Consider the following 115,343-nt stretch of genomic DNA (forward strand, 5'->3'; position numbering starts at 1 on the left):
ACCAGTGTTGGTCCCGGACGACCAGGAAATGGTGAAACCGGTGGAGACGATGGAAGGCGCTGGGGTGGTAGACGGTGTCCCCACTGCTTCGTGTTCACTTAAAATGATGGTGTAGCTTGGATTTATCGGAGAACCGGCAAGCTGTTACAGCACATTTGCCAGTTGATTTTTGCTTCTCAAAATAATATAACCACGGCGAAGGGGCATAGCGAGCAGGGCCTGAAATCTCATGATTTCAGGCCCTGCTTTCTGTTGGACTTCTAATTTTTTTGCTTTGATACATTCATTGCTCGTCGATCTTACTAAACCGCCAGAACAGGCTGATAAAATCCCCTTTTATTCTTGGAAGTGTCAAACCGGCGTACATCAGCTCGTCACCTCCGTATATCTTTCCAGTTTCGTGATGGCGGTACAGGTAACGCGAATTCAATCCTTTGCATTTCAGAATAGGCACCCTTTCACCCGGCTGGCTCAGCACTCGGAAGAAAGCAAGTACAGCTTCGCTCTGGTCATCAGAAACAAAGGCCCAGGCCACCTCGTTGCCCTCGAACGGACTTAAAATGCGATAAAATTCTCCGAATTGGATAAGGGGGCGAATTGCTTTATATAGCGCAACTTGGGACTTGATCGCTATCTTTTCCTGCGACGACATCTTGGTAAGATCGAGTTCGTAGCCAAGGTTTCCCGACATCGCGACATGTCCTCGGGTGTCAAGAGGAGTAACCCGGTTGACTTGATGATTCGGTACACCCGAAACATGAGCGCCCATAGACACAGCCGGATAGACCATACTGTTGCCGTACTGGATTTTTAGCCGACTGATCGCATCGGTATTGTCGCTTGTCCACGTTTGCGGCATGTAATAGAGCATGCCGGGATCATAGCGCCCTCCCCCGCTGGAACAGCTCTCGAACAGTACATCCGGAAAGACGGAAGTGAGCTCGTCCAATACCCTATACAGACCGAGGATATACCGGTGTCCTGTTTCGCGCTGGCGCTCCGCCGGAAGCAGGGCAGAGCCGATCTCCGTCAAATGGCGGTTCATGTCCCATTTGACATAAGTAATCGGTGCGGAAGACAGAACATCGGACAGCGCTCCAACAATATAGTCGCATACATCCCGCCGCGCCAGATCGAGAACAAGCTGATTTCGCCCCACCGTGTGGGGACGATCCGTCACATGAAGACACCAGTCGGGATGGCGCCGGTAGAGTTCGCTGTCCGGTGAGACCATCTCCGGTTCGAACCACAGACCGAACTGCATGCCCATTCCGGTTATCCGCCGGGCCAGATTGTCCAGCCCCTCCGGAAGCTTGCGACGGTCAACGGTCCAGTCGCCCAGGGAACTCAAATCATTGTCCCGCTTGCCGAACCAGCCGTCGTCCAGGACAAAGAGCTCCATACCAAGTTCTTTCCCTTCGCGGGCGATCGCTTCGATCTTGTCGGTGTTAAAGTCAAAGTAGGTGGCCTCCCAGTTATTAATTAGAATCGGCCGTTCGGCGTCACGAAATTTGCCGCGACTGAGCCGCGTGCGGTAGAGCCTATTAAAGACGCGGGACATCCCGCCCAAGCCTTGTGCAGAGTATACCATGACGGTCTCGGGCGTTTGAAATCTTTCTCCGGGAGCCAACTGCCAGGAGAAGCCAAACGGATTGATGCCGATCGACAACCGAGTCGTCCGGTACTGCTGAACCTCGGCCTGGGCTATGAAGTTTCCGCTGTAAACGAGATTGAGCGCGTATACCTCGCCATTGTCTTCATCAGCGCCAGGACGAAGCAGGGCCAGAAACGGATTCTGCTGGGGACTGCTGGCACCTCGCCGGCTTTCCGCATTCTGGATGCCGGGCATAAGGGGTCTCCGCGCAATATTTCGCTCATTGGTATGCGTACCGTAGAAGGTCAACATGTCATACTCGTCATCTCTGAAATCGATACTGGCGCTGAGCGCGCGAAGAAGGACCAGATTGTCGGAGCCGGTATGGTCGAAACGAACCGACCGAGCGATGGCGTCGTATTTGTTAAAGACAGTATAAATTAAGGTAGCACGCAGACCGGTCAGTGCATCTTCAAGCACAAGCTCCAGCGTATCCGCTTCGTCCTCCCTCTCGATGTAAGTGGCAGGAAGACCTGGAAGCTTTGGCTTGCCGGCGAATATCCGATGAGTCTGGTAACGGAAATCACAGATTTCAGATCCATTAGACTGGCCGACCTGATAGGCGGGTATGCCAAAATCGCCGTTCCCGTAACCCGGATACTCCTGCGGAAGGTTGTCCAAGGAGAACCTTCGGTCAGCAGGGTCAGGATTCGGCGAAAAGCCCCGATCGATAAAATCAAAAGGTACAGAATCCTGGTAGATGGCGATTCGTCGTCCCCAGTATAAATGCCCAAGGTAGCCGTCGCGAACAATCTGAATGCAGTAGCTGGAACCGGGGGTTTGCAGGTGAAATACCATGCGTTTCTCATCGTAATGAATGCCCATAAGTGAAATCGTGCTCCTTTTAGTGTTATAATTTAGTAAGCGTATGAAATAACTGATTATAGAAAATTCGTCTTTATCATTAGCGTAAAGGTGCAGAAGAACCGAAACAAGAGTAACTTTATAAATTGAGGAGGGTGAAATATTGCTGTGAATCATGGGGAGGGAAACGGGAAAGAGAAGCAGTCCTCGATATCTTTTCACTTTATAACACCTATGCCCTATATCTTGTTAAAAGGTGCTGGATATGAGCTGATTACTTCGCATGATTATATCTGGGATGGACGGAACCGTACCGGAGACCATTGTGTGCTTCAATATACATTGAATGGTCGCGGTGAGATTGAAACGGGGGGGAGGAGACATTCCCTCGAGCCGGGGGATGCTTTTCTGGCTGATGTTCCGGGCGACCATATCTACCGTCTCCCCTCTGATTCTCCCAGATGGGAAGTGCTTTACTTCGAACTGTCACACTTGGCGCTGCATCTCCTCCAGGAATGGCTGGACATAAGCGGCTACATTTTCCGGATTGAGCCGGGGACCGATTTGGAGCATCTCCTGTGGGTGACTTATCGGGAAGCTATTGAGAACAGCTACCGCGATATGTATCAGTGCTCACGGGCTGCTTATTCACTGGCCATGTCACTGGCGAGTCATCTTGTCACTCTTGCCAGCAGCGTCCCATTGCCTCCGATTGTAGAACGCTGTAAGACCTTCATTGACAGTAATCTGCATCGGAGCATTGGCCTTCAGGACATGGCGGAGGTCTCCGGATGTTCTAAATTTCATCTCACCCGTGAGTTTGAGCACAAGCTTGGCCTCTCTCCCGGCCGCTATTTAACTCGTATGAGGTTGGAAAGAGCGGCTGCGCTTCTGCTGGAGCCCGCAAATCTGACATTGGAGCAGGTGGCGGAACAGTCCGGTTTCTCGAATGCGAATTATTTCGGCAAAGTGTTCCGAAAGTATACAGGAATGGCTCCAGGCGAATTCCGCATGGAGGGCGATTTGTATCAAATTCGGCGGTTGATCCGGAGCGATCAATGAAAATAGGGTGAAAAAAGTCAGAAAAAAAGCGCTTCAAAGATTATTGAAACGTTTCCAACTTCGTGCTATTATAATTCCCATAAGAGATATGGGGGGGTTAAATGCCAAGTATTAGAGATGTAGCTAAGATAGCTGGTGTTGCTGTGGGAACGGTGTCCCGCGTTATTAATAACTCGGGCTCTGTAAAACCAGATACACGAAGGAAAGTGGAGAAAGCTATACAAGAACTGAATTATTTTCCTAATGAAGTCGCTCGAAATTTTAAAATGAGGAAATCCAAGATGGTAGCCTTGCTGCTTCCAAGTATCTGGCATCCTTTTTTTTCTGAACTGGCTTATTACATTGAGGATGAGTTAGATCGGGAAGGCTTTAAGCTCATGTTATGTAATAGCGGCGGCAAGCCAGAAAAGGAACTGTATTACCTGGATATGCTACGTCAAAACAAAGTGGCTGGTATTGTCGGCATTACTTACAATGATATAGAAAATAGCGTAAGCAATGACATTCCGATTCTAAGTATTGACAGACATTTCAACAAAAAAATCACTTGTGTGACCTCAGATAATTATGAGGGAGGCCGTCTAGCTTTGAGGGAACTTGTTAAGGCAGGGGCCCAAAAACCGGCCTTTATAGGAAGTGTAACTTCAATTTTTAGTGAAACCATGAATCGAAGAAAAGGTTTCATTGATGAGGCGAAAAAATTGGGTGTAGACCATGTTGTATACGAGAAACCAGATCCTATTGTGGACGACGAAGCCTATTTTGGCGAATTTCTATCTAAGCATCGGGATGTGGATGGCATTTTCGCTATTACCGATATGTTTGCCGCCAAATATATAGAAAGAGCAGGTAGGCAGGGTATTCGAGTTCCAGAAGATGTAAAGGTCATCGGTTATGACGGCATTCAGGATCATCGTTATTTTCATCCGATATTGTCTACAATTAGGCAGCCAGTGGAGGAGATGGCACGTCTGACAATCAGACTACTGTATCAAAAGATGGATGGTATAACTTTAGATCAGCAAGTGTATCGTCTCCCCGTTATCTTCAGGCAGGGCGAAACGACATGAGTTTTATTGTATAAATATTAGCTCATTCAGTTGGATCTCAGTCTGGATCTGCAAACTCGCCTTTTTTTTATAATAAATTGGAAACGTTTCATTTGACAATCAGACTACTCTGTTAAAAGATCCAAGGAATAAGTTTGGATCAGCAAATGTATCGTCTCCTGTTATCTTAGGCAAGGTTGTTTTTGACTTTGGAAAAACTTCAGCTCATTCGGTGGATTTATGGTATGGATCACCGACTGAAGTTTTTCTTTTAATAAATTGGAAACGTTTCAAAAATGAAAATATTCTTTTACAAGAAAGGGAGTGTAATGATGAATTCAAGAACTAGTGAGTGGGATCATTCTACGATCAAGCCAAATCGCAAAATATGGAACCAGATCAAACGTGACTATGAACTATATCTGTTTTTGCTGCCAATCATTATTATTTATCTCGTATTTAAGTACTATCCAATGTATGGAATACAAATTGCTTTTAAGGATTTTTCACCAAGTCGGGGGATTTGGGGAAGCGAGTGGGTAGGTTTTAAGCACTTTATTGATTTTTTCGATTCCTATAACTTCTGGACGATCATGACCAATACGCTTACACTCAGTGCTCTATCGCTTGTGTTTAGCTTCCCAGCTCCGATTATTATAGCGATTATGCTCAATCAGATGCTGGCCAAGAGATACAAGAAAATTGTACAGACTGTAATTTATGCACCACACTTTATTTCGACCGTAGTGCTCGTCGGTATGCTTAATGTTTTTCTGTCTCCAAACAGCGGAATTGTGAATCACATCATCACTTGGTTTGGAGGGGACCCCATTATGTTCTTAGCCGACGAAGGGTGGTTCCGCCCTTTGTATATTTTATCAGGGGTTTGGCAAGAGACAGGTTTTGCTACCATCATTTACCTTGCTGCGTTGGCAGGGGTCAATCCAGAATTGCATGAAGCCGCGATCATGGATGGAGCAAGCAAATGGAAGCGCGTAATGCATGTGGATATTCCAAGCATTTTGCCGACGATCGTCATCTTATTGATTCTCGCACTCGGTAACATTATGGGTATCGGTTTTGAAAAGGCTTTCCTTATGCAGAACGATTTGAATTATGCCACCTCCAATATCATTCCGACCTATGTTTATGAAATCGGGATTCAAAAAGCACAATACAGCTTTTCTACAGCAGTTGGCCTGTTTAATTCAGTTGTAAATATTATCCTGATAGTCACCGTCAACCGGATCGCAAAAAAATTGACGGAAACCAGCCTGTGGTAAGGGGGAGTTCATTTTGAATCAATTATTAAAGAGAAAAAGCAAGGGAGACATGTGGTTTGACATCGTCAACTACGTCATGCTGACCATAGTTATGTTGCTTGTATTATTCCCGCTGTATTTTGTATTGATTGCTTCACTCAGTGACCCCAATCTCATCTACTCAGGTGAAGTATGGTTCTTTCCAAAGGGTTTTACGCTGGATGGATACGGGCGAATATTCAGCGATTCATCTATATGGATTGGATATGCCAATTCGATCTTATATGCGAGTCTAGGAACATTAATCGGAGTTGCCGTGACCATATGTGCAGCTTACCCGTTAGCTCGTAAAGGACTGGCAGGAAAGTCGGTGATAATGTGGTTTTTACTGATCTCCATGTTTTTTAGTGGGGGGTTGATCCCGACCTATTTGCTGATTAAAGATCTTCACATGCTGAATACGATCTGGGCACTTGTTATTCCTGGAGCGGGAGGTGTGTTCAATGTCATTATCGTAAGGACTTTTTTTCAGTCGACCATCCCGGATGAAATGTGGGAGGCCGCTTCCATTGATGGTTGTTCCAATACCAGATTTTTTTGGAGCATCGTATTACCTTTGTCTAAGTCCGTTATAGCCGTAATGGTACTGTATCATGTTGTCGGGTTCTGGAATGGTTTCTTTGACGCTTTGATTTACTTGAACGATGAAAGCAAGTATCCATTACAACTGGTCCTTCGCAACATTCTTGTCCAGAATCAGGCCAACTCGAGCATGATGATAGACGTGGAATCCTATGCAGCGAAGATGCGCGTTACAGAGCTTATCAAATATGGTGTCATCATGGTATCCAGCCTACCGTTGCTGATTTTGTATCCTTTCCTGCAAAAATACTTTGTTAAAGGCGTGATGATCGGCTCGATCAAAGGCTAACATTGTCATGGTGCCTGAAAGGGGGAATGTGCAACAGAATACCTAAATTCAGCATTCAGACAAGTAAATAACTAGGACAAGGGAAGTTCTCAGCTTGTGGACTGACATAAGGAGGTTATGTACGATGAAATTATTCAAAAGGGCTGGAATTCTAATGCTGGCTGGAGTGTTTGCTCTTAGCGGATGTTCGGGAGGCGGAGGCGAGTCAAAAAATCAGACGGTGAATCCAGATCAGGATGCAAATTTTAATAAAACCGGTCTTCCGATTGTTAAAGAAGCGGTGACATTAAAGATGGTATCCCCAAAAGCTGCTTTAGCGCCAGATTACTCGAAAATGGAAATATTTAAGCGGCTGGAAAAACAAACAAACGTAAAAATTGATTGGGAAAACATTCCAGACACTGACTTTGCAGAGAAGAAAAATTTGTTGTTGGCCAGCGGAGATTTGCCAGATGCCTTTTACGGAGCTGGATTCACAGATTACGATCTAATCAATTACGGTAAAGACGGAACCATTATTCCGCTGGAGAATTTAATTGATAAATATGCGCCTAATTTGAAAGCGCTTCTCGATCGACGGCCTGATATTAAACTAGCCATCACAGCGCCAGACGGTCACATCTATGGGCTGCCGTCGTGGGAAGAGAATAAGCTCGATACCAACCCCTTCTTTCACGTTATCAATAAAAATTGGCTCGATAAACTGGGCTTAAAATTACCTCAAACGCTGGACGAATACACGCAGGCTTTGATTGCCTTTAAAACGAAGGACCCGAACGGCAATGGCAAGGCTGATGAAATCCCATTAAGCTTTATGCATATGCAGTGGTGTAGTGACATTGCTGGCATATTCGGAGCTTTCGGTCTTCCGGATAATTTGGAACATCGGATCGTCCGCGAAGGTAAAGTGATCTTTACCGCTACGCAACCTCAATATAAGGAAGCATTAAAATATATTCATGATAACTGGTATAAGCAGGGGCTGATTGACCCTGAATCGTTCACCCAGGATGCCGCTCAGTATTTAGCAAAAGGCAAAACACCAGATGAAACGCTCGGCTCCTACGTTTGGTGGGAAGTCGAAGAAGTTGTCGGACCGGAGCGTAGTAAGGATTATGCTCTGCTGCCCCCGCTTAAAGGCCCAAATGGAGATCAAATGATTGGTCGCAACAACGGCGGCGGTCCGGGACGAGGTAGCTTCGTGATTACAAAGGAGAACCGTTATCCGGCAATGACGATGCGTTGGATCGATCAACAGTATGACCCTTACATGGCGGCTCAAATTCACTGGGGTCCGTTGGATGTCGTATTCAAGAAGGACGAAAAAGGAAAATTGGTGAACCTGCCGCTTCCCAAGGGAGTCTCCGCAGGTGAATTCCGTCAAAAAGTGGCTCCAGGCACAGGAAATCCGGGCGTCATTACTTTCGATGACTTCGGAAAAGTTGTTGATATGGAACCCCGAGCTCAGAAGCGTGCTGAGTATTTGGAGAAATATTACATTCCATATATGAAAAAGGAAAACTATCCGAGCATCTTCTTTGAACCGGATGAACTAGATAAAATCAATCGGATTGAGCCAGAACTTATTAAATATGTAAATACCCAAAGAGGCAAGTTCATCGTCGATGGCGAGGTAGATGAAAAGTGGGACAGCTATGTGAAGACACTCGAGAAGATGGGGCTGAACGAATTAATGGAGATCTATCAAAAAGGGTTGGATCGATATAATGCAAATTTAAAAAATAAATAATCAAACGATAGGTGGGGAGAAAACTGTGCTTGATGTAATAACCATTGGGGAAGTATTGATAGACTTTACGCCATCAGGTCGTACCACGGGAGGCAACGAGCAGTTTGAATGCAATCCTGGAGGGGCTCCGGCTAACGTAGCAGCTGCTCTATCCCGTTTGGGAGCTAGAGCGACATTGATTAGCAAAGTTGGGGATGATCAATTCGGTTCCTTGCTGCACGATACCTTGATGAACGGCGGCATCGACGTGTCTGCGCTTACGTTTACAGATGAAGCCAATACAACGCTGGCATTTGTTCATCTGGATGACAACGGAGACCGATCGTTCAGCTTCTACCGGAAACCAGGAGCGGATACATACTTGCGCACGCAGGATGTCCCGTTCGATAGGATTGAAAACTGCCATGCACTGCACTTTGGTTCTTTGTCGATGACCCATGAGCCGGCCCGTACGGCAACAAGAGCGGCAGTTGTGAAGGCTAAAGAGGCAGGAGTCCTGCTTTCATTCGATCCGAATATCCGGTTTGCTTTATGGGAGAGTAAAGAGGAAGCGAAACAGAATATCCTTTGGGGCATGAAGTATGCAGATATCCTGAAAATATCGGAAGATGAGCTCCACTTTATAATGGGTACAACTGATGTGGAAAAAGGCTCGCTAGAGCTGCAACAGCAATTCGGCATCGCCGGGATCTTCGTAACTTTAGCGGAAAAAGGCTGCTATTACCGATTAGCTGATCATGACGGATATGTGCCGGGTTTTCAAGTAGAGGCCACTGATACGACAGGAGCCGGCGACGCTTTTCTGGGCTGCTTGTTATATAAGATACTGAAAGCCGGTGTTTATTTGAATCAGCTGACCAAACAGCAAATCATCGGTATGCTAACTTTTGCTAATGCCGGCGGTGCATTATTAACCACACGGAAAGGGGCTCTTCAATCTATGCCGACGACAGATGAAATTACCCAGATAATCGAGACAAATAAACAGCACGATGATGATAGATTTAGGCCGGGTTTTCATTTTTCACCTCACTCCCATTGGTTGAATGATCCCAACGGATTAGTCTATTACGAGGGAGTCTATCATCTGTTTTATCAGCACCATCCTTATAGTAACCAATGGGGACCAATGCACTGGGGTCATGCTGTAAGCCAAGACCTGGTTCATTGGGAGCATATGCCTATCGCTCTGTTCCCGGATGAGCATGGCGCTATTTTCTCCGGTTGCTGTGTGGTTGACTGGAATAATAGCAGCGGACTGTTCGATGGTTCCCATGGATTGATCGCACTCTTCACTCATGCAGACAGCTGTCCGGAGACCGAACAACCTCGCCAGCGGCAAAGCCTGGCTTACAGCAGCGATAAAGGCCGAACTTGGCACAAATATGAGGAGAACCCAATACTCGACGAGCATGATCTGGTCGACTTCCGGGACCCCAAGGTGTTCTGGCATTCGCCAAGTGCATCCTGGATTATGGCTCTTGTCGCGGGAGACCACGTTCGGTTTTATCGTTCCGACAATTTGCGTGAATGGTCGTTGTCAGGCGAATTCGGAAAGAGTGAAGGCTCGCATGACGGAGTTTGGGAATGCCCTGATCTCTTTGAATTGCCGGTTGATGACAGCGGACATTCCAAATGGGTACTTATCATAAGCATCGGAGATAATCCCAACTGTCCAGAAGGCTCACGCACGCAATACTTTATCGGAGAGTTCGACGGAAATACGTTCATCAATGACCATCCGGCCGATCATATCCTGTGGCTGGATTATGGCCGGGACAATTATGCGGGGGTCACCTGGTCGGATATAGCTGAGCAGGACGGACGGCGTGTGATCATCGGATGGATGAGCAACTGGAAATATGCTAACCAAACGCCTACCGGGGCCTGGAGAGGCACAATGACTCTGCCTCGCGTCTTGTCATTGACCAGTCGAGACGAGGGCGTAGTTCTGACCCAAATGCCTGTTCGGGAAATAGAGCAGCTGCGGAAAGGAACGCTCTGCTGGAATGAGGTTAAGGTTACGCCAGAGGTGCCGTTTACGCAAAAAACGAATGATGTTCTGCTTGAAATTGAAGCGGATATCGACATTCGTTCCGAAGACGAGGTTCATATTAAAATGAAGTCCTCTGGGCAAAGTGAGACTATTATCGGTTATGACCCTGTGCGCCAATGGCTATTCATCGACCGCTCGAAATCGGGCCTGAGTGATTTCTACCCGTCGTTTGCGTGCAAGCACGGTGCTAGAATGGTTTCGGAGAATGGGAAGATCAAGCTGCATATCTGGCTGGATCGCAACGCGGTTGAAGTGTACGCGAATGAGGGCTTGGTTGCACTGACGGATCAAATATTCCCTGATGCTCCGATGGATCGTATTGAGATAAGTGCGAAATCAGGGGAAGTTGTAGTGAACTCGTTTTATATGCATGCTCTTAACTCCATTCATATTCCTAATGGTCCAACGGAGCAGACATCCAGGAGGGTTGAAGTATGAGCCATGCAACCGATAATCGGGGATTGATTATGTATTGGGCCTTCAATGAAGGAACCGGTACAAGCGCTCTGGAGAGCGTATCCCAAGTCCAGGATAATATCCAGTACGTGTTTAACCAAGCGGAGTTTACTCAACCTTGCCCTCCACGGTGGAGACAGGGGGTAATTGGAAATGGGCTTCTGTTCGATGGTTATTCGACTTACATTGCGCATTCGTTCGATGAGGGAAATCAGAACACCGAGCCAGAGTATCGATCAGCGTTAAGCATAGGAGTATGGGTAGCCCCACGCTCCTATGAATGGGGGGATGATGGCAAATTGTCCGCCATCGTGAACCGCTACAACCTGGATCGCAAGCAGGGTTATCTGCTCGGCATGTTCCGTCACGGTTCCTGGTCCTTCCAAGTCGGGCTGGAAGGAGGAGACTGGAAGGAACTTTGGTCGCCGGACGGCCATGAACTGCCCAAGAATGAATGGTCATACGTGAATGCTGTGTTCGATGGGAACCAAGGGGAAATCAAGCTGTATTTAAACGGCAGTGAAATCGCTTCAGCTGCCGTGCCTCGTGGTTCCCGCCTGGCTGAGGCGGCGGACACGGATCTTCTTATCGGCAAGAATAACCATAGCAGCCTGCTGGCGGAAGTGTTCAGCCTGCACATGTTTAGCGGTATCATTGATGAACTCAAGATTTATAATCGGGCGCTGAGCGCGGAAGAAGTGGCCGCTTCTTATCGGCATGTGCTGGATACCTTTCATGAAGGTATCCGGCCACAATTAAACTATGACGAGATCAAGCTGGACCGAACGCCACTGCTACTTGATCGGCACAGACCGCAATATCATGTTAGCCCGCCGGCCCATTGGATGAACGAACCTCATGCACCGATCTATTTTGACGGGCAATATCATTTGTTCTATCAGCATAACCCGCAGGGGCCGTTCTTTCATCAGATCCATTGGGGACATTGGGTAAGTCAGGATTTGGTGCATTGGCGTGATCTACCCGTGGCCCTGGCGCCCGAAAAGGATCAGCTCGCACCGGACGGGATCTGGTCGGGAAGCGCAACCTATGATGCTGACGGACTTCCTGTCTTGTTCTTTACGGCAGGTAATGACAGCGCTTCTCCGAATCAGAGCGTAGCGCTTGCCCGAAGCACTTATACCCTTGACGGAAACCCGGATCTGGTTCAGTGGGTCAAACATCCAGAGCCGTTGATCGTGCAGAAGAAGGGAATGGGCGCATTTGGGGATTTCCGAGATCCATTCGTATGGAAGGACGATGACGGCTGGTATGCTCTGGTCGGGTCCGGAATTGAAGGTGGAGCAGCACTGGCATTTGCGTCACAGGATATGCTGAATTGGACGTATAAAGGGCCGTTTTTTAAAGCGGATATTCAGAAGTTTCCTTACCTTGGACCCATCTGGGAGCTCCCTGTGCTTCTTCCCCTTGGCAGTGACAAGCAGGGAGTGAACAAACATCTGCTGCTTGTCAGCCCTGTGGGGAAGGGAGCGGATGTCGAGGTGTTCTATTGGATCGGACAACTTGACAAGCAAAATCTTTCGTTCATCCCCGATCAAGAAGAGCCTCAATTGATTGATGTCGGGGATTTCCATTTTACCGGACCGAGCGGAATGGTTGATCCGAAGACCGGCAGAAATATCGTCTTTACGATAGCCCAAGGCGACCGGACCTCCGAGATGGAATATAAGTCGGGTTGGGCTCATAACGGAGGCTTGCCGTTAAGCGTGTATTTGAGGGATGACGGACGTCTGGGAATAGAGCCGATTCAGGAGCTTCAATCGCTGCGTGGCCCTAAGCGGCTATCGCTTCGGGACCAGTCATTGGCTGAAACTAATGTGCAGCTTAGGAATGTTCATGGTGACATGCTTGAGATTCAATTGGAATTGGAGCCCGGCAGCGCCAAAAAATTCGGAGTCAAGGTCCGTTGTACGCCGGACGGAGAGGAAGAAACTCTGCTGTATTATGATTGGAATCAAGCGTTGCTCATGGTCGACCGCTCGAAAACGACCCTGCATCCTGGAGAAAAGTGCGGAGGGATTCAAGGCGGTAAGTTGGAGCTGCTTGGGGAGAATCTGAAGCTTCACATTTATTTGGACCGCTCCATGGTCGAAGCTTATGCAAGCGGATTGAAAAGCCTGACAACCCGGGTATATCCGAGCCGTATGGATGCTTTGGGACTCGAGATTTGGGGAGATGGAGAACCGTTTGTTAAATCCTTGGATATATGGGATATGCAGTCCGTTTGGTAAGACGGTTGTTTAGGCGCTCCTTACGAATGGGGTATGCACAAATGATCAAGAAACTTTGCATTCCTCCGTTTGGAAATTTTTCATTCATATTCTCCCTTCTTCATGACTATTCATCTTTGTACAAGGAGAGCATTTCGAAATGAGGTATCGATGTTCGCAAGTATAACAAGTTTCGAAGGAGGCTCGAGAATGAGGAAAGTCAAAAGAGGAAAATGTTGGATATCGGGAATGGTTATATGGGCTATGGTGCTCCAGCTTGTTGTTCCGGGAATCTCTGTCGCGTCCGAAAATAGAACTGTTGCTGGAGAAACGCTCATTCCTAAGAATGATGTGAAATCATCGGTTACGGATGCGATTTATCAAATCAAGAATATTCCTAAGAATGACATGGGATTGTCAGTTACAGATTCAGTCTATCAAATCCGGAATCCTGGATTTGAAACAGGAGATTTGACGGGATGGACCGTTATCAAAGGCGATGCGTTCGGTCCGAATAGCGTAACCGACGAAACGACTTGGTGGGCAGAAAAAATACCGTATAACCAGGAAGGAGCTTATCATTTAAACGGCTGGAAGTATGACGAATCTGCGACAGGTGTACTTCGTTCCAGCACTTTCGAGCTGGGCGGAAGCGGCTGGATCAGCTTCAAGCTTGGCGGTGCAAAGAACCCAGACAAGGTATTTATAAATATTGTGGAAGTCGATACGGGACAAGTTATTGCCCGATACGGAAATAGCGCATTCGCCGACGTTGGCTTCCCGGATCCTGCGCAGGGCATGCGGCTTGCCAATATGGTGCAATACAAGGCGGATCTTTCCACACAATTGGGCAAGAAACTGTATGTGGAGGTCGTCGATAATGCAACCTCGGATTGGGGAGTCATTTTTGCGGACGCATTCTCCATGTACCATGAGTCGGAGCCAGCTGAAGGAATTGTTGCGACGGATATCAAGCCGGATTTCAAGCGCTATGAAATCGATAATCCAAGCTTTGAAACCGGAAATCTCGATGGCTGGACGGTTGAGGAAGATGCTTTTGAAGTGACTGATGAAGCTCATGCGAGCAAAGAAGGGAACTTTTATGCCAAATCCTCCCTGCAAGGAAAGGGCTCCATCACTTCTAATACTTTCACGCTTCAGGGAACCGGAACAATTAATTTTACTGTTTTGGATATCCTCAAACCGGAAAATGCATATGTTGCACTTTTCGATGCGAACAGCAACACATTGCTTATGAAAACCGGGAATGTCAGCGCGAACGAGAAAATCTTATGGAAAGTGCAAGAACACTACAACAAGAAGCTCTATGTAAAGGTTGTCGATCATTCCAATGAAGCCAGCATTGCCGTTGATAGTTTCCAAGCAAGTGGTAGGGGGACTATTTTCTACTTAAACCTTGATGAAGGCGCAGGAAAGAAAGCGTTGGAGAAAGTACACGATCTTAAGCACGATGTGAACTATGTATTTAACAACGCCAGGTATATGGCGTCGAAGGATCCGAGATGGACTCCGCGCGGAATAAAAGGCGGCGCCTTATTGTTCGATGGATACTCGAATTATATTGAGGTCAATGCAAACGATACTGTGCCTATAAGCGACGCGTTAACCATCGAAGCTTGGGTTGCACCGCGTAGCTATGAGTGGGGAGACGGAAACAAGCTGTCTGCGATCGTAAACCAATCCGACCAGGATAAAGCGGAAGGCTTTTCTCTTGGTATGTATCGGCACGGTACATGGTCGATGCAAGTAGGCATAAGCGGTCAGTGGATTCAGGTATGGGTAAAGGATCACCCGTTGGAAAAATACAAGTGGAATTATGTGGCCGCTACTTTCAGTAAAGAAGATGGAAAAATTAAGTTATATCTAAACGGTGAGGAAGTGGCTTCCCAAGTAACCCCCCTCAACGTTCCGATCACACCATCTACCGAAAGCCTGATCATCGGGAAAAATAATAAACCTGTAGAGTTAGCAGGGGTGTTCTCCTTCAATATGTTCAGCGGACTCCTAGATGAAGTGAAGCTGCATAATAAAGCCCTTACGAACCAGGAGATACTTGCTGGATATGAGAGCGTGAAGGCGCTTCATGGAGGTGCAATTCCGAAAATTCCAAATGCGGACATTGATGAGGATCCAAGTGTGTTTGGCGGAGATCAGCACCGACCCCAGTACCACGCGATGCCTCCGCAAAACTGGATGAATGAAGCACATGCACCGATTTACTATAACGGCAAATACCATTTATTTTATCAACATAACCCGCAAGGTCCATTCTGGCATCAAATCCACTGGGGGCATTGGGTGAGTGACGATATGGTGAACTGGGAAAATGTAAGACCTGCTCTTGCGCCCGAAGCGGGCACCCTAGATCCGGACGGCACGTGGTCAGGCAGTGCAGCGTATGATCGAAACGGCAATCCTGTTCTGTTCTATACCGCTGGCAACGACTCCTTGTCGCCGAACCAAAGAACAGGGTTGGCAACTCCGGCGGATTTGTCCGATCCCTATTTGGAAAAATGGGTGAAATATCCTAAACCGGTAACGGAGCAGAACGGAAAAGGCATCCACAACGAGTTCCGCGATCCGTTTGTATGGTACGACAAAGAGGTGGACAAGTGGTATCAGTTAGTGACATCTGGTCTTCCAGACTTCAGCAGCGGCACAGCTTTGGTGTATGTATCCGATGATATGTACAATTGGGAATATAAGGGGCCGCTATACGTTAGTGACAGAAGCCGTTATCCAGAGTTGGGTACGGTATGGGAGCTACCAGTGTTATTGCCGTTAGGCACGGATAGTACGGGCAAGCAAAAATATATTTTCATGATTAATCCCCATGAAAAGCCGGAGCATGTTCCTCCAGCGAACGATGTGCAAAGAGATGTTGAGGTCTTTTACTGGATCGGGACTTGGGACCGGGATAACTTTAAATTTATTCCTGATCAGGAGGCACCCTCCAAAATGGATGTAGGTGACGGCTATTTAACCGCAGAGAGCGGTCTGGTCACACCTGACGGAAGAACGGTCGTATTCTCCATGGTGCAAAATGTAAGAACACCGCAAGCCGAATATCAATCCGGATGGGCTCATAATTTATCTTTGCCGGTTTCCCTAAGCCTCGATAACCATGATAAATTGCATATCGAACCGATTAAAGAACTGCAGAGCCTTCGAGGGAAAAAATGGGTTGATTTTTCGGACAAAAATTTGGAAAGCGCCAATCAATTGATCCAAAATGTCAAAGGCGACATGCTAGAGATTGTGATGGAGATTGATCCGCGTGAGGCCCAGAAATTCGGTCTCAAGGTACGCCGCTCGGAAAAAGGCCAAGAAGAGACGCTCATTTACTACGACAAGAAGAACGGGACGTTTAATGTGGATCGAACCAAGAGCAGCATTGATCCAGATGTGCGTGTGGACGGCATTCAAGGAGGATATGTAGATCTTAAAGGAGAGAACTTGAAACTCCATATCTTTCTCGATCGCTCGGTCATTGAAGCCTTTGCAAATTACAAGAAGAAGCTGACAACACGTGTCTATGTAGGCAGATACGACTCCTTAGGCTTACAGATCTGGGCCGATGGCGATATCAATATCAAATCCATGCAAGTATGGGATATGAATGCCTTAACGGGTAAACCGGCTGCTCCGGTCTATGTACCCGATAAGTGGGATAATTCTGTGTATAAGGATATTACAGAGCTGCCTAACCATGATTTTGCTACGGGAGACTTAACAGGATGGATGACGGAAGGAGACGCCTTCCAGAATGTCCATGTGACCAATACCCAGTTCTTCTGGGACAACATTTACTTCAACCCGTCGCATAAAATTCCGGGCGGCTACCATTTGTGGGGCTTCAACGAGCAAGCCGGCGGCGATAGCTTAACCGGAGCACTAAGATCTCAAAATTTCGTCCTTGGTGGGAACGGTAAGATCAACTTCCTTATCAGCGGCGGCCGGGATATAGATCGTCTGTATGTTGCGCTGGTTCGGGCGTCGGACGGCAAAGAGTTATTTAAAGAGACAGCGACCAATTATGAAGAATATCAACGTAAGATTTGGGATGCGTCGGATTATATCGGGGAGGAGCTTTATATAAAGGTGGTTGACCACTCCAAAGGCGGGTTTGGACATATTAACGTCGATGATTTTAATGTACCTGTTCAGGTAAAGAAGAAAACTAACAACTGACTCTTGTTAATACAGAATACCCGTGAGTCCTGTAGTCACTCCAAGCAAATCGAATAGTCAAATAGCTTATCATTCGAAATGGCATCGGTATTGTATCTGATTCTGGAATTGAGCTTTTGATAAATGGGAAGTAAATAATGTAAATCTCGAAACCCCTTATCTTATCTATGGATAGGGGGTGAATTATTGTTGTCAGAATGCAACGTATTGTGTAGAATTAAAGAAAATTATGGAAACATAATTGAGGTGGGGGTGGTCCCTCTATACTCAACTTATACAGAGGAATGAATAAAAATGCTTGGGAGAGGGGGGGAGTGTGTGTATAAAGAGCTTCTGAGTATAGCACAGCTAATGGGGGAAACAATGCGATTGGTTGGGTATGCCCGATACTACAAATCCCTTAACATTGATGGTTTACATTACATACATCAAGTAGAAGGTACCCAAGTGATCGCTATTGTTAAACCAAATCATAGTACTCATCATGAAGCTACAACATTTTTAATGAATCTATTATTAACGGAAAAGCTAAAAATGAATACGGTTACAGGGCATGCCCAGAATCTGAAAAAGTTCTTGGATTACATGATGTTCTGGAGGCTAGAGGAAGATTTTGAACATATCCATAATATCGAAGTAAAAGCAGGTGGACCGTATCCTATTGAAGTAATATTACTGGGATTTGCGGATTACCTTCGATGTATTCCAAAAGGTTACAAGCCATTTGAAGATTTAAAGGTGGCGACTCACGGGATTCATTGGTCTATGTTAAAGAATATCCCCCTTAACAAACATGCAATGGCAGAAGGGAAGCTATCAACCGTAATTCGAAGCAGTCATAACGATTTAAAGAAAACCAACTGGTGTGAGTACCCGTCTGGTGCACTTGCTCCGATCATCTATACTGCATGTGCATATCTGAAGTTCTTGCGTGATAGAACAACAAGATTTAAATACCTGCCATTAGAGCAGGTTCCGAGAAAAGAAATAAGAGATAATCATTCATTAATAGCGGGTACTGCGGGTAGTAGGGTGCGGATAGTGTTTGATGTGGAAAATATTGCTCGAGATTCCGGTACTGCAGGACCTGGAGGAGGGAAGAGCAGGCAAGCCTCTCCCATTAACCACGACAAGGTCTTTAGTGAGACCGAAGCAGACATGTTCTTTGAATTGATCGATCCGTATGAAAATGCTTTGGATCTTCTTCTCTTTGCGATATTGCGTTACTTTGGATTACGCCCTGGTGAAGCAGCTGAGATTCGAATTGAGCCGTCAACAATTCCTTCCAACTTAAACGTGTATCATACAGCAAGAGAGGAATTAACCGAGTCTCTTTCCGGGAACTTGCAGTTTGTAAAAGAACGCGGGTTGCGGGGGAATTGGGTCATTGATACGGGATGGAAAACGAAGGCTTCCTGCAGGGACGTGGCGTTGATAACTCACAAAACAATTGATCCATTTAGCAGGAAAAATATCCGATTTCCAACACAAGAGGAGTTCACTGATCTTCTGTATTGGGCACTTCTTCAGCGGCGGGAACTTTTGTCTTATTACACAAGTGAAGATCATGGCTATCTATTTGTATCAGAGTCAAACAATTCAAAAGGGAAGCCATTAAGTAAGAAAGGCGTTTACAGTAAGTATAATAATTTGGCTGATGACTTATTTCAACGAACTGGGGGAAGCGTAGACCTACGTTCCTACTATCCACACACCTTCCGACACTTATTCGCGACATCACTTCTCCTAAGATATCGCAGACCAATCGAAGAGATCAGCAAGTGGTTGGGGCATTCTTCTGTCGTGATTACGCGCGATACATATATTCATTGGATACCTGAGTCAAATAATGACACAGAAAAAGGTAAAGTAGATCATTTAGGGAGGGTATTTATGCGACAGGCGGAGATCTCAGAGGGAATCCACGCGCATGAGGAGGACTCGGAATGACACTAGAATGGACTCCATTATCGGAATTTCGCAAATTTTTAAAAAACACGCTGCGTTTGAATCATGTGAATCAAGTATTTTCTTCTATAAAAAATCCCGTCCTTCAATTATTTACTACATTTCCGGCCCCGGATAACTGGTTAGCTGTACCGCCTGAAGAGAGACCAACCTTTCGGCATCGCGACAGTCGAGACCTATGGTATGTCATTTTCTGGGCTTGGCATACAGGTTTTTGCAAGGGAAATGATGTAGTAGCACAATATCGTCGAAACGACTTGGTTTGTTACCTGTCAACCAGAGGTCGTGTTAATCTGTCGGATTTCCCCGTCAAAATGGGCCTCCTCAAAAATTCAGAAGCAGAACACATCCGCAAAAAAGACTCAAACCGTATAGGTTTGTTCAACAAACTATCTATACACCTTCTAGGTGTTATGAAACCGCTGGGCGATTTCACGGAAGAAGATATAGCGTTAGCGGATGTAATGCGTCCGAACGACAAACGTTATAACGCCAAGTGTTTAAAGGACATTCTTTTTGAGCTTGGATATTCGGATGAACCAGGAAGACGTAGGCAAAGAATACTGTTTGACGATTGCTGTGAGCATCCAAAGTGGGGGGGATATCGCACGTGAGTTTCGCGAGCATTTAAAACGAAGTAATTCGCTAGACTATTATATTCGTAAAGCGGGCAGTGCTTTGCATAAATTTTTCAAATGGCTTGACCAGCACGGGGAGTCGGATGCTTCATCTCTCGAGTATGAAGATTTTCTCGATTTGTTTGATTACATTTCAAAGAATAACGATGGAGAGGAGTTTTCAGCTAAGTATACCGGGAACAATCTTCTACACATAAAGTTATTCTTTGATTGGGGGAAAGGTTCTCATACATTTTTTCCAACATACGTTGACTGGCCCAGTGATTTATATTCTGGAATTCATCGTGAGGCCCAAGAAGAAACATATTCCGGTGATGGCCTCGCTTTTGATGACCCAAACTTCCCGATGCTCATGAAGGAAGCAATTGAAAATTATCATCCCGAAGATGATGTTGAAGTTTTATGTCGCGCTTTTTGGTTAATTATTGCCTCATCACCGGTGCGTAAAACGTATCTGCTCAATCTTCAGGCTGAAGAATGTATGCTGCCATTGCCTAATGCTCCATCAGCGGTAGGATTATACAGCCCATATTCAGGTATTGAGAAAGCTAAACATCGTAACGGCCAATTTCCTATAATTGATTCTGCAGGTCTTAGAGCGGTCGAATTTTTACAGAAAAGATCGAGCGATAAAGCCTTCCGACCGATACGGAACGAAAGAGCGGATGCATCGTATGTGCATCTTTTTCAATTGGAGAAATATCCCTGGATTTTGAATGTAAGACAAATATATAGGTTTTTTGACAAGATAGCAGAATTTATTGGACATGGAGATAAAAAAGGGAAGGCTCATGGTTACAGACACTATCTCATAACTCACATTGCAATCGAAACCGGGAACAGTGAGTTAGCACGACTTGCTGCAGGTCATGAAAATCAAACCATGCTGAATCGATACTTACGAAGTAATCTCTCCCGTCAAGCATTGTTATTTGCTACTATTAAGAAATATCAGGATGGTGAGATTGCGGGACGGTTTATTTGGCGAATCTTCGAAGCACTTGCCAGCGAACAAACTGAGCCTGACGAATTGATAAAAGCTTTGGGATCTGAAGAGCTATCTTTAGATGAATTCTTTGCAAAATTCGGGCTTCCAGCTCCTACAGGTGTAGGAAGATGTTTAATACAGGGGGCTTGCCTTTTTGAGGCAAAGTGTTTTTCCTGTCATCATTTCGCCATACGAAAAAGTGAAGCAGCACAGGCATTTCATACTTTGGCCAGATTAACCAAGGACATGTGGAACATGATGCGAGGCAGTCGGGATTTTACAACCAAAAACGCCAAGGCGGCCGGATTAGCTACGCAAATAGCGTTGCTTGGGGACATGATTCGGCATTTCGGCTATAGTGACGAACAGATTCAAATAGAGGTTATCAGTCGACTAGTCTGAGCTTAGATTGGAAAGAGGTGAAATCGTGTCGCAAATATTAGCTTGGCAATCCCTGAGATTTGGACCCATTACTGTAAGGCGAAAGGGACAATTCGAGAGTAGAGAGCATCTGACAAGATCGGAGTATGAACAATACAGATCGGCAGAGACTTGGGGACGGGTTGAACCTATTTTATCAAGCTCCTTAACGGATTTGGTACAACCCACAATATTTTTCAAGTTACCCGGCACCCAAAGAGATTACGTATTACTGCTTGCCTTTTTACAACGGATCAGTTTGCCTTTAGAGATCGTATTTCCAACCAAGACCGAATTCAATAAATTTCCTTTTCCCGAGTTACCGAATTTTGAGTACTTTGATGCGCTTTACGATAAATACTATCCGGTATTGTATCCGATGGATAGCGAAAAACAACTACAAAAGGCAAAGAAAAGGATTCCTTTGCTTCGAACTGTAGTTTGCTTATGGTTCGCAGGTTACGCCCTTAAGGAAGGGTTAGAGGGTAATCATATTATTACTTCCTCTGTATTAGCAAAAGCAAGTAAGATCGCTAAATATCATAGAAGTAGTTTAACCCTCCTAGGTAAGATGTTAGCTAAAGAAACAGATTCCTTGATTGAAAATAAACCGGTCATACCTTGCGATGAAGCGGAAAGAAGTGTCTGGATAGCCGCGGGAATATATCCAACCCAAACGCCGTTTGAGGAGAGTCTCTATACCTTTGCATTTTCTTACTTGAGGCAACGTGTGAATGATTCAATAACTGATGATTATTACGACGATGAAGGAAATTTACTTTTCAGATACGGTAAAAAAACTATCAGCATAAATTATTGGAAAGCGATAGTCAAGTACATCCGGTATTTTGCAATCAAATGTCGATCAAAAGGTCTTACTGACATAAGCGAGAATTCAATATCAGAAGTATACACAGAGATTTTTGGCCAGATGAAGGGACAAGAAGATAAGACGTTTTTCCGAGTGGCGCTTCGACATTGGCTTAGGTGGCTTATAAGAACTACAAATGCTTCATACAACATAGAACGGATTATGCCAAGACCTAGACGTGTTATGTCAAAAGATCATGGACGAGTATTTAGTATGTCCAAAGCTTATATTCTTGTGCAGACCTTAATGAACGATCAAACTCCTTTAATTAACGAGAACATTCTGATGGACTTTCGTCATAGGCGGGCTTGCCTGTTGATGTTATCAACTGCAGCAAGGCCTCATGAAATAGTTAATTTGCTTCAGAATGCTTTATTTATAGATTCGCAGGATAATTCCTGGATTCGTTTTCACAAAACCAAGACCATTCGCAATCAACCCGATCGAAACGGCTATGAATGGGTTCATCACGCTCTAGTGAAGAGCGATGCTGCAAGATGGTTTAACGAATTGATTCATTTTGCCCCATCAGAACCTATATTTTTTCCAAGAGAGTGGGGTGGGGATGGCCTTACGGAACTTCGTTTACTGGCTTCAAAACATAATGATGGCCCTATACGAACTAGCGGACTGTATAATTTTTTAACTCGCATTCAATCGAAGTTATGGCCTGAACTTAGGAAGCCATATTTCACACCCCATAATCTAAGAGCGCTCCATCTTACTTATCGGCGTATCTTAGGAGACAATGATGAGCTACTAGAGAGGCAGGCCGGACATAGTCATCCTTCCTCAAAAAAGCCTTATACGGAAACAATGCCTGCAGAAGAAGTTGCAAAGTTTGGTCATCTACTTCAAAAAGGCGTTTGGAGAAAGAAACCGGAAGGGGAGGATGCTGATAAGACAGAAGGGGCTGGAATTTCGTCTACTGAATATGTAGCCATTGATGAGATAACCGAAATTTCATCTAAGTTTGAGGTCACGCCTCAAAAGCTAGATGAAGCATATAAATTAACCCAGAAAATTATAGAGGAATCACCACGTTTCCAAGGTAAATTTATTGATTTGGAAGATGAGTTACACGAGGTTAACGTAGGTGGTTATACGCATAATTGTAATGCACATGTCTTGCTAAACTGTGGTCATACACCCGGGCATTGTAGAGCATGTGATGATTATAGTCCTGATGAGGGTACAGAAGATGCGCACAAGGCCGACATATTTCGTGAAATGTTGCATTATTACTATTGTCTCGATGCAGAGAAAAATTTCAAGTCCACAGGACAACGAAAAATGGTTTTTCAGAAGGCTGAGGATATAAAGGAACGGTTGAACAAAACAGAAAGAAGTCTCTGGGTAAATAAATTTAAAATGCCGCCAAATGAGGCGAAAAAACTGCATTCATTGCTCTTTAAGAAAGCAAAGGCATACTTTCGTGAACAGTCTAAAGAGAAGCCTAATCCAACTAATGCAGAAGTGCTTTGTTATATTTTAAGTGGGGAGGTAAAGTAAATTGGCTCGTCCGGTTTCTTTCAGTAGCAGCGACTTGGCATGGGAATGTGCACAAGTAAAAAGAAAGCTTTTAAATGATGTCAAAAAGGGGCGATTATCGCGTCTTTCAAAATCAGATGTGTACGATATGATTGCAAAACGCCCGCGAATCAGATTGAAAAGCTCGCGAATGTTGTGGACGGGTTCCTATAAGGAATATTTGGAAAAATGGTTCACCAAATTGAATGAGGAAATACAATTAATCCTAGACTCGGCCTCTGAAGGAGAACCAACGATTACAAGTCCTGAGATTGTAGCCCAGGAGCACCGGGAATTGCAAGCCAAGGTTACTCATTTAACACAGCTTATAAGTACGTATAAAGATGCTTTGGACGAATTACGCATAGAGAACGGACAGTACCGAGAATTAATCAGCCAGCGTTTCGGAGATATTGACTTATTCTAATGATCCTGAATGTCCCGTGTACTGATACCCTTCGCATACATATGTGCTCCTCAATGCCGGTCACATTCGTTTGATTTTTCTTCACGACTACAGGTTCAAATTCTACATCACCGTATTCGGAGGTTACGGTTTTCTTACTGTTGTAGCCGTCGCGGCTGTTTCTCGTTTGTTTGTTTTTACATCATGTTTCTCATAACCGGGATGCGTATCCAGTTCGGCTTCTAATGCTTCTTGAAGTACATCTGCAAATAATTCCTTTAATGTCCATTGAATATCTTCTGCCGATTGAAAATTATGCTCTTTTACGAATTGACGTAATTCTTGTTTTGACAATAATCCGCTTCAGGTCACCATGTGCTTATTCCTCCAACTTTGATCTAGTAGTCAGTATTGACAAATTTATCTCAGTTGAAGTAAAGATTATGTCCAAACTAAATTGTTACTTCAAGCCTTGTACGGAATTGAATTACAAATGGGTGAATCTCTCCCGGAGCGACTATTCTTTGGTGTGACGGTTCACTCGCAATTAATGAAAGCAGGCCGCGTGATAGATTTGAGGGCTGAACGCATTCTTATCATTGGAAATAAAACTGTATTTCATGAATATATCCAATCGTTATCGAGAATTGGTAATTTGTTAGAGAAGAAGATCATTGTTGTTTATCTTGGAGGTTTTCCAGGACCGGATAAACGATTTTTTCTTCGGCAAATCCAAGATAAATTTGATAAAAATGGTCTTCAGATTGAAGTTCAGTTTTGGGGCGACATCGATTGGGGAGGGTTCCAAATATTCCGGCATTTGCAAAAATCAGTGTTTCCACAACTACGACCCTATCGTATGGATAAGACTACTTTCCATCAGCATTTGGATTGGGCAGAAACCTTCACTGCAGATTATCAAGTCAAATTGGAGCAGCTACTGGAAAACACGGATAATTCCTAGTTTCACGGATTAATTCGAGAGATGTTGTGTACGGGCAAGCGTTTAGAGCAAGAAGCTATATTATTATAAACTGTATTTCAGCCACTGGTTGTTGCCGAATTCTATAAGATTCGTGGTAATACTTTGTATTGACAGTGTATTTCACAATAGCCGCGACTTTTGCGGCTTTTTTCATTTATTGTTATTAGTTGTTTTCTTGGACTGGGACAAAAATCAAAATTGAGCCTTCTATTTTTACCATAAAAATGCAAGTAAATCCGTAACTGGCCGATCAAGGAAACAAGGTTGTTACCAGGTTGGTGTAGAGCAAGGTAACGTCTGGGTATCTTGGCGGCTTATTTAAATGGGGGATGAAGAGCCAGTTGCAGACTACATTCTCAGTTCCCGGCTACAGCAAGCGATCAAAGCGTGATCGTGTGCTGACACCGGCGGTAAGCTTGTCCCTAGACACCAACAATAAACAGCACGCGATTCTCCAAGACCATGACATCTTCTTTTATTTATTCTTTGTACCCCCGGTTGTTTCAAAAATGTCATTTGTAATCCGATAAATCATGCTGATTTCCTCTAAGCTTTTTTGAATTAGCAGTTCCTGAAGCAGTTGAATGACGGTCATTTTATTTGAACGTATGCTGTCTAGTTGAATATTCTCCAATCTTAGTAACTCCAGCATCGTCACATCCAAAGCCCTCGTTAATTTATCCAATGTCTCTAAAGAAACGTTCACTTCTCCACGCTCGATTTCGCCGATATAGGATTGTGACATATCTACTTTTTCGCCAAGTTGCTCCTGTGACAATGATCTCGCTCTTCTGATTTCGCGGATTTTATAACCAATAATTGTCTTCAGTTCAGACATGTTACTCGCCTCCAATATTAGGTTAGGCAAGAACACCAAAAACTAACATACTGTTATAACATCTGAAATATTGATTTTAATAACTAAAACATCTATATTTAGGGTATAATTTAATTTAAGTGGTAAGGAGCTAAGTTAAAATATGAATGTTTTACCGACACAGTCAGTCATCGAAAATGTTCTGCAGTATAAAATGCGCGGTAAGGTAGCATACCTAGGTCATGTAACGGCTTCAGTTGCTGTTAATTTAACATATGTCAAGCCGTATAATGATCCATCTGGGAAAGGATATCAGAGACCAGTAGATCCCAAACGGTGCCACGATTTTTCGCTTTATTTATCAAAAGGGGACGATGCTTTATTTACTCCCGTTCTACTCAATGCCAATTCACAATGAGAATTTGTAGCGTATGATAAATTTAGATCTTCGTATGGAAGATTAATTTGCAAAGGTAAAGCATCTTTAATGGACGGCCAACATCGCTTGGGTGGGATAACAAAGTACATTAAAGAAACCAATTCTGAGCTTAATGTGCCATTTCTAGCATTTCATTGCTTAGACGAAGACGAAGAAATTCGTTTGTTTGATGTCATCAATACGAAAGCAAAAGGAATTGGTTCGTCTTTAAGTCGATTTCTGCGCAGAGATTCAGATGAGCTAAGTTGGGTCGCTACCGAATTAATGGTTCAGAATAGTAGCCCCTTTTTTAGTATTGGGAGTATAATCGGGAAACGAAATAAAGATAGGCATATCACGCTCCAAAACTTATATAAGACGCTTCATTATCTGACAAAAGAACCGCGAATTGCTTCTTTATCCAAAGAAGAAAAACTATCTTTATCTTTGAGTTATTTTGATTCTATTAGACAAACATTTGAAAACGAATGGAGCAATTACAAGGACTATCGACTGACACATATCGTTTGTTTGGATGCTTTGTCGATCGCAGGATCTGGAATATTGGATAGGGCAGTACACAATCAAAATAAGCGGTTCGACTACGCCTTAATAGAAAAAGCCGTAAAAAAATTAAAGAGAGTGGACTGGTCGATGAATGGCCCGCTGAAATATCTTAAAGGGCTCCCAGGATCAAGGAGTTTAGCAGAAGAACTTAAGGAACAAATGCTAAAATAATTTGATAGAGGTGTATACATGTCTGGGACGAATAGGAGAGTTGAGTCGCTAGTCATAGTAGATCCAGAGGGGAATCTCCAGCCATTTCATTTTATTGACCATTATAGAGAGAATGACCAATTTTATTGTATTTTACGTCACTATAACGAAATTAAAATTTTCAAGTTGGTTGAAAAAGATGGAGAGTCTGTTTTGTTTATGGCACCATTGTGCGATGATGATTCAACCGTTGTGCCAACTGAATATAAAATTGCCGGCATCAGTTTTGATGCATTAACAACAGATAGTCAATTGTCCTGTAAATTCCAAGTATCACAAAATGGAAAATCAATAAATATACAGGAATATTTATAAAAATAGATGTTTTTCTAGGATTGTCAGCAGGTTCAATGGTTGGGGGACTGATCGTAAACCATTATTCTGTCACGACAAATTCCTGGGTTGGCGGACTGATTGTTATTTTAGCTATCATATCAGCAATCTTCTCCTTAATAACAAAAAGCAAAGGAATTGACCGTTACATCTTAGGAAAATAATAATTGGAACTAACCACACCTAATGAGCCAAACAATAGAGCGACGGTCGGTGTCAGTAAGTGCATAACCGTCGCCCTGAATCTGTGCTGGACTTCGAATCGTTCTAAATACCCGAATAAATAATATTCCTCAACTGGATGACCAGACTTTTGAGCTCTTTCTCTCTTTCCAAATAATAGAGCGAAGCTTGCAGCAACGGGAGATTCGGTTCCGCTTTTCTAACCTCCGTCTGGATAAAATGGCAAAGCTCACTCAGCTCCGAACGATGCTTGGCGCTGGACGAAAGAATGTTAAGGGCCGAATCCATCTCCCGGAACAGTTCGGTAAGGATCTGCTCTTTCTCCCCTTGGCGGTTCCCGAGCCCCCAGTTTAAATACCTCTCGAACGAAGCTTGTTTCAGCAGAGGCTTCGGATCGGAAGCCATCATATGCTTAACGAGCACGTTGAGCTTGTCAAAAATAAACTTTGCCGTTTCCTCGAGCGATAACGACTTTTCTTCATAAACAATCCAAAATAGATACTCCTTCAGAATCGCTCGATAGATGGAAACCAAATCCCACAGATACGGATGGATTTCTTCGCCGTACACATGCAGCAAACACTCACTATGCCATCGGATGAGCCGCCCTCTAACCTTGTGTCTAAGGGGGTGGAACTTGGGATCCTGTTGGATAGGGAGCTCCGTAAATTCGACCAGAATATGCTTGTATTCTATAAAATAACGGAATCGAAGAATGATCTGCTGTATAAACTGCTCTTCCGGCGAGAGTCCAGGAAGGCGCGTCAGCTCATCGACTTGATCAAAATAGTCGTTATGGCATTGATCAAACACCTCGCTGAATAGGTCTTCCTTGGAAGGGAAAAATTTATAGACGGATCCTTTGGCAATACCGCAATCCTCGGCAATATCCTGTATCGTCGTTAAAAGAAAACCCCGTTCCTTAAAAAGCCTCGTCGCCGATTTTAAAACCTCTTCCCTTGTCACACTCATAAACAATGTCTCCCCACTTGACTATTTTTGAATCATAGTACAAAATATAAGACATCAAGTCAAATGACCAAATGTTTAATATTTTAAACTTCAGGTCAAATCCAAAGGGTGAGGAGAACATATAGAATGGAAAAATTATTGGATCCGCAAAAAACAGCGTTAGTTGTCATTGATTTGCAAAAATGGCTTGGTAATCAATACGCCCCTTATTCCGCCGAGCAGGTAGTATCTAACGCTGCCGCCTTGGCAGATGCTTTCCGTGAGCAAGGCTCAATGGTTGCCCTGGTCCGGGTATCTAGCAAAGATCTGAAGGATATCCCGAGACCGAAGTTGGATTCGCCTGCACCACCACTGAATCTGCCTGAAGGATGGGATCAAATCGTCCCGGAAATGCGGGTCGCCGAAACAGACCACATCATTACTAAAAAGCAATGGGGAGCTTTTTACGGAACGGAGCTCGACCTGCAGTTGCGTCGCCGGGGAATCGACACCATCGTCTTATGCGGCATCGCTACCGGGCTTGGCGTGGATACGACCGCGCGGGAAGCGTTTATGAATGGGTATCAGCTGATTTTGGCGATCGATGCCATGACCGGGTTTTCTCAAGCCGAGCACGATCACGTGAAAAATTTTATTTTTCCACGCATCGGGCGTGTTCGGACAACACAGGAAATCATTTCTGCCTTTGCTGAAGTTTGAACCCAAAGGAGATGTGCCCTTGGATTTATCAGGTTCCAGGGGTCGTTTTTTTATTTCAGGAGGTTGGTCTCTATGACCCAAAAGAGAAGTCCCAAGTCCGACAGGATGTACCCCTGGTATGTCTTATCTGTAACCAGTCTCGGAGCGTTCCTGGTTCTGGTCAATATCGGAACGCTTAATGTCGCATTGCCGGAATTAAGCCAGCAATTTCATGCGAATGCGGCAGCTTCCAGCTGGATTTTACTTTCCTATATGCTGGTAAACACTATCCTGATTTTAATCTTCGGACAAATTTCGGATATTTTCGGAAGAAGCCGAATGTATTTAATAGGAATGGCCATCTTTACCGTATCCAGTTTACTACTCGGTTATGCTTTTAATGTAGAGGTACTAATCCTTCTTCGGATCGTACAGGCTGCCGGAGGAGCGCTCGTAGTGACGAACACAACACCGCTGATTACCGATGCGTTTCCCCAATCGCAGCTGGGCACCGGTCTCGGTCTGAATTTATTGTCCGCTTCCGTCGCGCAGGTGCTTGGCCCGGTCGTCGGCGGCGTGGTCACGACCGCCTGAGGCTGGAGGTGGGTGTTCTGGTCTAATGTTCCCTTCGGGATCATTGCTCTCATCTGGGGGCTCTGGATTCTAAGGGTGAAGCCCCTAGCGCAGCTCCATAAAAAAGTGGACGGATATGGAGGCATCATGATCTTTGTCGCTTTAGCGGGTCTAATCATTGCTTTATCCAAGGGGGGAGAACTGGGCTGGGGAGACAAGCAGGTGATCGGAGGTTTTGCGATATTCGCTATATTTACTACTATATTTTTATGGCATGAGCATCGTTCAGCATCACCTCTACTAGATTTAAGCCTTTTTGAAAGCTGGACGTTCAGTATGGGGAACATCGCTACATTCTTTAATTCTTTTGCCCGTACGGCGGTTGCTCTGCTCTTCGCTCTCTATTACCAATTTGCCTTCCACCAAAACGCGCTTAATGCCGGTCTAAGGATCCTTCCAATTACGATAGGGATGTTGGTCATTTCTCCGATTGCTGGCATGTTGACTAAGAAGGCGGCCATTCGAGTTCTGGCCTCACTTGGAATTCTTATTTCTATAGCAGGACTACTACTACTCCTATTCGTGGTCGGTGGAAATTTCTCTTACGGGGTCACCGCTTGCGGCATGTTGTTAATCGGGGTCGGGACCGGTTTATTCCTTACCCCCAATACGACGGAGATCATGTCAAGCGTTCCGGAGCAAAGCCGCGGGGTGGCGAATGGACTGCGGTCCATGCTATATAACTTGGGTCAAGTGCTGAGTACGGCTCTTTCTTTAACCATCGTCGGCGCAGCGCTGCCAGCCCACCTGAAGAACGTGCTGTATTCCGGAAAGAACAATGTGATTTCTGCCGTTGATTTTGCTTTCGTCATTCACGGTTACCGCTGGGTCATCATCGCACTAATAGGGACTTCTCTACTCGCTCTTGCTGCCTCGTGGTTCCGTCCGCAACAGAAAAAAGCTTACGAAAGCTCTTCAGCGGCCTCTTGACTTTGACGCATTGATGCCGCGTCAATCCGTCCGATCCTCATCGATCGGTCCTGCGGCTGCCGCCATAACCCCAGCGCGTCCGGTAAGCCCAAACTTCTGGAGCTAGCGATATATATCCGGCGGGTAGTGGAGCGTTGACGATAATATTGCTTACCAACCTGTAACTAAAGAAGTTTTTATTAGAAGGATACCTTTTTACTTCTACAAACCCGATACACGCTCAAAAAATGTAGGTGGCTTCCTTGCTATAATACGTTGCTCTCATTTTAAGATTTCCAGCCTGATAAAAATTTCAAGTAAAGTAGAACTTATGACCTATTGGAATTATTTTCATATTACTGTATTATCATTGAGTGTAAACATGATCGATCAGGACTTTTTAAAAGAACACATAAAGGATAAATACGGATACGAAAGACTCATCACTTATTTCTCAAGACATGAAGTAATTGGGGAAGAAATTTTTCCGTATCTTGGTACTGCCATTCACTAAACGGACTGGTATATTTGCGTTTATGGGAGGATTTCACGGAATGTCGCTGGGGAGTCTGGCTGTTACCAGCAACATTCAGAAAAGATCTTCCTCCGGCATAGCATTATCCGATGTTACCTTTTTCCCATACTCCGAGAGTCCAATTGACTCATTCGATACTATTGAATACATGGAAGCCGTTCTAAACGACGGTCACTCGGGAATCGAAAAACCGGCGGCTATTATATTTGAAACCATTCAGGCGGAAGGCGGCGTAAATATAGCTTCACCCGAATGGATGCTCAGGCTGAGGGAACTTAGCGACAGACACGGTATTCTACTGATTTGCGATGACATTCAGGTTGGCTGCGGACGCACCGGACCGTTCTTTTCATTTGAACGTGCCGGGATGATCCCTGATATTGTACTGCTTTCCAAGTCAATCAGCGGGTATGGCCTTCCCATGTCTATTCTGCTGATGAAACCGGAACTTGATGTCTGGAAGCCTGGTGAGCATAACGGTACGTTCCGGGGAAACCAGCTTGCTTTCATTGGAGCTACAGCTGCGTTGGAATATTGGGAAATGAATAATTTGGAACAGTCTGTGAAATATAAGGAAGCATTTGTAAGAGAATATTTAACCAAGCAGATTTTGTCATTACATAAGGGCCTGACCATTCGGGGTGCAGGTTTGATTTGGGGTATTGATTTTTTCCAATGTGGAGGATGAGCGAATCACGCAAAAAGTAGTAGAGGAATGTTACCAAAACGGTTTAATCATCGAAAGCGCAGGAAGAAAAGACAGTGTTATAAAACTTATGCCTCCGTTAACCATCGAGCTTGAACTTTTGCAGCAGGGTTGTTCAATTATCAGACAAGCTATTCAAGAGAATATAAATAAAGTATTGGAGGTCGAAAGTTATGGATAAAATCGCCATTATAGGAATAGGATGCCGTTTGCCAGGAGGAATAAGGGGGCCTGAGGAGTTCTGGGAAGCATTGACTGCGGGAAAAGATATGACTTCCGATTTACCCGAAGGCCGCTGGGATTTAGAAAAGTTTTATGATCCTGACAAATCAAAGCCAGGCAAGCATTACACCTGTCATGGTGGATTTTTAGATAAAATAGATGAGTTTGACCCTTTGTTTTTTGGTATTTCTCCAAGGGAAGCGGCCTTTCTTGATCCACAGCAAAGACTGATGCTGGAGACATCATGGGAAGCAATGGAAGATGGAGGCTTGGATCCGGCCAAGCTAGCAGGAACCAATACCGGTGTCTTTGTAGCGGGCTTCACCCTTGACTATCAAGCAATACAATTTAAAAACGAATCGGTTGAAAGTTTAGATACACATTCGGCAACGGGTATGATGATGACAATGTTGTCCAACAGGATTTCATATATATATGATTTCAGAGGTCCAAGTTTGTCTGTAGATACAGCGTGTTCGGGCTCTTTGGTTGCAACACACCTTGCATGCGGGAGTTTATTGAATAATGAATGTAATCTCGCAATAGCAGGCGGAGTAAGTGTTATAGCTACACCTGAGTATACCATAGCGGAAAGTAAGGGTGGTTTTTTATCTCCCGATGGACGGTGCAAAACTTTCGATTCCAGTGCAAACGGTTATGCAAGAGGAGAAGGAGCCGGCGTTGTGGTTTTAAAACGCCTGTCAGATGCTATCGAAGACGGAGATAGGATTTATGCCGTAATAAGTGGATCGGGTGTAAACCAGGACGGCCACACAGACGGGATTACTGTTCCAAACGGGCAGGCTCAGGAAAACTTAATGAAGGAGGTATACAAAAAGGCAGGAATATCACCTTCAGATATAACATATATTGAAGCTCACGGCACCGGCACTCCGGTTGGAGACCCTATTGAGGCTAATGCAATAGCACGAGTGGTTTCAACAGACAGGCCAAAAGATAAAAAGTGTATTGTCGGATCTGTTAAGACAAACATTGCCCACCTTGAGGCCGCTGCAGGAGTTGCCGCACTGATAAAAGCTTCACTAATCATAAAGCATAAGCAAATACCTCCACATCTGCACTTTAAGAATCCAAACCCTAAAATTCCCTTTGACGATTTATGTATACGAATTCCTCAGACCCTGGAGCCTTTGCCGCAACCCGCATTGGTTGGCATAAATTCATTCGGTTTTGGAGGAACAAATGCCCATATCCTCTTGGAGGAAGCTACAGATCTCCAAAAACAGGGTACTCCTGAAGTTAATGTAAATACCGGATGGCCATATATGATTCCCATATCTGCGCGCTCAGAAAAGGCGCTAAAAAACTATGCGCAAAAGTATGTTGATTTTATTAATGGAAGTGGAGAAAGTATTTCTTTATATGATATTGGAAGCATGATGAGCAAAAAGCGCACCCATCATGACTATAGACTAGCAGTTTCGGCATCTTCAAAGGAAGAACTTGCAGAAAACCTGGAAGCGTATATTAAAGGACAAGCACGCCAGGGGATGTCTGCGGGAAATGTTGAGGCAGGAAAGTACAATAAAGCTGTTTTTGTATATACAGGTATGGGGCCCATATGGTGGGCTATGGGCAGACAGCTCCTTGAAAAAGACCCTGTGTTTAGAAATATGATAGAAAAATGCGATAAACTTACACGTCAGTATGCTGGATGGTCTCTACTGGAGGAACTTCTCGCCGATGAGGAGAATTCACGTCTGGACCAGCCCCAGTTTGCTCAACCTGCCAATTTTGCTGTTCAGGTGGGTTTGACTGAAGTATGGAAATCCTTGGGTATTATACCCCATGCGGTGGTAGGACACAGTGTTGGAGAAGTGGCTTCTACATATGTTGCAGGAATTTACAGCCTTGAAGATGCCATGTTGGTAAGTATTCACAGAAGCCGTGCACAGCAAAAAGCAGTAAACAAGGGCACAATGCTGGCGGTAGGTTTACCAGAAAAAGAAGTTGTGGCCCTGCTGGATGAGAACATAAAAGGTGTTTCAATGGCAGCAATCAATAGCCCAAATTCGGTAACTTTGTCAGGTGATCCTGATGCCCTTGAGCAGATCCAAAAACAGTTGCAGGATAAGGGGGTTTTTGCGCGGCTTTTAAAGGTCAATGTAGCGTATCACAGTTACCAAATGGAACCATATGAGCAGGAGCTATTGGAGGCATTAAAAGGAATAAAGTCCCAGCCTGCCGGGATACCGATATATTCCACGGTTACAGGGAAAATGCTGACGGGTACAGAGTGTGATGGACATTACTGGTATAAAAATGTAAGAGAGCCGGTACGTTTTGAAGCAGCAATGTATGAAATGATTTCGTTGAATTATAACTTATTTATTGAGGTGGGCCCTCACCCTGTTTTAGCAGCTTCTATTTCTAATTGTCTGTCAGCTAAAAACGTTGAAGGTAAGAAGTTGTTCTCTATAAAAAGAAATGAAAACGAACAGGTTTCAATACTGGAGAACTTAGGGAATCTATATGCACTGGGATACCCTATAGATTGGAACAAGATTTACCGGTATCAAGGTGAGTTTGTAAGTCTCCCTCTTTATCCATGGCAATGGGATAAATACTGGATGGAAACGCAGGAATCAAGTGAATTTAGGCAGGGAAAAAATAAGCACAAGTTTTTAGGACGCCGTTTGAAAACTTCCAGCCCTATATGGGAGATTGAACTTAATACTACCTATATGACGTATCTTTCTGATCATAAAATACAAGGTATAGAAGTTTTCCCCGGAGCAGGGTATGTAGAGCTGGGAATGGCTTGTGCCAGAAGCTATTTTGGAGAGGGTTTTTATACAGTTGAAGATATAAAGTTTGAAAATGCTTTATTTTTAAATCAAGGAGTATCACCTGTGGTGCAGGTGGTTTTGGATCCAAAAACCGCAAAATTCGAGATTTCAAGCAGGATACCGGGACAAGATAAGACTTGGACATGCAATGCATCCGGCACAATAAGAAAACGGCAAAACATAAAGATCACTGCTAAAGATGAGTTGATTCAAATACTTGGCAATTGTACCAAAGAATACGGAAAAGAAGTATGTTATAAAACCTTCTATCAAATGGGTTTCCATTATGGTCCTTATTTCCAAGGTATAGACAAGATATGGAAAGGTGATAACGAAGCTCTTGGCAGGATCGAGATCCCTAAAATACTGGAGATTGATAGCTCTATCTACGGTCTTCACCCGGCGGTATTGGACGCCTGTTTCCAGGTTACCATTGCGGCAGTTGCACCACTTAATGAAGATGAAAATAACGAAGGCCAATCATTCCTACCTGTAGGAATAGACAGGGTGCAGCTTTATGGAAGGCCGGAGCCTGTCATGCTTTGTCATACGCAGTTGGTAGATAGGAAAGATAATAATTTGAACGCCAACATCCGTCTATATAGTGAGGACGGAAATCTAATCGCCGAAATACTGGGCATAAGAACTAAGGAACTTGGAAATAGTGGAGGGTCTGATGCTGGAAGAGTTAAGGATTATCTTTATGAGATAAACTGGGAGCTTCTAAAAAGTGAAGAAGTTGATACCCGCACAGCTGCTGCTAACTCTGGAGCATGGCTTATTTTTGTGGATCATAAAGCAGCAGGAAAAGAACTGGCAAATCTCCTTGAAAAAAGGGGAGAAGAATGCTTTATGGTATATCCTGGTGAGGATTTTGGTTGGCAGTATGAAGAGCGTGAGATATATATAAACCCTCGAAGCATTGAGGATCTTAGATCGTTGTTTGATGAATTCTCAAAAATTAAAACGAAGCTAACAGGTATTGTATATATGTGGAGCCTCAATATCCTTGAGATCCAGGAAGTTAGCAATACAGCTATAGAAAAAGCTTGTTTTGAAAACCTGTTTGTATTAAAACACCTGGTACAAGCAACCACAAATCTGGGATTAAATTTTAAGCTGTGGGTTATTACAAGAGGAGCCCAAATGATCAACAGGGCTACTCCAAATTCTGCATTCTTACAGTCGTTGGTATGGGGCCTTGGCACCGTCATAGGTTACCATGAGTTGCCTTCAAATTGGGGAGGCCTTGTAGACCTTGACATAGAGGCCAATGCGGGTGAAATGGAAATGCTGTTAAAAGAAGTCTTAGGTAATGGAGAGAACCAAATTGCTTTCCGTAATGGGAATAGACTTGCAGCAAGAATCGATAAACTGCGGATTGATATGCAGCATCAAGTACCCGTACATCTTCGCCCCGATGGAAGTTATGTTATTACAGGTGCTTTTGGTGGCATAGGTATGATTACAGCCCAGTGGATGGTTGCCAAGGGAGCAAGACATCTGGTACTGCTTGGACGCGGAGAATTTCCAAAACGTTCTGAATGGAACAATGTAGAGCCAGGCAGCAGCCTTGCAGAGAGGATTGAGTTTGTTCGTAAGCTGGAGTCCCAGGGGGCAACAGTATATATTGGATCAGTGGATGTAACTGATGAGGAAAAGCTTGCTGGATTTTTTAAAGATTTTGATAAGGAAGAAAGGCCTCCTATTCGAGGTGTTGTACATTCTGCTGGTATTACGGATGATCAATTTCTTGAGGTTAGTAAAGATGAGACTTTTTATAGGGTCCTTTCGCCTAAGGTAAATGGTGCATGGAACCTTCACCGTATGACAGAGGGACGGCCTATTGACTTCTTTATTTTATTTTCTTCAGTTGCTTCTGTATTTGGTTCACCAGGCCAGGGAGCATATGCAACTGGGAATGCCTTTTTGGACTCACTTGCACATTACCGTTTATCGAGAGGACTTCCTGCACTGAGTATCAATTGGGGACCATGGTCAGAGGTTGGAATGGCTGCAAGGTTTATGGAACGTGATCCGGAGTATTATATACAAAAATCCATAGAATCTGTAACGGTAGAAAAGGGAATTAGGGCTATGGAGCACCTTGTTGGAGAAGCTGTTGCACAGTCTGTGGTTCTACCTATACTCTCGTGGCAAACGTTTGGGGAAAAATGGTTCTCACCCATGAGTTCTCCACATGTGCTTAAAACTCTTTTGCAAGATGAGTCAGGACAACAAGAGAATATAAATAAATCAAAGGTGGATGTTGATATCCTGGAGGATATTATTTCATCTCCAATACAGAGCAGGCAGAATATCGTTGAAATGCATATTAAAACAATAGTAGCGAAGGTTTTGCGTTATAATCCTGAGGATCTAAGTACCAAACAACCACTAACTGTTTTTGGGATGGATTCATTAATGGCCACCGAAATAAAAAACAGGATGGAGGTTGCCTTTAAAACACCTGTTTCCATAGTAGAACTTCTTAAGGGTTCCAGCATATACGATCTTTCCGAGCAAATGATATCAAAGCTATACGAATCGGGAAAGATTTCAGAACAGGGTTCCCTAAATATGGGTAAGGCTGAGCTTGAAAGAATACCTAAAGTTTCTGAAAAAGAGCACTATGAAACCTCATCTGCACAAAAGATGATGTATATCATTAATAATCTTGAGGGTAACAACATTGGGTATAACATACCTGTGGGAATTTTATTTGAAGGTGGGATTGAAAGGGTTGCCCTTGGGGAAGCATTAAAAACATTGATACAAAGGCATGAAGCATTTAGGACATCCTTTGAGATGATTGATGGGGAGCTTGTGCAAAGGATACAAGATGAAGTTGATTTTACTATAGAATATTTTGAGTCTGAGGAAGACGGAGTAGAGAAAATAATCGATGAATTTGTAAGACCGTTCGATTTAAGCAAAGCACCCTTAATAAGAGTAGGTCTTATAGAAATCCATGCTAGCAGGCAAATACTTTTGCTTGATGTACATCATATAGTCTCGGATGGAACTTCAATAATCAGGACTTTTGATGAAATAGTTTCTATATTAAGTGGTGAAAGCCTTCCGGCAATGGAGGTGCAATATAAGGATTTTGCCCAGTGGCAGAATGGCTTGTTTAGCACTGAGGTTTACAAAAAGCAGGAAGAATACTGGCTTAATAGGTTCAAGGGTGAAATTCCTATCCTTGATATGCCTACAGATTATCCTAGGCCTGTCCTTCAAAGCTTTGAAGGAAATAGGTTGCTATTTGATTTAGACAGTCATTTGATGGATAAATTAAATGTACTTTCCTCCCAAACAGGAGCCACCGTGTATATGATACTTCTTGCGGCATTAAATACACTAATGTATAAATACTCAGGACAGGAAGACATAATTATTGGTACTCCTATAGCGGCAAGAACTCATTTTGATACTGAAAGAATACTGGGGATGTTTATAAATACCCTGGCATTAAGGAATTTCCCAGAGGGAAATAAGGCCTTTACTGAGTTCTTGGAAGAAGTAAAAGAAAGCTCCTTAGAAGCATATGAAAATCAGGAATACAGGTTTGATCAGTTTGTGACAAAACTTAACGTAAAGAGAGATTCAAGCAGAAATCCTTTATTTACTGTTATGTTTAATATTGTTCCTTCTGATGAGCATATTATGGAACATCGTGGTGAATTAAAGTATTCCAAATATCCGGTTGAAAGTAAAACATCAAAATTTGACCTAACATTCCAGTTGATACCAGATGGTCATAATATAATATTATGGATGGAATATGCTACACGTCTGTTTAAGAAGGAGACGGTAGAAAGGCTTGTTCAGCATTACTTTAATATCCTTGAAGAGATAACCTCAAACCCTGAAAAAAAACTATCAGAAATCAATATGTTATCCCAAGAAGAAAAGGAGCGAATAATATACGGCTTTAACGATACGAAGGTTGAATTTGAACATCACCTGACGGTACACCACCTGTTTGAGCAGCAGACGAAAGTACGTCCAGACAATATAGCAGTAGCGTATGAAGGCCGTAGATTTACATATGGCCAGATCAACCAAAGGGCAAACAGGATAGCAAGGTACATGCTAAAGGCTGGCACTGGTAGAGAAGAAGCCGTAGTTGTCATGCTGGAGAGGGGACCCTTATTTGTAGAATCGGTACTTGGTATATGGAAAGCAGGGGGGGCTTACATACCTGTAAATCCAAAATACCCTACACAAAGGGTGCTTGATATATTTAAGGAATCTAAAGCTGCCTATGTGTTGACCTTATCAGATTATGTGACCCAGCAGCTTAGTGAGAACTATAAAGGCCGAATTATATACCTTGACCAGTGTGAAAAAGAGATTGAGGCTGAAAGTGGCGAAAACCTAGATCTAGATATAGACATAAATAGTTTGGCCTATGTTATATATACATCTGGTTCAACTGGTGTACCAAAGGGAGCTATGATAGAGCATCTTGGCATGATAAACCACATCCATGCGGAAATAAAGGAACTTTGTATAACTAACAACAGCATAATATCCCAGAACTCGCCTCAATACTTTGATGTATCTGTATGGCAGTTCTTTGCAGCCCTAACCATAGGAGCTCAAATTATCATCTATCCAGATGAAATAGTAAAGGATGTTGCAAGGTTTACGAATCGGATCATAGAAGATGGCATAACGGTCCTTGAGGTGGTACCTTCATACCTTGCTTTAATGCTTGAGTATGTGGAAAATACAGGGAATAAACCGGAAAAACTTCATTACTTGCTGATAACGGGAGAAACCGTAAAATCCGGCATAGTAAGGAAATGGTTTGACCTATGTCCAAATACTAAAGTAGTTAATGCCTACGGACCTGCAGAGGCAGCGGACGATATTACTCTATATACTATGGAAGCTGCTCATGAAGGAGAGAACATTCCTGTAGGCAAGCCTATACAAAATATGAATCTATATATAACAGATAAAAACATGAACCTGTGCCCTATCGGAGTAAAAGGAGAGATCTGCGTCTCTGGAACAGGTGTAGGAAGGGGTTATTTAAATGACCCTGAAAAAACAGCCCATGTATTCCTTGAAGATCCTTTCAGAGAAGAAAAGGGGATAAGGCTGTACAAAACAGGAGACCTGGGAAGATGGCTGCCTGACGGGAATATCGAATTCCTGGGCAGAATAGACCATCAGGTTAAGATCCGCGGATACCGAATAGAGCTTGGAGAAATAGAAGCTCAGCTTCTAAAACATTCTTCAATAAAAGAAGTTGTGGCAGCAACAAGGGAAGACCCCCAAGGGAACAAGTACATCTGTGCATATATAGTTGGAGAAAGTGAATTGACAATACCGGAATTAAGGGAGTATCTCTCCAAAGATCTGCCAGACTACATGATCCCTTCATATTTTGTACAGTTGGAAAAACTGCCTTTATCAGCGAATGGCAAGGTAGATAGAAATGCCCTGCCTGCCCCTGATGGAAATATTAATACAGGGGTAGACTATGCTGCACCATTCGGTGAAATTGAGGAGAAGCTTGTACTGATATGGAGCCAAATCCTTGGAGTCCAGAAGATTGGAGTAAATGATAACTTCTTTGAATTAGGAGGAGACTCATTAAAGGCAACCAATCTTGTATCAAGGGTTCATAAAGAATTTGACATAGAATTTGCATTAAAAGAAGTGTTTATGGGTCCTACAATTTCGGCAATAGCAAAAAGTATTAAAAATAGACTTAACGATACAGTGGAAATCGAAGAAATTTTAAGCATGATTGAAAATCTATAAATAGGAATTAAAAGAGATGAAATAGAGAAGAGGGACGAAGTTATGGATAATTTGATGAAAAGAATAGAATCTCTTTCTCCAGAAAAAAGAAAGCTATTTGAGACGATGCTAAAAGAAAAAGGAAAAGATGTTTCAAAATATACGCCAAATGCCTTTTCTGGAATACCTTCTGCCAGAGAGCAGGAATTTTACCCTATGTCATCTGCCCAGAAAAGGCTGTATATACTAAACGAGCTTGAAGGAGCAGGTACTGCATATAACATGCCAGGCGTCGTACTGCTGGAAGGAAACATTGATGCAGTACGCTTCGAACAGGCATTCAAGGAGCTAGTAAAAAGACATGAGGCTCTGCGCACATCATTTCATATGGTTGAGGGTGAACCAGTACAAAAGGTTCATGATTACGTGGATTTCAGTATTACGTACCTGGAACTGGATGAAGAAAAAGCAGCAGAAATAGTCAAAGAATTCATAACGCCCTTTGATCTTAGCCAAGTTCCATTACTGAGAGTAGGACTTGTAAAAACGAACGAAGACAGGCGTGTTATGATGTTTGACATGCACCACATAGTATCAGATGGTATATCAGTCAATATACTTATGAGTGAGTTTTTGGATTTGTACCAAGGGAAGACCCTTTTGCCACTACGGATACAGTACAAGGATTTTTCTGTATGGCAGAAGGAGATGTTTGCCGGAGACTCAATAAAGAAGCAGGAAGAATACTGGCTCCAGACATTTAAGGGTGATATACCGGTACTGGATATGCCTACTGACTATCCAAGACCGGCGGTACAAAGTTTTGAAGGAGATGCTGTAAGCTTTGAAATAAACCCTGAACTTTCAGTCAAACTAAATAAGCTTGCAACAGATAATGGAGCTACCTTATACATGGTACTGATGGCTGCATATAACGTACTCCTGTCCAGATACACTGGACAGGAAGACATCATAGTTGGAAGTCCTGTAGCCGGAAGGCCCCATGCTGACCTGCAGGGTATCATTGGTATGTTTATAAATACCTTGGCCATAAGGAACTATCCTGAGGGAGAAAAGACCTTCGTCCAATTCTTGCAGGAAGTAAGGGAAAATGCGTTTTTGGCTTTTGAAAATCAGAACTACCAGTTTGAAGAACTTGTAGAAAAACTTAATCTCATGAGGGACATGAGCAGGAATCCTCTTTTTGACACTATGTTTGCACTGCGCACTTCAAACAAGACAGAATTTGCAGCATCGGGTATAAACTTCAAACAATACAACAACTGGCTGGAAGGCAGAAAGGCAAAATTTGACCTTATGCTTGAAGTGGTAGAGGGTCAAGAAGGTATAACATTTAACCTTGAATATTGTACCAGGCTGTTTAAGAAGGAGACAATAAAAAGGTTTGGAACCCATTACATTTCCGTTCTTGAAGAGATAACGGCATGCCCTGAAAAAAGGTTGTGGGAAATTGATGTACTGTTACAGGAAGAAAAACAGCAAATCCTATATACCTTTAACGCTACAGAGGCACAGTATCCTAAAAACAAGACTATCCATCAGCTTTTTGAAGAGCAGGCAGAGAAGAACCCTGATCATGTAGCTGTGGTATTTGAGGGTAAAAAGCTTACATATAGTGAACTCAATAAAAAATCAAATGGGTTGGCCCATGTATTAAGGGCTAAAGGAGTCAAACCGGACAGTATCGTAGGTATTCTGGCAGAACGCTCACTTGAGATGATAGTAGCAATCCTAGGGGTATTAAAAGCAGGAGGGGCATATCTTCCCATGGATCCAGATTATCCTGAGGAAAGAATAAGTCATATGCTGGAAGACAGCCGGGCAGTGATCCTGTTGACCCAATCACATTTTATAGACAAATATACATCAATAGGTACAGTAATAAATTTAGAAGATGAGCAGGAATATTCAGATGAACAATATAACTTATCGGAGGTAAATAAACCTTCCGATCTAGCTTACTTAATATATACCTCAGGCTCTACAGGTAAACCCAAAGGGGCAATGATAGAGCATAGAAACATAGTAAGGCTGTTATTTAACAGTAAAATGCAGTTTGATTTTAACGAAAATGATGTATGGACTATGTTTCATTCTATGAGTTTCGATTTTTCCGTATGGGAGATGTACGGGGCGTTGTTATATGGGGGCAGATTGGTGGTAGTTCCTAAAATGACAGCACGCAGCAATGTAGAGTATCTGAGACTTCTAAGGAATGAGAAGGTGACCGTATTAAATCAGACACCTTCAGCCTTCTATAATATAGCCAATGAAGAAGTATCATATGAAGAAAAAGAACTTAAGATAAGATATGTCATATTCGGAGGGGAAGCATTAAAGCCTGCATTGTTGAATGAATGGAGAAAGAAGTACCCGCAGACTAGACTCATCAATATGTATGGAATAACCGAGACAACAGTGCATGTCACATATAAAGAGATAGAAGAGGAAGAAATTAGATCTAATGTGAGCAGCATAGGAAGGCCTATACCAACCCTTACAACATATGTAATGGATAAGAACATGAAAGTTGTTCCCATTGGAGTAGCCGGAGAGCTTTGTGTAGGAGGAGACGGAGTTTGCAGAGGATATCTTGGAAGACCGGAGCTTACAAAGGAAAAGTTCGTTCAAAATCCGTACAAGCCGGAAGAGAGGTTATATAGATCTGGAGACCTGGTCCGGTTATTATCTGATGGAGAAATGGAATACCTGGGTAGAATAGACCACCAGGTAAAGATAAGAGGCTTTAGGATAGAGCTTGGTGAAATAGAAGCACAACTGCTAAAGCATCCTTCAATTGAGGAATCTTTGGTGATTGCAAAGGAAGACCATCAGGGCAGTAAATACCTGTGTGCATATATAGCGGGAGAAAATGAGCTGACAATATCAGAACTAAGGGAGCATCTCTTAAAAGAACTGCCCGAATACATGGTACCATCATACTTTGTGCAGCTTGAAAAAATGCCATTGACAGCTAATGGCAAGATAGACAGGAAGGCATTGCCTGAACCCGAAGGTAATATAAATACGGGAATAGAGTATGAAGCGCCTATAGGCGAATTTGAAGAGAAGCTTGCACTGATTTGGCAAGACATCCTTGGAATTAAGAAGATAGGAAGAAATGACAACTTCTTTATGTTAGGTGGACACTCTTTAAAGGCTACAAGCCTTGTAGCGAGAATTCACAAAGAGTTCAATATAGACATGCCTCTTAAGGAAATATTTAAGGCTCCAATTATAGCGGAAATAGCAAGGTATATGAAGGAAGCAAAGGAGAGTATATATCAATCCATCCAAACTGCTAAAGAGATGGAATACTACCCTATGTCATCAGCCCAAAGAAGGCTGTATATATTAAATCAGTTTGAAGGAGCAGGGACAGCATACAATATGCCAGGCAGCTTGCTGGTTGAAGGCAGTATTGATCTGGAGCTTTTTCAGAAGACCTTCCAACAGCTTATAAATAGGCATGAGACCCTTCGAACATCTTTCCATTTCATAGAGGGTGAACCCGTCCAGAAGATCAATGATCCTGTGGGTTTTAGTGTAGTGTATCTAGAATCTGACGAAGAAAAAGTGGGGGAAATCGTAAAAGAATTTATAAAGCCGTTTGATCTTGGAATTGCTCCGCTGCTAAGAGTAGGCCTTGTGAAAACGGGAAAAGACAAGCATGTCATGATGTTTGACATGCACCATATCATATCTGACGGTACGTCCATGGATATACTGGTACATGAGTTCATGGATATGTATGGAGGAAATAACCCTTCTTCCCTCCGTATACAGTACAAGGACTATTCTGTTTGGCAGAAGGAACTATTTGCTGGGGACAAAATAAAGAAGCAGGAGGAATACTGGCTCCAGGAATTTAATGGAGAAATTCCTGTGCTGAATATGCCAGTAGATTACCAAAGGCCTGCGGTTCAAAGCTTTGACGGAGGTTTTATCCGTTTTGAAGCAGGCAGTGAGCTTACGGGAAAACTTATTAAGCTTGCAAGGGATAATGGGGCTACTCTTTACATGACATTGCTTGCTTCATACAACATACTGCTGTCTAAGTATACGGGGCAGGAAGATATTATAGTGGGAAGCCCTATAGCTGGAAGACCTCATACAGATTTACAAGACATAATAGGTATGTTTGTAAATACTTTAGCCATGAGGAACTATCCCCAGGGAGAAAAGACCTTTGCTGAGTTTCTAAAGGAAGTAAGGGAAAACTCTATAAGGGCTTATGAAAATCAGGACTACCAGTTTGAAGAACTGGTGGAAAAGCTTAATGTAAAGAGGGATATGAGCAGGAATCCTCTTTTTGATACTATGTTTGTATTGCAAAATACCGGCTCATCAGAATTGAAGATAGATAGGCTTAAGTTTATACCCTATACAAATGAATTTAGAATATCCAAATTTGACTTGACATTAAATGCTCGGGAAACCCAGGAAGGTATTGCATTTGATTTGGAATATGCCACAAGGCTGTTCAAGAAAGAGACTGTAGAAAGGTTTGCAGCCCATTACCTTAATGTTCTGGAAGAGATAACGGTTTATCCTGGAAAAAGGTTGTCAGAAATTGATATGCTTTCACAGGAAGAAAAGCAGAAAATACTATATGACTTTAACGATACAAAGGTCCGGTATCCTAAGGATAAGACTATACATCAACTGTTTGAAGAGCAGGTAGAAAAGACACCCAATAATATTGCTGTAGTGTTTGAAGATAAACAGCTGACTTATAAGGAAGTAAACGAAAAGGCAAACCAACTGGCCAGAAAATTAAGAGAAAAGGGAATAAAACCTGATAGTGTAGTGGGAATTATGGTAGAACGTTCCCCGGAAATGATCATAGGGATCATGGCTGTCCTAAAAGCTGGGGGGGCTTATTTACCCATAGCTCCTGAATACCCTGAAGACAGGATCCAGTTTATGCTTGATGACAGTGGCAGCCAAATTATTCTGATACAGGATAAATTTATAAATGCTAAAGGTAGTTACAGAAATGCTGAATTTATTAGCATAGAAAATCAGGAACTATTTACTGGGGATGTATCAAATCCAAAGTTAATTAGTAAACCTGAAAACTTGGCTTATGTAATATATACATCCGGTTCTACCGGCAAACCCAAAGGGGTAATGATAGAGAACTACTCCGTAATCAACCGGATCAACTGGATGCAGAAGCAATACCCGATAGCTGAAGGTGATGTGATCCTGCAGAAAACTCCCTATACCTTTGACGTATCGGTATGGGAATTATTGTGGTGGAGCTTTACTGGGGCCAAAGTCTGCCTGCTGATACCGGGAGGAGAAAAAAATCCGGAAGAAATCGTGAAGGCAATCGAAAAAAATAAAGTTACCACAATGCACTTTGTACCATCCATGTTGAGTGTATTTTTAGAGTATGTAAAGGAAAAGGGGATAATAGAGGAAATAGCAAGCTTAAAGCAGGTATTTGCCAGTGGAGAAGCACTGAACCTGAAGCAAGTAGAAAAGTTCAACAAGCTGCTGTACAAAGAAAAAGGAACAAGCCTGCATAACCTGTACGGACCAACAGAAGCAACAGTAGATGTATCCTACTTTGGCTGCTCTACGGAAGAAGAATTGGAGCTTGTACCTATAGGAAAGCCCATAGATAACATTAAGTTGTATGTTGTCAGTAAGGAAAAGGGCCTGCAGCCGATAGGAGTAGCGGGAGAACTATGCATAGCAGGGGATGGACTGGCAAGAGGGTACTTGAACAGACCGGAACTTACAGAAGAAAAATTCGCAGCAAACCCATTCGCACCGGGTGAAAGGATGTACAGGACAGGTGACCTGGCAAGGTGGCTGCCTGACGGCAACCTAGAATATCTGGGCAGGATCGACCATCAGGTAAAGATAAGAGGCTACAGGATAGAACTGGGTGAAATAGAGAACCGGTTATTAAAGCATGAAGCAATAAAAGAAGCGGTGGTATTGGACAAAGAAGGAGCTGACGGAAATAAGTATCTTTGTGGATACGTCGTACCGGATCAAGAAATAACCGTACAGGGGATGAGGGAACACTTGTCAAAAGAGCTCCCGGACTACATGATCCCTTCCTACTTTGTGCGGATGGAAAAGCTGCCATTGACCCCTAATGGAAAAATAGACAGGAAAGCATTGCCTGTGCTCGATAGCAATGTTAATACCGGCGTAGAATACGTAGTACCTTCGGGAGAAATAGAGGAGAAACTTGCGCTGTTGTGGCGGGATATCCTTGGAATAGAGAAGGTAGGAAGAAATGATAACTTTTTTATGCTTGGGGGACACTCGTTAAAGGCAACAAGCCTTGTAGCAAGAATTCACAAAGAGTTCAATATAGACATACCTCTTAAGGAAATATTCAAGACACCAACCATCTTAGAAATTGCCAGATATATTAAAGACTCAAAGGAGAGCCTATATCAGTCAATCCAACCGGCAGGAGAAATGGAATACTACCCTATGTCATCTGCACAAAGAAGGCTGTATATACTAAACCAGCTTGAAGGGGCAGGGACAGCATACAACATGCCTGGTATTATGCTGCTGGAAGGAAGCATTGATACAGCGCGTTTCCAGGAAGTCTTCAGGCAGTTGGTAAAAAGGCATGAGACTCTTAGAACATCGTTCCACATGATCGATGGTAACCCGGTCCAGAAGGTTCATGACCATGTGGAATTCAGCGTGATGTACTTTGAAACTAACGAAGAAAAAGCCGCAGAGTATGCTGGGGAATTTGCCAGACCTTTTGATCTTGGCAAGGCTCCTCTGCTAAGGGTAGAGCTTGTAAAAACGGGAGAAGACAGGCATCTTATGATGTTTGATATGCATCACATTATATCCGATGGTGTCTCCATGGACATACTGATTCGTGAGTTTATGGATCTTTATGAAGGAAACAACCCTCCAGCACTTCGGATACAGTACAAAGACTACGCTGTATGGCAGAATAAACTGTTTGATGAGGGCGGAATTAGCAGCCAGGAGGAATACTGGCTCCAAGCATTCCAGGGAGAAATACCTGTACTGAATATGCCGCTAGACTATCCAAGGCCTGTAATACAAAGCTTTGAAGGGGATTTTTTTAGCTTTGAAGCAGGCAGTGAGCTTACGAATAAATTAAACAAGCTTGCAAGGGATAATGGGGCTACGCTTTACATGACACTGCTCGCGGCATACAACATATTGCTGTCTAAGCACACCGGACAGGAAGACATAATCGTTGGAAGCCCTATAGCCGGAAGGCCACATTCAGACCTGCAGGATATCCTTGGTATGTTTGTAAATACCTTGGCTATGAGAAATTACCCCAAGGGAGATAGTACCTTTGTAGAATTCTTGAATGAAGTAAGAGAAAACGCTCTAAGGGCTTATGACAATCAGGATTACCAATTTGAAGAACTGGTTGAGAAGCTTAACTTGAAGAGGGACATGAGCAGAAACCCACTGTTTGATACTATGTTTACCATGCAAAATGCCTCTAAGGTAGAATTTGCAGTACCTGGTATAAGCTTCAGACCTTTTAATAACGGGCTAGAGTATAGAATATCAAAATTTGACCTATCCATTGATGCAATAGAGCGTGAAGATGGTATGGCTTTTAGCTTTGAATATTGTACTCGGCTTTTCAAAAAAGAGACTTTAAAAAGGTTGGCGGCTCATTACCTTAACGTGTTGGAAGAGATAACCGCAAATCCGTTTAAAAGGTTGTCGGAAATAAATATGTTGTCCCAGGAGGAAAAACAGCAAATAATCTATGGCTTCAATGATACAAAAGTAGAATATCCTAAGGATAAGACCATACAAGAGCTATTTGAAGAACACGTGGAAAAGACGCCTGATAACATAGCAGTAGTATTTGAAGATAAATACTTGACTTACGGAGAACTTAATGAAAAGGCCAATCAACTGGCTTGGATCTTAAGGGACAAGGGATTAAAACCTGACAGTGTAGTAGCTATAATGGTAGACCGGTCCATAGAAATGATAATAGGTGTAATTGCTGTATTTAAAGCAGGAGGCGCGTATTTACCCATAGACACCGAATATCCTGAAGAACGAATCAGATATATGATCGATGACAGCTTGGCTGGAATTATTCTTACGCAAGAACATCATAAAGAAAAAATTAAATTTGATCTTGATATTATAAGCTTTGATGACTGTGTGAATTACAACGGGAGAACAGAAAATCTTCCTGTCATTAATAAATCTTGTAATTTAGCATATGTCATTTATACATCAGGAACCACAGGAAAGCCAAAGGGGATCATGATAGAGCATAGAAGTCTTGTCAACATATCTTACGCATGGAAAAAGGAATATAGGCTTGCGGATATGGATGTAAAGCTGTTGCAAATCGCAAGTTTTTCTTTTGATGTATTTGTGGGAGATGTTTCGAGAACGCTGCTCAACGGAGGCCAAATGGTTATTTGTTCATCCGAGGAGAGATACGATCCTGCACGATTATATTCACTTATTAAAACCCATAAAATAACCATCTTTGAATCCACACCGGCACTGATTATTCCTCTTATGGATTATATCCATGATAATGCTTTGATTATTGATAGCCTCAAGTTGCTTATACTTGGATCAGATACTCTCTCTGTGGAAGATTATGAAAGATTACAATCCTGGTATGGAGAGAAACTGCGGGTTGTTAATAGCTATGGGGTTACTGAGTCCACCATAGATTCCAGTTATTACGAAAAGAGACTGGGAAGCTATTTGGAATCCGGGAGTGTACCTATCGGAAAGCCAATGCAAAATATAAAATACTACGTTGTTGACAAACACTTGAGACCTCAGCCTACAGGGGTTTTGGGTGAGTTGTGCATAGGGGGAGAAGGGCTTGCAAGGGGATATCTAAACCGGCCCGAACTGACAGCTGAAAAATTTGTACCTAACCCGTTTATACCAGGGGAAAGGATGTATCGTACAGGGGATCTGGCCAGATGGCTGTCTGATGGGAATATGGAATTTTTAGGAAGAGTAGATCATCAGGTAAAGATAAGGGGATTTAGAATAGAGCTGGGGGAAATAGAAGCACAACTGCTAAAGCACATTTCAATAAAGGAAGCAGTGGTTATTGCAAGGGAAGATCAGAAGGGAAACAAGTATCTGTGTGCCTATGTGGCAGGGGAAAATGAATTAACAATAGCAGAACTAAGGGGACATCTCTTAAAGGACCTTCCAGACTATATGATACCATCCTATTTTATGCAGTTAAAAAAGCTGCCGCTGACTCCCAATGGCAAAATAGATAGGAAGGCATTGCCCGAACCTGACGGCAATATCGATGCTGGAATAGAGTATGTCGCACCCTTGGGTGAAGTGGAGGAGAAACTTGCGGGGTTGTGGCAGGATATCCTTAGTATAGAGAAAGTGGGAAGAAACGACAATTTCTTTGAGCTGGGGGGACATTCCTTAAGGGCAGCAAATCTTATTGCCAGGATTCACAAAGAGTTCAATGTAAACATACCGCTTAAAGAAATATTTAAGAGCCCAAATATGTCTGAAGTTGCCGAGTGCATCAAGATTGCAAAGGAGAGTGTATTTCATTCTATTGGGCCGGCTGGGGAGATGGAGTACTATCCAATTTCATCCGCCCAGAAAAGGCTGTATATTCTAAACCAGCTTGACGCAGTTGGGATGGCATACAACATGCCTGGTATTATGCTAATTGAAGGCAAACTCGATAAACTGCGCTTTGAACAGGCTTTTAGGGAGCTTGTTGACAGACATGAGTCTTTCCGTACCTCATTCCATATGATAGATGGTAAACCGGTACAAAAGGTCCATAGCAATGTGGATTTTAGTGTTATGTATATGGAAACCGATGAGGAAAGAGCTGCGAAAATAGCCAGTGAATTTATTAGGACCTTTGACCTTGATGAGGCTCCTTTACTTAGGGTTGGGCTTATAAAAGTTGGAGAAGACAGATATAATATGATGTTTGATAAGCACCATATTATATCTGACGGGGTGTCTGACGACATACTGGTAAGAGAATTTATGAGCCTGTATGAAGGTAAGGAACTTCCGGAACTTAAGATTCAGTACAAGGATTTTTCCGTATGGCAGAACAGGCTGTTTGCTGATGGGACAATTAGTAAGCAGGAAGAATACTGGCTCCAAGTATTCAAAGGAGAAATTCCTTTGCTTAATATGCCGCTAGACTACCCTAGGCCAGCTATACAGAGTTTTGAGGGAGATGTGATCAGTTTCAAAGCAGGCAAGGAGCTTGCTGTTAAACTGAACAAACTTGCAGTGAATAATGGTGCCACGCTCTACATGGTACTTTTAGCTTCATACAATGTCCTTTTATCCAAGTACACCGGACAGGAAGATATTATAGTTGGAAGTCCCGTTGCAGGAAGGCCGCATACTGATCTTCAGGACGTTATTGGTATGTTTGTAAACACGCTAGCCATGAGGAATCACCCTCAAGGTGGAAAGACTTTTGTGGACTTCCTTAATGAAGTAAGAGAAAACTCCTTAAGGGCTTACGAAAACCAAGATTACCAATTTGAAGAACTGGTAGATAAGCTTAACCTGGAAAGGGATCTGGGTAGAAATCCACTTTTCGATACTATGTTTGTACTGCAAAATATCGAGGCATCAGAAGTGAAGATGGATGGGCTAAGGTTTATGCCCTATGACAGTGAAGTAAGAATATCCAAGTTTGACTTGACTTTAAACGCTGAGGAAACAGAGGACGGTATTGCATTTGAATTGGAGTATGCTACCAGGTTGTTTAAGAAAGAGTCAGTTATAAGGCTTATTGCCCATTACCTTAATGTATTGGAAGAGGCAGCAGCCTTTCCTGAAAAAAGGCTATTAGAAATTGATATGCTGTCACAAGACGAAAAACATCAAATATTATATGAATTTAATAATACAAAAGCAGGATACCCTCGGGAAAAGACCATCCATCAGATTTTTGAGGAACAGGTGGAACGGACACCCAATAATATTGCTGTAGTGTTTGAAGATAAACAGCTGACTTATAGGGAGCTAAACGAAAAGGCAAACCAACTGGCCAGAAAATTAAGAGAAAAGGGAATAAAACCTGATAGTGTAGTGGGAATTATGGTAGAACGTTCCCCGGAAATGATCATAGGGATCATGGCTGTCCTAAAAGCTGGGGGGGCTTATTTACCCATAGCTCCTGAATACCCTGAAGACAGGATCCAGTTTATGCTTGATGACAGTGGCAGCCAAATTATTCTGATACAGGATAAATTTATAAATGCTAAAGGTAGTTACAGAAATGCTGAATTTATTAGCATAGAAAATCAGGAACTATTTACTGGGGATGTATCAAATCCAAAGTTAATTAGTAAACCTGAAAACTTGGCTTATGTAATATATACATCCGGTTCTACCGGCAAACCCAAAGGGGTAATGATAGAGAACTACTCCGTAATCAACCGGATCAACTGGATGCAGAAGCAATACCCGATAGCTGAAGGTGATGTGATCCTGCAGAAAACTCCCTATACCTTTGACGTATCGGTATGGGAATTATTGTGGTGGAGCTTTACTGGGGCCAAAGTCTGCCTGCTGATACCGGGAGGAGAAAAAAATCCGGAAGAAATCGTGAAGGCAATCGAAAAAAATAAAGTTACCACAATGCACTTTGTACCATCCATGTTGAGTGTATTTTTAGAGTATGTAGAGGAAAAGGGGATAATAGAGGAAATAGCAAGCTTAAAGCAGGTATTTGCCAGTGGAGAAGCACTGAACCTGAAGCAAGTAGAAAAGTTCAACAAGCTGCTGTACAAAGAAAAAGGAACAAGCCTGCATAACCTGTACGGACCAACAGAAGCAACAGTAGATGTATCCTACTTTGGCTGCTCCACGGAAGAAGAATTGGAGCTTGTACCAATAGGAAAGCCCATAGATAACATTAAGTTATATGTTGTGAGTAAGGAAAAGGGCCTGCAGCCGATAGGAGTAGCGGGAGAACTATGTATAGCAGGGGATGGACTGGCAAGAGGGTACTTGAACAGACCGGAACTTACAGAAGAAAAATTCGCAGCAAACCCATTCGCACCGGGTGAAAGGATGTACAGGACAGGTGACCTGGCAAGGTGGCTGCCTGACGGCAACCTAGAATACCTGGGCAGGATCGACCATCAGGTAAAGATAAGAGGCTACAGGATAGAACTGGGTGAAATAGAGAACCGGTTATTAAAGCATGAAACAATAAAAGAAGCAGTGGTATTGGACAAAGAAGGAGCTGACGGAAATAAGTATCTTTGTGCGTACGTCGTACCGGATCAAGAAATAACCGTACAGGGGATGAGGGAACACTTGTCAAAAGAGCTCCCGGACTACATGATCCCTTCTTACTTTATGCAGATGGAAAAGCTGCCATTGACCCCTAATGGAAAAATAGACAGGAAAGCATTGCCCGAGCCTGACGGAAGTATGAGTACGGGAACAGAATATGTAGCGCCGCGGAATGAAGTGGAAGAGAAACTGGTTGAAATATGGCAGGAAGTGCTTGGAGCAAAACAGGTAGGAATAAGGGACAACTTCTTTAAAATAGGCGGAGATTCTATACGTGCAATATCATTAGTCAGCACAATATGCAAAAAGTTGGATATAAACATCCAAATCAGGGATATATACATGAATCCTGATATTGAGAGATTGTCTGCATTCTTAAAAGTAAAAGATACGGAAGCTTTTAACAGTAAGATGGGTAAAGCAAGGGAAGAACTGGAGTTATTTAAACAGCGAATATTGATGAATGAAACTCTCTCAGAAAAGTTACCTTCGGACATGGAAGATATATATCCGATGAGTCACATAGAGCTGGGTATGATTTATCATTCCAAAAAAGACTATGAAAATGCAGTTTATCATGACCAATTTGCATTTCATCTGAATGACAAAGACTTTGATTTCCCAGCATTTAAAGAAGCGATGCTTCTAATGACGTCAAAACATGATATTTTAAGGACGGTTTTTAATTTAGAGGATTTTGAAACTCCTGTGCAAATTGTTTACAAGGGCAGTAGTCTTGATATTGAGCAGATAGATATCATGAATTTTAGCAGGACAGGGCAGGTTGAGTATATAAACAAATATTTGGAAAATGACAGAGCGAATCCGTTTGATATATCAAAGCCCCTTTGGAGGATAAGAATATTCAAACTTGACGCAAACCATATTTGTCTGGTTCTGATATTCCACCATGCTATCCTGGATGGCTGGAGTGTTGCTTCATTGATTACGGAAGTTTCAAACCTATACTCTAAGCTTAAGCAAGAAAAAGATTATATACCAACACGGCTTAAATGCAGCTATAAAGATTATATAGCAGACCAAATGACAATTAAGGACAACCAGGAAGTAATTAATTATTGGAGAGAGGAATTAAGTGAATATAAAAGGTTGAATATGCCTGCAAATATTCATGGAAAAACAAAAAAATCTTATAAAGTAGACCATGTAACACGCCATTTAAGTCAGGAATTTTTAGGTGATTTAAGAAGTACTGCCAGAAGATATGATGTAAGCTTAAAGACACTTTGCTTTGCTGCATACACTTATATGCTCAATATGCTTTCATACGAGGATGACTTTGTCGTAGGTTTGGTAGAAAATAACAGACCTGTATGCGAAGATGGAGATAAGATGCTGGGGTGCTTCTTAAATACGGTTCCCGTCAAAATGTGTTTTGATAAAATCGATATATGGGAGGAATTGATAAAAGTTGCAGAAAAGAAATTAATAAACTTAAAGCTTTATGGAAGACTGCCTTTATTTGAGATCATAAATATCCTGGGCGGAAAAGAAAACAAAGAGGAAAATCCTTTATTTGATACCATATTCAATTATGTGGATTTTCATATATATAACGAGATAATAAACAAAGAAATCGGTGATGTTAAAGATAGAATTTCAGTTGATGAATATGAAGCAACCAATACAAGTCTTGACTTTACAGTAAGTAATACATTCGATGATCTTAATATAAGCTTGATCTACTCGGACAAAGTATTGGAAAGAAAACAGGCAGAAGAGTGTATAGACTATTTTATTAATATTTTAAATATGTTTATCCATAACCCCAAAGGGTCAGTTGACAAGCTTATTATATTAAGTCATGAAGAAAGAAAGCAGTTGCTGATAGACTTTAATGATACTAAGAAAGACTATCCGCAGGACAAAACCATACATGAGCTGTTTGCTGAGCAGGTGGAAAGGACACCTGACAACATAGCTGTGGTATATGAAGACAAGCACTTGACTTACAGGGAATTGAACGGAAAGGCAAATCATTTGGCCAGAGTATTGAGGAACAAAGGGGTAAAGCCTGACCGTATTGTAGGAATTATGGCCGAACGTTCATTTGAGATGATTGTGGGGATATTTGCCATATTGAAAGCTGGAGGGGCGTATCTGCCGATAGATCCTAATTATCCTGATACAAGGATAAAGTATTTGTTGGACGATAGTGGTTCCCAGATCCTTTTGACCTCCAGGACCTTTATGGAAAATAAGCAGATTGATGCGGATATTATATATCTGGAGGAAGAATATTTAAATGAAGAGAACTCAAAGCTTGAAAATGTAAACAAACCCTCGGACCTTGCGTACGTCATTTATACATCAGGTTCGACAGGGAAGCCCAAAGGTGGAATGATTGAGCATACTAGCGTTGTAAACATAATTACAGCCCTCCAGGCCATGTATCCGCTTAAAGCGGAAGACGCTTTTCTATTTAAAACAACTTATACCTTTGACGTATCCGTAGCTGAGATATTTGGCTGGTTCCTCAACGGAGGAAAGCTTGTAATATCACGCCAAGGTGTGGAAAAGGAAGCTATGGAGTTAGTAGAGGTAATAAACAAGCATAAGATAACCCATGTAAACTTTGTACCATCAATGCTGAATATAATGGTACAAACTTTAAAAGATAATGGTATAAAACTGCCATCAACTCTCAGGTATATTTTTGCTGCTGGAGAAGCGCTGCCCAAAAAGCTTGTCCATGAGCTTTTCGATGTCTCAGAGAACACATCTCTGGAAAATATCTATGGGCCTACAGAGTCCACGATATATGCAGCGGGTTACAGTATAACAAAGAAAATAGCAGAAGAACTTATAACAGTACCTATAGGGAAAGCTTTACAGAATGTATACCTTTATATACTGGACAAGCACAACCAATTAACTCCTGTAGGAGTGGCCGGTGAACTTGTGATAGGTGGAAGCGGTCTTGCAAGGGGCTATTTGAATAGACCTGAACTGACAGCAGAAAAATTTGTACCTAACCCGTTTATTCCCGGCGAAAAAGTGTACCGCACAGGGGACTTAGTAAGGCGGCTTCCTGATGGGAACATCGAATTCATGGGCAGGATCGACCACCAGGTAAAGATAAGAGGCTTTAGAATAGAGCTTGGAGAAATTGAAGCACATCTGGTGAAGCACACTGCTATTAAGGAAGCAGTGGTTATTGCAAAGGAAGAGCAGCAAGGGAAGAAGTACCTGTGTGCATATATTGTAGGGGAAAATGAATTGACCATTTCCGAGCTAAGGGAGCATCTCTTAAACGAACTACCTGACTACATGGTACCAGCATATTTCATGAAGCTGGAACAGCTGCCATTTAATGCCAACGGTAAAATTGATCGGAAAGCATTGCCTGAACCACAGGGGAATATTAATACCGGAGTAGAGCATGTAGTTCCTAGAAACGAAAGAGAAGAAATACTGGCCAAAGTATGGGAAGACGTACTAAAAACTGAAAACATCGGGGTAAAAGATAATTTCTTCAGCCTTGGAGGAGACTCAATAAAAGCCATACAGGTAATGTCGCGTCTTAACGTCCATGGGCTAAAGCTCGAAATGCGGGACTTATTCAAACATCCTGTAATTGAGGAACTCGTCGAATATATACAATCTACAAGCCGAAGAATTCATCAAGGCCCGGTAGAAGGCATAGTACCGATAACACCTATACAAAGATGGTTGTATAAACAAGACAGCAAGGATATCCATCATTTTAATCAGGAAATAATGATATATGGGCGTAACGGATTTGAAGAAGCTATTATTCGAAAAGTATTGTCAAAGCTTGTAGAGCACCACGATATTTTTAGAACAGTGGTAAAAATAGAGGATCAAAATATACTCCAATACAACAAAAACCTTGAAGGTGAACATTTTTCATTGGAAATTGTAGACCTTAGGGACAGCTATAATTACCGGGAAAAAATAGAGCTGGAAGCGTCGAGGATTCAGAGGAGCATGGACTTGTATAACGGTCCTTTAGTTAAGGTTGGTCTGTTTAAGACTAAAGAAGGGGACCACCTGCTAATAGCTATTCACCACCTTGTAGTTGATGGGGTATCGTGGAGAATCATACTGGAAGATTTGGACATAGGATACAGACAGGCGCTAAACAATGATGAAATAAAATTCAGCAACAAGACCGACTCTTTCAAAGATTGGGCACAGAGGCTTGATGAGTATGCCAATAGCCCTGAACTATTAAAAGAAATAAATTACTGGACCAATTTGGAAAAAACTGAAACAATACCGCTTCCAAAAGACCGAGAGATTGAAGAAAGAAGGTATATGAATAACAATAGCGTCAAGATCGAGCTGAGTATTGAAGAGACTGAGAAGATGCTAAAGCGGGTAAACCATGCTTATAACACAGAAGTAAACGACATATTGCTTACCGCCTTGGGATTAGCAGTGAGGGAATGGACCGGAAATGATAAGGTTCTGATCAGTCTGGAGGGGCACGGCAGGGAGGAAATCATTAAAGACATTGACATAAGCAGGACCGTGGGATGGTTCACCACCCAGTATCCCGTGGTGTTAGATGTCAGCGGACAACTCGATATTTCCCGCATGATCAAATCGGTAAAAGAAAACATCAGGCAGATACCTAACAAAGGGATAGGTTACGGCATACTAAAATATCTTACCTTGCCGGAAAACAAAGCCGATTTAAATTTTAATCTAAACCCTGAAATAAGCTTCAATTACCTCGGTCAATTCAACCAGGATAATGTAGACAATTTATTTGGAGTGTCTGATATTCCTGCCGGAGAGTCTACAGGACCAAACTATAAAAGTGAGTATTGTATTGATATTAACGGCGGAACTGTAGAAGGCGGGAAGCTGGAATTAAACTTTAGCTACAACCAGGGCGAGTATGAGAAGAGTACTATTGAAGGGGTAGCGGTGAGTTTTAAAAAGCATTTAGTAAACATAATAACCCATTGTGCAGAAATGGACTATTCAGAAGCTACACTCAGTGATTTTACAGTAGACGATCTGAATATGGATGAGTTTGAAGACGTATTGAATAACTTCGAATAAAAAGAGTTTGTATTTAAGGAGGAGTACTTATGAGTGATTTGAAGAAACAAAACATAAAAGATATGTACCGGCTCACTCCTATGCAGCAAGGGATATTGTACCACTATATGATGGATAAAAATTCAGACGCCTACTTTGAGCAGATATCACTTTCTATAAAAGGCATCCTGGACATTGATTGTGTTGAAAAGAGCGTTAATATCATTATTGAAAAGTATGACGCTTTGAGAACAATTTTTTTGTATGAAAATGTAGCCAAGCCCTTACAAGTAGTCATGAAGGAAAGAAAGCTGTCTGTCAGCTATGAGGATATTACCTCCCTTGCCGAAGAACTAAGGGATAGGTATATAGAAGAATACAGGGTTAAAGACAGAAAAAAGGGCTTTGACTTATCAAGGGATATTTTAACAAGATTAAGTGTAATTAAAACAGGCTACCAATCTTATAACATGGTATGGAGCTTTCATCACATCATTATTGATGGGTGGAGTCTCGCAAATATATTTAGAGAATTTATGGAAAACTATGAAGCCCTGATGAATAGCCGGGAGCCGGAGTCAGGAAAGGTATATCCTTACAGCCGCTATATCAAATGGTTGGAAGGCAGAAATCAGAACGAGGCCGCAGATTACTGGGAAACCTATCTTAAAGGTTACGAGCATCAGACAGTCCTTCCCCAAAACGGCAGGTCTGCAAGTGATGATTTCAGGATTGAAGAAACGGAGTTTAAAATATCTGAACAAATAACTAGCGATCTTGAGAAGTTTGCAGCCAAAAACAATACAACCATGAGTACCATTATAAAGACCATATGGGGGATATTATTACAGCGGTATAACAATACCGATGATGTGGTGTTTGGTGAGGTGGTATCGGGAAGGCCTCATGAAATACAGGGAATTGAGAGCATGGTGGGTTTATTTATAAATACCGTTGCAGTAAGGGTGAGTTGTGATGAGGATAAAACTTTTACCGAACTGATCAAAGAGATGCAGCAATCGGTGCTTGAATCTGACCGGTACAGTTTCTATCCTCTGGCGGATGTGCAGTCAAAAACATGCTTGAAAGATGCCTTGATACATCATGTCATGGCTTTTGAAAATTACCCTATGGATGAAGCGGTTAATGCTTCATCCAGTAATGGCATTTTAAATGTAGTTGGAATGGAAATATTCGAGCAGACGAATTATGATTTTGGGATACTCGTTGATGGCGGTAAGGAATTATCTATTAAATTCAGTTACAACTCACTGGTATATGATGGTAATTTCATAGAAAAAATCAAGGGACATTTTCAGTCGGTAATAGAAATTGTAACCGATAATCCCGATATGCATATTAGGAATATTGATATACTCACCGAAGTGGAAAAGAAAGAAATAGTACACTGCTTAAATAATACAACGGAGGAATACCACAGGGAAAAGACCATTCACCAACTATTTGAGGAACAAGCGGTGAAGACACCTGACAATGCGGCAGTGGTGTTTGAGGGTAAGCAGCTAACCTATAGGGAACTCAATGAGAAGTCAAATCAGCTTGCAAGAGTGTTGAGGGATAAGGGAGTTAAACCAGACAGCATAGTGGGTATTATGGTAGAACGCTCACTGGAGATGGTCATAGGTATATTTGGCATACTTAAAGCCGGAGGGGCATATATGCCTATAGATCCTGACTACCCTAAGGCAAGAATCGAATATTTACTCGAGGACAGCGAGATAGGGGTGCTGATTTCCCAAAAGCAATTCCTGAAGAAAGTGGAGTTTTACGGGAAGTATATAGACATAGAAGATGAAAGCCTTTATGCCGGAAACCCTATGAACCTGGAAGTGGTATGTTCACCGCAAAATTTGGCATATATCATTTATACATCTGGGTCTACAGGAAAACCTAAAGGGGTTATGGTAGAACATAAAGGGGTAGCAAATCTGGAGGCGTTTTTCAAGACCCGCTTAAATGTAAGTGAAAGCGATAGGATTATTCAATTTGCATCAATTTCATTCGACGCTGCAGTTTGGGAAATATTTATGGGACTATTGGCAGGAGCAACACTATATATATCTTCAAGCGATATTATCAATGACTATCGAAGATTTGAAGAATACCTAAATGAAAATGAGATAACTATTGCTACTTTACCACCTCCGTATCTGGCAAATCTGGACCCGGAAAAAGTAACTTCCTTAAAGAAGGTAATTGCAGCAGGTTCGGCTTCCACTCCCGAACTTTTAAAGAAATGGAGCAACAGGATTTCATATATAAATGCTTATGGACCTACTGAGACAACCGTATGTGCAACGGTATGGAAAGCAGATGATTGTGAGACGGCCGATAAGTCGGTACCTATTGGTAAACCTATTACCAATACCCGGGTGTTTATAGTTGATGAAAACAATAATCTTAAGCCCATAGGTGTTGAGGGTGAACTCTGTGTTTCCGGGGCAGGATTGGCGAGAGGATACTTGAAAAAACCGGAACTTACCAGGGAAAAGTTTGTACCGAACCCATTTATGCCTGGAGAACTGATGTATAAAACAGGAGATCTTGCAAAGTGGCTTCCTGACGGGAATATTGCATTTGCCGGCAGAAAAGACCACCAGGTTAAAATAAGAGGGTATAGAATCGAGCTTGAGGAAATAGAAGCAGCCCTTTTGAAGCATGCTGATATAAATGAGGCGGTGATCATTGACCGGGAAGATTCAAGTGTAGGCAGGTATCTTTGCGCTTATATAGTGTCTGACCGAGAAGTGACAGTGACCGAAATAAGGGAGCTTATATCTAAAGAGCTGCCCGATTATATGATTCCATCCTATTTTATGAGGATAGCAAAAGTACCGTTAACCATAAATGGAAAATTGGACAGAAAGGCGCTGCCGCTGCCTGATGGAAGAATAGATACAGGAACAGAGTATGCAGCGCCTTCAGGTGAAGTGGAGGAAAGGCTTGCGCTGCTGTGGCAGGACATCCTTGGAATAGAGAAGGTAGGAAGAAATGATAACTTCTTTATGCTCGGAGGACACTCGTTAAAGGCAACAAGCCTTGTAGCAAGAATTCACAAAGAGTTCAATGTAGACATACCTCTTAAGGAAATATTCAAGACACCAACCATCTTAGAAATTGCCAGCTACATTGAAGACTCAAAGGAGAGCCTATATCAGTCCATTCAACGTGCTGTGGATATGGAATATTATCCCATGTCATCCGCCCAGAAAAGACTATATATATTAAACCAGCTTGAAGGAGCTGGAATCGCCTACAATATACCTGGCATAATATTGCTGGAAGGTACTGTTGATAAAGCACGTTTTGAGCAGGCTTTTCATAGTCTGATAGAAAGGCATGAGAGCTTTCGAACCTCCTTCCATATGATCGAGGAAGAGCTGTCTCAGAAAGTCCATGACAAGGCGGACCTAAGTATCATGTACCTGGAAACCAGTGAAGAGAAGGTTCCCGAAATAGTGGAGAAATTCATAAGGCCCTTTGACCTTGGAAAGGCTCCACTATTAAGAGTTGGACTTGTAAAGATTGGAGAAGCCAGACATATTATGGTGTTTGACATGCATCATATCATATCGGATGGAGTGTCCAACGACATACTGGTAAGAGAGTTTATAAGCTTATATGAAGGGAAAATACTTCCTCCACTGCGTATACAGTACAAGGACTACTCAGTTTGGCAGAGGGAATTGTTTGCAGGAGCTGCCATAAGTAAGCAGGAGGAATTCTGGCTCCAGACCTTTCAGGGAGAGATCCCTGTGCTGGATTTATCCACCGACTACCCAAGACCCGCAGTACAAAGCTTTGAAGGAGACTACATCAGCTTTGAAGCTGATAGCGAGCTTGCGGTTAGACTTAACAAGCTTGGATCAGACAATGGAGCTACATTATATATGACGCTTCTTGCTGCATACAATGTGCTGTTATCTAGATACACTGGACAGGAAGATATTATTGTGGGAAGTCCTATAGCTGGAAGGCCTCATGCTGACCTTCAAGACATCATAGGTATGTTTGTAAACACTCTGGCCATGAGAAACCACCCGCAAGGAGAAAAGACTTTTATTGAATTCTTGAAAGAAGTTAAAGAAAATGCTTTGAAAGCATACGACAATCAGGACTATCAGTTTGAAGAATTAGTGGATAAGCTGGACATAAGGAGGGATATGAGCAGGAATCCCCTCTTTGATACCATGTTTGCCATATACAATGTTGGAAAAGCAGAGCTCATAACGTCTGATCTAAGCTTCAAGCCGTACAACAAAGGGATAGAAGGCAGAATATCAAAATTTGACATCACCTTAAATGCATTTGAGACTGAGGATGGTATAGCCTTTGAACTCGAATACTGTACAAGACTGTTTAAGAAAGAAACAGTTGAAAGACTTGGGGCTCATTACATCAATTTGCTGGAAGAAATTGCAGCATACCCCGAAAAAAGGCTTTATGAAATCGAAATGTTATCACAGGAAGAAAAACAGCAAGTATTATACAGCTTTAACGATACTGCTCTCGAATATCCCCTGGATAAAACCATACACCAAATGTTTGAGGAGCAAGTGAAAAAGACTCCTGATCATATTGCAGTGGTTTTTGAAGGTAAACAATTAACCTACCGAGAACTGAATCAAAAGGCAAACCAATTGGCCAGGGCATTAAGAGAAAAGGGAGTAAAGCCTGATGATATTGTAGGCATAATGGTGGACCGCTCGCCTGAAATGGTTATAGGTATAATGTCAGTAATCAAGGCTGGGGGGGCGTACCTTCCTGTAGATCCTAATTATCCATTGGAAAGAAAAAGGTATATGATGGAGGACAGCAAGGCCAAAATTTTACTCACCCAAAATCATCTTATGGATCGTGATGATTTCGATGGTGAGATTATTGATTTATCTGATTATGATTATAATTTTATAAACGATGTGAATATAAAATGTATAAATAAGCCTGGTGATACAGCGTACATCATCTATACCTCTGGCTCAACGGGAAACCCTAAAGGTGTTTGCATTGATAATAAGAGTGTATTAAACCTGGTAGAGGGTCTGTTCCAGAGAATATATAGCAAATATGAATCACCGTTGAATGTTTGCCTCATTGCCCCTTATGTTTTTGATGCTTCGGTGCAGCAGATTTTCGCAGCACTGCTAATGGGGCATGCATTGTACATTGTACCGGAGGAAGCAAGGAAAGACGGTAAAAAGCTGCTGGACTTCTATAGTGAAAATAGGATTGATATTTCGGATGGAACGCCCATACACGTAAATATGATGTTAAATTCTCCTCCTATAGATAATAACCTAAAAGTGAGACATTTTATTATAGGCGGAGATGTTCTTCCATTTGATGCAGTAAAAGACTTCCTAAGCAGATTTGAGGATGTGCAACCTTGCATCACAAATGTTTATGGTCCTACCGAATGCTGTGTGGATTCTACGGAATATTTGATTACTGCGGAGGGGCTTAGTGGATTGGATAATATCCCCATAGGCCGTCCTTTGCCAAACACCAGAGCATACTTACTTGGTAAGAAATTAGAAGTAAATCCTATAGGTATCGCTGGGGAATTATATATATCTGGGGATGGTCTTGCCAAAGGCTATTTAAACAAGACGGGGCTTACTGCAGAAAGATTTGTATCTAACCCGTTTATAAAGGGAGAAAGAATGTATCGTACTGGGGACTTGGCAAGATGGCTGCCTGACGGGAATATAGAATTTTTAGGCAGGATGGACCACCAGGTAAAGATAAGGGGATTTAGAATAGAACTTGGAGAAATAGAGGCTCAGCTATTAAGACATGCTTCAATAAAAGAAGCTGTGGTTATTGTAAAGGAAGACCAACAGAAGAACAAGGATCTGTGTGCATATTTCGTTGGGGAAAATGAACTGACAATAACTGAACTAAGGGAATGCCTTTCAAAAGAATTGCCCGAGTATATGATCCCGGCATACTTCATGCAGCTGGATGAAATGCCTTTGACAGCCAATGGTAAGATAGACCGGAAGAACTTGCCCCACCCTGCTGCTCATTTAAATACTGGAGTAGAGTATGAAGCACCTTCAGGTGAAGTGGAAGAGAAGCTTGTACAATTGTGGCAGGATATCCTGGGGGTTGAGAAAATAGGGAGAAATGATAATTTCTTTGTGCTTGGGGGGCACTCATTAAAAGCAATAAACTTTGCAGCCAAAATTCACAAAGAGTTCAATGTAAATATATCTCTTAAGGAGATATTCAAGCTGCCGACAATTGCAGAAATTGCCAATTACATCCAGGAAGCCCAAGAGAGTATTTATCAATCTATCCAGCCCACTGGAGAAATGGAATACTATCCTATGTCGTCTTCCCAAAGAAGGCTGTATATATTAAATCAGCTTGAAGGAGCAAGGGTGGCATACAATATGCCAGAGTTTATGTTGTTAGAAGGCAGTATTGATATAGAACGTTTTGAGAAAGCCTTAGATCAGCTGGTAAAAAGGCATGAGGCTTTCCGGACCTCCTTCCATATGGTAGATGGTGAACCGGTGCAGAAGGTCCATGATGAGGTGGAATTTAGTATCATGTACATGGAAACCGGCGAAGAAAAAGCCTCAGAAGCAGCAAATGAATTCATAAGGCCATTTGACCTTGGCAAGGCTCCTTTACTAAGAGCAGGGCTCGTAAAAATTAGAGAAGACAGGCATGTCATGATGCTTGATAAACACCATATCATATCTGACGGGGTGTCGGATGAAATACTGGTAAGAGAATTCATAAGCTTGTATGAAGGAATGAATCTTCCAGCACTTCAGATTCAGTACAAGGACTATTCCGTATGGCAGAATAAATTGTTTGCTGACGGCACAATCAGTAAACAAGAAGAATACTGGCTCCAGGCATTTAGGGGAGAAATACCAGTACTTGATATGCCGGTAGACTACCCAAGGCCGGCTATACAGAGTTTTGAAGGCGATATGGTCAGTTTTGAAACAGGCCGGGAACTTGCACATAAACTGAACAAGCTTGCCGTGGATCATGGAGCAACACTGTATATGGTGCTTCTAGCTTCATACAATGTGCTTCTTTTCAAATACACCGGACAGGAAGATGTCGTAATTGGAAGCCCTATAGCAGGAAGGCCACATACAGATTTGCAGGACATCATAGGCATGTTTGTCAATACCCTAGCTATGAGGAATTACCCTCAAGGTAAAAAGAATTTCAGCGAGTTTTTGATGGTAGTAAAAGAAAACGCTCTAAGGGCTTATGAAAACCAGGATTACCCATTTGAGGAACTTGTGGAGAAGCTTAGCATTAAGCGGGATTTGAGCAGAAATCCGCTGTTTGATACTATGTTTGTCTTGCAAAATAAAGAGGCATCAGAATTTAAGATGAATGGGCTAAGGTTCATGCCCTATGATAATGAGTTCAGGGCGTCCAAATTTGATTTGACCCTAAACGCCCAAGAGACCCAGAATAATATTGTATTTGGGTTAAAGTATGCTACTCGTCTGTTTAAGAAAGAGACAATAGAAAAACTTGGGGTCCATTTCATCAATGTACTGGAAGAGATCACAGCTTACCCCGAAAAGATGCTGTCCGAAATAAATATACTATCTCAGGATGAAAAACAGCAAATACTAAATAGTTTTAATGATACAAAGGCAGAATACCCTAGGGATAAGACTCTACATGAGCTGTTCCAAGACCAAGTGGAAAGGACACCTGATAATGTAGCTGTAGTGTTTGAGGACAAGCAATTAACCTACAGGCAGCTCAATGAAAAGGCAAATCAGCTTGCCAGAGCACTAAGAAGTAATGGTGTAAAGCAAAACAGCATAGTTGGAATAATGGTAGAAAGATCCGTAGATATGCAGGTTGGAATACTGGGAATTTTAAAAGCAGGAGGTGTCTATTTACCAATTTCAACCAAAATTCCTGAACTAAGAATAAAAAAATTACTGGAAGATAGTAATGCAACTATGCTGTTGACGCAATCACATTTAGCGGATAAAGCAGAGTTTTACGGTAATATATTACTGCTTGATTCCCCTGAAATATACATTGGAAGTGCTGAAAACCTTGATAAAATAAATAAACCAGAGGACTTAGCTTATATCATTTATACATCGGGATCTACTGGAGTTCCGAAGGGTTCAATGATAGAGCATCGAAGTGTAGTTAACTTGGTTTATGGACTAAGAAAGCTTGTCTATGAAAATTATGATAATTATTTAAATGTTGCCCTTGTGTCCCCTTACTTTTTTGACGCATCTGTAAAACAAATATTTGCGGCTTCTCTCCTTGGCCATACGCTGTTTATAGTTCCTGAGGATACAAGGCTAGATGGTGAGGGCCTTCTAAAGTACTATAACAGGAATTCAATTGCTGTTTCAGACGGAACACCAGCACATATAAAGCTTTTAACAGATACTGCCAGGCCTGGCGAAAGTCTTTCAGTTATGCAGTTTATTATCGGAGGGGAAGAACTTTCATGTAAAGGTATACAAGGTTTCTATGATCGGTTTAAAGATAATAACCCTACTATAACAAACGTTTATGGTCCAACAGAATGCTGCGTAGATTCAACTTATTACCATTTAAGCCGTGAGAAGGTGAGAAATCTAACAAGTATACCTATAGGTATGCCATTGCAGAATTATAAGATATATATACTTAATGAAGACATGAATATCTTACCGGTTAATACAACTGGTGAAATATATATATCTGGAGATGGGCTGGCAAAAGGCTATTTGAACAAACTTGAATTGACTACGGAAAAATTTGTAGCTAATCCTTTCAGCTCTGGAGAAAGAATGTATCGTACCGGTGATCTTGGAAGGTGGCTTCCTGACGGAAACATCGAATTTATAGGCAGAGTAGACCATCAGGTAAAGATTAGGGGCTTTAGGATAGAGCTTGGGGAAATAGAAGTGCAGCTATTAAAGCATCCTTCAATAAAAGAAGCTGCGGTAATTGCAAAGACAGACCAGGAGGGCAACAAGTATTTGTGTGCTTATATAGCAGGGGAAAGTGAATCTACAATATCAGATTTAAGGGCGCTTCTCTTAAAAGAACTTCCCGATTACATGATACCACAATACTTTGTTCAGCTGGAAAAGCTGCCTTTGACAGCCAATGGCAAAATAGATCGGAATAATTTACCCCAAAATGACGGTACTTTAGCTACATCAGTAGAGTATGTAGAGCCTTGCGGTGAAGTTGAGGAGAAGCTTGCACTGCTGTGGCATGATGCCCTTGGAGTACAAAAAATTGGTGTGAATGATAACTTCTTTGAACTGGGAGGATACTCACTGAAGGCAATATCCCTTATAAGCAGAATTTATGAACAGTTAAATGTTGAGGTACCACTAAAAGACTTTTATATGGCCCCAACCATAAAGGAAATTGCCCGTTTTATACACAATACGTACGCCAATGATTATATTACACCAAGTCCGGCAATTCATTTTAATTCAGCAATGGAGAGTCTTATGTTTGCATTCCCTCCAGGAGGAGGAAATGGAATAGCTTATGGTAGTTTATCAAAACAAATGAATGCTTATTCCATATATTCCTTTGACTTTATAGAAAATGAGAGCAGGATGGAGGAGTATGTGAAGGCAATTACTTCTGTCAAACCCGAGGGCCCATATATTCTATTTGGTTACTCGGCAGGAGGTAATCTGGCATTTGAAGTTGCTAAAGTATTAATTGAAACTGGACATCATGTATCCGATATAATCTTTCTGGATTCGGCTAAATCATTTGTCCTTATTGAGGAAGAAAGCGAAGATGCTAAGAAACTTGCTGAGCAACAGGATAAAGAATTTATAGAAGAAAATGAGAAACTTATAAAAGGCATGTTTGGAGATAACCAGGCAGTTATTGAAAAGGCCATTGAAAGAATGAGAAATTATCATAAATACACTAGAAGTGTTATAAACTCGGGACAGATAAACTCCAATATCCATCTTATTATATCACAGCAGCAAGACAATGAAGGTGAAGCTGATTTATGTGAAGGATGGAGAGAGGCAACAACGGGAGAGTTCAAAGTATATAACGGATTTGGCAGTCATTTTGATATGTTAAGTACAGGATATATAGATAAAAATGCGGCTATTATTAAAGAAATATTGGAAGAGATCAACCAATAGTTCAGATATAAGGGGTAGATATAATGGATAAGATTAAATTGTTTTGTCTGCCGTATGCAGGAGGTTCTGCAGCAGTATATAAATATTGGGAACAATACTTGCATGATAGGATTGAGCTTTTCCCGATTGAGCTTGCGGGAAGAGGCAGCAGGATTGGTGAACCGTTTTACGGAAGTGTTGAGGAAGCGCTTGAAGATATACAACGTATTATCATAAGCAACCTTGAAGAACAACCTTATGCGTTGTTTGGCCACAGTATGGGCAGTGTACTTGTATATGAACTTGCCTATAGAATAAAGGAGCTCGGACATCCATATCCTGTCCATATGTTTATTTCCGGCAGATATCCTCCGGGTTTTGTAAGTAAGAAGAAGGTACTCTATGATTTGCCGGATAAGGAGTTTGTGGATGAGGTATTTAAGCTGGGAGGCACGCCCAAAGAGGTTCTGAAAAGCAATGAATTAATGGAGTTGTTTTTACCGATACTCAGAGCGGATTTTAGAATTACTGACACATACAGGCACATTGAAAAAAACACTAAGCTTGACTGCGATATAAGTGTATTGTGGGGAAAAAGAGAAAAGGGAGCCACTATTTTTGACGTTGCAAAATGGCATGATTATACGTCCAAAAGTTGTAAAATTCATATGTTTGACGGGGATCATTTTTTTATACACGATTACAAAAAGGATGTAGCAGCAATAATAAATAGTAGTCTCATCGACTTTGCAGACAATGGTATGTGAAGACTGAAGTTTATTTAAAATTTAATATGAAATCAAGAGGCTAAGTTTTTAGGTTGACTTTAATGACCTGTAGACTTAGCCTCTTTCCAGTCTAATCAAAAATTTGAAGAAAGTAGAACCTACGTCCTATTGGAATTATTTCCATGTTTCTGTATTACCAGAATTGTAATCATTTGTTTAAGCACTTTAATTATGGAATGAACTTGAAGTATTTGTGAAAACAAAGGGGGGAAATAGTGCTGATAAATGTTGAAAATGAGCAACACAGGAAAATATCAGAAGAAAAATACAAGGAGGTTTGAAAATGACTAGCAAAAAGTTTTCTTTTAAAGCCACATCACTTTTGGTAGTTTTAGCAGTATTCTTATCCACCTTTTGCGCAGTCTTGCCGGTGAGCGCAGCCGCTAGGGGAGCATGGGCACCAAATACTGCCTATGCAGTAAATGAGACAGTAACATATAGTGGAAGTACTTATACCTGTCGTCAGGCACATACTTCCCTCGTAGGTTGGGAACCACCTATTGTTCCTGCTTTATGGGAGAAAGGCGGCAGCGGAACTACGCCACCTACAACACCGCCAACAACGCCACCAACAGGTCCTTCAGTAACAAAGCCTTCCGAAGTTCCAAGCCACATATGGACATACACAATGAATGCGGGCGATAAATTCGGTAAAGGCGGAGATTTTGCTTTATTGCTGAGTGCTGTGATCAAAAAGGAAAGCAGCTTTGGAGCAGGCTTACCAGGCAGTCCATCAGCCGGCGACGGATTGATGCAGGTAGAACCAAACACACGTAATGCTTATTTATCTCAATTCAGTTCAAAATTTGTCCCTGCTTATAATCACGGCAGTGAACAAGATCAGGTATACTTGGGCGCCCTGATTTTAAATGAAAAGATTATTAAATTCGGCAATATATATAACGGCTTATTACACTATAACGGAGGAGATTACTGGTATCCGGGAGCTACAGATTCTTATGGCCGTCCTATTCTGGCCAATCAATATGCAGATGCAGTTTACTCTACTTATAAGGGCTATGGCGGTAAGAACTAAGGTGGATTTTAAAAAAAGATAAGCAAAATCGGGCTGAAAAATGCGTTTTTTCAGCCCGATTTTTTTAGGGCCTGTACGCAAACTGTACAACTCGTAGAAATCTAGTAAAATAAGGCACATGAGACGAAGATACGAGTTAACGGATGAAGAATGGAATATAGTTGACCCCCTGTTGCCCCCAGCCCGAAAAAAACAGGGAGGACGTCCGCCCAAGGATCGGCGCCAGATGCTCAATGCCGTGCTTTGGGTTGCTCGAACGGGCGCGCCATGGCGGGATTTACCGAGTTACTATGGCCCTTGGTTTTCAGCCTACAGCTTTTTCTGGCGGCTACAAAAAGCGAATATTTGGGGTGAAATACTGAAGCATGTCGCCATCGAGCCGGATTGGGAGCAGGTCATGGTCGATGCCACCATCGTCCGCGTCCATCAACATGGAGCGGGCGCAAAGGGGGCAGGACCGGCAAGCAATCGGACGTTCGCGCGGAGGATTAACTACCAAAATTCATGCGATGGTGGATGCGCTCGGCTATCCGCTGCGTTTCGAATTGACGCCAGGACAAGACCACGATTCTGTCACCGGCTATCGCCTTCTTCATGAACTGGACTTCTGCCCGGGCGAAGTGTTGGCTGATCGCGCCTACGATACCAATGCCATTCTGGAGCTTTTGCAAAGCCGAGCGATCACTCCGGTTATCCCAAGCAAACGCAATCGGCGGGTAAAGCGCCCGTTAGATTCTGAAACGTATAAAGAGCGACACTTAATTGAATGCTTTTTCAACAAAGTAAAAAACTATCGACGCTTGGCCACTCGCTATGAAAAAACAGCGAACATGTTCATGGCTTTTTTGACGCTGCTTTCAATTCGTTTATGGCTCAAATAGGTTTGCGTACAGGCCCTAGAGAATTGTACAATTAAATTTTTGAATAAGAACAAAGAGAAGGTTCTAAAACAGGCATTCTCTCTAAAAAATATGTACAATATACTATTTGTGAAAAGTTATGTAGATACTCGAGCATTTGAAGTCCAAAGAAGAAGCGGTTATTATCAACACGACTTCGTCACTTGGATTCGTGCCACTGGCGGGTGCTGCTGTTTATAGTGCGACGAAAGCAGCGCTCCATTCCTATACGCTATCCCAACGGTACATGCTTAAAGACACATCGGTGAAAATCCTGGAAATTGCGCCGCCAGGGGTTCAAACGTATTTCAATAACGATCCGAGCTCTATGCTACTAGCATCATTCATTGATGAAACGATGAAGGTACTTGGTACGGATGCGGACGAGGTTCTAGTGGAAGAAGTGAAAGTATTTCGAAACAACCCGGGCCCGAACGAAGGTATTTTTGTGAACCAGTTAAACAATATGATGTTTGAGCCGCCAAAGGGTCATTAATCCGTTTAATACTTAGCGTATATTTTCGTTAATTATCTCAACTCGCTTTTAGAAAATCCTTGATTATCAAGGGCGTGTACATCGAAGACATGTAAACAACGTATTCGCCTTGACAATGAGCCTCGCGGCATCGGAGTCTAAACACGTGCGCCGATGCCCATAGGACACGGTTTACCTAGGGCTTGCTGAACGAATCAAAACTCCAACAGGCACAAGGGTTTAGGGCCTCTTATGTCGAAGGAAAACGGGGCAGCCCCGTGAAAAACCGTGCACTTGGAGGCGTCAGGATTGTATCAGCGAACCGAGAACCAGATGAACCTGCCCGTCGACTTTTTTCTGCCGTTCGGCGGAAAGCTCGCAGAAGATAACCGCTGGGTGCTGCTGGCCCAGATGATTCCGTGGTGGATGCTCGAAGAGAAGTATGCGAAAAACTTCAAGAAAAGCCTCAAGGGCCAAAAAGCCGTTTCGATCCGTATCGCGCTCGGCGCACTCATCATCCAGGAGCGGCTTGGCACCGATGATCGGGAGACACTTCGTCAGATTCTGGAGAACCCGTATCTGCAGTACTTCCTCGGTCTGCCGGAATATCGGTACCGCCGTCCGTTTCATCATTCTCTCATGACGCATTTCCGCAAGCGATTGGGTGGCGAAATTCTGGATGAAGTGAATGAATGGATCGCTCTGGAAGAAGCGCGCAAGTGTCGGATGATTCATCGGACGACGATGAACCTGGCAGCGGAACTGACGCAGCGTCCGGTAAGCCTTCAGAAACGCAGCTACAGCAGATGGAACTGACGAACGAGGGCGAACTGCTGCCGGACGCTACCTGCGCGCCGGCGGATATCGCCTACCCGACGGATTTGTCGTTACTGAATCAGGCCAGAGAAAAGCTGGAGAAGATCATCGACATCCTGCACGAACCGGAACGTGGAAAGACCCGCAAGCCCAGAACATACCGAGAGCGTGCCCGCAAAGCCTATCTGGCGGTTGCCAAGCAGCGGCGCGTGAAGCCGCGCGCGATGCGAAAAGCGATCGGCAAGCAGCTCAGGTTCGTTTCCCGTGATCTGCGCATGATCGCCGAACTCGCCGATATGACGAGCGGCCTGCCGCGGCGTTTGTACAAGGAACTGCTGGCCATTCAAGAGCTTTATCGTCAGCAGCAAACGATGTATGACAAGCGGACACACAGCATATCGGATCGGATTGTCAGTATCGCACAGCCACATGTCAGACCGATCGTGCGCGGCAAAGCCAGGGCAAACGTCGAGTTCGGAGAGAAGCTGGCGATTAGCGTGGTGAACGGCTACGCTTTCCGCGAGCATCTGTCGTGGGATAGCTACAACGAAGGGCAGACATTGCAGGACGCCGTAGAGCGTTACCGCGCCAGATTTGGTTATTATCCCAAAGCGGTGCTGGCCGACCAGATCTATCGAACCCGCGACAACTTGCGCTTCTGCAAAGAGGGAATTCGCTTAAGCGGACCGCAGTTGGGTCGTCCGTCAGCCGATCAGCAGGAGAAAAAGAAAATCGCCAAGACGGATGCAGCCGCACGCAATGCGGTGGAAGGCAAGTTCGGCGAAGGCAAGCGCAGTTATGGGTTTGGCCGTATTCGAGCACACCTTCAGACGACGAGCGAGACCGTGATCGGGCTGCAACTGCTGGTGATGAACCTCGAAAAGAGACTTCGGGTTCTCTTTTTGTCTATTTTGCAATGGCTGTGGTTGAGACTCGCGGTCCGCTTGCTCGTTCCACTGTAAAATGTGACCCGTTCAGCAAGCCCTACCTAGCAAGGTTATCCGATGCCTCTCATTGTAAAGGCACCACTACGCTGAATACGTTGTTTACAGAGTTAAGATATCCCGTAAACAAAGTAACATTATCGGTGAAATTCGTTACTTTGTTTACTATTAATAGCATGGTTTAAGCTAGTCAAGATAAAGTTAAAATGTTGGCGGATCGCCAATAGGACTAATGACAAATTGAAGGTGAAATTGCATATCGACAGCGGACACGATGCCGGGGCGATGTGGTTTGCGTACTCGACCGTCTATTCTTCACCGGACGGAAGCGGCTGGTATTCGCTCGTTATCATTGAAAAAAATGGTTTTTTTTCAATGCGCCACACGGAGCAAAAGCCAGTGCAACGATCTACAGTGTCATTGAAACAGCGAAGAAAAACGGGCTAAATCCTTTCAAGTATTTGACGGACCTGCTCGAACAACTTCCGCAGCTTGCGAATCCGAAAGATCCGGTTGAGCTAGACGAATTGTTGCCATGGTCGCCTTCGCTCCCACTGACGTGCCGCCTATTTCAATCAAACTAAGACTAACAGGCCCTCATCTTGGGAACAAGGTGGGGGCTATTTTGCGCTTACACAACTGCTGGTGATGAACCTGAAAAGAGACTTCGGGGTCTCTTTTTGCCTCTTTTGCAATGGTTTTTGTCAAGGCTCGCCGTTCATTTGCTCGTAACATCGTAAAACATGATCCGCTAAGAAAGCCCTAATTATCAAGATTCAATGTGATGTCTGAAAAGAAAATTGAATTTACCTAAGAATGGATATAAAAAAAGAGGGAGTGAAGCCCAGCAACTATTTCATACCACTTATTATCATTTTGCTGTATATAATTCTAAGTCATGAAATTGAACCGATTTGCTGATATAATCAATTTATAGTTCTCTCAGAAAGGTCCGTGACATATTGAAACTTATTATTGCGGAAAAACCGGATCAAGGGGCGAAGTTGGCTTCACCTTTTAAACATAAAAAACAACAAGGGTATATTGAAATCTCACCGAACAATACATTTCCAAAAGGAGCCCTAGTGACTTGGGCTGTTGGTCATGTTTGCGAATTGGTGCCTCCAGAGGAATACGATCCTAGTCTTAAGAAGTGGAGTCTAGACACTTTGCCGATATTACCCGAAAAATTTAGACATCGCGTTTCTCCTTCTAAAGCCAAGCAATTTCAAGTGATTAAATCCCTTTTAATGCGTCCAGATATCAAAGAAATCGTCCATGCCGGGGATACCGGGAGGGAAGGAGAGTACATAGTCCGCATAGCGGTTCAGCTTGTTGGAGTGAACAAACCTATGAAACGGCTATGGATATCATCGTTAACACCCAAAGCCGTCGAACAAGGTTTTATGAATTTGAAAGGTGAAGAGGATACCCGGTCCTTATATTATGAAGCCGTTAGCCGTTCTTGCGCTGATTGGCTCGTAGGAATGAATGGTTCACGGGTATATTCACTTCTGTTCCAGCGTAGAGGAATTAGAGAAGTATTCTCAACTGGGCGTGTACAAAGTCCGACATTGGCGCTAATCGTAGCACGCGAGAAAGAAATTCAGAATTTCAAACCGGAACCGTTCTGGGAATTAAAAGCCAAATTCCTAATAAATGATACTGTCTATGAAGGCACATGGTTTCGGGAGGAGCAAACACGGTTTGCAAGTCGGGATGAAGCGGAGTCCGTCAAAAGAAACTGTGAAAATAAGCTGGCATCAGTCAATGAAATTGAGAGAGAGCGAAAAGAATTTCAACCGCCACAGCTCTTTAACTTATCTTCATTGCAAGCAGTTGCCAATCAAATTTATAAATATTCGCCTCAAAATTGTTTAAATGCGCTGCAGCAGCTTTAACTGGAAGGATACATTTCCTATCCGAGATCGGATTCGGCTTATGTAACACCTGAAGAAGCCAGGCAATTTCCTGAGATTCTTTCAAAGTTAAGTCGTCAAGAATCATTCAAGGATTTCTTTCCTTTGCCCATACAATCTATTGCCAATAATAAGAGATTTGTCAATGCGGCAAAAGTAAGTGATCACTATGCGATCATTCCAACAGAAGTGATCCCCCAAATCGGACGATTGAAACCAGAAGAGCGTAATTTATACGAGCTGATTGTCAAGAGGCTGATAGCTGCGCATTATGATAAGGCTATTATTGATTATTCGCGCTTAATTACAGTCGTAGGTGATCAAGAAACATTTCTCACCAAAGGAAGACTTATTGTGCAGGAAGGTTGGCGAAAAGTTCTGTATGATTCTGATTCTCAGGAAGAATCCGAACCAGATGTATTACCTCCATTGGAGCAAGGCGACTCAGGAACAGTTGAAGAATTACTTGTAAAAGAAGGAAAAACTCAGGCTCCAAAGCGATACACCGAAGGGCAATTGATTACTTTAATGAAGACGGCTGGAAAGCATCTTGAAGACGCAGAGTTAGAGAAAATTCTTGAAAAAACAGAAGGATTGGGCACGGAGGCCACGCGTGCCGGTATCATCTCAGTTCTTAAAGACCGCAAGTATATTGAGGTAAAGAAAAACATGGTTTATGCTACAAGCAAGGGGATTATATTGATCGATGCTTTAGGCGACAGCATATTAGCATCCGCAGAAATGACAGCCAAGTGGGAACAACGACTTCATGATGTCGGACAAGGCAATGCGTCCCCGCAATCGTTTATGGAGCAGGCTAAAAGATTGTCGCAAAAAATTGTCGATGATGCAATTCGAAACTCGATGACTTGGACTTTTACAGCAAAAAGTATGGAGAGTAAAGAGCAGACTGAAAAAGCGGATAAGGTTTCTGGAGGTTTAGGTCTTGGTCCGTGTCCGAAATGCAAAGAGGATGTTATAGATAAAGGGGCGGCTTATAGTTGCTCGGCAAGGCCGCGATGCGATTTTTCATTTTCTAAAAAAGTATTGGGTAAAACCATAACAGAAACGCAGATCAAGAGGTTTTTGGGGAAAGGGAGGACAAACCTTATTAAGGGATTCAAAAAAGGTGACAAAACTTTCGAGGCCGCACTTGTCTGGAAAAAGGAAGAAGGTAGGGTCGGTTTTGAATTTAAACCGAAGTAAGGATATTATCTTGACAAGACTAGGTAAAATAATTAAATTAAACGTATGACTATGAATCATTATGCGAGATGTGACAAGAGTTGCATCGAGCTCTAGCCAGGCGGCAAAAGAGCACTTGTAAGATTTCATTACAGGATTCAATCGAGTCCCGTATGATTTCTTTTAAGTTGCTCTTTTTTTATTGAAAAGCGTGCGTCATTATGACTCAAGTACTACAACTCAAAATGTATAAATATGCATTTGATTCTATGTATCCTTTAACTGGTTTAATCCAGCTCTCTAAAAGACGAAAAAATCCCTATGCGAGGAGTGAAGTTATGAAGTTATTAGATGTCGTTGGATTAAACGGAGTAGGACATATAAAAGGTTTTTTCACAACATGCATATGCGAACTTTCCATTAAAGAAAAAAGGGAAAGTTATAGGACAGCATTTGCGCCTAACACAATCAAGGGCCAATATGTTGATGGAACAAAGGAAAGTCAAGTTTCCCCAGATGGCTATACTCTAGATATTGCTTATATGTCCCGGCCGGGAAATGATGAGAAACAATTGGATTTAATTTTTGATTACCAAAATAATGTAAAAATGTACCCGGAGTTTCAACAGTATCTCCGTGAATATCAGCCGCCCTTGCTAGCAGTCTGGGGTGAAAATGATGTTTCCTTTATTCCGGCTGGTGCTGAGGCTTTTAAGAAAGATTTACCTAAAGCCGAGATTCATTTATTAGATACTGGGCACTTTGCATTGGAAACACATGCATATGAAAATGGAGAACTAATGTTGGATTTTTTAGGAAAACAATAGAATTTGAAGATTCAAAAGTTGGTAAATCCCGGATGGTTTCTACCGTCATTTCTTGTTATAGGAATTGATTTTTTTAATGTTAACTAGGATTTATGTTCATATTAATTGATGTATTGAGAGGTAAATTGAATTTAGAAGGGTGACAGGTCAGTCTCATGGAGAATTCAGGAGCTAAAAATGCGAAATTGTTTAATTCCACAAAGACCATGATCGGTGGTTTAGTTATGCTCATTATTGCAATGGGAATCGGACGTTTTTCATATACTTCCATACTTCCATTGATGCAATCACAAGCTCATCTATCCGCTACGGAATCCGGATATTTGGCAGGGAGTAATAACTTGGGTTACCTTATCGCTGCCTTTGGTGCAGGTTTCATAACCTGGGGATCCCGAAGAGCCTATCACTACTTCTTGCCACTTTAGTGCTTGTTGTTGCTGCTATAATATTGCTATCCGGTGCAGTCATTTCAAGTCAAAAAGGAGCGATAGGAAATTTAAACCATGCTCGTATTCATCCTAATCAAGAGCTTAGTTAGATCCTGGGTAATTTACATTGGAACCAGATACAAATGGAATTGGTGAATTAATTTTGAATTAACCGTTAGATATATAAATTGATTCCTTTATTGGAGGAATAGAAATGCAAATAGGTTTTTTGATTCTGGTATTGGAGGCATTACTGTATTGTATGATACATTAAAAGTTTTACCTAATGAAGATTATATGTATTACGCAGATACAATAAATGTTCCATATGGGCACAAAACGAAAGATGAAGTTAAAAAGTATGTTTTAGATGCTATAGAAATTATTAGCCAGCAAAAAGTAAAAGCGATAGTGATTGCTTGTAATACTGCCACAAGCGCAGCAATCGAAGAAATAAGGGCAAAATACAGTATTCAAATCATTGGTATGGAGCCTGCCGTAAAACCAGCTGTTAAAACAAAAAAAATATAGATAAACGAGTTTTAGTAACTGCTACTGCTTTGACTCTAAGGGAAGAAAGACTTCAAAATCTTATTACTAAATTAGATAACGAACATGTTGTTGATTTATTACCTCTTCCGAAATTAGTTCAGTTTGCAGAAAGTTTTGAGTTTAACGAGCAAATAGTGCTGCCTTATCTTCAAGAACAATTATCAATATATGATTTAAGTAAGTATGAAACTATTGTTTTAGGATGTACTCACTTTTCTTACTATAAAGATATATTTAGAAAATTATTTTCATCGGATGTTAATATAATTGATGGAAATAATGGTACTGCAAAAAATCTAAAAAAAGCACTGGAAGAAATGAATTCTTTAGATGAAGGCAACGGTAATATTTCTTTCTATTGTTCAGGGATCAAAGTCGAGGATAAGGCTAAATTAAAAGAGTTTAATAAACTGTTCAAAAGATTGGATGCTATTAACGAATATAATTGAAAAGTCTGAGATTTTATTATCATTGATTATTGCGCTGATCCTGCAAGTCGTTGGTGTCATGCTGCCAGTATGACCTTCCCAATATATTCGGCATGAGGTTAGGGTCTGTTCTTTTTTGAAGGCACGAGTTCATCTAATTTTCAATAAAAGGAGGTTTTTAAAGGTGTTTGAGACTGATTTGACGCGTGCTCTTAAAATTCGATACCCGATTTTTCAAGCGCCGATGGCTGGTGGCGTTTCGACGCCCGAATTAGTAGAGGCTGTTTCAAATGCCGGTGGGCTAGGCAACCTAGGGGGCGGATACTTAACACCGGAGCAGCTCCGTAGCGAGATCCAAAAGATCAAGCAACGAACGGACCAGCCTTTTGGAGTAAACTTGTTTGTGCCTGAGCAATCAGAAGATTCGGAAGAAGCAATTTACCGGATGACAGATTATCTGAATAAATACCGCATCAAACTTGGCACGGCTCAAAATCCATCTCTTATGAAGTTTTCAGAATCATTTGAGGAGCAGCTACAGGTAGTGTTGGAGGAGCGTGTACCTGTATTTAGTTTCACTTTTGGCGTACCATCCCAAGACGTGATCCAAACCATGAAACAGCATGGAATATTCATCATTGGAACTGCAACAACTGTTGATGAAGCCAAGCAATTGGAAGCAGCTGGCGCAGATGCAATTGTGGCTCAAGGGAGCGAAGCAGGCGGGCATAGGGGGACCTTCATGAAAGACCCTTCCCATGCTTTGATAGGCACTATGGCTATTGTTCCGCAGATCGTTGACCATGTGTCGATCCCGGTCATCGCAGCAGGAGGAATCATGGATGGGCGTGGACTTGTAGCAAGCCTTACATTAGGAGCCGCCGCAGTACAGATGGGCACTGCGTTTCTAGCCTGCCCCGAGAGCGGCGCCCATGAAACGTACAACCAGAAAATCCTCTCGTCAAATGAGGACTCCACTGAAATTACACGTGCTTACTCTGGAAGAGCTTCAAGAGGCATTCAAACAAAATTTATGATTGACATGCATCAGTACCCCGGAACAATCCCGACTTACCCCATTCAAAACGCGATGACCCGGGACATTCGTCAGGCAGCTGCAAAAGCGAACGACCCCGAGTATATGTCACTTTGGGCGGGCCAAGGTCTTCGGTTAGCAGGCGACCAACCTGCCGCTTCAATTGTAAAACAAACCATTGATCAAGCCAGTGTTCTTGTCCGGAAATTTTCTTTTATTTAGAATGGGTGATAATAAATAGGGAAAAATAATTTTCATTAAAGGGAGGAAGTTAAAATGCCATTACTTCGTTTTGATCTTATTAAAGGACGAGATAAAGCAAGCCTGAAAAAACTTTTGGATGTTGCTCACCAAGTTGTTGTGGAAGCTTTTGACGTTCCTGAGCGAGATCGTTACCAAATCATTCACGAACACCCGGCGGACCATATGATTATTGAGGATACTGGGCTAGGATTTAACCGTACCGATAGTCTAGTTATTCTCTCCATAATAAGCAAAGCCCGGCCAAAAGAGAAGAAACAAAAGCTCTATTCCTTGCTGGCTGAAAGGTTAGAAGCTGAATGCGGCATCGCACCAACCGATTTAATGGTATCTATTGTTGAAAATAATGATGATGATTGGAGTTTTGGACTGGGGGAGGCACAATTTTTGACCGGTAAGTTAAGCTGATTCAATGCTAGTCGTTTCGATCTTAATCGGTAATATCTCTAATTCTAATCGCCCTTCAACTGGCCTGGTAGGCTAGTTGAAGGGCGATTTCCATGAGGTTTGGTATTGAGATGGTAAAATAGGCTTATGGATGGTCCAAAATTACAATTACATCCAATCATTCTGATGTGTAACAACCCAATTCATAGTAAGTATTATTGTTGTAATCAAAGCTTTTAATCACGTCAAGACCAAGCTTTTTGGTGTGGGCAGCGTATGATCTGTGATTGATGTGGTTTATAAAAGTTATCAATATCGGATATTTTTTACTCATTTGCATTCTGGAAAAATCAAAAACCTTTCGGAGTACTACCGTCCCCCTGTAATCCATATCAATGCAAATTGGCCCATACTGATAAGTGTTTTCAGTAGAAAGCGTAGTTCCCTTATATTCTGTATCTTTCAAATCGTCAATCATAAATTGAAAAAAAGGCCACTTAGCCCAATACTTCCATGAGGCAGCCATCACATAAGCAACAATCTTCTGGTCATGACATGCAATTGTAATTCCATTTTCTTTTTCAATTAATTCCTTAAATTGTTCTTCTGTAAATAAGGTTGTTACGAAGCCATCAGGTTTGTCTTTTTCACTAATGGTTGTAATGTGATATTTTTTTTGTAATTCCACTATAGCAGATATATCATCAACAGTAGCGTTTCTATAAATCATTGTTATCCTCCTATATGAAATGAGCTTAAAAAAACTTTACTTCAGCATTCGACATATTGCAACCATTTTAAGTTGTAGGTTTTTGCGAGAGGAAGGCTACACTATGATCAGGAGAGCGTTAACAGGGGGAGAGCGACTGGAATTTCTATTATCCTACCTGTCTTACAAGGGAACATTGGAAAAGTTTTTTAACAATTTTCCCAGGAGGGAGAGGATTTTCAGATCGACCCACTGCAGATTAGTGTAGCCCCTGACGAATAAGCAAATGGAGTTAGTTATTAGATCGCGGCGGGTAAAAGAAAATAAAGTTTTAGACTGACGATGCTTCATTAAGCTAACGGGCAAAATTTCAATGCTAAGTGTATAATTTAGAAGACGTAAAGAATCTAATTTGGAGGCTTCTATGATTAGAGATCGTTGGTTTACAGTGCAACGGATTGATGATAATACATGCGCAATTAGTGAATACGGACATTGGGAGAAAGTACATTCATTTTTATTATTGGGAGATCAAGAAGGGGTATTAATTGATACAGGGCTTGGGATTGATAGTATCAAAAGAATAACAGAGCAGTTGACATCTTTACCTCTAAAAGTTATTACGACACATGTCCACACTGACCACATAGGTAACCATGGCGAATTTGAACGGATCTTTGTCCATAAAGGAGATGAAGACTGGCTAATTAACGGGATTCAAGGCTTAACAATAGAGCAAATCAGGAAGAATATTAGAAGAGATATAACCTTGCCTACTCCAGAAAGGTTTAATCCGGATACATACCAACCCTTTAAAGGAAAGCCGACAGGTTTGTTGAAGGATGGTGATATATTCGATCTAGGGGACAGAAGATTAATTATATATCACACTCCAGGACATTCTCCTGGCCATATTTCAGTTTTCGATGAAACAAAAGGGTATTTATTTACTGGCGATCTGCTCTATGATGAAGTGCCAATATATGCCTTTTATCCTTCAACGAACCCTGTTGATTTAGTGAATTCATTAGAAAAGATTGCAAGAATACCCAACGTCAAAATGGTATACGGTTCTCACAATACATTAGGACTTAATCCAATAATTTTAGATGAAGTAAAAATTGCAGTTAAATTTCTGAGGGAACATGATCTCGTCAAATTTGGAACTGGGATTCATAAATTCAACGGATTTAGTGTTCAGTTCTAATAATCTTGTCAAACTAACGGGAAACGTTAGCTCAATAAAATAGCGACAGTCTAGGACTTTATTTCGTGTTATTAGGTCAATCAGAGATTTCTGGTTGGCCTTTTTTCTTAGGCATCATATGATGGCGGTAGCCGAGAGAACGTTGACTTTATTGGGGCGGGCCCCGTCGTGAAAACAGTTCTCTCACTGCCCTCAATGACCATGTTTGAGCTGGTTGAGACAGGGATCTCGTATCACAAGCGAAGCTATGGGGGAACCATCGTGGGAGTGGCCGCAACTTTAATATTAGGGAGTGTGTTATGGAGCCGGTTGTAGGATTAGATGTGGATTAGTTTCCTATTTTAATACGCGAGGAGTGCAAGCATTTTATAATCAATCCACTTCAAACTAAACGTGCGAGAAACACGCAACTACGAAAAGTAAAAACCGACACTGCAGATGTCAAAAGATTGAATTTATCAATAAATAGGCAAAATGAATAAAGTCCCTGGACTCTTAATGCGATGTGCATGCGGATCGGGGACTTATCATGTGAAATACTCAATATAAGCGGTTTGCTTAATTTTTGAAAAAACACTTAAAAACACTTAACAAAAAGCGTCTAATCGCTTATGATGAATATAGGGAAAGGGGGAGGGGTTATATTTACCAAGAGGAACGACTTTTAAAAATTATGGAGTATCTCCAAAGCCGTAACCAATTATCAAATTCGGAAATTTGCGATTTATTGAACATCTCGAGAGATACGGCAAGAAGGGATATTATTAAGCTTGTTCATGAAGGGGGGGTTATCAGAACCCATGGAGGTATTGCCTTACCCTTATTAAAAGAAGAAATAAGAGCCTACAAGGAACGTGTAACCTCAGCAACAAAGCAAAAGATGCTTATTGCAAAAGCAGCTTCTGAGCATATCGCTGACGGAGATGTATGCTTCATGGATGTATCGACTACCATTCAACTGCTCTGTGGGCAATTGGACAAGAATCTGACGGTTTACACACACTCGTTGGATAATGCAGAAGCTTTATCAGCAAAAAGTGAAATTAACATAAATTTGCTCGGGGGCAAATTTAATCATGAAAACCGTTTTTTTTATGACTACGACACGGCTATGCAGTTGAACGATGTTTTTTTTGACAAAGCTTTTTTAGGAGCTGCCGCCATTATGGAAGACGGAGTGTATTTTGCGAACCGTGATGATGCTTTAGTTAAAAAGCTGGTATCGAGGCGTGCCAGAGAAGTATTTTTACTTGCCGATTTCAAAAAATTTAATTTAACAAGCCCGTTTAAAGGTCTGAATTTTTCCGAAATTGATATTCTAATTACAAATCAGGATGCCCCGAAGCATTCATTGCTGATGTTGCAGGATAGCGGAGTAGAAGTTATCAAGGTGCTTGAGGAAGAAAAGTGATAAAAAATCGCAAGGGAGCATGGGCCATGATACAAGCAATCTTTAGCGATATTGACGGGACGTTGTTAAATTCAAAACATCAAATTACATTCGACACCAAAAATACAATCCAAAAGGTTGTGGGAGGAAATATCCCTTTTGTACTCGTTTCAGCGAGAATGCCAAGCAGCATTTTTCCTCTTCAGCAAGAGCTCAATATTAACGCTCCCGTCATTTGTTATAGCGGTGGTCTAATATTGGGCTGTAATAGGGAAATCCTCCATAGCATCTGTTTATCGAAAAAGAGCATTAAACAAATATACGATATTGTATCGGATCATTATCCTTCTATTAGTTTTAACTTATATGGCTATGACCAGTGGATCGTTGATAACACTCAAAATCCTTGGGTAATTCAGGAAGCGGGAATTATTAATGGCTCTCCCATACAGAGGGTGCTTTCCTCATATATAGAAGAAGATCATGAAACTCACAAAATTTTATGCATGGGACCTCCCGAAGACGTTGAGCGGCTTGTACAACAAATCAAAAATGAAGTTACTGGTATCAGTGTCTATAAATCCAAGGGAACCTATCTGGAAATTATGGATGAGATGGTGTCCAAATCGTATGCCATTCAGGAACTCGAGGGGATATTTAATATTACTTATCGTGAATCGATGGCCATTGGAGACAACTATAATGACATGGATATGATTTTGTACGCAGGCCTAGGAATTGCAATGGGGAATGCGCCAGAGGAAGTTAAGAAAATTGCCGACTGGGTCACATCGAGTAATGATGAAGACGGTTTGAAAATAGGCTTGGAGAAATACATTTTGTCCGTTTGAAATGATCCAGTGACATTGTATATCCAAACACCAAAAAACTGTAGGCATTAGAAATAGAACAGAGGGGGACACATAACCCTGAGGATACTGAGTTTGTATCTTGTCGGTCTGCGAGTGACGAGAACGGAAGAAAAAGAAAAGCAGAGTGAGACGACAAAAAGAGATCAACGTGTTCCGACCGTTGATCTCTTTTTTGTTGTGCTCAATCAGCACGACAGATTACAAAAGAGATGAGGAAAGTTAGGTTGGGAGTTTGGTCGTCTGGATTTGTAGTGAAGAGCTTATTTACCTGTAATGCAGAAGAGCAGAAGGGATTAGTGATGCACGTTCTTATTATGCGCATCAAAAATCAAGTTTAATGAATATATAAGTATACTAAATATCACATTCACATAGGAAATCATACGAAAAGGTCCCTAAATATCCATTTTTCATCAGTAAGATCAGAAAATAATTTGGCAAAGTTCATTTACTTCTAGATGGAGGTGAGTTGCATTTTGTTTTAGGTGTGTTTTTAAATAATCTTCTCCAGCTAATTGACAATTTATCATTTGTCGGGTGACAAGAACATTGTTACATTCCCGATAGGATTTCATCGACGGCGACAGAGGCCCTTTTATTAAACTAAAGGGCAGGATAGTCAATTTTTTCACAAATACTTTACATTTGAAAGATATTTGCGAAATTCGTAGATAAGAGGTTATGAGAAAGTAATGTAAAATAGATATTAATTGTAATTTGCAAGAAATATGTCGTACCGTTCGGCACAATAGCATGCAGCGCTTCCATGAGCTTGAGTGAGGAAACTAAATCATTTCCAGGGAGCTTAATGATTAAGTGGATCAATTCGAAAGATCCCAGGAAATAAAGAAATGATCTCGCCAAATTTGGAACTGGGATTCATAAATTCAACGGATTAGCATTCAGTTCTAATAATCTTGTCCAACTCACGGGAAACATTAGTTCAATAAAATAGCGACAGTCGGTAAGAAGTTCTCTTGTTTTCAACTATCCATTCCCCTTTATATATTAATACCAATTACAAAAAAGTCCCAAAAACAAATGTTTTTGAGACTGGGTTAAAAACCAAGTATTCTTGTTTACTGACTGGTACCCTATGCTACATATTCATTTTTTCCTGCGCCTATACCCGTGATAAAGATAATAACAGAAGTTAAAACTAACATCAGTAAGGAAGTATTCCAATTATGTGTTACATCATGCAACCATCCAAATAAGACAGGGCCGATAGCAGACAAAAGATAACCTAATGATTGAGCCATACCGGATAATTCTGCTGCCTCATTCGTATCTTGAGTGCGTAAACTAAAAAACATCATAGCTAAACTAAAGGCAAATCCCACTCCAATTCCAACCATAATTATCCATATTGGAATAAGGATCGTGCTTCCGTGTAAGATACCGAATACCCCTCCAATAAGCAAGACGACTGAAACCAGTACTAATGGATGCTGCTTCTTTAAACGTCCAGCTAAAATAGAGACAATAAACGTAGTAGGAAGCATAGCAAATTGCATTAAAGACAACATCCAGCCAGCTTCATGAGTGTTCAGCCCTTTTTGTTCAAGAATTTCAGGAAGCCACGTTATCATGGTATAAAAGATTAAGGATTGAAAACCCATAAATAACGTGACATTCCATGCTAGTTTAGAATGCCATAAGTTTATAGATTTAACTTTCTTTTTAGTTTGTACAAATCTAATAGATTTATGTTGATTTTGTATTAGTGGTAACCAAAAGAAAAGTGTAAGAAGAGATAAGATTCCCCAGCATCCGAGACCTCCTGACCATCCTAACCCTGATAATGAGGAGATGGAGATACTTATACCGGATCCAATAGCTCCACATAAATTCATAGAGACTATATAAATCCCTGTTATCATTCCTACATTTTGTGCAAAGTTATGTTTAATGAGACTGGGGAGTAATACATTACCAATGGCAATACATGAACCAATTAAGATTGTTCCTATAAATAAGGTTATTACACCACCAAAAGAACGTATTCCAAATCCAATGGTTAATAAGATTAAAGAAATAAATAGGATAAACTCCGTACTAAAACGTTGAGCTAACTTAGGGGCAAAAGGGGATAAGAATGCAAAAGTAAGTAAAGGTACTGTAGTTATTGTCCCTGCTAGTATATTAGATATGCCTAAACTGTCACGTATAGAATTTATTAGTGGACCCACTGATGTTAGTGGGGCTCTGAGATTGGCTCCCATTAGGATGATACCTATAATAAGTAATCCTATTCTAGGCTTTAGATCCGGTTTCGGTTGTCCTAGTTGATTGGTTTTTTGTGAAATACCCATGATCGCTATAGATCCTCCGTATTTAATACTAAAGCTTTTCTAAATTAGGTAATCAATTCATTTATTGTTTGAATTGCCACACTTCCATATTGTTCCACAATAGTAACCGTAAAGCAGAGAACATAATAAAATGTTGTTTTCTACTTGACGGTTACTTTTAAACATTTTAATTAAATTAAGCGAATTTTTGGACTTCTCCCGTTAGTTAATAGGAGAACGACAAGCCCCTACTTTTATACCTAAAGAATTATAGTGATTTTTTATGTTTATGATGGCTTGACCACTTGTAACTTTATTAATTAATTGTTTTATCTTCCAAAGGTCTACTGGTTTATTCATTAATAAGTCATTAAAAATTTGTTTGATTTCTTGTGGGTAAACATTTCCTACCATACTAGAAAGTCCATTACATCCATTCATTATCTTTTCTATAAGATTTACATCTCCACCAGCGAACATGATGAAATCATCTGGTAAGTCAGTATTATGGTGACGTTTGGCATCACTCTCTTCTTTAAGTCCTACAAGGTTAGAGTACTTCTGGTTAATAACAGTCTTTAATGATTCAGCACTTAGCTCAAATCCTGTTCGGAAAGGATTATTATAAAGGACAACGTTTTTGGTGGTATGTTGTAGCAGCTCATTGATATAAGAAATAGCTTGTTGTTGTGTCGGCTGAATGTAAGGTGGAAACTGAATTAGAATAGAATCAAAAACAGATTCCTCAAGCTTTTTAACCAGTTTTATTGCATTTCTTGTTGTTGTAGCTGATACGCCAAACATCAGTTCAACATTTTCAAATTTTTGTTGATTAAAATAATCAATAATATGGATACGCTCTTCAATGCTCATTGAATTTTGTTCGCCTGTCGTAGCAGACACAAGTAGTGAATCTATCCCGTTATCTGTTAAATGTTTAACAATAGGATTGAATCCTTCTAAATATAAGCTCTCATCATCACGAAAGGGAGTTGGAATAGCAACATTAAAATTTTTCATCAGTTATATCCTCCAGTGTATATACATTACAAGAACTAATTTGTACATAAGGTCAAATACTAAATCCTTTCAGATAATTTTTAAAAGGTATATTTGAATGACTAAATTGTTCTATGTTCATGTTGTTTAAAGTTTGGTTACATTCTTCAGGCCAAAAGTATTAACTAATCTTTTCTAGTTATTCTTTATTTGTGTATCTGGTTTGACTATGTGACGAGGTGTACTACCCACCGGTTTCTCTAAAAACCAAGTGCCCATTGAAGTAAGAACCGGTACATTTTGAAACGTGTAAATAATAGCATCCTCTGTTTGCTAAGTGTTGCAATGCTCATGAGCAGAGCAAGGAGGAGCTAAGAATAGGTCGCCTTTTTTCAATTCAATCTTTTCTCCATCCACGATACTATAACCCTCGCCCTGAAATACTAGATTGAGAGCTACATTAGTATGACGATGAGCTTTATTAAGCCCACCAGGTTTAAAAATTTGGACGACTACTTTCATAGTTGATGAAGTTCCATGCGTATCCCCTGTATGATTATGAATGAGTGACAATGTTCCACGGCCACTTTAAAGAAAGCCTTCCGATACAGATTAATTGAGTAATGGATAAATGTCTTTCCATTTCCATGAACATGCTCGAACGGCAGGCTTACTACTCTTTATTAAAAACTCACTGTAGTAGATAATCTCTGTTTTTTGACTACCCATCTTATCACCCCCACAAAATTTTTACACAGTTTAAAGAATTTATACTTTTAGGATTAAATGGATCTCTGTGCAACTAATAGTCTAAGACAGTTCAATCAATAGTACAATTCAATTATTTATATAATAACCATAGGTTTAACCTATGATATAATGTGTAATATCTAAGATTGTTTATAGTATTCCTATTGAAATTCATGTTAATAAACTTGCAAAATGTAAAGGTAGGAACTATTACCGTTTAAATCAGGAGGCTTAAGAATGGAGTTAAGACAACTTGAATATTTTTACGCTGTGTGCCAAGAGCTACATTTTACAAGAGCAGCAGAAAAGGTAGGGATTTCTCAACCTTCTTTAAGTCAACAAATTCGTTTGTTAGAACATGAAATTGGCACACTTTTATTTGATCGCATTGGTAAAAAGACGGCTCTTACGGAATCAGGGGAATTACTCTTAAAGTATACACGTAACATTTTTCATGAACTGGAACAGGCAAAAACCTCAATAGATGAACTAAATGGCCTTCAAAGAGGAACCATTTCTATAGGCACCTTGTTAACCGTTGAAAATTACCTCATTCCGCCCACATTACGTAGTTTTCATCATCTATATCCTGGTGTTAAGATATCTGTGTTTGGATTACGTACTGGGGATATTCAAAAACAACTGTTAGAAAATAAGCTGGATATAGGCATTGTTTTTTTACCTATGAAAGGGGATGAATTAGAAACCATTTCTTTATATAGAGAGGAAATGGCGTTTGCAGTGCCTGTTGGACACCCGTTAGAGAATCAGGATAAATTAGGTATAGAAGTCTTGCAAACAACACCTTCCATCTTACTTCCTGAACAATATTTTATAAGACAGCTTATAAATAAAGCTTGTAAAGATGTGGGGTTTATTCCAGAACCGGTCTTTGAAATTACAACCATGCAATCTTTAATTAATATGGTTATAGATAGGATAGGGGTAACTATATTACCGCGACCTTACTTAGAGTACCTTAACCATCCTCGTATCAGAATTATTCCCATTTTAAATGTTAATCTTGCTCGATATATAGGAATTATCTACAGGAAAGATAAATACCTGAGTGCTGCGACACGTATTTTTATTAATACTCTAAAAGAGACTTCACTCCATTTGACTCAGAATTTTATGAAAGGCACTGATTAAACAGTCCACTCATTTTATTAATCTTTATTTATATACTACTGGACATATAAAAGAAAGAAGCTACGACGGTCAGTTCTTTTTTGGATTGGAAAAGTCAGAGGGAATAGCTTCAGGTGCTATTAATATGTAAAGAGAACGGAAAAGTCACCATTTCAAAAATAATAAGGTCACCTTGAATCACTGATTGAATCGTATCAAAGGGCAATCGCGTAGGTAAAGATGCGTACGAAAAACCGTATTGTGATGGTGGGCAGACTTGAATTATCTCAATTCAGATATGAATTTGACTTTTGAGAAAATAATGAGGTTTATACTAGATGCCATCGCTCCATTTAAGAAGGAATGACCCATTTTGCGTTAACAGACTTGGATCTAAGTCTACAGAACAAATTTCCAAGGAGTGCATTGGTACTTAGGGGAGCGGTCGAGGATTCAGCCGCTCCAAAAAAGTCAAACAGTCCTCCTTTTATTAATGGCTATGATGTGCATGTGCATCCGGCGCACCTGACTCTATAGTGCACATAATGGATTCATCGTGTCTATGCTGTTCGGACTCGATCTGCAAAGTAGAGTGAGGAATGTTCTTATGCTCCAGCATATGCTCGATACTATGCAGTAGGGCCTCGGTTTCATACACTGTTTTATTTCCATCAACTACAATATGCGCAGTCAGAGCGTTTAAGTTGCTAGTAATTGACCAAATATGCACATCATGTACGGCTTTCACACCTTCGAACTGCGAAATGGCTTGTACGACTTCCTCTACATCAATGTTACGGGGTGTTCCTTCCATAAGCACATGCAGGGAAGACTTACTAACAAAGTAACCACTGCGAAGGACAAGTACTGCGACAATTACACTAGCAAGTGGGTCTGCCCAACCCCATCCCAAGAACATCATCAGAAGAGCGGCAATAATCGCTCCAACAGATCCCAGCATATCGCTGAGGACGTGCAGATAAGCACCTCTCATATTCAGGTTGTGCTCTGTATCGCTACCTCGCATCATAATCCAGGCAACGAGTATATTAATGAACAGGCCAACAATACTGATAACTAGCATCCCTACTGTAGCTACTTCTGGAGGATTTATAAACCTTTCAATCGCTTCGTAAAAAATGTATAAGGCAATCGCAATCAGAGTAACACCGTTTAGCATTGCAGCCAATATTTCAAATCTCCTGTAACCAAAGGTTTTTTCCTTATTGACAGCTTTCTCTCCAAACTTAAACGCGAACAAAGCGATCGCCAACGCAAGAGAATCCGATAACATATGACCTGCATCCGAGAACAAAGCTAAACTATTGGTAATAAATCCACCAAAAGCTTCGACCAGCATGTAAGTAGTGATGATGATGAAGGAGATCAGCAAAACTTTTTTATTGTTGTGTCGATGTCCATGATTATGTCCTGCCATAAATATCCCAGCTTTCTATTTTATTAACATATGAGCAACTGTTCATATGTTTTATTGACTTTAATTATATGTGGGGAAAATCTACACGTCAAGTGCAGCATGGCGCAACTGTACAGTGACAACAAGTTTATCCCTTACGAGGAATTTGTAATATTTAATGCGGCGGCTATTAGATAGAGTTACTTATGGGAATGACATAAGATAATTTCGCTTTAATCGAAATTATAGGATTTATTTCGACATAATTAGATTCTCTTAGAAAAAGGAATATTGAAGTATTTGACGAATCATTCCATTGATACAATTTCTCCCATAATGGGGTGAATGTATGTACACACCTACCAAGTTAAATAAGATTGGGGTAAATAGATGGTTTGCTTTTAGTAAGAAGCTTAACTGAGAAGTCACGTTTTATGGAGAGCTAGAATATGATCACTAGGTATTAATTGGAATGGATCCAGAGGTAACAAATTATTGCGAAAAACCATTTGAAATCAACCACTCATATTTAAAATCTGATTTTTTGACTCTGAATTACTATGCCAGTGACACAGCCAAAGCCTGTCCAGAGGTTGCCGATGAACAGTGGTCGGGAGTTAATGTCTCTGGTATCAAGGGAGAAATATCTGGCTTCGAAACACATCCGGGCTTCTATGAAATGTGCGAGAATCCTGCTCTGGAGACTACAGACTGGGCTATAGATCCAACTGGACTGGAATACATTTTGCGTGATATTTATACAAGATATAATATGCACTTGATGATCACAGAGAATGGTCTTGGTGCATACGACGAGTTGACCATTGATGGGAGGATTCATGATGATTACAGAATTGATTATTTGAAAAAACATATCCTCGCAGTTAAAAAAGCGATTGATTTTGGTGTAAAGGTCATTTCCTATAATCCGTGGTCTGCCATCGATTTATTATTCACTAGTAACGGATATAAAAAACGGTATGGATTAATTTATATAGATCGAACAGATGATGATATCAAACAATTAAAGCGTTATAAAAAAGATTCTTTTTATTGGTACAAAAAAGTTGTTGAGTCAAATGGGAAAGAAATTTAAGGACCCGTTGAACAAGAAACTCCGCTGAGAACTTTAATATGAGTCCCTTATAAACTCCACGAACAAGCCACTAATCTGTTAGTCTAGGATTAGTGGCTTGCTGTTGTTGGTAGACAATACAAAGTTGCTCTAGAAGTCGTCTAAATGGAGGCTTTAGGGGCAATGAAACCGTCACATATCAGCTGAGTCTTCTCGGTTCATTAATATCTAAGCCAGGTTTATGATTAGAGCATTCTTCGAAGAAGCAGAAGTGTGAATGTTCAAAATTTGTTCAGTCATACCATGCTAAAATCTTCGTATCAAAATAACAGCCAAAACCTACAAAGGAGACAGTGATTGTGTGAACAGGAAAGCAGCATCGTTTCATATATAATATTTATTTAATGTATGTCGATATTGCAATGCATATAATCGCATCCTGATTTTAGTAGGCCAGGGGAATGTTATTTAAGGCAGCGGCGATAAAACAAACTGAAAAGCGGGTAACCGTTCTTTCAATGAACGGTTATTTTTCATGCTTAAATTTAAATTTTTCCTTGAGAGAAAATAGCGTTGCTGTACTTAGTACTATATGAGATGAGGTGGCATTAGCCTAAACAATTCAGATGATTTTATTTGTCGCATAAGAAGGAGGAACTTTTATTGTTACCATTAATTAAGGAATTTCGTCTAAACCAAAAGCTTACTTCTTATTTAAAATTAATCCTAGTGGTCATTATTCTTGCCGCAGCTATTGTTCCCGTCGCCCCTTCACGGGCACATGCTTTTTACGGAACGGGAAACGGTACGGAACAGAACCCTTATATCATCACGACAGCGGCGATGCTGGATGGTATCAGGACTAATCCGAACGCTTATTACAAATTGGGTGCTAATATCCAATTAACGGATTGTACTTGGAACCCGATTGCCAATTTCTCGGGTGTGTTCGATGGGAACGGATACACGATTTCCGGCTTGACGATTAATCAGCCCTTGTCAATGAATGTCGGTTTTTTTGGCAATTTAATGGCTACAGGTATTGTTCGTAACGTTCGGTTAATGGATGTTAACATAATCGGAAATAGGAACGTAGGAAGTGTTACTGGTACAAGTTTCGGTCAAATCAGTAATGTATTTGCATCCGGCAGTGTAGAAGCGCTCGGAGAGGGCACCTATGATTATGCGAGTGGTCTGGTCGGGTGTTAACAACGCGTCGATTACTAAGTCTATATCGGCTGTCAACGTGAGGGGAACCAAATCTACTGGATATGTTGGAGGAATTGCAGGCTATAATATTCAAGGCACCGTCAGCCAAAGTTATGCGACTGGCCAAGTGGATGGACTGTCCCGCGCTGGTGGTTTAGTCGGATACAATTCTAACGGAACCGTGAGCAATTCTTACTCAACGGGTTCAGTCACAACGACCTTCAACCGAGCTGGAGGACTTGCTGGACAAAATGCTGGCTAGGTAACAAACAGCTATTCCAAAACAACGGACACATCACTTTCACATCAGGCGAAGATTTCGTTATTTATGATTGACCTTTCGAATAGGCCAATAACAGCTGGAACTGGGATGAACTTCCTATAAGCAACCTTAGTTTGTTTATCGCTTATGTTGCTTAAGTTTTTATCGAAAAACGCTCATGGTACGGCTTCTTATAACAGAAAAGGTGGGGCTATATGCTGATAGTGGGTATGAGGATTTACAATATACATTTGATTGTTTTCCCCTGAATGATTAATATAATGGACAATGTCATAAACCTACCGTATTAAAAAAAGAGATGAGGATTACGATGAATAAAGCAAAGATTCTTATTATCGAAGATGATGCCCCGATTGCCGACTTGCTTTCGTACGGGCTTTCTATGGAGGGGTTCCAGACACGCACAGCGGCCAGTGGAGCAACGGGAATGCATGAGCTGCAGTCGTTTCAGCCCGATTTGCTGCTGTTAGATTGGATGCTACCTGACCAGAGCGGTCTAGACATTTGCAAAAAGGTGACAACGGACTATAACATACCGATCTGCATGATTACAGCCAAATCGGACATTACCGATAAAATTCTAGGCCTTGAATTCGGTGCCGATGATTATATTACCAAGCCTTTTGATCTGCGCGAAGTTGTTGCACGCATTCGAACCATTTTGCGCAGAGTGGAGCAGGCGAACAGCTCGGACAGGGAAGAAGCCACGAAAGCCGTCATTCGGTTTGACAATATTGAAGTGATCGAAGAAGAACGACTCGTCCAAATAGAAGGCCGTCCTGTTGAATTGACCCCCAAGGAATTTGATCTGCTTATGATGCTGGTTAAACATCAGGGCAAAACCTTTACACGTTCCGAACTGCTTGATCTGGTGTGGGGCTATCATTTTGTCGGAGATACCCGTACGGTTGATACGCATATCCAGAGACTCCGCAAAAAGCTAGACGCCACCGAATGCATTACTACCGTCTTCGGAATCGGGTACAAATTTAAAAAAATGGGTGGATAAGCATGATACGTAAAATCAGCATCAAATTCCTGATCGGTTTTTTTCTGATTTTTTCGCTTTCTTTTGTCGTGCTCAATCAGACAGTCAAGGAATTTATCCGGACAAGCAATCAGAATCTGGTTACCTCCGAACTGATCGGACTGAAAAATAACAGCAACGTGTATGTGCGTCAGGCTTTCCTGATTAACCATTTCAGTAGCAATGAGCTGTATTTTGGAGAAATTGCGAGGGAAATAGCAACTAATCTGAACCATACCACGGACAGCAGTATTGGCGTGTATACGGTGGAGGGCAAATTGCTTTATGCCCCGGACAGCTCCATTTTTCAGCAGCACATGCAAAGCGATCTGCAGCAGGCGATTGGTGGCAATACAGCGTACAGCATTACTTATGATCGTAATAAGACGACTGTCCTTTTCTCCTATCCGGTTGTTATAGACGGTTCAAAGGTGGGCATACTGCGTTTTTACAAAGATTTCAGCTCACTCTACGAACAAACCGGACAGATTCGGCAGATTACCCTCTATATTGCCCTGGCGATTTTTGCGGCAGCTTTTCTGTTTTCCTATATTCTTTCCAGGCATATTACCATCCCGCTGACCAGACTGACGCAAGCCTCCACTGAGGTGAAAAACGGGAATCTGGATATCCGCCTTCACTTTAAACGCAGGGATGAAATTGGCCGACTGGCTGAGAATTTTAACGATATGATTGATCAAATTAGTAGACAGATTCATATTATTGAGAAGGACCGGGACCATTTGAAAGAGCTTCACCAGCAGGAAAAGCGCTTTTTTGACAATATTACTCACGAACTGAAAACGCCATTAACCTCCATTCTGGGATATGCGGAGCTGATCAGAATGAACGGTGAGAAAGACCGTGCTTTTTTTGGCAAAGGGATGAATCATATTATCGAGGAGAGCAAGCGCCTGCATGCGATGGTGCTAAAACTACTGGAAGTTTCACGCAAAAATATCATGATCAATGAGCTTGATCGGGTAGATATCGGGCTAATTCTGCAGGATGTGTGTGAATCGATGATGATCCGGGCACAGCGCTATAAAAAGACCATTGAATATGAGATGAATGAGGAATTGATGATGTTGGCCGATAGGGACAGAATCAGACAGCTGTTCATCAACTTGATAGATAATGCGATAAAATATAGTTTGCCGTTTTCGGTAGTAACGGTAAAAGCAGTACGGGCAGAAGAAAAGATCCGCTTGATTTTCAGCAATCCAAGCGATCCGATTGAGGCAGAACATCTGTCACACCTGTTACAGCCATTTTATCCAGCTCATTCCGACAGTGCGGAGGAAGGCAGTGTAGGATTGGGGCTCAGCATTGTGAAATCCATCGTTGAAGAATTTGCGGGTTCCATCTCGATTGCAAACGAGCATAATGAAACCATCGTTACGGTAGAATTTAAAGCGCTGGAAACCGCGGGAACGGAGAATGAATAATGGGCAATAAATATGTTGTAATGCTGCTGGTCCTATCTCTCGTGGTATTACTGCTGTCAGGATGCGGTTCAGAACCAAAAACAGAGACCGTCGTCATCGCCGACAGCAATGAAGTTTCCAGTACCGATCAAAGCTCTCGGCCGTTTCAGGTCCAAAAAATATATCGGCTTCCGGATCGTTTTGCAAATCGGGGGGAGCTACTGGGATGGTCGTCTGGAAATGCCGTTATCGCATCGTTCGGAGCCATGACCATACTGAAGCGAGGCACGGTGGAACGTTTAACTTATCCGTATGAGCAGAGCAAGGCCATACCCGGAATCGGTAAGGTAACTTCCAATACGACACTTTCTCCCGATGGGAAATATATTTGCGAATTTTCTCGTTCTTCCTCGGAGACAACCCTAAGGCTTATTTCCTTGCAGGATGGCAAGGAAAAGGAAATAGACAGGATCAGTACTAGAAACGAGTCTTATGTACAATATGTTTCCTGGTCGGCCAACAGTTCGTATATCGGCTACCTGGTAGAAAATCCGTTTGATAATGGAGCGGATAGCCTGTACATCTACGATATGGGGTCTCAAACTTCTGGCAAGTATCAGTTAAAAGGCATTATGAAGGAAGACACGCTTTTGAGTGTTAACATTGCAAATGATGGCCGCAGCATACTGGTGGAGTTGTTTGGTGCAAAAAAAGGTCAGAAAAAGATACTAACCATGGGGAAAGTTTCCGGGAAGAATATTGAATTTCAATACGAGCGTCAGATTGGTGGAGATTCAGTAGCCTGGATGAATAACGACCAGTTTGTGTTTCTCGGAACGGATAATTCACTGTATGAATATGATCGGCGAAACGGCGAACTCTCCGTCATTCTGGAAAAAGTGTTTGATTTTGAATTCTCGCCTGACAGGAAAAATATCGCATACACCGAGTATGATCAAAATGTTACTTACGTAGGCAAGGTGCAGGGAAGAAATATACTGTATAAGGAACCGGTGTATCGCGGAATTGTGCCGACGCATATATACTGGAATCCGAACAATAAAAGTGTACTGCTTCAAGGACAAAAACAATTGGATTCCTCGCAGACTGCGTCAACGGATTCTCCTAGCAAGGAGTCATTGATCATTGAATTGAAATAGCGGTGAGGATCGCCATGTTTGTAGACGTCAAAAACCTTATTTCGGTTGTTCAGCCGGAATAAGGTTTTTCTTTTTGCAACCGTTGTGACAATTTGTTTACATGTTGATCAAACTTTCGCGACATCTTTTTTTTATAGTAAATGAAGCAAGATCATTAGCCTATAAGGACAAGGAATGGACCATAGTGAATGGAAACCGGAATTTGCACCTGAATCAACCCATAAAACGTTATATGACCGGCCTGGATGGGCTAAGAGCCATCTCTGTGCTTGCTGTTATTGCTTATCATCTTCATTTCAGATGGGCAGAAGGTGGGCTGCTGGGGGTGGAGATTTTCTTCGTCCTATCAGGATATCTGATTACGGATCAGATTCTTTTCGAATGGAGGATGCGCAGTGGTTTCTCCATTATACAATTCTGGATCAGACGAATGCGCAGACTACTGCCGGCCATGATCTTTATGCTGACTGCAGTGGCACTGTGGCTTTTAATTACTGATTTCTCCAGACTGCAGGCGTTAAGAGGCCATTTTGTATCCTCGCTTTTTTACGTAAACAACTGGTATCTCATTTTTCATCATGTTTCATATTTCGAGAGCTTTGGCCCGCCTTCTCCAATCGGTCACCTCTGGTCGCTTTCCATTGAGGAACAGTTTTACCTCATCTGGCCGCTTGTTCTACTGATCGGTCTGTGCCTTGCGCCGCGACGAGGAAGACTGATGTTATACATTCTGGGTTGCGCCGCCGTATCCGCCATAGCCATGGCCGTGATATACGAACCCGGAACAGATCCGAGCAGGGTGTATTACGGGACGGACACGCGAGTGTTTGCCATTTTGATCGGAGCGGCTCTGGCGATAATCTGGCCCAGCTGGAGACTGAGCGAAAATGTATCCTCTTCGTCACGGACCATGCTGGATATGACTGGCGTGCTGGGCATTGTAATGCTGTTTATCATGATCGGTCAGACCAACCAGTTTGATGATTCGCTGTATCGCGGCGGTTTTCTTTATTTATCACTCATTACTGCAGTTATTATTGCTGTACTTGTTCATCCGGCCAATCGACTGGAACGATGGCTCGGCTGCCGGCCTCTGAGCTGGATCGGTAAGCGATCTTACAGTCTGTATATTTGGCATTATCCAATCATTATTTTGTCAAGTCCGGTGGTGAATACCGAAGATGCCAGCTATATACGTATTGCTCTGCAGGTAACGGCCAGTTTCATAATGGCAAGTCTTTCCTACAGATACATCGAAGAGCCCATTCGTCGCGGGACCCTAAAATCACTCCGCAGGTCAGGCGCTGGCAGCCAGTTAGGCCTTGTCGTCATTGTTATCGCCATTATTCTGGTCCTGACATCATGGAAGACGAATTCACCAGATCCTGTGCCTGATGCTCCAGCAACTGTAAGCCGGGAACCCGTCCAGACAGAAAAGGTGCAATCCGGATTTTCCGATGTAAATACAGGCCATTCCGCAGAAGGAGAGAAGGTCACGGCGATCGGAGATTCCGTCATTCTGGATGCCGCCCCGTTTCTGGAAAAGCAGCTCCCCGGTATGACCATTGATGGCAAGGTGGGACGGCAAATGTCACAGGTTGGGAATGTGCTTGATGACCTGCGGGCACAGGGCAAGCTTGGCAATAAAATTATTATTGAACTCGGCACCAACGGCGTGTTTAACCAGAGTCAACTGAAGTCCTTGCTGACTTCACTACAGGATTCTCGGCAAATTTATCTGATAACGACCAGAGTACCGAGAGGGTGGCAGAATACCGTAAATGACAATCTGCGTGAAATTGCTGGTGAATTTCAAAATGTACGACTTATCGACTGGTATTCGGCCAGCGAAAACCGCAACGATCTATTTTATGACGATGGTGTCCATCTGAAACCAGAAGGAGCTCAGTATTATGCCTCGGTTTTGATTGATGCTATCAAACAGGATAAAACCTACTAGCATGTTAAAGGAAAGGATGAACTAGGTATGAACAAAAAAAATATCAGAAAAGTGAGGGCATTATGGGGTTTTATGATTCTTCTTATCGTCATAGGAGCCATAGGCCTCCATCTACATTCAAAGCAAAATTCGGATGATAACGAACCACGCGGCAAGGATTCTTCTCTATACAATTTTGATGCGATGCAGCCTGCTGCACAAAAGCCTGGGGCTTCCAGTACCAGCGGAGAACAAGCTCAACCATCCGCGTCCTTAAACGGCGAGGGCGTCACGATGATTGGAGATTCGGTTACGGTCGGAATTGAGCCTTATTTAAAAGAGCAGCTTCCGAATATGACGGTAGACGGCAAGGTTGGCCGGCAGATGTCTCAAGCTGTAAAAGTCATTAATGAATTAGCCACCCAAGGCAAACTGGGAGACCAAGTCATTATCGAACTCGGCACCAATGGTCCGTTTAGCAGAGACCAACTGCACGACGTACTGCAATCCCTTTCTGGAGCCAGACAGGTAATCTTGGTCACTACCCGGGTTCCGAAAGGATGGCAAAACACGGTGAATGACACGATTGCACAGGTTGCCGATGAGTTTAGCAACGTCAGCGTGGTGGACTGGTATTCGGCCAGTGTAGGCAAAGATGAATACTTTTATAGAGATGGCGTCCATTTAAAACCAGGGGGTAGCCGATATTACACTTCACTCCTCGTAGCAGCCTTGCAAAAATCTTAAATACAGAAGGGACAGGCGCGTTCATAATTCGGAAAGGAAGAATGACATGACACAGAGGAAAAAGAGGATATTAATTGTAACATTGTTACTTGTGGTCGCTGCTGTAAGCTTTATTTTTTATTATTTCTTTTCGATTTACAAAGGGCTGGAAGGATTTAATAAGGCTCCGGCAAACTCCCCGTTCATTAATGTAAGCACCGATAATACCGAAGCTCTGGAAGCTCCAGCATGGGAGGGAACTGAGCCTGTCAATATTTTGCTGATGGGTGTGGATGCCCGTGGAAGCGACAAGGGCGAGGTACCCAGATCCGACAGCATGATGGTTGTTTCGTTGAATCCTACCGATAAGCATATCCATGTGTTTTCGATTTTGCGTGACACTTATACGGATATTCCCGGATACAGCAAAAACCGAATCAACACGGCTGTTACGCATGGGCCGGATACGGCGATGAAAGCAGTCAGTGAATTGCTGGGGGTGCCTGTTCATTTTTATGTATATACCGATTTCCAGGGGTTTATTAAACTCGTGGACTCTGTAGGCGGACTCGATTTTTATGTCGAAAAGGATATGTACTATGAAAGCAAGGCCGATCTGCATGAGTACGATATTAATTTAAAGCAGGGACAGCAGCATTTCAACGGCAAAACGGCGCTTCAATATGTTCGTTTTCGTCATGATGCCATGTCCGATTATTCCAGAACAGAAAGACAACGCCAATTTATTACGGCATTAGCCGAGAAGGTCAAAACAACGACTTCCATTATGAAGCTTCCTTCCATTCTAGAGGAAATCAGTCCGTATATCGATACCAATTTGTCAGTCTCCGATATGTGGAATTTGGCTTCGGTAGGGTATCAAAGTACGTTAAAGGGAAATGAACAAATACCGCCAATGAAGCTATTAAAAGAAACTTATGTGGGCAAAGCAGCTGTTCTGGATGTAAAAAGTCGAACTGATTTGAAGCAATTTGTGCAAAGTACCATAAACTCCGACGCTTCTCATTCGATGACAGACAATCCTTCCGGGCAGAAAACAGATCTTGAATAGGATTGGACAATATATAAAATCGTAATTTGCCGGACAATAGTCTGTTAAATGCTCTTTATGAGCACAACATGGTCTTCCGGTTATCCATAGGGGGAAAAAGAATGGGTACAAGACCAATAGTAAGGTTCTACTTGGCGTTAACCATATCCGCCGCCATGCTTCTGGAGATCACTGCTCCGCACATGGCTATGGCTGATGCTGCACAACGTACAGAAAGCACGTTGTTAAACGATAAACAGAGTCAATCAACAAAAACAATCTCAACGCAGGTTAAAAATATCCCGACACTGAAATTGGATAACAATCTGGCATCCATGACGAAGAAAAGAACCATTAAAGCTAGATTTAAGCTTCCGAAGGGTACCAATATAAAGAAAATAAGCTGGACTTATGGTGGTAAGCCATTATCGGAATGGAAATCGTACAAGGATCACGATTATAATGGCGCCCCCTTTATCACCGTTACTCAGGTCAAAGCAGAAAACGGAGAAGTCACTGCCAATATCAATTTTGGTCTTACTTACGGTACGGAAAATCTTGCCGAACCGAGTCTGCAGCGTCCACTGTACGCCTCATTGATGGGAACCTATGAACTGGCTGCAGCAAAAACCGTTGCCCAGGCCCCCATTAAGTTGGTCCCATACGACAGCTTCCGTACGTATGATGAACTGAAGCCGGAGATTGATGCGATTACGGCACAAGCAGCTCAAAAAAACGACAGATACATTAAAACGATGTCGATCGGCAAATCCGTTGAAGGCCGCGATATGTATATGACTGTGGTTGCCAAAGATCAAGCAACGATTGACAAATATCAGAATGTAACTCATCCTGCCATGCTGAATGATCCTGCAAAGCTGGAGAACGATATTCAATCCGGTGCATTCGGAGATTATCAAGTGCCCATCTGGATCAACAATATTCATCCAAATGAAGCGCCGGGCTTTGATGCGATTATCAATTATTTTAAGACCATGGCTCTCGATAAAAATGTTACGTACAAGACCACCTCGTCCAATGGAAAATCGAGTACGGTCACTCTGAATATGGATGATGCGCTTGAACATGTGTTTTTCCTGTTCCTGTATACGGAAAATCCAGATGGAAGGGTGCATACCGAACGTTATAATGCTGAATACTTTGACTTGAATCGGGATAATTCTTATCAAACCCAGCCTGAAACACGCAGTGTTACAGAGCAAATTGCCAAGTGGTCGCCGATTTCTTTCCTAGATCTGCATGGCTTTGATAAGAATTTTCTGATTGAGCCTACCACACCGCCTCACGATCCGAATATTGAATACGATCTGCTTATGGATAACATGGTAGAACAGGCAAAAGCGATGGGTGAAGCAGGTATAGCAAACACAAAGTATGATTACTACCATATTCCTTATGAAGAACATCGTAAAACAGTCGAAAATCCTAAATATGTTTCCAAGGGGACTTCTTCAGGATGGGACGATGCGTCTCCAGCCTATACAGCTGTCTTCGCCATGCACCATGGTGCAATGGGACATACGCTGGAAACACCTGAATCGAATGAAGAGTCGACCAAAGCATTGTATTATAGTGTCGCTGCAGCAACCGATTATGTTATGCAAAAGAAAGAAAATTTATTTTTGAACCAGCTAAAAGTATATGAACGTGGAATCAATAACATCGATGATTATGCCGTAGATCGGTATCTAGTCAATGTCAAAAATCAAGTTATTAGCCGCCCTCGTCACGGTAATGAGAATTTTTTTCCTGAGTATTACGTTTTGCCGATCGATAAGAGTCTTCAAAAAAATCCGCTGGAAGCTTATCGGATGATTGAATATCTTATCCGCAATGGATTAACGGTTGAACGCTCGACAGAAGCTGTAAGTACTGCTGGCAAAACCTACCCTGCGGGTTCATTTATCATAAATATGCACCAGGCCAAACACGGCATTGCAAACATGGTTTTATATGATGGTATTAACGTCTCAGATTATGCTTCCGTAGCTGGCGAGATTGTGCAGGATTTTCCTGTCCTGCGAGGATTTGAACGTGATGTGGTTAGAGAAACCGGAGTGTTTGCGGGCAAAACTTCTCCGGTGACTTCCGTATCGATTCCGGCCACACCAATGCCGAATGATTCTGCCTATGTCTTAATCCTAAACACCAATAACGATGCCATCAAAACGGTTAATGAATTGCTTAAATCCGGCAAAGTGGTTACGATGCTATCCAAAAGCGGAACAGGATATGAAGCGGGTGACTTTGCAGTCGCCTATGATGATCTGAACCCGCTGGCCTCGAAATACTATCTTGATGTCACGGCATTCGGCAATAACAAACCCGTTGGTAAAGTTCTTAAACCTTCTACGGTAGCCGCTCTCGGCGAATCGGCTTATGTGCTCAAAAATCTCGGTTTTAAAGTGACCGATGATCAGCAGCATGCCGATGTGTTGGTGAATACATTCGATTCCGATAAACTTGTCGAGAAAGGGAAACCATACATTGCTTATGGAAATATGGGGATGGGTAACGTGAAAAACTGTATTCCTCAATTTGCGTTTGCTGGACCGACATGGGAAAGATACGAAGGGGTGTTCCTGGCGAATGTCAAACAGGATCATGTGATTACAGCCCCTTACGATAACGAAGAATATTTCTACACCGTTACAGGTTCTTACATTACGAAGCTACCTAAAGCTGCAAAAGTTCTTGCAACCATTAGCAATAAAGAAAACTTCTTCAAAGCGGGCTGGTGGCCAGGTCACGAAGCTGCAAGAGGAAAGATCATGGCCTTCACCTATATGGAAAACAAAAAAAATATTACAGTTTTCTCCAACGATCTAACCAATGGCGCTCATCCGCAGCATCAATTCCGACTACTGGCCAATTCGATTTTTAATGCAGTTCCCAGCAAACCCTGAGTGATTTCCAAACAGCCCTATTCCAGTGATCAACTGTGAATAAGGTTGTTTTGCGATAAAACGGTTACGTCCGTTGTGACATTTTGTTTACAACTTGATCAAACTTTAGCGACATCTGCAGGATATATTGGACTATAGCGTAACATCACTCCCGTACATGCGGGTTGATGAAAAATACGAGTCCAGGATTTTCAGGGAGGAATGCAAGTTGCTAAGCAGTATCAAACTGATAAGCAGATCCGTCAGAGAGTATGAGGAAGAGTCCAATATCAAAATACGAGCTTTTTCCGTAAGCAGCCAATTGAATGGAAATCAAGCAGATGAAAAGACGGTTGATAATAAATTGGATGAAAAAGAAGTAGATACAGCAGGTGTATCCAAAACATCCGACGACGCTACACAAACCGATATTCCTTCTCGTAGTTCTGTAGAAGAGTCGAAGAGAAGGAGGGGCACCGGGCGTCTTGTAGCACTTGATGCAGTACGAGGAATGGCGGTGCTGGGAATGTATTTGCAGCACTTCGGATCGAACCCAAACGTTTCTGAGATTGTTTCCGGAAACACGACACTATTATTCGTGCTGTGCGGGGGTATATCTTATTCCATTATGGCACAGCGCATGATGGAATGGGGAGCGGAAACGGCCGCTTTCCGTGCGCGAATGCTAGCCCGTGCAGTATTTGTTGATATTATTGGTTATTTGCTTATTATGCTGAACACTCCATATGGCATCATTTTGCCTGCCTATTCAGCTATGTTTGTGCTGGCCCTTATGTTATTTCGCCGTTCGACCCGCACCATTGTTACAACAGCAGCAGTTTTGCTCGTGACAGCCCCGCCGCTAATGATTCTGGGATCAAGTATTTTCTCAAAAGCTTATCTTCTTGGTGATATTGCAGGAGGTCCAATGTCTGCTATCGCCTTGATCCCTGCATTTGTTACTGGTATGGCCATTGGCCGCTTTGACCTGACCAGATTACGCACAGCTCTCATACTCGCAGGCAGTGGTATCGTTATGCTTGTTATTGGCAAAGCACTGGCTGCTTTTGTACTTCCGAATTGGAGTCTCCACTTTGAACAATGGCTGGTAAGGATGCAAGGAGTTGCTCCTGTACAGCCACCGGATGAATACGCAATTTGGCCGCTTAATACGGAATCACCAATGTGGCATATGCTCTTGCAGTCGGCTCCGCACACCGCTTCGACCTTCCAAACGATGATAGGATTAGGAATTTCATTCTTGGTATTGGGCGTTGCATGTCTCATATCCAAAAAAGCCTCTACTGTATTATTGCCTTTTGCAGCAGTCGGACGTATGGCTCTGACCATGTATGCCATTCAATTTGTAATAGTTTGGTTTCTGTATCTGGCAAAGATTGGGCACAGTCTGGACGGAGTTCCGTTCGGCGACGTAATAGTTGCAGTTGTTACACTGTTGCTGGGATTGTTGTTTGCTAAGCTTCCTGTTGGTCCGCTTGAAGGATTGATGCGCCGTTTTGACCGATTGTTCTGCCCTACCCAACCAGTCTCACAAACAGTAAAGTAGATAGCCTTCTTGATACTCTATATTTATAGTCATAGAAAACATCGGATTTCAATTAAAACGGACTGATCAAAATCACAACAGATAAAAAAAATAAAGGTTTTGTGAATTTAGTTATTTATTTCCAGGTTTTAAGTATTGCCTATGTTGTACAATGACAACAAGTTTACCCCAACTAAGTCCTGATAATATCAGGATTTTTTTATATTTAGGGGAGAATGACAACAAGTTTGCCTCTTTCGAGGAATTTGTAATATTTAAAGGGGCGGCTATAGTTAGAGTTACTTTGTGGAATGACATGATTATTTTTTGTTCCAATCTACAATACATATCGATGTTTTGTATCTGTTACATTTAATTTTTTTGTCCAATTAAAGTGTAGAAGATCACCATATGATTTTGCTCGTCGTTTCTAATATGGGTGTAAAGTGTGGTTGTTTTGGGATCAGAATGACCGAGCATTTAAGTCCACAGAAGTTTGGGCTTTTCTTTGATAATTAGAAATTCTTTTTTGTGGTATGAGAGCCCTAAAACCCCAGATGATATTTGTATCTTTATCCCACATCAAGCATCTCTTTATAAGACGAGTAATCTCTTTTTCATTAATACCCGCAGCTTTAAAAATTTCTTTGTTCGTTAGAGCATGATGCTAGTTGGCAAGATAGAGAAGTTGAACTTAGAGATTTTTTACTCAATACAAGACACAATGATTCAAATTCTAATATCACAGATTTTTTTGTATTAACCTCCATCATAGTTATTTTTTGACAGTTCCGTACGAGCACTTAAGAAATAGCCCCATCTTTACCGTCGGGTCAAAAGAAGAAAAAACTTTATCGCTAACGCCTTCTTACAATTGGTGTTTAACAATCCTGTCTCCCTCAATAAAGCTATCGGAAACGTAACTTTTGCATCAGACGCCCGTAATAACTAGCACTCTCATTATGTTGGGCAAGTTTTATTAGTTACTGGAGTAGAGGGTTGGTATCAAGTAGACGGAAAACCAGTTCAATTCCTTAAAACAGGCGATGTGGTGAACATTCCACCGAACGTAAAATATTGGCATGGGTTACGAAGGATAGTTGGATTTGTATACTTAGTACTCACACTGGGGTGATACAGACCGGTTAGAAAACGTAACCGAGAAAGAATATGAAAACTCTAACAAAAAAAATGAAAAAACAAGCAGAAGCGGCAGCCAATCGGCTGCCGTTGTTTTAGTGTTTCGTTATATACTGTGACCTTTATTGAAAAGGAAAAAGGTCATTTTCTTTACAGAATATAATACCGATTAAAAACTTCTTTCTAACAAGGTGCCAACTTGCGTGGCCATGACTTGCGGTGAATAGGGCATTCCATTTCGAATCCACCATTCAATGACCCCTACATAAGCAGTCCCAGCATATTGCAACATCACATCTTCGACTAATTCCGTATTTTTCCCGCTTTCTTTGTCAATCTCCCCTTTGAACCCTTCCATGAAATAAGCAAGTAGCCGCGTTCTAAAAGATGAAGGTGTACCTTTTGATGCTGCTAGCATGGTTGAAAAAAGCAAATAATTTTTCTCAAAGTACTCGAAATATGGAACAAGAGCATCAGCCCACTCCATCTGACATGCCCACGTATCCATTTCTTTTAATTCATTAATGTGTGTTTCCATGATTTGATCTAATAAATCATATTTGTCCTGATAATGAAGATAAATTGTACCGCGGTTTACGTTTGCCTTGTTTGCAATGTCTTGAATGGTAATGTCATCGAAGTTTTTTACAGCCATCAGTTCAATAACGGCTTTTTTTAAGGATTCTTGCGTTTTTAGGATTCTCCGATCCACTTTAATCATCTTCTCTTTTCCCCCTGATCAAAAAATAATGAACACTTTTCGTGATGATGTTGCTATTTCAACAAATTGCGCTTTTTTAACCATTGAACTTAGGTTTCTTTTTTTATAATAATAGACATAAGTTGATAAAACAACCAGTATTGTTTATTCGCTCTCCGTGGCTTACTTACCTAAAAAAAGGAGAACTTAAATTTAGAAAAGAGGGTGTTCACATGGTGTTTAATAAAGAAGTGTGGATAATCATTACTAATTTCTAAATAGCTAACTGATAAAAATTCTATTCATTGGAGGTTATATATGATTAATGCTAATGCACGTGCTGTGTTCGGTCCAGAAGGTTCTACAGTTGAGCGCAGTGATCTTAAGCCGCATAATATTCTCATTAAGATCAAGTATGCGGGTATTTGCCACTCTGACATCCATACTGCCCGTGGAGATTGAGGGCCAGTCCAATATCCTCCCGTTCCAGGACACGCTGGAATTTTCGCCCAGATTGGTTTGGAAGTCACAAAGTATACTGTTGGTGACCGAGTAGGAGTTGGCTGTATGGTTGATTCCTGTGGAGAGTGCGAGAGTTGCCGTAGAGGAAAGGAGCAATATTGTCTTAATGGACATACGAGTACCTACGGAGTCATCGATAGATATGGACAATATACGCAGGGAGGTTATTCCACCCATATCGTTGTAATAACGGAGGATTTCGTGGTTCGAATTCTAGACGGCATTAATCTTGATGTCGCCGCTCCACTTTTATGTACTGGGATCACAACGTATCCGCCGCTGCGCCATTGGGGTGTTGATTCCGGCTAAAATATATCGGTCGTTGGATTTGGTGGACTCGGACACATGGTGTGAGATCGCTCATTCTATGGGGGCAGAAGTAACAAACCCATAACATCTAAAGCAAATGCGTTAGTTTAAAGAAAGCATTAAAACAATCATAGGAGTAAAAGGAATGAAATATAAGACCCAAAAAAATTCTCTCGGTTTTGCTCTAATATTGGCCATATTTTCGGCGTTGGGGCCGTTTACCGTCGATATGTATCTTGCATCACTTCCGCAAATCGCTGTTTTTTTTGGAACAAGCGCAACTGCGGTTCAAGCGAGTTTAACCACTAGTCTGTTAGGATTAGGGCTAGGACAGTTGATAATGGGACCTTTAAGCGACATTTATGGAAGACGCCAGCCTTTGTTGATTTCCATGATACTATATATCCTTTCCTCTATTGGATGCGCTTTTGCACCAAGCATAGGATGGTTTATATCTTTAAGATTTATACAAGGGGTTGCTGCGTCCGCTGGACTCGTTATTTCGCGCGCTATTGTTCGAGATCGGTTTAGTGGGATTGAAATGACTAAGTTTATATCGTTGCTGACAATGATAAGCAATGTGGCACCGTTAATTTCCCCTACGGCTGGAAGTACGGTTATGTCATACAGCTCTTGGTTAGGTGTATTTATATTTTTAGGGGTGCTAGGCATAGGGTTAACTGGGATAACCATATGGGGGTTAAAGGAAAGCTTACCTGTACAACAACGTATTTCAGGCAGTCCCCGTGCGTTGATGAAAAATTATAATAGCTTATTCCGAAAGCGGTCTTTTATAGGGTATGCTCTAGTCAATGGCATATTGTTCGCAGGTGTTTTTGCCTATGTTGCAGGTACCCCATTTATTTATCAAAACATATACGGCGTGTCGCCGCAACTGTTTTCAATCCTCTTTGCGTTGAATGGCCTTGCTATTATCTTGGGATCTCAATTCGTCAAACTGCTTGCAGACCGGGTAACGGAAAGTCGATTGTTTTTGATCGGAATAATACTAGCGTTTATATCTTCTGCTGCAGTCTTATTTATAGTACTAGTACATGGAGTATTATCAGCTATGTTTATTTCGATCTTCTTATTCGCTTTATCCATTGGGATCATTGGCCCCATCTCTTTTACATTAGCAATGGAATCGCAGGGGCATATTGCAGGGGGCGCGTCCGCCGTGCTCGGCACTTTACAATTCGCATTAGGTGCCGTTACGTCTCCACTTGTGGGAATTGCAGGCGAAAATTCTGCTATACCTTTTGGAATTATTATTTTTTCTACAAGTTTATTATCTATAATTACCTATCTCATTCTGGTTAAAGGGATAAAAAAATTATCCGGTACCAAAAATAGCTTTGAATCCAATACTTAACCAATCGCTTGCGAACATTAAGATCTATGCGAGGCCCCAGCATTCTAAGACTTGAGTATAAAAAACAGGAGGATCTAAAATGCAAAGTGTTACACTAAACAATGGTGTCGAGATGCCGATACTCGGATTTGGGGTTTATCAAATTGATGATGAAAATGTATGCGAAGAATCGGTTTGTAATGCCCTAATGGAAGGTTACCGCTTGATTGATACCGCTGCTGTTTATAGCAATGAAAAAGCAGTCGGTCGTGCCATCAAGCAGAGTGGCGTGCCCAGAGAGGAAATATTCGTTACAACAAAGCTTTGGATTCAGGATGCAGGTTACAAGAGTGCTAGGAAAGCATTCGAAACATCACTGAAAAAACTGCAACTGGATTATTTGGATCTGTATCTCATTCATATGCCCTTTGGCGATATCCATGGTTCATGGCGTGCGATGGAGGAATTATATCATGAGGGGAAGATCAGGGCAATCGGCGTAAGTAACTTCCTAAATGATCGCCTGATGGATTTAATCGTTCATCATGAAATCGTTCCTACTGTAAACCAAGTTGAAACGCATGTATTTACACAACAAGTAGAAAATGCTCAATTTATGAAGGATCACCATGTTCAGATTGAGTCCTGGGGACCATTTGCTGAAGGGAAAAATGACATTTTCAAAAATGAAGTATTGGCATCAATAGCTGAGAAACATCATAAATCCATGGCTCAAGTTGCTTTACGTTGGTTGATACAAAGAGGAATTGTTGCGATTCCAAAGTCCGTTCATAAGGAAAGAATTATCGAAAACTTTAATATCTTTAACTTTGAAATGAGTAGGGAAGATATGGAAAGGATTGCTACGTTGGATTCCAAAGAGAGTTTAATCTTATCCCTTCACGATCCTGAAAACGTGGAACGGCTCAGCAACATGAAAATTCGTAACTAATTTTGGGGAGGCCTTATCACAAAATGCTCAAACCCAACAACACTATGTTCACGTAACAGTACCCAAGTCCTTCCCATATATCGATTCAATTCCACATATAAACATATGCATATAGAACTGATTAATGGTTATAATGGCAGAGAAGTGTGTGAAAAAGTAAACTGAAAGAACGGTATTTAAGATGGTAAGTTAATTACTAGGACATATTGAATCTATTCATAAGCACATATTGTCAACAGGGGGAAACATGGAGTTAAGAGTGCTTCGTTATTTTCTTACAGTCGCTCGTTTGGAAAGTATTACGCATGCAGCAAATGTACTACATGTAACACAGCCGACATTAAGCAGACAATTAGCTGACTTAGAAAAAAATTTAGGAACTCAATTGCTTATTCGCGGTAAAAAAAAGGTGTCATTAACGGATGCTGGCATGCTTTTACGTCAGAGGGCAGAAGAAATCCTAACGATTGCGGATAAAACAGAGAGAGAATTCAAAGATCAAAATAATCTGGTTGGAGGGACTATCTCTATAGGAAGCGTCGAATCACTAACATCGCATTATTTATTTCAAACATTAAAAGCTTTTCATGAAGAGTATCCACAGGTTAATTATTATATTTATAGCGGAACAGGGGATGATATAAAGGAAAAAATAGACAAAGGATTACTTGAAATTGGGATTTTATTAGAGCCCATAAATATTGAAAAATACGATTTCATCAGATTGCCTCAAAAGGAACGATGGGGAATTCTAACACAGGCTTCATCCCCTCTTGCACAAAAAGAATATGTTACTCCCAATGATCTTGTTGGAGTTCCTTTACTTCTTTCTAGTCGTCCAACAGTACAAAATGAAATTGCTAATTGGTTTGCTGATGAATATGAAAATATACATGTTCTAGCCACATACAACTTAATTTCTAACATAGTTAATTTTGTAGATAATGGTATGGGAACTGCTATTTGTATTGAAGGTGCTCTTGCGATGACAGGTTCAAAACATCTTTGCTTCAGACCATTTTTTCCAGAACTCAAATTTAGTTGTGTTATTGTTTGGAAGAAACACAAGATTTTTAACCAGGCTACTTCTCACTTAATTCAATTAATCAAGTATGCCTCACAAGCATAATAAAACATAGATTATAGGTATTGGATAAGGTTATTTATCTAGTGATATCTTAAAGGTGCAGCTTGAATGAAGCCTTTAAATATTACTGATAAATAACTTTTTTTATTTAGCAGGTAAAGTTGTTTATGTTTAATAAATAAAAGGCGTAATTCATTGTTCAACAACAAGAAGAGGGGGCATTTTCTAATGAGCAAAAAATATGAAAAATTAGCTCAGGATATTGTAGAGAAGATTGGTGGTAGTGAAAATGTATCAACACTAACTCATTGTATGACAAGGCTTAGATTCGCACTAAACCAAAATAAAAAAGCCGATCAAGACGCTATTAAAGCTTTAGATGGCGTGATTGATGCGATTGAAAGCGGCGGACAATTTCAGGTGGTTATTGGCACCCATGTTGAAGAAGTATATGAGGAAGTGATCAAATATATAAAACATGCAGAAAATATAGATGATACATTATCTAACGAAAAAAATGTAAGCGTTTTTGGCAAATTAATCGATTTTATTTCAGGTACATTCAGTCCAATCGTTCCGGCTATTGCAGGCGCGGGAATGATAAAAGCGCTATTGGCTTTGCTGATCTTATTTAATGTAGTTTCAAAAGCGTCACAAACTTACTATGTAATCAATTTCATGTCGGATGCCATTTTTTATTTCTTACCCTTCTTATTAGCATATTCGGCTGCAAACAAATTAAAATGCAGCCCTGTACTGGCACTTGTGTTGGCTGGGATATTGCTTCATCCGAATCTGGATCTATTGAGAACTGCGGGTAATAATGTTAGCGTTTTTAATATTCCATTGACACTTGTTGCTTACAGTTCATCGGTTGTTCCGATTCTATTAACCGTGTGGGCGCAATCCTACATTGAACCATTCTTTAAAAGAGTCATTCCTAACGCTGTAAAAATTATTTTTGTTCCGATGTTTACCATTCTGGTTGTTGGATTTATTTCCTTAACTGCACTAGGACCGCTAGGTTCTTTCTTCGGAACATATTTGGCAATGGGGTTTGATTTTTTGGGATCGCACGGAGCATGGGTGGTCATTTTCATAATTGCAACCTTCTGGCCACTCCTTGTTATGTTTGGACTTCATCACAGTATCGTTCCGTTATCATTGGCTCAAATCACGACATTGGGATATGAAAATATCATTGGACCTGGAGCCATGATATCCAATATTTCGCAAGGTGTAGCCGCGTTGATTGTCAGTTGGAGAACAAAGGATACAGTATCCAAGCAAATCTCCACTACAAGTGGAATTACAGGCTTAATGGGAATTACAGAAGCAGCACTTTACGGTGTTAATTTACCTAAAAAATATCCTCTTGTTGCGGCTATGATTGGATCCGCTGCTGGAGGGCTTTACGCAGGGGTTATGGAAGTTTCACGTTATGCAACAGGTTCATCAGGGCTTCCAGCTATTCCGCTTTATATTGGAGAAAACATTTGGAATTTCTATAATATACTCATCGCATTATTAATTACAACGGTTATAACTGCAGTGCTTACCTACTTATTAACCTTAAAATATGAGAAAGAAACGTCTGAGCAGAATAAAGTCACCACAAACGATAAAATCATCACACTTAAAAATACGGTTATTACAAGTCCTATCAAAGGTGAAATGATTCCATTGAAGGATGTTCAAGATGCGGCCTTCTCCACAGAAGCAATGGGAAAAGGAGTTGCCATTGAGCCAAGCGAAGGAAAAGTGGTCGCTCCTTTTGATGGGAAAATTGTTTCGCTGTTTCCCAAGAAACACGCAATCGGTTTACTCTCCGATGATGGGGTTGAAATACTCATCCATATAGGATTGAACACCGTTAAACTGAATGGGAAGTACTTTGAAGCTCATGTTGAAGAGGGTCAGAGAATTACCAAGGGACAGACACTAATCACGTTTGATTTGGAGAAAATCAGAGAGGAAGGATATGTTACCCAGACCCCGGTGATCGTTACGAATACTTACAGTTATGCTGATGTGCTAACTAATAACAGTAGTGCAGTCACTGATTTTAACAATGAGTTGTTAGTCCTAATAGTGTAACCATATCAAATTCAAGGAGTGGATTATAAATGACTTTAGTCAAAGACTTTTTATGGGGAGGAGCAACTGCTGCAAACCAATGTGAAGGTGGATATTTGGAAGGGAATAAGGGATTGTCAACCGTCGATGTTATACCCGCAGGACAGGATCGCGTTTCTGTAATGAAAGGTAAGATGAAAATGATGGAATGTGATGATGAACATTTCTATCCAAGCCATGAAGCCATCGACTTTTATCATAATTATAAGGAAGACATTGCTTTATTTGCAGAAATGGGCTTCAAATGCTTCCGCTTATCTATTGCATGGACACGAATCTATCCAAATGGGGATGATCCATTACCCAACGAAGAAGGTTTGAAGTTCTACGATGATGTTTTTGATGAGTGTTTAAAATATAATATAGAGCCTTTAGTAACGATCACTCATTTTGATGTGCCGATGCATTTGGTAAAAACCATCGGTTCTTGGAGAAGCCGTAAAATGGTTGATTATTATGAAAGACTATGCGAAACACTATTCACTCGCTACAAAGATAAAGTGAAGTATTGGCTAACTTTTAATGAAATCAATATGTTATTACACCTACCATTCGGGAGCTCAGGATTGGTGTTTGATGAAGATGAAGATGAAGAAGCTGTGAAGTATCAGGCAGCTCATCACCAATTGGCCGCGAGTGCTAAAGCTACTGAAATTGCACGCAAAATAAATTCCGAATTCAAGATAGGATGTATGTTGGCGGGTGCCAGCACTTACCCCTATACTTGCGCTCCTGAAGACGTATGGAAAGCCATAACAAGGGATCGAGAGCATTACTTCTTTGTGGATGTACAATCTCGTGGTGAATACCCGAATTATGCCAAAAAAATGTTCGAAAGAATGAATATACATCTGAAAATGGAAGATGATGATGAGGAGCTTCTGAAAAATAATACAGTTGACTTCGTTTCATTTAGTTACTATGGTTCGCGATTAACAAGTGCCGACCCAGCAGTTAATACTCAAACCGCTGCCAATCTCTTTCCGACATTACGAAATCCCCATTTAAAAAGAAGTGAATGGGGCTGGCAAATTGACCCACTCGGGCTGAGAATTACATTAAATGCATTGTATGATCGCTATCAAAAACCATTATTTATTGTCGAGAATGGGTTGGGAGCTGCGGACAAGCCTGATGAAAATGGATGTATCTCGGATGATTACAGAATCGAGTATATTCGTGAACATATCCGAGCATTTAAAGCTGCTGTAAAAGAAGATGGCGTAGAGTTGCTAGGATATACAACCTGGGGGTGCATTGATTTAGTAAGCTCAAGCTCTGGAGAAATGAACAAAAGATACGGTTTCATCTACGTGGATAAAGATGACCAGGGAAATGGTACGTTAAGTCGTAGTAGGAAAAAGTCCTTTAATTGGTATAAGAAAGTAATTAGTAGCAATGGAGAAGATTTAGACTAAGTTTATACAGCCATAGCTAGTTGATGATGGAATCACAGTCGACCAGATGTGACGCTTACAAACTTTTTCTAAACAAGACCCTTAATTTAAAATGCGATAT

The 115,343-nt window shown here is 41.8% G+C and carries 58 protein-coding genes and 10 pseudogenes (1 of these 68 running past the window's edge); 58 read left to right on the plus strand and 10 right to left on the minus strand.

Annotation, left to right across the window (positions count from 1 at the left end; genetic code table 11):
• Positions 1 to 115 carry the 3' portion of a hypothetical protein gene (locus tag MKY98_RS27075; protein ID WP_412178876.1) on the plus strand. 8 nt of this gene lie to the left of the window's left edge, so the window shows 115 of its 123 coding nt (coding positions 9-123); the start codon falls outside the window, past its left edge; the stop codon is at positions 113 to 115.
• Between the two features lie 168 nt (positions 116 to 283).
• Here MKY98_RS27075 and MKY98_RS12860 read toward each other — a convergent pair whose 3' ends face one another.
• Complete coding sequence (locus tag MKY98_RS12860; protein WP_069011441.1) at positions 284 to 2,479, minus strand: alpha-galactosidase; 2,196 nt, start codon at positions 2,477 to 2,479, stop codon at positions 284 to 286.
• Between the two features lie 147 nt (positions 2,480 to 2,626).
• Between MKY98_RS12860 and MKY98_RS12865 the strand changes: the two genes are divergently transcribed.
• The 13 genes from MKY98_RS12865 (at position 2,627) to MKY98_RS12925 (ending at position 24,309) form a co-directional block, all read left to right on the plus strand.
• Positions 2,627 to 3,520, plus strand: coding sequence for a helix-turn-helix transcriptional regulator (locus MKY98_RS12865; RefSeq protein ID WP_069011440.1), 894 nt, complete (start codon positions 2,627 to 2,629; stop codon positions 3,518 to 3,520).
• 101 nt (positions 3,521 to 3,621) lie between these two features.
• A complete protein-coding gene (locus MKY98_RS12870; RefSeq protein WP_029515279.1) occupies positions 3,622 to 4,590 on the plus strand; it encodes a LacI family DNA-binding transcriptional regulator in 969 nt (322 codons plus the stop codon).
• A gap of 311 nt (positions 4,591 to 4,901) precedes the next feature.
• Positions 4,902 to 5,852 carry an ABC transporter permease gene (locus MKY98_RS12875; RefSeq protein ID WP_176715754.1) on the plus strand — a complete coding sequence of 317 codons (951 nt, stop codon included), beginning with the start codon at positions 4,902 to 4,904 and terminating at the stop codon, positions 5,850 to 5,852.
• A gap of 13 nt (positions 5,853 to 5,865) precedes the next feature.
• The gene (locus MKY98_RS12880; protein WP_069012408.1) at positions 5,866 to 6,762 is read left to right on the plus strand and encodes a carbohydrate ABC transporter permease; all 897 of its coding nucleotides are present in this window, start codon (positions 5,866 to 5,868) and stop codon (positions 6,760 to 6,762) included.
• Between the two features lie 124 nt (positions 6,763 to 6,886).
• Positions 6,887 to 8,512: an ABC transporter substrate-binding protein gene (locus MKY98_RS12885; RefSeq protein ID WP_069012407.1), complete on the plus strand. Its 1,626-nt coding sequence runs from the start codon at positions 6,887 to 6,889 to the stop codon at positions 8,510 to 8,512.
• 25 nt (positions 8,513 to 8,537) lie between these two features.
• Positions 8,538 to 11,006 (plus strand): PfkB family carbohydrate kinase, encoded by a 2,469-nt coding sequence (locus tag MKY98_RS12890; protein ID WP_081317609.1) that lies wholly within the window; start codon positions 8,538 to 8,540, stop codon positions 11,004 to 11,006.
• Complete coding sequence (locus tag MKY98_RS12895) at positions 11,003 to 13,276, plus strand: GH32 C-terminal domain-containing protein (RefSeq protein ID WP_069012406.1); 2,274 nt, start codon at positions 11,003 to 11,005, stop codon at positions 13,274 to 13,276. The genes MKY98_RS12890 and MKY98_RS12895 overlap by 4 nt, the downstream gene beginning before the upstream one ends.
• 189 nt (positions 13,277 to 13,465) lie before the next feature.
• Positions 13,466 to 17,467, plus strand: coding sequence for a GH32 C-terminal domain-containing protein (locus MKY98_RS12900; protein ID WP_069012405.1), 4,002 nt, complete (start codon positions 13,466 to 13,468; stop codon positions 17,465 to 17,467).
• Between the two features lie 318 nt (positions 17,468 to 17,785).
• Positions 17,786 to 19,417 carry a tyrosine-type recombinase/integrase gene (locus tag MKY98_RS12905; RefSeq protein WP_039274859.1) on the plus strand — a complete coding sequence of 544 codons (1,632 nt, stop codon included), beginning with the start codon at positions 17,786 to 17,788 and terminating at the stop codon, positions 19,415 to 19,417.
• Entirely contained in the window at positions 19,414 to 20,049 is a 636-nt protein-coding gene (locus MKY98_RS12910; protein ID WP_069012404.1) for a hypothetical protein, read from the plus strand. Before MKY98_RS12905 ends, MKY98_RS12910 begins: the two co-directional genes overlap by 4 nt.
• Entirely contained in the window at positions 19,970 to 21,463 is a 1,494-nt protein-coding gene (locus MKY98_RS12915; protein ID WP_341010938.1) for a hypothetical protein, read from the plus strand. Before MKY98_RS12910 ends, MKY98_RS12915 begins: the two co-directional genes overlap by 80 nt.
• A 25-nt stretch (positions 21,464 to 21,488) precedes the next feature.
• Entirely contained in the window at positions 21,489 to 23,864 is a 2,376-nt protein-coding gene (locus MKY98_RS12920) for a site-specific integrase (protein WP_069012402.1), read from the plus strand.
• Position 23,865: 1 nt separating this feature from the next.
• Complete coding sequence (locus MKY98_RS12925; RefSeq protein WP_023988780.1) at positions 23,866 to 24,309, plus strand: hypothetical protein; 444 nt, start codon at positions 23,866 to 23,868, stop codon at positions 24,307 to 24,309.
• On the opposite strand, the pseudogene MKY98_RS12930 reads toward MKY98_RS12925, so the two are convergent.
• Positions 24,309 to 24,642 (minus strand): annotated as a pseudogene (locus MKY98_RS12930) (transposase); the annotation flags it as partial. The gene MKY98_RS12925 and the pseudogene MKY98_RS12930 overlap by 1 nt on opposite strands.
• Positions 24,643 to 24,781: 139 nt before the next feature.
• Between MKY98_RS12930 and MKY98_RS12935 the strand changes: the two are divergent.
• Positions 24,782 to 25,252 carry a Wadjet anti-phage system protein JetD domain-containing protein gene (locus MKY98_RS12935; protein ID WP_023988778.1) on the plus strand — a complete coding sequence of 157 codons (471 nt, stop codon included), beginning with the start codon at positions 24,782 to 24,784 and terminating at the stop codon, positions 25,250 to 25,252.
• A 496-nt stretch (positions 25,253 to 25,748) separates the two neighbouring features.
• On the opposite strand, the gene MKY98_RS12940 is transcribed toward MKY98_RS12935, so the two are convergent.
• On the minus strand, positions 25,749 to 26,111 hold the full coding sequence (locus tag MKY98_RS12940; protein ID WP_069012401.1) for a helix-turn-helix domain-containing protein: 363 nt from the start codon (positions 26,109 to 26,111) through the stop codon (positions 25,749 to 25,751).
• Between the two features lie 142 nt (positions 26,112 to 26,253).
• Between MKY98_RS12940 and MKY98_RS12945 the strand changes: the two genes are divergently transcribed.
• The 3 genes and pseudogenes from MKY98_RS12945 (at position 26,254) to MKY98_RS12955 (ending at position 27,600) form a co-directional block, all read left to right on the plus strand.
• Entirely contained in the window at positions 26,254 to 26,508 is a 255-nt protein-coding gene (locus MKY98_RS12945) for a hypothetical protein (protein WP_081317608.1), read from the plus strand.
• Between the two features lie 39 nt (positions 26,509 to 26,547).
• Positions 26,548 to 27,246 (plus strand): annotated as a pseudogene (locus MKY98_RS12950) (DGQHR domain-containing protein); the annotation flags it as partial.
• A gap of 18 nt (positions 27,247 to 27,264) precedes the next feature.
• Positions 27,265 to 27,600 carry a hypothetical protein gene (locus MKY98_RS12955; RefSeq protein ID WP_069012400.1) on the plus strand — a complete coding sequence of 112 codons (336 nt, stop codon included), beginning with the start codon at positions 27,265 to 27,267 and terminating at the stop codon, positions 27,598 to 27,600.
• 285 nt (positions 27,601 to 27,885) lie between these two features.
• Here MKY98_RS12955 and MKY98_RS12960 read toward each other — a convergent pair whose 3' ends face one another.
• The gene (locus tag MKY98_RS12960) at positions 27,886 to 28,773 is read right to left on the minus strand and encodes a TetR/AcrR family transcriptional regulator (RefSeq protein WP_208332719.1); all 888 of its coding nucleotides are present in this window, start codon (positions 28,771 to 28,773) and stop codon (positions 27,886 to 27,888) included.
• Between the two features lie 126 nt (positions 28,774 to 28,899).
• Here MKY98_RS12960 and MKY98_RS12965 point away from each other — a divergent pair, with 126 nt between their 5' ends.
• The 19 genes and pseudogenes from MKY98_RS12965 to MKY98_RS13055 all read left to right on the plus strand — a co-directional run bounded on the left by MKY98_RS12965 (position 28,900) and on the right by MKY98_RS13055 (position 80,528).
• A complete protein-coding gene (locus MKY98_RS12965; protein WP_025723565.1) occupies positions 28,900 to 29,472 on the plus strand; it encodes a hydrolase in 573 nt (190 codons plus the stop codon).
• A gap of 105 nt (positions 29,473 to 29,577) precedes the next feature.
• Positions 29,578 to 31,014 (plus strand): annotated as a pseudogene (locus tag MKY98_RS12970) (MFS transporter).
• 533 nt (positions 31,015 to 31,547) lie between these two features.
• Positions 31,548 to 32,216 (plus strand): aminotransferase class III-fold pyridoxal phosphate-dependent enzyme, encoded by a 669-nt coding sequence (locus MKY98_RS12975; RefSeq protein ID WP_069012547.1) that lies wholly within the window; start codon positions 31,548 to 31,550, stop codon positions 32,214 to 32,216.
• A gap of 191 nt (positions 32,217 to 32,407) precedes the next feature.
• Positions 32,408 to 41,047 carry a hybrid non-ribosomal peptide synthetase/type I polyketide synthase gene (locus MKY98_RS12980; protein WP_069012549.1) on the plus strand — a complete coding sequence of 2,880 codons (8,640 nt, stop codon included), beginning with the start codon at positions 32,408 to 32,410 and terminating at the stop codon, positions 41,045 to 41,047.
• Between the two features lie 42 nt (positions 41,048 to 41,089).
• Positions 41,090 to 58,408 (plus strand): non-ribosomal peptide synthase/polyketide synthase, encoded by a 17,319-nt coding sequence (locus MKY98_RS12985; RefSeq protein ID WP_341010946.1) that lies wholly within the window; start codon positions 41,090 to 41,092, stop codon positions 58,406 to 58,408.
• A gap of 29 nt (positions 58,409 to 58,437) precedes the next feature.
• Entirely contained in the window at positions 58,438 to 68,547 is a 10,110-nt protein-coding gene (locus tag MKY98_RS12990) for a non-ribosomal peptide synthetase (protein WP_069011904.1), read from the plus strand.
• A 23-nt stretch (positions 68,548 to 68,570) separates the two neighbouring features.
• The gene (locus MKY98_RS12995) at positions 68,571 to 69,293 is read left to right on the plus strand and encodes a thioesterase II family protein (RefSeq protein WP_081317595.1); all 723 of its coding nucleotides are present in this window, start codon (positions 68,571 to 68,573) and stop codon (positions 69,291 to 69,293) included.
• Positions 69,294 to 69,597: 304 nt separating this feature from the next.
• Complete coding sequence (locus tag MKY98_RS13000) at positions 69,598 to 70,350, plus strand: carbohydrate-binding protein (protein ID WP_069011899.1); 753 nt, start codon at positions 69,598 to 69,600, stop codon at positions 70,348 to 70,350.
• 143 nt (positions 70,351 to 70,493) lie between these two features.
• A pseudogene (locus tag MKY98_RS13005) lies at positions 70,494 to 71,228 on the plus strand (IS5 family transposase); the annotation flags it as partial.
• A gap of 130 nt (positions 71,229 to 71,358) precedes the next feature.
• A pseudogene (locus MKY98_RS13010) lies at positions 71,359 to 71,745 on the plus strand (SDR family NAD(P)-dependent oxidoreductase); the annotation flags it as partial.
• Between the two features lie 288 nt (positions 71,746 to 72,033).
• A pseudogene (locus MKY98_RS13015) lies at positions 72,034 to 73,502 on the plus strand (IS5 family transposase).
• A gap of 222 nt (positions 73,503 to 73,724) precedes the next feature.
• On the plus strand, positions 73,725 to 73,931 hold the full coding sequence (locus tag MKY98_RS13020; RefSeq protein ID WP_081317592.1) for a hypothetical protein: 207 nt from the start codon (positions 73,725 to 73,727) through the stop codon (positions 73,929 to 73,931).
• Positions 73,841 to 74,068, plus strand: a pseudogene (locus MKY98_RS13025) (transposase domain-containing protein); the annotation flags it as partial. The gene MKY98_RS13020 and the pseudogene MKY98_RS13025, both read left to right, overlap by 91 nt.
• A gap of 378 nt (positions 74,069 to 74,446) precedes the next feature.
• A pseudogene (locus MKY98_RS13030) lies at positions 74,447 to 76,609 on the plus strand (DNA topoisomerase III).
• 317 nt (positions 76,610 to 76,926) lie between these two features.
• The gene (locus MKY98_RS13035) at positions 76,927 to 77,415 is read left to right on the plus strand and encodes an alpha/beta fold hydrolase (protein ID WP_029515246.1); all 489 of its coding nucleotides are present in this window, start codon (positions 76,927 to 76,929) and stop codon (positions 77,413 to 77,415) included.
• A 239-nt stretch (positions 77,416 to 77,654) separates the two neighbouring features.
• Entirely contained in the window at positions 77,655 to 77,840 is a 186-nt protein-coding gene (locus MKY98_RS13040) for a YbfB/YjiJ family MFS transporter (RefSeq protein WP_256026094.1), read from the plus strand.
• Between the two features lie 261 nt (positions 77,841 to 78,101).
• Positions 78,102 to 78,844 (plus strand): annotated as a pseudogene (murI, locus tag MKY98_RS13045) (glutamate racemase).
• 163 nt (positions 78,845 to 79,007) lie between these two features.
• Positions 79,008 to 80,081 (plus strand): NAD(P)H-dependent flavin oxidoreductase, encoded by a 1,074-nt coding sequence (locus tag MKY98_RS13050; RefSeq protein WP_069011896.1) that lies wholly within the window; start codon positions 79,008 to 79,010, stop codon positions 80,079 to 80,081.
• 54 nt (positions 80,082 to 80,135) lie between these two features.
• Positions 80,136 to 80,528, plus strand: coding sequence for a tautomerase family protein (locus tag MKY98_RS13055; RefSeq protein ID WP_029515243.1), 393 nt, complete (start codon positions 80,136 to 80,138; stop codon positions 80,526 to 80,528).
• Positions 80,529 to 80,685: 157 nt separating this feature from the next.
• Here MKY98_RS13055 and MKY98_RS13060 read toward each other — a convergent pair whose 3' ends face one another.
• Positions 80,686 to 81,237, minus strand: coding sequence for a GNAT family acetyltransferase (locus tag MKY98_RS13060; RefSeq protein ID WP_029515242.1), 552 nt, complete (start codon positions 81,235 to 81,237; stop codon positions 80,686 to 80,688).
• Positions 81,238 to 81,640: 403 nt separating this feature from the next.
• Here MKY98_RS13060 and MKY98_RS13065 point away from each other — a divergent pair, with 403 nt between their 5' ends.
• The 3 genes from MKY98_RS13065 (at position 81,641) to MKY98_RS13075 (ending at position 84,664) form a co-directional block, all read left to right on the plus strand.
• On the plus strand, positions 81,641 to 82,423 hold the full coding sequence (locus MKY98_RS13065; protein ID WP_029515240.1) for an MBL fold metallo-hydrolase: 783 nt from the start codon (positions 81,641 to 81,643) through the stop codon (positions 82,421 to 82,423).
• Between the two features lie 565 nt (positions 82,424 to 82,988).
• Positions 82,989 to 83,834, plus strand: a complete 846-nt coding sequence (locus tag MKY98_RS13070) for a DeoR/GlpR family DNA-binding transcription regulator (RefSeq protein ID WP_176715734.1) — start codon at positions 82,989 to 82,991, stop codon at positions 83,832 to 83,834.
• A 26-nt stretch (positions 83,835 to 83,860) separates the two neighbouring features.
• Positions 83,861 to 84,664 (plus strand): Cof-type HAD-IIB family hydrolase, encoded by an 804-nt coding sequence (locus MKY98_RS13075; protein WP_064964234.1) that lies wholly within the window; start codon positions 83,861 to 83,863, stop codon positions 84,662 to 84,664.
• A 1,115-nt stretch (positions 84,665 to 85,779) separates the two neighbouring features.
• Here the strand turns inward: MKY98_RS13075 and MKY98_RS13080 are convergent.
• From MKY98_RS13080 to MKY98_RS13090, 3 genes are all read right to left on the minus strand, one after another.
• A complete protein-coding gene (locus tag MKY98_RS13080) occupies positions 85,780 to 87,000 on the minus strand; it encodes a CynX/NimT family MFS transporter (RefSeq protein ID WP_069011892.1) in 1,221 nt (406 codons plus the stop codon).
• A gap of 201 nt (positions 87,001 to 87,201) precedes the next feature.
• Positions 87,202 to 87,999 carry a dihydrodipicolinate synthase family protein gene (locus tag MKY98_RS13085; RefSeq protein WP_029515236.1) on the minus strand — a complete coding sequence of 266 codons (798 nt, stop codon included), beginning with the start codon at positions 87,997 to 87,999 and terminating at the stop codon, positions 87,202 to 87,204.
• A gap of 312 nt (positions 88,000 to 88,311) precedes the next feature.
• Entirely contained in the window at positions 88,312 to 88,500 is a 189-nt protein-coding gene (locus MKY98_RS13090; protein ID WP_245231641.1) for a cupin domain-containing protein, read from the minus strand.
• 465 nt (positions 88,501 to 88,965) lie between these two features.
• Between MKY98_RS13090 and MKY98_RS13095 the strand changes: the two genes are divergently transcribed.
• The gene (locus tag MKY98_RS13095) at positions 88,966 to 89,880 is read left to right on the plus strand and encodes a LysR family transcriptional regulator (protein WP_029515234.1); all 915 of its coding nucleotides are present in this window, start codon (positions 88,966 to 88,968) and stop codon (positions 89,878 to 89,880) included.
• Between the two features lie 469 nt (positions 89,881 to 90,349).
• Here the strand turns inward: MKY98_RS13095 and MKY98_RS13100 are convergent, their stop codons facing one another.
• Entirely contained in the window at positions 90,350 to 91,297 is a 948-nt protein-coding gene (locus MKY98_RS13100; RefSeq protein ID WP_025679519.1) for a cation diffusion facilitator family transporter, read from the minus strand.
• A gap of 451 nt (positions 91,298 to 91,748) precedes the next feature.
• Here MKY98_RS13100 and MKY98_RS13105 point away from each other — a divergent pair, with 451 nt between their 5' ends.
• The 11 genes from MKY98_RS13105 to MKY98_RS13155 all read left to right on the plus strand — a co-directional run bounded on the left by MKY98_RS13105 (position 91,749) and on the right by MKY98_RS13155 (position 105,646).
• The gene (locus tag MKY98_RS13105; protein ID WP_029515231.1) at positions 91,749 to 92,372 is read left to right on the plus strand and encodes a family 1 glycosylhydrolase; all 624 of its coding nucleotides are present in this window, start codon (positions 91,749 to 91,751) and stop codon (positions 92,370 to 92,372) included.
• A 642-nt stretch (positions 92,373 to 93,014) separates the two neighbouring features.
• Positions 93,015 to 93,560, plus strand: a complete 546-nt coding sequence (locus MKY98_RS13110; protein ID WP_245231640.1) for a hypothetical protein — start codon at positions 93,015 to 93,017, stop codon at positions 93,558 to 93,560.
• Positions 93,529 to 93,822, plus strand: coding sequence for a GLUG motif-containing protein (locus MKY98_RS13115; RefSeq protein WP_245231639.1), 294 nt, complete (start codon positions 93,529 to 93,531; stop codon positions 93,820 to 93,822). Before MKY98_RS13110 ends, MKY98_RS13115 begins: the two co-directional genes overlap by 32 nt.
• A gap of 331 nt (positions 93,823 to 94,153) precedes the next feature.
• Positions 94,154 to 94,852, plus strand: coding sequence for a response regulator transcription factor (locus MKY98_RS13120; RefSeq protein WP_069011890.1), 699 nt, complete (start codon positions 94,154 to 94,156; stop codon positions 94,850 to 94,852).
• A gap of 2 nt (positions 94,853 to 94,854) precedes the next feature.
• On the plus strand, positions 94,855 to 96,318 hold the full coding sequence (locus tag MKY98_RS13125; RefSeq protein WP_069011888.1) for a sensor histidine kinase: 1,464 nt from the start codon (positions 94,855 to 94,857) through the stop codon (positions 96,316 to 96,318).
• Positions 96,318 to 97,457, plus strand: a complete 1,140-nt coding sequence (locus tag MKY98_RS13130) for a hypothetical protein (RefSeq protein ID WP_029515227.1) — start codon at positions 96,318 to 96,320, stop codon at positions 97,455 to 97,457. The genes MKY98_RS13125 and MKY98_RS13130 overlap by 1 nt, the downstream gene beginning before the upstream one ends.
• Positions 97,458 to 97,641: 184 nt before the next feature.
• Positions 97,642 to 99,417: an acyltransferase family protein gene (locus tag MKY98_RS13135; protein WP_069011886.1), complete on the plus strand. Its 1,776-nt coding sequence runs from the start codon at positions 97,642 to 97,644 to the stop codon at positions 99,415 to 99,417.
• A 27-nt stretch (positions 99,418 to 99,444) separates the two neighbouring features.
• Positions 99,445 to 100,143: an SGNH/GDSL hydrolase family protein gene (locus MKY98_RS13140; RefSeq protein WP_069011884.1), complete on the plus strand. Its 699-nt coding sequence runs from the start codon at positions 99,445 to 99,447 to the stop codon at positions 100,141 to 100,143.
• A 46-nt stretch (positions 100,144 to 100,189) separates the two neighbouring features.
• Positions 100,190 to 101,194, plus strand: a complete 1,005-nt coding sequence (locus MKY98_RS13145) for an LCP family protein (protein WP_069011882.1) — start codon at positions 100,190 to 100,192, stop codon at positions 101,192 to 101,194.
• A gap of 101 nt (positions 101,195 to 101,295) precedes the next feature.
• Positions 101,296 to 104,100, plus strand: a complete 2,805-nt coding sequence (locus MKY98_RS13150; RefSeq protein ID WP_208332716.1) for a M14 family metallopeptidase — start codon at positions 101,296 to 101,298, stop codon at positions 104,098 to 104,100.
• Positions 104,101 to 104,308: 208 nt separating this feature from the next.
• Entirely contained in the window at positions 104,309 to 105,646 is a 1,338-nt protein-coding gene (locus tag MKY98_RS13155) for a DUF418 domain-containing protein (protein WP_069011878.1), read from the plus strand.
• A 1,288-nt stretch (positions 105,647 to 106,934) separates the two neighbouring features.
• Here MKY98_RS13155 and MKY98_RS13160 read toward each other — a convergent pair.
• Positions 106,935 to 107,486 carry a TetR/AcrR family transcriptional regulator gene (locus tag MKY98_RS13160; protein WP_069011876.1) on the minus strand — a complete coding sequence of 184 codons (552 nt, stop codon included), beginning with the start codon at positions 107,484 to 107,486 and terminating at the stop codon, positions 106,935 to 106,937.
• A 297-nt stretch (positions 107,487 to 107,783) separates the two neighbouring features.
• Here MKY98_RS13160 and MKY98_RS13165 point away from each other — a divergent pair.
• From MKY98_RS13165 to MKY98_RS13190, 6 genes and pseudogenes are all read left to right on the plus strand, one after another.
• Positions 107,784 to 108,372, plus strand: a pseudogene (locus MKY98_RS13165) (alcohol dehydrogenase catalytic domain-containing protein); the annotation flags it as partial.
• A gap of 69 nt (positions 108,373 to 108,441) precedes the next feature.
• Entirely contained in the window at positions 108,442 to 109,671 is a 1,230-nt protein-coding gene (locus MKY98_RS13170) for a multidrug effflux MFS transporter (protein ID WP_069011874.1), read from the plus strand.
• A 79-nt stretch (positions 109,672 to 109,750) separates the two neighbouring features.
• Positions 109,751 to 110,602, plus strand: a complete 852-nt coding sequence (locus MKY98_RS13175; RefSeq protein ID WP_069011872.1) for an aldo/keto reductase — start codon at positions 109,751 to 109,753, stop codon at positions 110,600 to 110,602.
• A 247-nt stretch (positions 110,603 to 110,849) separates the two neighbouring features.
• Positions 110,850 to 111,731, plus strand: coding sequence for a LysR family transcriptional regulator (locus MKY98_RS13180; RefSeq protein ID WP_029515212.1), 882 nt, complete (start codon positions 110,850 to 110,852; stop codon positions 111,729 to 111,731).
• 186 nt (positions 111,732 to 111,917) lie between these two features.
• Positions 111,918 to 113,786, plus strand: a complete 1,869-nt coding sequence (locus MKY98_RS13185) for a beta-glucoside-specific PTS transporter subunit IIABC (RefSeq protein ID WP_069011870.1) — start codon at positions 111,918 to 111,920, stop codon at positions 113,784 to 113,786.
• 29 nt (positions 113,787 to 113,815) lie between these two features.
• Positions 113,816 to 115,243, plus strand: coding sequence for a 6-phospho-beta-glucosidase (locus MKY98_RS13190; RefSeq protein ID WP_069011868.1), 1,428 nt, complete (start codon positions 113,816 to 113,818; stop codon positions 115,241 to 115,243).
• Positions 115,244 to 115,343: the final 100 nt, after the last annotated feature.

The organism is Paenibacillus sp. FSL M8-0228, assembly GCF_038007385.1.
GTDB lineage: Bacteria > Bacillota > Bacilli > Paenibacillales > Paenibacillaceae > Paenibacillus > Paenibacillus polymyxa_D.

Bases quoted from the DNA above. Each gene is read 5' to 3' on its own strand.
- MKY98_RS13145 (WP_069011882.1), top strand. From the start codon at position 100,190: ATGACACAGAGGAAAAAGAGGATATTAATTGTAACATTGTTACTTGTG.
- MKY98_RS12860 (WP_069011441.1), bottom strand. From the start codon at position 2,479: ATGGGCATTCATTACGATGAGAAACGCATGGTATTTCACCTGCAAACC.
- MKY98_RS12960 (WP_208332719.1), bottom strand. From the start codon at position 28,773: ATGAGTGTGACAAGGGAAGAGGTTTTAAAATCGGCGACGAGGCTTTTT.
- MKY98_RS13090 (WP_245231641.1), bottom strand. From the start codon at position 88,500: ATGAAAGTAGTCGTCCAAATTTTTAAACCTGGTGGGCTTAATAAAGCT.
- MKY98_RS12870 (WP_029515279.1), top strand. From the start codon at position 3,622: ATGCCAAGTATTAGAGATGTAGCTAAGATAGCTGGTGTTGCTGTGGGA.
- MKY98_RS13190 (WP_069011868.1), top strand. From the start codon at position 113,816: ATGACTTTAGTCAAAGACTTTTTATGGGGAGGAGCAACTGCTGCAAAC.
- MKY98_RS12945 (WP_081317608.1), top strand. From the start codon at position 26,254: ATGAATGTTTTACCGACACAGTCAGTCATCGAAAATGTTCTGCAGTAT.
- MKY98_RS13000 (WP_069011899.1), top strand. From the start codon at position 69,598: ATGACTAGCAAAAAGTTTTCTTTTAAAGCCACATCACTTTTGGTAGTT.
- MKY98_RS12900 (WP_069012405.1), top strand. From the start codon at position 13,466: ATGAGGAAAGTCAAAAGAGGAAAATGTTGGATATCGGGAATGGTTATA.
- MKY98_RS12980 (WP_069012549.1), top strand. From the start codon at position 32,408: ATGGATAAAATCGCCATTATAGGAATAGGATGCCGTTTGCCAGGAGGA.
- MKY98_RS12985 (WP_341010946.1), top strand. From the start codon at position 41,090: ATGGATAATTTGATGAAAAGAATAGAATCTCTTTCTCCAGAAAAAAGA.
- MKY98_RS13060 (WP_029515242.1), bottom strand. From the start codon at position 81,237: ATGATTTATAGAAACGCTACTGTTGATGATATATCTGCTATAGTGGAA.
- MKY98_RS12875 (WP_176715754.1), top strand. From the start codon at position 4,902: ATGAATTCAAGAACTAGTGAGTGGGATCATTCTACGATCAAGCCAAAT.
- MKY98_RS12995 (WP_081317595.1), top strand. From the start codon at position 68,571: ATGGATAAGATTAAATTGTTTTGTCTGCCGTATGCAGGAGGTTCTGCA.
- MKY98_RS13185 (WP_069011870.1), top strand. From the start codon at position 111,918: ATGAGCAAAAAATATGAAAAATTAGCTCAGGATATTGTAGAGAAGATT.
- MKY98_RS12940 (WP_069012401.1), bottom strand. From the start codon at position 26,111: ATGTCTGAACTGAAGACAATTATTGGTTATAAAATCCGCGAAATCAGA.
- MKY98_RS13040 (WP_256026094.1), top strand. From the start codon at position 77,655: ATGGGAATCGGACGTTTTTCATATACTTCCATACTTCCATTGATGCAA.
- MKY98_RS12910 (WP_069012404.1), top strand. From the start codon at position 19,414: ATGACACTAGAATGGACTCCATTATCGGAATTTCGCAAATTTTTAAAA.
- MKY98_RS13125 (WP_069011888.1), top strand. From the start codon at position 94,855: ATGATACGTAAAATCAGCATCAAATTCCTGATCGGTTTTTTTCTGATT.
- MKY98_RS12990 (WP_069011904.1), top strand. From the start codon at position 58,438: ATGAGTGATTTGAAGAAACAAAACATAAAAGATATGTACCGGCTCACT.
- MKY98_RS13115 (WP_245231639.1), top strand. From the start codon at position 93,529: ATGATTATGCGAGTGGTCTGGTCGGGTGTTAACAACGCGTCGATTACT.
- MKY98_RS13175 (WP_069011872.1), top strand. From the start codon at position 109,751: ATGCAAAGTGTTACACTAAACAATGGTGTCGAGATGCCGATACTCGGA.
- MKY98_RS13170 (WP_069011874.1), top strand. From the start codon at position 108,442: ATGAAATATAAGACCCAAAAAAATTCTCTCGGTTTTGCTCTAATATTG.
- MKY98_RS12895 (WP_069012406.1), top strand. From the start codon at position 11,003: ATGAGCCATGCAACCGATAATCGGGGATTGATTATGTATTGGGCCTTC.
- MKY98_RS12975 (WP_069012547.1), top strand. From the start codon at position 31,548: ATGTCGCTGGGGAGTCTGGCTGTTACCAGCAACATTCAGAAAAGATCT.
- MKY98_RS12955 (WP_069012400.1), top strand. From the start codon at position 27,265: ATGTCTGGGACGAATAGGAGAGTTGAGTCGCTAGTCATAGTAGATCCA.
- MKY98_RS13130 (WP_029515227.1), top strand. From the start codon at position 96,318: ATGGGCAATAAATATGTTGTAATGCTGCTGGTCCTATCTCTCGTGGTA.
- MKY98_RS13140 (WP_069011884.1), top strand. From the start codon at position 99,445: ATGAACAAAAAAAATATCAGAAAAGTGAGGGCATTATGGGGTTTTATG.
- MKY98_RS12935 (WP_023988778.1), top strand. From the start codon at position 24,782: ATGGGTGAATCTCTCCCGGAGCGACTATTCTTTGGTGTGACGGTTCAC.
- MKY98_RS13095 (WP_029515234.1), top strand. From the start codon at position 88,966: ATGGAGTTAAGACAACTTGAATATTTTTACGCTGTGTGCCAAGAGCTA.
- MKY98_RS13085 (WP_029515236.1), bottom strand. From the start codon at position 87,999: ATGAAAAATTTTAATGTTGCTATTCCAACTCCCTTTCGTGATGATGAG.
- MKY98_RS13080 (WP_069011892.1), bottom strand. From the start codon at position 87,000: ATGGGTATTTCACAAAAAACCAATCAACTAGGACAACCGAAACCGGAT.
- MKY98_RS13105 (WP_029515231.1), top strand. From the start codon at position 91,749: ATGGATCCAGAGGTAACAAATTATTGCGAAAAACCATTTGAAATCAAC.
- MKY98_RS13035 (WP_029515246.1), top strand. From the start codon at position 76,927: ATGAAGTTATTAGATGTCGTTGGATTAAACGGAGTAGGACATATAAAA.
- MKY98_RS12965 (WP_025723565.1), top strand. From the start codon at position 28,900: ATGGAAAAATTATTGGATCCGCAAAAAACAGCGTTAGTTGTCATTGAT.
- MKY98_RS13180 (WP_029515212.1), top strand. From the start codon at position 110,850: ATGGAGTTAAGAGTGCTTCGTTATTTTCTTACAGTCGCTCGTTTGGAA.
- MKY98_RS13065 (WP_029515240.1), top strand. From the start codon at position 81,641: ATGATTAGAGATCGTTGGTTTACAGTGCAACGGATTGATGATAATACA.
- MKY98_RS12885 (WP_069012407.1), top strand. From the start codon at position 6,887: ATGAAATTATTCAAAAGGGCTGGAATTCTAATGCTGGCTGGAGTGTTT.
- MKY98_RS12915 (WP_341010938.1), top strand. From the start codon at position 19,970: ATGAACCAGGAAGACGTAGGCAAAGAATACTGTTTGACGATTGCTGTG.
- MKY98_RS13120 (WP_069011890.1), top strand. From the start codon at position 94,154: ATGAATAAAGCAAAGATTCTTATTATCGAAGATGATGCCCCGATTGCC.
- MKY98_RS13055 (WP_029515243.1), top strand. From the start codon at position 80,136: ATGCCATTACTTCGTTTTGATCTTATTAAAGGACGAGATAAAGCAAGC.
- MKY98_RS13160 (WP_069011876.1), bottom strand. From the start codon at position 107,486: ATGATTAAAGTGGATCGGAGAATCCTAAAAACGCAAGAATCCTTAAAA.
- MKY98_RS13150 (WP_208332716.1), top strand. From the start codon at position 101,296: ATGGGTACAAGACCAATAGTAAGGTTCTACTTGGCGTTAACCATATCC.
- MKY98_RS13075 (WP_064964234.1), top strand. From the start codon at position 83,861: ATGATACAAGCAATCTTTAGCGATATTGACGGGACGTTGTTAAATTCA.
- MKY98_RS13100 (WP_025679519.1), bottom strand. From the start codon at position 91,297: ATGGCAGGACATAATCATGGACATCGACACAACAATAAAAAAGTTTTG.